We start from the raw sequence: 113,568 nt of genomic DNA, 5'->3' as shown, positions 1-113,568 counted from the left end.
AGGAGTTCAAGCGGCACCTGCGGAGCCTGTTCGGCGAGTGGTACGTCATCCACTCCTACGCCGGCTACGAGAACCGCGTGAAGTCGAACATCGAGACCCGCACGCAGTCCCTCAACATGGAGGACTACATCTTCCAGGTCGAGGTGCCCACCCACCACGTGACCGAGATCAAGAGCGGCAAGCGCCAGCTGGTCAAGGAGCGGGTGCTGCCCGGCTACGTGCTGGTCCGGATGGAGCTCACCGACGAGTCCTGGTCCGCGGTGCGTAACACGCCCGGTGTGACCGGTTTCGTGGGCCTCTCCAACAAGCCGAGCCCGCTGAGCCTCGAAGAGGTCGCCAAGCTGCTCGCGCCGGAGCCCTCGGAAGAGGTCAAGAAGTCCACCGCGAAGGCCTCCGCCGCGACGGTCGACTTCGAGGTCGGCGAGTCCGTCACCGTCATGGACGGCCCGTTCGCCACGCTGCCCGCCACGGTCAGCGAGATCAGCGCCGAGTCGCAGAAGCTCAAGGTGCTCGTGTCGATCTTCGGTCGCGAGACCCCGGTCGAGCTCTCGTTCAACCAGGTCTCGAAAATCTAAACCGGTCGCGTAGACTTCATCAGTCTGCCCCGCGGTCGCGGGGATTGTTCCACGCCCACGGCACCGGCCGACGTGCGCCCGCCGTGGGCCCCGCTGTCGCGGGGATCTGGAACATCGTTCAGAGAAGCAAGGACCCGGAGAGAAGCATGCCTCCTAAGAAGAAGTTCGCCGCGCTGGTCAAGGTCCAGCTCCCCGCCGGCCAGGCCACGCCCGCGCCGCCGGTCGGTACCGCCCTCGGTCCGCACGGCGTCAACATCATGGAATTCGTGAAGCAGTACAACGCTGCCACCGAGGCCCAGCGCGGCAACATCATCCCCGTCGAGATCACCATCTACGAGGACCGCACCTTCACCTTCGTCACGAAGACGCCCCCGGCGCCTGAGCTGATCAAGAAGGCCGCCGGTGTCGCCAAGGGTTCGGCCGTCCCGCAGAAGGACAAGGTGGGCAAGCTCACCAAGGAGCAGCTGCGCCAGATCGCCGAGACCAAGATGCAGGACCTCAACGCCAACGACGTCGCGGCGGCCGAGAAGATCATCGCCGGCACCGCCCGGTCGATGGGCATCACGATCGTCGACTAGCACCGTCGGCCGTACGGCCCGGCGGCGATCTCGTGGCGGCGAAAGCGTCCGCGAGACCGGCGAGGACCGGCGGCGAGCGCGATCTCGATCGCGCGAACATCCAACGTCGAAGTAAGTGGAGGGGCCTGCGCAGGCCCGCACCACGGACACTCGGATCCACAGGAGTGAGCAAGTGAAGCGCAGCAAGGGATTCCGCGCCGCAGCGGCGCAGGTCGACCGCGAGACCCTGTACAGCCCGGCCCAGGCGGCCAAGCTGGCCAAGGACACCAACGTCGCCAAGTTCGACGCCACCGTCGAGGTGGCCCTGCGGCTGGGCGTCGACCCCCGCAAGGCCGACCAGATGGTCCGCGGCACCGTCAACCTCCCGCACGGCACCGGCAAGACCGCCCGGGTCCTGGTCTTCGCGACCGGTGACCGTGCCGAGGAGGCTCGCGCCGCGGGCGCCGACATCGTCGGTGCCGACGAGCTGATCGACGAGGTCGCCAAGGGCCGCCTCGACTTCGACGCCGTCGTCGCCACCCCGGACCTCATGGGCAAGGTCGGCCGCCTGGGCCGCGTGCTCGGCCCCCGTGGCCTGATGCCGAACCCCAAGACCGGCACCGTGACCCCGGCCGTCGGCAAGGCCGTCACCGACATCAAGGGCGGCAAGATCGAGTTCCGTGTCGACCGGCACGCGAACCTGCACTTCATCATCGGCAAGGTGTCCTTCGGCGAGCGCCAGCTCATCGAGAACTACGCCGCCGCCCTCGACGAGGTGCTGCGTCTCAAGCCGTCCGCGGCCAAGGGACGCTACGTCAAGAAGGTCGTCTTCTCCACGTCCATGGGCCCCGGCATCCAGGTCGACCCCAACCAGACGCGGGCGCTGACCGCCGAGCTCGACGCCTGATAGCAGACGTCTTCCGCGGAAGGCCTCAACCGAATGGCCATTCGGTTGAGGCCTTCTTCGTTCTCCCGGACGACGCGCCCGGCTTTGCCGACGCGTAGTGTCGTAAGTCAGGATCCTCGGGGGAACGAAAGGGTGGAAGACGAAATGCGCCGATTGGCTCCCGTAGTTGCACTGGGAGCGGCCGCGCTCGTCGCGGTCGCGGGATGCGGTGCACAGGGCACCGGTTCCCTCGGAAACGTAAAACTCGCCGCGGCGGACGCGGTGCAGCAGAGCGCGCAGAAGGCCGAAGAGGTCACCTCCTACTCCGCGGACGTCGTTCTCGACGCCAGCGGCGGCGAGAAGCAGTCGGGCAAGGTCCAGGGCAGCATGCTCTACCAGAGCAAGCCCCAGCTGGCCACGGACATCAGGCTCGACACGATCACCTTCGGCGGGCAGAACGTGCCCGGCGGGGCACGGGCCATCCTGTCGGGCGACACGGTCTACGTGAAGTCCGAGCTCCTCAACCGGTTCGCGGGCGTCACCAAGCCGTGGACCAAGGTGTCGCTCAGCGAGCTCGACGCCAAGGGGCAGTCCGAGATCAGGAAGTTCATGGACCAGGCCCAGCAGTTCGACCTGGCGGGCACCGTCAAGCTGCTGACCGCGTCGAAGGACGTCAAGGCGGTCGGCACCGAGACGGTCGGCGGGGTCGACACGACCCACTACAGCGGCACCTTCCCGGTCGCCGAGGCCGCCCAGCTGGTCGACCCGGCCAAGCGTGAGAAGCTCCAGGAGCAGCTCTCGCAGGCCAAGAACGTGAAGTTCGACCTCTGGGCCGACGCCCAGAGCCTGCCTCGCAAGGTCACCCTCAGCGGTACCGAGAAAGAGGCGACGTTCAACCTGACGGCGTTCTTCAAGGGCTTCAACGAGCCCGTGGAGATCACCGCCCCGCCCGCCGACCAGGTGGGCGACCTGCCCGAGCACCGCGGCGGAAACTGACGTTTCCCCGAGGATCGCGCCCCCGGCCCACCGGCCGGGGGCGCGATCCTTTTCCGTGGTCCTTTTCCGTGGTCCTCCATTACTTCTCCGCGGTCCTCCGTCGGGCGGGGCTCCGAGTTGGCATTCGGGACGACAGGACGTAAGCTGTCAACGCCGAAGACCGCCGGTCGTCGTCAAGCCGCATGGCCTGACGATTTAAGGATCCACGTCAGTGGACGGCCCGCGTAGGTTGTGATGTGAGTTTTCATTTGGACTGACCTCCTCATGTGAGCCCCGTGCGCCTGCGCCGGGGCTTGTTCGCTTTCCCGGGCCCTTTGCCCCGGCGGCACATCTGGAAGGAGGCCCATGGCGAAGGCAGAAAAGGCAACGGCTGTCGCTGAGCTGAAGAGCAGCTTCGACGGCTCCAATGCTGCCGTTCTGACCGAATACCGCGGTCTCACCGTTGCCCAGCTCAAGCAGCTGCGCATTTCCCTCGGTGAGAATGCGAAGTTCGCCGTGGTGAAGAACACGCTGACCAAGATCGCGGCCAACGAGGCCGGGTTCAACCAGCTCGACGACCTGCTCGCGGGTCCGTCGGCGATCGCGTTCGTCAACGGCGACGTGGTCGAGGCTGCCAAGAGTCTGCGTGACTTCGCCAAGGCCAATCCCCTCCTGATCATCAAGGGCGGTGTCGTCGACGGCAGGTCGATGACGCCGGACGAGATCAGCAAGCTTGCCGACCTCGAGTCGCGTGAGGTTCTCCTCGCGAAGCTGGCCGGCGCACTGAAGGCGAAGCAGGGCCACGCGGCCGCCGTCTTCAACGCGCTGCCCACCAACATGGCTCAGCTGGCCGAGGCCCTGCGCGCCAAGCGCGAAGGCGCCGGCGAGTAGGTCCGCGCAGGCGGTCACAGGGGATTAACGCAAACCGCGGTCCCGACTTTCTTTAGTAGTTCAGATCCGTATGGAGGAACCATCATGGCGAAGCTCAGCACCGACGAGCTGCTCGACGCTTTCAAGGAGATGACTCTCCTCGAGCTGTCCGACTTCGTGAAGCTCTTCGAGGAGACCTTCGACGTCAAGGCCGCTGCCCCCGTCGCCGTCGCCGCCGCCGCCCCCGGTGCGGCCGCTGTCGAAGAGGTCGAGGAGCAGGACGAGTTCGAGGTCATCCTCGAGGGTGCCGGCGAGAAGAAGATCCAGGTCATCAAGGAGATCCGCGCCCTGACGAGCCTGGGCCTCAAGGAGGCCAAGGACCTCGTCGACGGCGCTCCCAAGTCCGTCTTCGACGGCAAGGTCAACAAGGAGCAGGCCGAGAAGGCCAAGGCCGCCCTCGAGGGCGCCGGCGCTTCGGTGACCGTCAAGTAGTTCATCTCATCGGAAAGAGCGGGTCCACCTGGTGCCGGTGGCCCGCTCTTTTCGCGTTTCCAGGTCCGGCCGGTTCGTACGCGCTCGGGCGGGGCGAGGGGAAATGGCCCGGGGCATGTGGGCGAAGGCCGTTATGCGGATCTGCGCGGCGGGTTATGATCCGGCGATCGGGGAGCATGCCGTCCCGGGCGGCGAAGCAGCCGCGCTCGCCGGCCCGCGTTCCGCAGACCGTGCGATGGGAGAGACGCATGGCAGTGCACGCCACCCGCCCCCGTCGCTCGCGCCGCTCCCGCCGCCCGCTCAGGATCGCCGGGCCGGTGCTGGGGGTGCTGATCGTGGGTCTGCTCGTCGCCGCGTTCTGGGTCGGTGCCACCCTGCGCGACGCCCAGACGGCCGCTGACGACCGGCAGGCGGCCCTGCGGGCCGCGGGGGCCCACGCCGTCCATCTGCTCTCCGTCGGCTACAGGAGCGTCGACGACGACATCGGGCGCATCCTCGGCACCTCCACGGGGGCGGCCAGGGCCGAGTACGTCAGGACCGCCGCGGAGCTCAAGAGGAGCACGGTCAAGGACAAGATCCTCCAGACGGGCGCGCTGCGGGCCTCCGGGCTGGTCTCGCTGCGGGGGAGCACGGCCCAGGTGATGGTGGTGGGCGACGCGGTGGTCCGGCGCGACGGGAGCGAGGACGCCCCGCAGGAGCGGTTCTACCGGTGGAACATGGAAGTGACCAAGGTGGGGGGAGCCTGGCTGGTGTCCAGGGCGGAGCTGGTGCTGTGAGACGTGCCTCCCGGCTGGCGATCGGGCTCATGGTCGCCGTCGCCCTCGCGCTCGCGGCGGTCGTGTGGATCATGTTCACCGACCTGAGCCGGTTGCGGGCGGACGAGACGGCGGGGCGGGAGGCGCTCGCCGCCGCCCGCGCGGTCGCCCCCGACATGCTGTCGTACGACTATCGTACGATCGAACAGGATTTCGCAAGAGCGGGTGGATACACCACCGGGGCGCTCAGCCTGCACTACCGGCAGCTGGCCAGGAGCATGGCCCCGCAGGCGAGAAGGCAGAAGACGGTGCAGCAGGCCGCGGTGACCGGCGCCGGGGTGGAGTCGGTGGAGTCCGGCGACTTCGGCAGGGTCGAGGTGCTGCTCTTCATGAGCATGAGCACCGTCAGGACCCCCGAGGGCGAGAAGCAGCCCCGCCGGGTCGTCAGCCAGAACCGGGCCAGATTCATCATGGTCAAGAAGGATTCGCGCTGGCTGGTCTCGGAGCTGTCCACGCTGCTCGGAGACCCTCCACCACCTTGATCGGCGTGTCGCTTTACCCAATTGTTAGTAAAGGCTTGGTTTAGGTTGGGCACGCGGTTGGGTACATCGGCCATGGCAGCGTCGATCGTCAGTCGATCCCTCGGCTAGCGTTCGATCCGCCGGGTGACTCAGCGTCAGCCGCACCAGGTCGGACATCGTCTCCGGTCTTGTGGTGTACGCAGGTCACCCGGTGGGAAAACTCCCAGGGTCTCGGCTATCTCACGGCCGAAATGTCAGCTCCCGGGCTTGACGTTTCGGCTCTGACGGGCGATGCTGCGACCAACGTGGAGCTTGCAGCGAGACTGAAGTGGACAGGTGTATGCCGTTCGGCTACACTGCCCCTTTGCGCTGCCCTTTGACGACCCGCTTCTTTTGGTGCTCTGATGCATGGTCGTCTGGCGTGCGTGTAGTCAGTCCGCCGCGAGCCCTCGGAAGGACATCTGTTGGCAGCCTCGCGCAACGCCTTCGCCGTACCCGCCGGTCCCCGTCGTGTGTCTTTCGCACGAATTCAGGAGCCGCTAGAAGTTCCTGACCTTCTCGCTCTTCAGACCGAGTCCTTCGACTGGTTGCTCGGCAACGAGAAGTGGAAGGGGCGGGTCGAGGCGGCTCGCCAGGCCGGGCGCAAGGACGTTCCGGCCCAGTCGGGCCTCGAAGAGATCTTCGAGGAGATCAGTCCCATCGAGGACTTCTCCGGGACCATGTCCCTGTCGTTCCGCGATCACCGGTTCGAGCCGCCCAAGTACTCAGTCGATGAGTGCAAAGACAAGGACATGACCTACTCCGCCCCGATGTTCGTCACGGCGGAGTTCATCAATAACACCACTGGTGAGATCAAGAGCCAGACCGTGTTCATGGGCGATTTCCCGCTCATGACCGGCAAGGGCACTTTCATCATCAACGGCACCGAGCGTGTCGTCGTCTCCCAGCTGGTCCGGTCCCCGGGCGTCTACTTCGACCGCAGTGTCGACAAGACCTCCGACAAGGACCTCTACGGATGCAAGGTGATCCCCTCCCGGGGCGCCTGGCTCGAGTTCGAGATCGACAAGCGCGACAGCGTCGGTGTCCGCATCGACCGCAAGCGCAAGCAGGCCGTCACTGTCCTGCTCAAGGCGCTCGGCTGGACCAGCGAGCAGATCCTCGAGCGTTTCGGTCAGTACGAGTCCATGCGCGCCACCCTGGAGAAGGACCACACGGCCGGCCAGGACGACGCGCTGCTCGACATCTACCGCAAGCTGCGCCCGGGCGAGCCGCCGACCAAGGAGTCGGCGCAGACGCTGCTGGAGAACCTGTACTTCAACTCCAAGCGCTACGACCTCGCCAAGGTCGGCCGATACAAGATCAACAAGAAGCTCGGGGTCGACAGCGAGATCACCCAGGGCACGCTCACCGAGGACGACATCGTCGCCACCATCGAGTACATCGTCCGGCTGCACGCCGGCGAGGTCGAGATGCCCGGCGCCAACGGTGAGATCGTCGTCGAGACCGACGACATCGACCACTTCGGCAACCGCCGTCTGCGCACGGTGGGCGAGCTCATCCAGAACCAGGTCCGCCTGGGCCTGGCCCGCATGGAGCGCGTCGTCCGCGAGCGGATGACGACCCAGGACGTCGAGGCGATCACGCCGCAGACCCTGATCAACATCCGCCCGGTCGTGGCGTCGATCAAGGAGTTCTTCGGCACCTCCCAGCTGTCGCAGTTCATGGACCAGACCAACCCCCTGGCCGGCCTGACGCACAAGCGTCGTCTGTCCGCGCTGGGCCCCGGTGGTCTGTCCCGTGAGCGGGCCGGCTTCGAGGTCCGTGACGTCCACCCGTCGCACTACGGCCGCATGTGCCCGATCGAGACCCCGGAAGGACCGAACATCGGTCTGATCGGCTCGCTCGCGTCCTTCGGCCGGGTCAACTCCTTCGGGTTCGTCGAGACCCCCTACCGCAAGGTCGTCGAGGGCCGGGTCACCGACCAGGTCGACTACCTGACCGCGGACGAGGAGGACCGGCACGTCATCGCCCAGGCGAACACGCCGATCGGTCCCGACGGAACGTTCCTCGAGCCGCGCGTGCTCGTCCGCAGGAAGGGCGGGGAGTTCGAGTCCCTGCGCGCCAACGAGGTCGACTACATGGACGTCTCGGCACGCCAGATGGTGTCCGTGGCGACCGCGATGATCCCGTTCCTGGAGCACGACGACGCCAACCGCGCGCTCATGGGCTCCAACATGCAGCGCCAGTCGGTGCCGCTGCTCAAGAGCGAGGCGCCGCTGGTCGGCACCGGCATGGAGTACCGTGCCGCGACCGACGCCGGCGACGTCATCACCGCCGACAAGGCGGGCGTGGTCGAGGAGGTCTCCGCCGACTATGTCACGGTGATGAACGACGACGGCACCCGCACGACCTACCGGGTCGCCAAGTTCAAGCGCTCCAACCAGGGCACCTGCTTCAACCAGAAGCCGATCGTCAAGGAAGGCGACCGGATCGAGGTGAACCAGGTCGTCGCCGACGGTCCCTGCACCGACGACGGCGAGATGGCCCTGGGCAAGAACCTCCTCGTGGCGTTCATGCCGTGGGAGGGCCACAACTACGAGGACGCGATCATCCTCTCCCAGCGCCTGGTGCAGGACGACGTCCTCTCCTCGATCCACATCGAGGAGCACGAGGTCGACGCCCGCGACACCAAGCTGGGCCCCGAGGAGATCACCCGGGACATCCCGAACGTCTCCGAGGAGGTCCTGGCCGACCTCGACGAGCGCGGCATCATCCGCATCGGCGCCGAGGTCGTCCCCGGCGACATCCTCGTCGGCAAGGTCACGCCCAAGGGCGAGACCGAGCTCACCCCCGAGGAGCGCCTGCTCCGCGCGATCTTCGGTGAGAAGGCCCGCGAGGTCCGTGACACCTCCCTGAAGGTGCCGCACGGCGAGCAGGGCAAGGTCATCGGCGTCCGCGTGTTCAGCCGCGAGGAGGGCGACGAGCTCCCCCCCGGCGTCAACGAGCTGGTCCGCGTCTACGTGGCCCAGAAGCGTAAGATCACCGACGGCGACAAGCTGGCCGGCCGGCACGGCAACAAGGGCGTCATCTCCAAGATCCTCCCGGTCGAGGACATGCCGTTCCTCGAGGACGGCACCGCCGTCGACATCATCCTCAACCCCCTGGGCGTGCCCGGCCGTATGAACGTCGGCCAGGTCCTGGAGACCCACCTCGGGTGGATCGCCGCCAGAGGGTGGGACATCACCGGCATCCAGGAGGCCTGGGCCGAGCGGCTGCGCGACAAGGGCTTCGCAGAGGTCGACCCGCGCACCAACATGGCCACGCCGGTGTTCGACGGTGCCAACGAGGAAGAGATCATCGGTCTGCTCGACAACACCCTGGTCAACAGGGACGGCGGGCGCATGGTCGGCGCGAACGGAAAGGCCCAGCTGTTCGACGGCCGTTCCGGGGAGCCGTTCCCGCACCCGATCTCCGTCGGCTACATCTACATCCTGAAGCTGCTCCACCTGGTCGACGACAAGATCCACGCTCGTTCGACCGGCCCGTACTCCATGATCACCCAGCAGCCGCTCGGCGGTAAGGCCCAGTTCGGCGGCCAGCGCTTCGGTGAGATGGAGGTCTGGGCCCTGGAGGCGTACGGCGCCGCCTACGCCCTGCAGGAGCTGCTCACCATCAAGTCCGACGACGTCCTGGGCCGCGTGAAGGTCTACGAGGCGATCGTCAAGGGCGAGAACATTCCCGAGCCGGGCATCCCGGAGTCGTTCAAGGTGCTCATCAAGGAAATGCAGTCGCTGTGCTTGAACGTCGAGGTGCTCTCCAGCGACGGCATGTCCATCGAGATGCGCGACACCGACGAGGACGTCTTCCGCGCCGCGGAGGAGCTCGGCATCGACCTGTCCCGGCGTGAGCCGAGCAGTGTCGAAGAGGTCTGATCTAGAAGCTGAGGAGGGGATTACATAGTGCTCGACGTCAACTTCTTCGACGAGCTTCGGATCGGCCTCGCGACCGCCGACGACATCCGCCAGTGGTCGCACGGCGAGGTGAAGAAGCCCGAGACGATCAACTACCGGACGCTCAAGCCCGAGAAGGACGGACTCTTCTGCGAGAAGATCTTCGGTCCGACCCGCGACTGGGAGTGCTACTGCGGCAAGTACAAGCGCGTCCGCTTCAAGGGCATCATCTGTGAGCGCTGTGGCGTCGAGGTGACTCGCGCCAAGGTGCGTCGTGAGCGGATGGGCCACATCGAGCTGGCCGCGCCCGTCACGCACATCTGGTACTTCAAGGGTGTCCCGTCCCGTCTGGGATACCTGCTCGACCTGGCCCCGAAGGACCTCGAGAAGGTCATCTACTTCGCGGCCTACATGATCACGCACGTCGACAAGGAAATGCGCGAGCGTGACCTGCCGTCGCTGGAGGCGAAGATCTCCGTCGAGCGGCAGCACATCGAGCAGCGCCGTGACGCCGACATCGAGGCCCGCCAGCGCAAGCTGGAGACCGACCTGGCCGAGCTCGAGGCCGCGGGCGCCAAGGGCGACCAGCGCCGCAAGGTCCGCGAGGGCGCCGAGCGTGAGATGCGGCAGCTGCGCGACCGGGCCCAGCGCGAGCTGGACCGGCTGGACGAGGTCTGGAGCCGCTTCAAGAACCTCAAGGTCCAGGACCTCGAGGGCGACGAGCTCCTCTACCGCGAGATGCGCGACCGTTTCGGCCGCTACTTCCGCGGTGGCATGGGCGCCCAGGCCATCCAGGAGCGTCTGACCAACTTCGACCTCGCCCTCGAGGCCGAGAACCTGCGCGAGACGATCCGCAGCGGCAAGGGCCAGAAGAAGGCCCGCGCGCTCAAGCGTCTCAAGGTCGTGTCGGCGTTCCTGAACACCCGCAACTCGCCCAACGGGATGGTCCTCGACTGCATCCCGGTCATCCCGCCGGACCTGCGCCCGATGGTGCAGCTCGACGGTGGCCGGTTCGCGACCTCGGACCTGAACGACCTGTACCGCCGGGTGATCAACCGCAACAACCGCCTCAAGCGGCTTCTCGACCTCGGTGCCCCCGAGATCATCGTGAACAACGAGAAGCGGATGCTCCAGGAGGCCGTCGACGCGCTGTTCGACAACGGCCGCCGCGGCCGTCCGGTCACCGGGCCCGGCAACCGTCCCCTGAAGTCCCTCAGCGACATGCTGAAGGGCAAGCAGGGCCGGTTCCGCCAGAACCTGCTGGGCAAGCGAGTCGACTACTCCGGCCGTTCGGTCATCGTCGTCGGCCCGCAGCTGAAGCTGCACCAGTGCGGTCTGCCCAAGCAGATGGCGCTGGAGCTCTTCAAGCCGTTCGTGATGAAGCGCCTGGTCGACCTGAACCACGCGCAGAACATCAAGTCGGCCAAGCGGATGGTCGAGCGTGCCCGGCCGGTCGTGTGGGACGTCCTCGAAGAGGTCATCACCGAGCACCCCGTGCTGCTCAACCGCGCGCCGACCCTGCACCGCCTGGGCATCCAGGCCTTCGAGCCGCAGCTGGTCGAGGGCAAGGCCATCCAGATCCACCCGCTCGTCTGCACCGCGTTCAACGCGGACTTCGACGGTGACCAGATGGCCGTGCACCTGCCGCTGTCGGCCGAGGCGCAGGCCGAGGCCCGCATCCTGATGCTGTCGACGAACAACATCCTCAAGCCGGCCGACGGCAAGCCCGTGACCATGCCCACCCAGGACATGATCATCGGCCTCTACTCGCTGACCACGCTCAAGGACGAGGACGAGAACGGCGTCGGCAGGGGCCGGGTCTTCGGCTCGGTGTCGGAGGCGCTCATGGCCTTCGACCGCCGCGAGCTGGACATCCAGTCGCTGATCCAGATCCGCATGAAGGGCGACGTCCCGCCGCCCCGCGGCTGGGCCGGTCCCGAGGGCTGGGAGGCGGGTGACAGCTACCGCCTGGAGACCACCCTGGGCCGTTGCCTGTTCAACCAGACCCTGCCGGCGAACTACCCGTACGTGAACTCGCAGGTCGGCAAGAAGCAGCTGTCGGTCATCGTCAACGAGCTCGCCGAGAAGTACCCCAAGGTCGAGGTCGCCGCGGCGCTCGACGCCCTCAAGGACGCCGGGTTCTACTGGGCGACCAGGGCCGGTGTGACGATCTCCATCGAGGACGTCATCGCGCCGCCGAACAAGGCCGAGATCATGGAGACGTACGAGCGCAGGGCCGACAAGGTCCAGCGTGAGTACGAGCGCGGTCTGATCACGGACGAGGAGCGCCGTCAGGAGCTCATCGAGATCTGGACGCACGCGACCAGTGACGTGACCGACGACATGCAGAAGGCGTTCCCGAAGACCAACCCGGTCTGGATGATGGTCCAGTCGGGCGCCCGAGGAAACCTGATGCAGGTCCGGCAGATCTCCGGCATCCGCGGCCTGGTGTCCAACACCAAGGGTGAGACGATCCCGCGTCCGATCAAGGCCTCGTTCCGCGAGGGCCTGTCGGTGCTGGAGTACTTCATCTCCACCCACGGCCAGCGGAAGGGTCTGGCGGACACCGCGCTGCGGACCGCCGACTCGGGCTACCTGACCCGTCGTCTGGTGGACGTCGCGCAGGACGTCATCGTCCGCGAGATCGACTGCGGCACCGACCGCGGCGTCCCGCTGCACGTCGGCGAGCGCGACGCCCAGGGCAACCTGGTCAAGGCGGAGAACGCCGAGAGCAACGTGCACGGCCGCATCCTCGCCGAGGACGTGGAGGTGGACGGCAAGATCATCGTGCCGGTGGGCGTCGACATCAACGACATCCACGTCACCGCGCTGGTCGAGGCCGGTGTGGAGACCGTCAGGACCCGCAGCGCGCTCGTCTGCGAGGCCAAGATCGGTGTCTGCGCCACCTGCTACGGCCGCTCGCTCGCGACCGGCAAGCTCGTGGACGTCGGCGAGGCGGTCGGCATCATCGCCGCCCAGTCGATCGGCGAGCCCGGCACCCAGCTGACGATGCGTACCTTCCACACCGGTGGTGTGGCGGGTGCCGACATCACCCACGGTCTGCCCCGTGTGCAGGAGCTCTTCGAGGCGCGCGTCCCCAAGGGCGTCGCCCCGATCAGCGAGGCCGAGGGCCGGGTCCGCATCGACGAGACCGACAAGACGCGGAAGATCGTGATCGTCCCGGACGACGGTTCCGAGGAGGTCGCGTACCCGGTGTCGATGCGGTCGCGGATGCTCGTCTCCGACGGGCAGCGCGTCACGGTCGGCCAGCAGCTGATCGCCGGTGCGGTCAACCCCAACGAGGTGCTGCGCATCCTCGGCCCCCGGGCCGTGCAGCTGCACCTCGTGGCGGAGGTCCAGCAGGTCTACCGCTCGCAGGGTGTGTCGATCCACGACAAGCACATCGAGATCATCGTGCGGCAGATGCTCAAGCGCGTGAACGTGCTGGAGTCCGGCGACGCCGACATGCTGCCCGGTGAGCTCGTCGAGCGGCCGCGCTTCGAGCGCATCAACCGCGAGTGCGTGGCGGAGGGCGGCACGCCGGCCTCCGGGCGCCCGGTGCTGATGGGCATCACCAAGGCCTCGCTCGCCACCGAGTCCTGGCTGTCCGCGGCGTCCTTCCAGGAGACGACCCGAGTGCTCACCGACGCGGCGATCCACGCCAAGTCGGACTCGCTGCTCGGCCTCAAGGAGAACGTCATCATCGGAAAGCTCATCCCGGCCGGTACGGGCATGCCCCAGTACCGCAACATCCGGGTCGAGCCCACCGAGGAGGCGAAGGCCGCCATGTACACCGTCGGCGGTTACGACGGCTCCGCGGCCGACTACACCTTCGGCTCGGGCTCCGGCGAGGCCGTGCCGCTGGAGGAGTACGACTTCGGTCAGTACAACCGCTAGGCGGTACGACACCGCTGAGCGGCGCGAACGCTGAGTGGTCACGGGCGGCGCCCGGTCCCTGCAAGGGGGCCGGGCGCCGTCGCCTTTTCCCCTCCGGCCGCCTTCCCCTCCGGCTGTCTCCCCCCGGGGCCGTCGCGTTTCCTTACCGCGGGCCCGGTAGCTGGGGATGTGGACCTTTCTTGACCGGAATGTTGCGGCGAAAGCCGTACGTTAATGCGGAGAACGGCCGGAGAAGTGCTTCGCGGCGGGTAAACTCGACACGGACCCAGAAGCGGTCGGTCGGAAACCGATCGCGGGAGTCATGACACGAACGCCGACGCCTGGCGGGCGCAACCGTTTTGACGTGTTGCGTTGGGCTGGGTAGTCTTTTCCTTCGTGCCCATGTCTTCATGGGCCTTCATGCGTGCGCGTCGACAGGTTTCCCGTTGGGGAGTCGGCAGAGGCGCCGCGTGGCCTCCTCCACCGGACCGGCCTTAACCGGGATGTGGCGCGGAACCTACGCGACACGCCCGACCGCGTGGGTCGGAGGGGATGAAAGAACCGCAGGTCATGACACCGGCAGTACCTGCAAAATGCACAACATTCGAATTACCGGCTAGCACGAACGGAGACGCGGTGCCCACGATTCAGCAGCTGGTCCGCAAGGGCCGCCAGGACAAGGTCACCAAGACCAAGACCCCGGCGCTCAAGGCCAGCCCTCAGCGACGCGGCACCTGCATGCGCGTTTACACCACGACCCCGAAGAAGCCGAACTCCGCCCTCCGCAAGGTCGCGCGTGTCCGGCTCACCAACGGCATCGAGGTCACGGCCTACATCCCCGGTGTCGGCCACAACCTCCAGGAGCACTCCATCGTGCTCGTCCGTGGTGGTCGTGTGAAGGACCTGCCGGGTGTTCGCTACAAGATCATCCGCGGCTCGCTCGACACCCAGGGTGTCCGTAACCGCAAGCAGGCCCGTAGCCGTTACGGCGCGAAGAAGGAGAAGTAGGAATGCCTCGCAAGGGTTCTCCTGGCCGTCGTCAGCTCATGGCTGACCCGGTTCACAACTCGCCCCTGGTCACCGCCCTCATCAACAAGGTGCTCCTGGACGGCAAGCGATCCATCGCCCAGTCCATCGTGTACGGCGCCCTCGAAGGCGCCAAGGAGAAGACCGGCAACGACCCGGTCGTCACCCTGAAGCGCGCGCTGGACAACGTCAAGCCCACCCTCGAGGTCCGCAGCCGCCGTGTCGGTGGCGCGACCTACCAGGTCCCGGTAGAGGTGCGCGCGGCGCGCAGCACCACCCTGGCCCTGCGCTGGCTGGTGCAGTACTCCCGCGCCCGCCGCGAGAAGACCATGACCGAGCGCCTCATGAACGAACTGCTCGACGCCAGCAACGGCCTCGGCGCAAGCGTCAAGAAGCGCGAGGACACCCACAAGATGGCCGAGTCCAACAAGGCCTTCGCCCACTACCGCTGGTAACAGCGGGTTCGACGAGACGACGAGGACGCGAGAGAAGTGGCCACCACGACCGCTCTTGACCTGGCCAAGGTCCGTAACATCGGGATCATGGCCCACATCGACGCGGGCAAGACCACGACGACCGAGCGCATCCTGTTCTACACCGGTATCAACTACAAGATCGGTGAGGTCCACGAGGGCGCAGCCACGATGGACTGGATGGAGCAGGAGCAGGAGCGTGGTATCACCATCACCTCCGCTGCCACGACCTGCGAATGGCTCGGCCACACGATCAACATCATCGACACGCCGGGCCACGTGGACTTCACGATCGAGGTGGAGCGCTCGCTCCGCGTCCTCGACGGTGCCGTCGCCGTGTTCGACGGCGTCGCCGGTGTCGAGCCGCAGTCCGAGACGGTCTGGCGTCAGGCCGACCGCTACGAAGTGCCCAGGATCTGCTTCGTCAACAAGATGGACCGGGTCGGCGCGGAGTTCCACCGCTGCGTCGACATGATGATCAGCCGCCTGAACGCGACCCCCGCCGTCATCCAGCTTCCCTGGGGCGTCGAGGCCGACTTCAAGGGCGTCATCGACCTGGTCAAGATGAAGGGCCTGCTCTGGAGCGCCGAGGCGGCCAAGGGCGAGATGTACGAGACCGTCGACATCCCGGCCGAGCACGCCGAGATCGCTCGCGAGTGGCGTGACAAGCTCGTCGAGACGGTCTCCGAGAACGACGACGAGCTGATGGAGCTCTTCCTGGAGGGCGTCGAGCCCACCGAGGAGCAGCTGGTCGCGGCCATCCGCCGCGCCACGCTGGCCAGCGCCATCAACCCGGTCCTGACCGGCACCGCGTTCAAGAACAAGGGCGTCCAGCCCCTGCTCGACGCGATCGTCGCCTACCTCCCCGCCCCGATCGACATCCCGGCCTTCAAGGGCCACGCGGTCGGCAAGGAGGAGGAGGTCATCGAGCGTCACGCCGACGTGAACGAGCCCTTCTCCGCGCTCGCCTTCAAGATCATGAGCGACCAGCACCTCGGCCGTCTCACTTACATCCGCATCTACTCGGGCACGCTCGAGACCGGCACCGCCGTGGTCAACTCGGTGAAGGGCCGCAAGGAGCGGATCGGCAAGATCTACCAGATGCACGCCAACAAGCGCGAAGAGCGCCCGTCGGCGGTCGCCGGTCAGATCGTCGCCGTGATGGGTCTGAAGGACACCACCACCGGTGACACCCTGTCGGACCCGGCTCACCCCGTGGTCCTGGAGTCGATGAACTTCCCGGCGCCGGTCATCAGCGTCGCCATCGAGCCCAAGACCAAGGGCGACCAGGAGAAGCTGGGCACCGCGATCCAGCGTCTGGCCGAGGAGGACCCGTCCTTCCAGGTCCGTCGTGACGACGAGACCGGGCAGACGGTCATCTGGGGTATGGGCGAGCTCCACCTGGAGATCCTCGTCGACCGGATGCGCCGCGAGTTCAAGGTCGAGGCCAACATCGGCCGGCCTCAGGTGGCCTACCGGGAGACCATCCGCCGCAAGGTGGAGAAGGTCGACTACGTCCACAAGAAGCAGACCGGTGGTTCCGGCCAGTTCGCCAAGGTCATCATCGACATTGAGCCGCTGGGCGAGGGCAACGACGGTTACGAGTTCTCGAACAAGGTCTCTGGTGGCCGCATCCCGAGGGAGTACATCCCCTCGGTCGACGCGGGCGCCCAGGAGGCGGCCGAGTTCGGTGTTCTCGCCGGATACCCCATGGTCGGGGTCAAGGTCACCCTGCAGGACGGTGCCTACCACGAGGTGGACTCGTCCGAAATGGCCTTCAAGATCGCTGGCTCGATGGCCTTCAAGGAGGCCGCGCGCAAGGCGGACGCCGTAATCCTGGAGCCGATGATGGCCGTCGAGGTCACCACGCCCGAGGACTACATGGGTGACGTCATCGGTGACCTCAACGGTCGCCGCGGGCAGATCCAGGCGATGGACGAGCGCTCCGGCGCCCGGATCATCAAGGCGCTCGTGCCGCTCTCCGAGATGTTCGGCTACGTGGGAGACCTCCGTAGCAAGACGCAGGGACGCGCGAGCTACAGCATGCAGTTCGACTCCTACGCGGAAGTGCCTGCGCACATCGCCAAGGAGATCGTCGCGAAGGTGCGGGGCGAGTAGTCCAGCACCGTTCCGAGTGCGGGGAGGCGAGGAGATCGCCGCCCCGCCACCGGAGGGGTGCGGGGCGAGTAAGTCCGGCACCGTTCCGAGTGCGGGGAGACGATCGTCTTCCCGCCACCGGAGGGGTGCGGGGCGGGATGTCTCTCGCCGGCCGGTTCCGAACAGGAGCCGGCCTCCCCAAGCCCGAATATGAAGACGCAAGTCACGTCAGAATCTCTAAGGAGAGAGCAGTGGCCAAGGCCAAGTTCGAGCGGACCAAGCCGCACGTAAACATCGGCACCATTGGGCACATCGACCACGGCAAGACCACTCTGACCGCGGCGATCACCAAGGTGCTCCACGAGCGTTTCCCGAACCTCAACGAGGCGACCCCGTTCGACAAGATCGACAAGGCGCCCGAGGAGAAGGCTCGTGGTATCACGATCTCCATCGCGCACGTCGAGTACCAGACCGAGAAGCGCCACTACGCCCACGTGGACTGCCCCGGTCACGCCGACTACGTGAAGAACATGATCACCGGCGCGGCTCAGATGGACGGTGCGATCCTCGTGGTCGCCGCCACCGACGGTCCGATGCCGCAGACGAAGGAGCACGTCCTCCTGGCCCGCCAGGTCGGCGTCCCCTACATCGTCGTGGCCCTCAACAAGTCCGACATGGTGGACGACGAGGAGATCCTGGAGCTCGTCGAGCTCGAGGTCCGCGAGCTTCTCTCGGCCCAGGAGTTCCCCGGCGACGACCTGCCGGTCGTCCGCGTCTCGGCGCTGAAGGCGCTCGAGGGCGACGCCAAGTGGGGCGACTCGATCATCGAGCTCATGACCGCCGTGGACGAGAACGTCCCCGAGCCGACCCGTGAGACCGAGAAGCCGTTCCTGATGCCGATCGAGGACGTCTTCTCGATCACCGGTCGCGGCACGGTCGTCACCGGCCGTATCGAGCGCGGTGTCGTCAAGGTCAACGAGACCGTCGACATCATCGGCATCAAGGAGACCAAGACCACCACCACGGTCACCGGTGTCGAGATGTTCCGCAAGCTCCTCGACGAGGGCCAGGCGGGCGACAACGTCGGCCTGCTCCTCCGTGGCATCAAGCGCGAGGACGTCGAGCGCGGCCAGTGCATCATCAAGCCGGGCACGACCACCCCGCACACCGAGTTCGAGGCCCAGGTCTACATCCTGAGCAAGGACGAGGGCGGCCGCCACACCCCGTTCTTCAACAACTACCGCCCGCAGTTCTACTTCCGTACGACCGACGTGACCGGCGTGGTGAACCTCCCCGAGGGCACCGAGATGGTCATGCCCGGCGACAACACGGAGATGAACGTCGCGCTGATCCAGCCCATCGCGATGGAGGACGGTCTCAAGTTCGCCATCCGTGAGGGTGGCCGCACCGTCGGTGCGGGTCGAGTGACCAAGATCATCAAGTAGTACGATCGCGGAGCGGCGGTCGGCCCTCGAAGCAGGGCCGGCCGCCTCCCCACGAGGGGACCGCGCCGCAGGGCGCGGGACCTGGCAGGACCCCACGAACCGTGATCTCGCAGTTGGTTCGGCCGAAGGATGACCGAACTAATTGCCAGATCACGGAAGAAAGCGCGGACTCACAGCGTCTGCTACGTGGGGCATGTGCGGAGAACGCCGCCCCAGGGCGAGACGTGCTCCGGCACGACGTGGCGGGACCGTCCCCGACGGGCCCGGCCATGACACAGCGGCAACAGGCCGCACGTAACTTTTTCAGACGACAGTGAAGGACACCGAGGCCATTATGGCGGGACAGAAGATCCGCATTCGGCTCAAGGCCTATGACCACGAGGTCATCGACGTCTCGGCCAAGAAGATCGTCGAGACGGTGACAAGGACTGGCGCCAAGGTCGCGGGCCCGGTGCCGCTGCCGACCGAGAAGAACGTGTACTGCGTCATCCGCTCGCCGCACAAGTACAAGGACAGCCGCGAGCACTTTGAGATGCGCACGCACAAGCGGCTGATTGACATCATCGACCCGACGCCGAAGACGGTCGACTCGCTCATGCGACTCGACCTTCCCGCCGGCGTTGACATCTCGATCAAGCTCTGAGGGAACGCACTGACATGGCTAACAAGATCAAGGGCGTCCTGGGCAAGAAGCTCGGCATGACCCAGGTCTTCGACGCGGACAACCGGATGGTCCCGGTGACCGTCGTCGAGGCTGGCCCGTGCGTCGTGACCCGCGTCCGCACCGCCGAGAAGGACGGCTACACCGCCGTCCAGCTTGGCTTCGGCCAGGTCGACCCGCGGAAGGTCAACAAGCCGCTCGGCGACTACCTGCGCAAGCACGACATCACCCCGCGCCGTTACTTCGCGGAGATCCGCACCGACGACGCGAGCGACTACACCCTGGGCCAGGAGCTCCTCGCCGACACCTTCGAGGCCGGCCAGTTCGTCGACGTGACGGGCAAGAGCAAGGGCAAGGGTTTCGCGGGTGTCATGAAGCGCCACGGCTTCAAGGGCCTCGGCGCCTCGCACGGTACGCAGCGCAAGCACCGTTCGCCCGGTTCCATCGGTGGCTGCGCCACCCCCGGCCGCGTCTTCAAGGGCGTGCGCATGGCGGGCCGGATGGGCAACGTCCGCACGACCGTCCAGAGCCTCAAGGTTCACGCCGTGGACGCCGAGAAGGGCCTCATCCTGATCAAGGGTGCGATCCCCGGTGCCAACGGCAGCCTGGTCCTGGTCCGCACCGCCGCCAAGAAGGGGGCTGCCAAGTGAGCACCATTGACGTCCTCGACGTGAAGGGCGAGAAGGCCGGGACCGTCGACCTGCCGGAGGACATCTTCGGGACGAAGGTCAACATCCCGCTGATCCACCAGGTCGTCGTGGCCCAGCTCGCCGCTCGCCGGCAGGGCACCCACAAGGCGAAGACCCGCGGTGAGGTCCGAGGCGGCGGCAAGAAGCCGTACCGCCAGAAGGGCACCGGCCGCGCCCGCCAGGGTTCGACCCGCGCCCCGCAGTTCACCGGCGGTGGCACCGTCCACGGCCCGGTCCCGCGCGACTACTCGCAGAAGACTCCCAAGAAGATGAAGGCCGCCGCCCTGCGCGGTGCCCTGTCCGACCGGGCGACCGGCGGCCGCGTTCACGTGGTCAGCGGTCTGGTCGAGGGGGAGACCCCGAAGACCAAGGCGGCTCTCGAGTCGCTTCGCAGGCTCACCAAGGCCCGCAGCGTCCTGGTCGTCGTCGACGAGGGTGACGAGCTCAGCTGGCTGAGCCTGCGCAACGCTCCCGAGGTCCACCTCCTGGACGCCGGGCAGCTCAACACCTACGACGTGCTCTGCTACGACGACGTCGTCTTCACTCAGGACGCTTACGACCAGATCGTGGCGCGTCTGAGCAAGAGCGGGAAGGAAGACGCCTGATGGAGAAGATCGCCGACCCGCGCGACATCATCATCAAGCCGGTTGTCTCCGAGAAGAGCTACGGCCTGATCGACGAGCACAACAAGTACACGTTCCTGGTGCGGAAGACGGCCAACAAGACGCAGGTCAAGATCGCCGTTGAGAAGATCTTCGGTGTCAAGGTCGCCAGCGTCAACACCATCAACCGCCAGGGCAAGCGGAAGCGGACCAGGTTCGGCTACGGCCAGCGCCCGGCCACCAAGCGAGCCATCGTCAGCCTGGTCGAGGGCGACCGGATTGACATCTTCGGCCAGATCGGCTGACGCGCTCGCTCAGTAAGTACAGGGAGAAAGCCCCTCACCGCCTGGTGAGGGGCATTCGACCGGATTAACCGACGAAGGATGAACGAAAAAGATGGGCATCCGTAAACTCAAGCCGACGACCCCGGGTCGCCGCGGCGCCAGCGTCTCGGACTTTGCCGAGATCACGCGCAGCACGCCCGAGAAGTCGCTGCTTGCACCCCTGCACAGCAAGGGTGGCCGTAACGTCCACGGCCGAGTCACCACCCGTCACCAGGGCGGTGGCCACAAGCGCGCCTACCGGATCATCGATTTCCGGCGTCACGACAAGGACGGGATCCCGGCCAAGGTCGCTCACATCGAGTACGACCCGAACCGCACGTCCCGCATCGCGCTGCTGCACTACGCCGACGGGGAGAAGCGCTACATCCTCTGCCCCACCGGCCTCAAGCAGGGCGACAACATCGAGAACGGCCCCACGGCCGACATCAAGCCGGGTAACTGCCTCCCGCTGCGCAACATCCCGACCGGTACCTTCATCCACGCGGTGGAGCTCCGTCCGGGCGGTGGCGCCAAGCTGGGCCGGTCCGCCGGCGCGCAGATCCAGCTCCTCGCCAAGGAGGGCCAGTACGCCACGCTGCGTATGCCCTCCGGTGAGATGCGCCAGGTCGATGTTCGCTGCCGGGCCTCGATCGGCCAGGTCGGCAATGCCGAGCAGGCCAACATCAACTGGGGCAAGGCCGGCCGCATGCGGTGGAAGGGCAAGCGCCCCACCGTCCGCGGTGTCGCGATGAACCCGGTCGACCACCCGCACGGTGGTGGTGAGGGTAAGACCTCCGGCGGTCGTCACCCCGTCAACCCCAAGGGCAAGCCCGAGGGTCGTACTCGTGCGGCGAACAAGGCCAGCGACCGGCTGATCATCCGCCGTCGTACCAAGCGGAAGAAGCGGTAGGAGCAGCCAAAATGCCACGTAGCCTTAAGAAGGGTCCCTTCGTGGACGACCACCTTCAGAAGAAGGTGGATGTCCAGAACGAGAAGGGCACCAAAAACGTCATCAAGACGTGGTCGCGGCGCTCCATGATCGTGCCCGACATGCTCGGTCACACGATCGCCGTTCACGACGGCCGCAAGCACGTCCCGGTGTTCGTCACCGAGTCGATGATCGGCCACAAGCTCGGCGAGTTCGCTCCCACGCGAACCTTCCGCAGCCACGTCAAGGAAGACCGCCGCAGCCGGCGATAAGCGCCTCAGGACGAGGACGTCGAGCCTCACCGGGCGAGACGGACTCGGACAAAACGAAGGGTAAGAGGAGTAAGCGATGGAAGCCAGGGCTCAGGCGCGGTTCGCGCGCCACACGCCCATGAAGGCCCGCCGTGTGGTGGACCTCATTCGCGGGCTGCCCGCTTCGGAGGCGCAGGCCGTGCTGCAGTTCGCTCCCCAGTCGGCGAGCGAGACCGTGTACAAGGTGCTCTCGAGCGCCATTGCCAACGCGGAGCACAACTTCAAGCTCGACCGTGACACGCTCTTCGTGAGCCGTGCCTGGGTCGACGAGGGCCCGACGCTGAAGCGGTTTCGTCCCCGTGCTCAGGGTCGTGCCTATCGGATCAACAAGCGGACCAGCCACATCACCGTGATCGTGGAGTCCCGCGAGCCGAAGGGGAGGACCCGCTAGTGGGTCAGAAGGTTAACCCGCACGGGTTCCGCCTCGGCATCACGACCGACTTCAAGAGCCGGTGGTATGCCGACAAGCTCTACAAGTCGTACGTTGCCGAGGATGTGGCGATCCGCCGCATGCTCAAGAAGGGCATGGAGCGGGCCGGCATCTCCAAGGTGGAGATCGAGCGGACCACCGACCGGGTACAGGTCGACATTCACACCGCCCGTCCGGGCATCGTCATCGGCCGCCGCGGCGCCGAGGCGGACCGGATCCGCGGTGACCTCGAGAAGCTGACCAAGAAGCAGGTCCAGCTGAACATCCTCGAGGTCAAGAACCCTGAGATCGACGCTCAGCTCGTCGCCCAGGGTGTGGCCGAGCAGCTGTCCAGCCGTGTCTCGTTCCGCCGTGCCATGCGCAAGGCGATGCAGTCGGCGATGAAGAGCGGCGCCAAGGGCATCCGGGTGCAGTGCTCCGGTCGTCTCGGCGGCGCCGAGATGTCCCGTTCGGAGTTCTACCGCGAGGGCCGCGTGCCCCTGCACACCCTCCGCGCGGACATCGACTACGGCCTGTACGAGGCCCGCACCACCTTCGGCCGTATCGGCGTGAAGGTGTGGATCTACAAGGGTGAGGCCCCGACCAGCCGCGCCGAGCGCGAGGCGGCCGCCGCCGGTGCTCGCGCCGGCCAGCGCCGTGACCGCGACGACCGTCGCGGCCCCGGTGCCGGTGGCGGCGACCGTCCCCGTCGTGGCGGCGGCGCCGGTGGCGCCCGTCGTGGCGCCGGTGCCGGCCGTGGCGACCGCGCCTCCGCCCCCAGGAACGAGGCGGCCTCGCAGGCCGCCCCCGAGACCGGCCCGGCTGCGCAGCCGGGTGCTGAAGGGAGCTGACCATGCTGATCCCGCGCAGGGTCAAGCACCGCAAGCAGCACCGGCCCGACCGTCACGGCGCCGCCAAGGGCGGCACCAGGGTCGTGTTCGGCGAGTTCGGCATCCAGGCGATTGAGCACTCCTACGTGACCAACCGCCAGATCGAGTCGGCTCGTATCGCGATGACCCGTCACATCAAGCGTGGCGGAAAGGTCTGGATCAACATCTATCCGGACCGCCCCCTCACGAAGAAGCCCGCCGAGACCCGCATGGGTTCCGGTAAGGGTTCGCCGGAGTGGTGGATCGCCAACGTCAAGCCCGGCCGCATCATGTTCGAGCTGTCGGGTGTCGCCGAGCCGGTGGCTCGCGAGGCCCTGCGGCGTGCGATGCACAAGCTGCCGATGAAGTGCCGGTTCGTCAAGCGTGAAGTGGGTGAGGCGTGATGGCTAAGGGCCTGACCGCCGGTGAGCTGCGGGTGGAAGACCAGGACACCCTGGTCACGAAGCTGAAGGAAGCCAAGGAGGAGCTGTTCAACCTCCGCTTCCAGGCAGCGACCGGTCAGTTGGAGAGCCACGGGCGGTTGCGTGCCGTCCGCCGCGAGATCGCCCGTATCTACACCGTGATGCGCGAGCGGGAGCTCGGAATCGTCACGGTAGAGAAGGAGTCGATCGATGGCTGAGGCCACGGAAACCACGACCGAGACGCGGAACTACCGCAAGACCCGTGAGGGTCTGGTCGTCAGCGACAAAATGGACAAGACTGTCGTGGTCGCTGTCGAGGACCGCGTCAAGCACCCCCTGTACGGCAAGGTCATCCGCAGGACGACCAAGTACAAGGCGCACGACGAGGCCAACACCTGCGGTGTCGGCGACCGTGTCCTCCTGATGGAGACCCGGCCGCTGTCCGCCAGCAAGCGCTGGCGGGTCATCGAGATCCTCGAGAAGGCCAAGTAGGCAACGCGCCTCGTGGGGGGTGACACCGTCACCCCCCATGACGGCGTCCAAGGGGGCGAAGCGATCTTCGCCCCGCCTGCGGCGGCGGTCCTGAGAAGGGCTGTCGCCGGGGGAAAAAGACCATCAGGTTCCGCAAGGCTCACCCGGGAGCGATCGGGTGAGAACCGGCGAGACAAACAGGAGTTCAAGTGATCCAGCAGGAGTCGCGGCTCAAGGTCGCCGACAACACCGGTGCGAAGGAAGTCCTTTGCATCCGTGTTCTCGGTGGCTCGGGCCGCCGTTACGCGGGAATCGGCGACATCATCGTCGCCACGGTGAAGGACGCCATCCCCGGCGGCACCGTGAAGAAGGGCGATGTGGTCAAGGCCGTCATCGTCCGCACCGTCAAGGAGCGCCGTCGTCCCGACGGTTCCTACATCCGCTTCGACGAGAACGCCGCCGTCATCATCAAGGACAGCGGCGACCCCCGGGGCACCCGCATCTTCGGTCCCGTCGGTCGTGAGCTGCGTGACAAGAAGTTCATGCGGATCATCTCGCTCGCGCCGGAGGTGTTGTAATGCCGAAGCTTCATGTGAAGAAGGGTGACCTCGTCCTGGTCATCGCCGGCAAGGACAAGGGTGCCAAGGGCCGTGTGATCGCCGCCCACCCGCGCGACGAGCGCGTGGTGGTCGAGGGCGTCAACATGGTCAAGAAGCACACCAAGGAGACCAACCAGGGTCCGCGCGGCGCCAAGACCGGCGGCGTGCAGACCATGGAGGCCCCCATCCACGTGAGCAACGTCAAGAAGCTCAAGGATGAGAAGCCGGTCAAGGACGACAAGCCCGCGAAGAAGGAGTCGGCCAAGGCCGCTTCCGAGGAGCCGGCCAAGGACGACAAGCCCGCCAAGAAGGAGTCGGCCGAGGCCGCCTCCGACGAGACGGGTAAGGACAACTGATGACCGCGAACACCACCGAGACCGGACAGCGGGCCCTCCCGCGCCTCAAGCAGCGCTACCGCGAAGAGATCATCGCGAAGCTGAACGAGCAGTTCGAGTTCGAGAACATCATGCTGGTGCCCACCATCACCAAGATCAAGGTGAACATGGGCGTCGGCGAGGCCGCGCGCGACTCGAAGCTCATCGAAGGCGCCGTCCGCGACCTCACCGTGATCACCGGCCAGAAGCCGGCGGTCGTCCGCGCCCGCAAGTCCATCGCCCAGTTCAAGCTGCGCGAGGGCATGCCGATCGGCGCGCACGTCACGCTTCGCGGTGACCGCATGTGGGAGTTCCTCGACCGGCTGCTCTCGCTGGCGCTGCCCCGCATCCGTGACTTCCGCGGTCTGTCGCCCAAGCAGTTCGACGGCAACGGGAACTACACCTTCGGTCTCACCGAGCAGGTCATGTTCCACGAGATCGACCAGGACAAGGTCGATCGCCAGCGTGGTATGGACATCACGGTCGTGACCACCGCTAAGACCGACGACCAGGGCCGGGCGCTGCTGAAGCAGCTCGGATTCCCGTTCAAGGAGGCCTGATCATGGCGAAGACGTCGCTCAAGGTCAAGGCTGCTCGTAAGGCCAAGTTCGAGGTCCGGGCGTACACTCGGTGCTCGCGCTGTGGTCGTCCCCGCGCCGTCTACAGGAAGTTCGGCCTGTGCCGCATCTGCTTCCGCGAGATGGCGCACCGGGGCGAGCTGCCCGGCATCACCAAGTCGAGCTGGTAGCCCTCCGCGCGGCCCTGTGAGCGATCACGGGCCCGCGCGAGGCGCCGGCCGCACATAGAAGTCGTATTCACCGGGCGCCGACTACAGGCGCCCATGACCGCACCGTAGGTCCCCTGTGGAAACCGCGGTGAGGAAGGCCACCGGCCATGACGATGACGGACCCGATCGCAGACATGCTGACGCGTCTGCGAAACGCGAACTCGGCGTACCACGACAGTGTGGCGATGCCGTACTCGAAGATCAAGGCGCACATCGCCGAGATCCTCCAGCAGGAGGGTTACATCCAGTCCTGGAGCGTCGAAGACGCGAAGGTCGGAAAGAACCTCGTGGTGGAGCTGAAGTTCGGGCCGACCCGTGAGCGGTCCCTCGCGGGCCTGCGCCGGGTTTCCAAGCCCGGCCTGCGGGTTTATGCAAAGAAGGACAACCTGCCCCGAGTCCTGGGCGGACTGGGCGTCGCGATCATCTCGACGTCCGGCGGTCTCATGACGGACAAGCAGGCCGGCAAGCGTGGAGTGGGCGGGGAAGTCCTCGCCTTCGTTTGGTAAGAGGGGAGAACGAACAGCATGTCAAGAATCGGACGGCTGCCCATCCCCGTACCGAACGGAGTGGACGTCGCCATCGACGGCCGGGACGTCACGGTCAAGGGTCCCAAGGGCACGCTTTCACACAAGATCGCGGAACCTATCGAGATCGCCAAGGGTGACGACGGCAAGCTGACCGTCACCCGTCCCAACGACGAGAACAAGGTCCGTGCGCTGCACGGCCTGTCCCGCACCCTGGTCGCCAACATGGTGACCGGTGTGACCCAGGGTTACTCGAAGACCCTGGAGATCGTGGGCGTCGGTTACCGCGTGCAGGCCAAGAGCCCGACTCAGCTCGAGTTCGCTCTCGGCTTCAGCCACCCGGTGATCGTCGACGCCCCCGAGGGTGTCACCTTCCGCGTCGAGAGGCCGACGCTGTTCCACGTGGACGGCATCGACAAGCAGAAGGTCGGCGAGATCGCCGCGAACATCCGCAAGTTGCGCAAGCCCGACCCGTACAAGGGCAAGGGCGTGCGCTACCAGGGTGAAGTTATCCGCCGCAAGGTCGGAAAGGCTGGTAAGTAGGCATGGCTGGCAAGACTGCGTTCGGCAAGCACACGGCCGCCCGCGCCGTCTCGCGGGCCCGCCGCCACGGCCGAGTCCGCAAGAAGGTGGCCGGTACGGCCACGCGTCCGCGCCTGGTCGTCAACCGCTCCACGAAGCACCTCTTCGTGCAGATCGTCGACGACACCCAGGGCCACACGCTGGTGAGCGCGTCCACCATGGACGCCTCCCTGCGCACGGCGGAGGGCGCCAAGACCGACAAGGCCAAGCAGGTCGGCGAGCTTCTCGCTCAGCGGGCCAAGGCAGCCGGGATCACCGCGGTCGTGTTCGACCGGGGTGGCAACCGCTACGCGGGCCGCATCGCGGCGCTGGCAGACAGCGCACGCGAAGGCGGACTGGAGTTCTGATGACTCCGTCCCAGGATCGCAATCCAGGATCGCAACCGATGGCCCGTCTTACGAATGAGAAGAGGAACCACTAATGGCTGGAGCTCCGCGTCGCGGTGGCGCCGCCGGTGGCGAGCGGCGTGACGGTCGTCGTGACGATCGCCGCGGTGGAAACGCTGACAAGGGCGTCTCGTACATCGAGCGCGTTGTGAAGATCAACCGAGTGGCCAAGGTCGTGAAGGGTGGTCGTCGCTTCAGCTTCACCGCCCTCGTCATCGTCGGTGACGGCAACGGCATGGTCGGCGTCGGCTACGGCAAGGCCAAGGAAGTGCCCGCGGCGATCGCCAAGGGTGTCGAAGAGGCCAAGAAGCACTTCTTCAAGGTCCCCCGCATCCAGGGCACCATCCCGCACATCGTGCAGGGCGAAGAGGCCGCGGGCGTCGTCTTCCTGCGTCCGGCCTCGCCCGGTACCGGCGTCATCGCCGGTGGCCCGGTGCGCGCCGTGCTGGAGTGCGCGGGCATCCACGACGTGCTGTCCAAGTCGCTCGGCTCGGACAACCCGATCAACATCGTGCACGCCACGGTGGCGGCCCTGAAGGGCCTCAGCCGCCCCGAGGAGATCGCGGCCCGCCGTGGTCTCCCGATCGAGGACGTCGCCCCCAAGAGGATGCTCAAGGCTCGCGCCGAGGGCCTCGCGGAGGCCGCGGCCGCGAAGGCGGTGAGCTAGTCCATGGCGCGCCTGAAGATTACCCAGGTCCGTTCCAAGATCGGTGGCAAGCAGAACCAGCGTGACTCGCTGCGCTCGCTCGGTCTGAAGCGAATCGGCGACGTCGTTGTCAAGGAGGACCGCCCGGAGATCCGCGGCATGGTCACCGTGGTGACGCACCTCGTCACCGTGGAAGAGGTCGACTAGACATGGCAGAGAACACTCCGCTCCGCATCCACCACCTGCGTCCGGCCCCCGGCGCCAACAAGTCGAAGGTCCGCAAGGGCCGCGGCGAGGCGTCCAAGGGCAAGACCTCGGGTCGTGGCACCAAGGGCACGAGGGCGAGGAACAAGGTTCCGCTCGGGTTCGAGGGTGGCCAGGTTCCGCTGCAGCGGCGCCTGCCCAAGTTCAAGGGCTTCTCCAACGCCCTGTTCAAGACGACCTACCAGGTCGTCAACCTTGACAAGCTCGGCGAGCTGTTCCCCGACGGCGGCGACGTCACCGTCGACACGCTCGTCGCCAAGGGCGCGGTTCGCAAGAACCAGCTCGTCAAGGTTCTGGGAACCGGTGACATCTCCGTGGCGTTGAACGTGGAGGCGCACGCCTTCTCGGCCAGCGCCAAGGACAAGATCGCCGCTGCCGGGGGCTCCGTCTCCGAGCTGTAGGCGTTATCATCACGCGGCGCGGGGGCTCGTAATGGGCTCCCGCGCCCGTAGTGCGTTAGAGTTCGCTGGACAGTGGGCCTCGACTCATTTCCTTGGGCTCATTGACTGGATATGGCAAAGATGGAACACCCCCGCACCATCGCTGACCGACCTCGCCTTTCAGGCGCGCAGGAGGGACCGTGCTGACCGCATTTACCCGAGCGTTCCGTACGCCGGACCTGCGTAAGAAGCTGCTCTTCACTTTGGGCATCATCGCGCTGTTCCGACTTGGGTCGGTCCTGCCGACTCCGGGTGTGCATACCGAGAACATCAGCCGTTGTCTCACCCAGGCGCAGGCGGGGGACGCGGGCAACATCTACGGAATGGTGCAGCTGTTCAGCGGCGGCGCCCTTCTGAAACTCTCCGTTTTCGCCCTCGGCATCATGCCGTACATCACCGCGAGCATCATTCTCCAGCTGCTCGTCGTGGTCATCCCGCGCCTGGAAGCCCTCAAGAAGGAGGGACAGGCCGGACAGACCAAGATCACGCAGTACACCCGTTACCTCACGGTCGGCCTGGCCGTCCTGCAGTCGACCGCCTTCGTGGCCCTGGCCCGCAGCGGGCAGCTGTTCCCGCAGTGCCGCGAGGAGATCCTCCTCGACAAGGACAACGTCTTCGCCATCGTCACGATGGTGCTGACCATGACCGCCGGCACCGCCGTCGTCATGTGGCTGGGCGAGCTGATCACCGACCGCGGCATCGGCAACGGCATGTCCATCCTGATCTTCACGCAGGTCATCGCGGTCTTCCCGTCCGAGCTGCTGAACATCGCCCGCCAGAAGGGCGGCTTCGTCTTCGCCGTGGTCATCGTCGTCGGTATCGCGATGATCGCCCTGGTCGTGATGGTGGAGCAGGCACAGCGCCGGATCCCGGTGCAGTACGCCAAGCGCATGGTCGGCCGCAGAATGTACGGCGGGACGTCGACCTACATCCCGCTGAAGGTCAACCAGGCCGGCATCATCCCGGTCATCTTCGCCTCCTCGCTGCTCTACCTTCCGCAGCTGATCACGACGCTCTTCTCGAACACCCAGGAGGAGCCGCACCCGATCATCCAGTGGATCTCGCAGGAGTTCGGCGGCGGCGGGACCACCCCGACGTACATGATCACCTTCTTCCTGCTCATCGTCTTCTTCACGTACTTCTACGTGTCGATTACCTTCAACCCCGTTGAGGTCGCCGACAACATGAAGAAGTACGGTGGGTTCATCCCGGGCATCCGCCCGGGTCGCCCGACGGCTGAGTACCTGCACTACGTGCTCACGCGACTCACCGCTCCCGGCGCGCTGTATCTGGGCCTGATCTCCATGGTGCCGATCGTCGCGCTGGCGCTCGTCGGCGCGAGTCAGAACTTCCCGTTCGGAGGGACGAGCATTCTGATCATGGTTGGTGTCGGCCTCGACACCGTGAAGCAGATCGAGAGCCAGCTGCAGCAGCGCAACTATGAAGGCTTCCTGAAGTAGTGCGCCTCGTCCTGGTCGGGCCCCCCGGAGCGGGTAAGGGGACACAGGCCCAGTTCGTCGCATCGAACCTGTCGATCCCGAAGATTTCGACAGGTGACATCTTCCGCGCCAATGTCTCGGGCGGCACGGAGCTCGGCAAGCTTGCCAAGGAATACATGGACCGCGGCGACCTCGTGCCCGACGAGGTCACCATCGCGATGGTCCGCGACCGCCTCGCCGAGAACGACGCGCAGGACGGTTTCCTGCTCGACGGCTTCCCCAGGAACGTGCCCCAGGCCGAGATCCTGAAGAAGATCCTCGCCGAGTTCGAGGTCGGCCTGGACGTCGTCCTGGAACTCGTGGTCGACGACGAGGAGGTCGTCCGCAGGCTCGCGGGCCGCCGGACCTGCAGCCAGTGCGGCCGCATCTGGCACGTCGACTTCGACGACAAGAAGGACGACATCTGCGACGCCTGCGACGGCCGGCTCTACCAGCGGGACGACGACAAGGAGATGACCGTCAGGCACCGCCTGGAGGTCTACCAGGAGCAGACCGCCCCCCTGGTCTCCTTCTACGCCGACGAGGGGATCCTGGTCGGCGTGGACGCCACCGGCCCGGTGGAAGAGGTCACCCAGCGCGCGATGGAGGCCCTGAACCCCTTCATCGACTAGCGATCCGATATGCGTCGAGCACGCCACCCATGGGTTTCTCATGGGTGGCGTGCTGTCATTTAGGGCAGAATCGGGGGAATTGGGCTCCCGGACCGCCCGTTGAACCACCCCAGGGGGTGTGCACGTGTTCAAGAAGAACAAGCATGGAATCCAGATGAAGACGCCCGAGCAGCTGGACAAGATGCGGGCGGCGGGTCTCGTGGTCGGCCGTACGCTGCAGCTCCTGCGGGAGAGCGTCCAGCCGGGCATGACGCCCCTGGACCTGGACGCGATCGCGGAGAAGGCGATCAGGGCCGAGGGGGCGATCCCCTCCTTCAAGGGCTACCAGGGCTTCCCCGCGACGATCTGCGCCTCGGTCAACCACGAGGTCGTCCACGGGATCCCGAGCGACCGCCGTCCGCTGGAGGAGGGCGACATCATCTCGATCGACTGCGGCGCCATCCTGGACGGCTGGCACGGCGACTCGGCGATCACGGTCCCGATCGGCGAGGTGGACCCCAAGCTCACCGAGCTGATGCGGGTCACCGAGGAGGCCATGTGGCGGGGCATCGCCGCGCTCACCGTGGGCCGCCACCTGTCCGACATCGGGCACGAGGTGGAGAAGTACATCCGCTCCCAGGGGCGCTACGGCATCCCGCAGGAGTACGGCGGCCACGGCATCGGCACCGAGATGCACATGGACCCGTGGGTGGCCAACCACGGCAAGCCCGGCCGGGGCCCGAAGTTCGAGCCGGGCATGTGCTTCGCCGTCGAGCCGATGGTCAACCTCGGGACGGACCGGACCAAGGTGCTGGCCGACGACTGGACCGTGGTGACGATCGACGGGAAGGTCTCCGCGCACTTCGAACACAGCGTCGCCGTGACACATAATGGACCTTGGGTATTGACCGCCCTTGACGGGGGGAAAGAGCGGCTTGCCGATCTGTTGGGAGACGCGGGCTGATTCGGGCCCACCGGTGAGCGGATGTGGTTGACATGGCGGCTGGTCCGGAGATGCGAGCCTCCGACGGAGATCGTGACAAGATCGCCTCGGTCCTGAGGGAGCACTACGCCCAGGGCCGACTGACCACGGAGGAGTTCGACGAGCGCCTCGAACAGCTCTACACCAGCAAGACGTACGGCGAGCTCGCCGTCCTCACCTCCGACCTTCCCGACGTCGACCTGCGCCGGCTCCCCGAGACCCCCTCACGCGCCCCTGAGCGCGCCAAGGCGAGCGACGGGAAGAGCGCGCAGGAGAAGGGCCTGGCGGCCGCCTGGTCCGTCTGGGCGACGGTCAGCGGCATCAACTGGATGATCTGGCTCATCGTCGGGATAACCGGCGACTTCCCGTACCCGTGGCCCCTGTGGGTCATGGGCCCGTGGGGCGTGGTGTTGCTGGTGGCGACGATCTCCGGGGGGCTGGGGCAGGACCGGAAGCGGTAATAGTGCACTCTGGGCGTTGAGTGTGCATTCCTCCACAGAAGAGACCGTTGAATCTTCCTAACGTGAGCGGTGTCCGGACAGCCGGACCCCGGTTCACAGGAGGAAGATTCAATGAGCAAGATCCGTACAGCCCTGGTCGGAGCGGCGCTGGCAGGTTCGCTGGCCGCGGGTGTGCTCGCCGCCCCGTCGGCGATGGCCTCGGCCTCGCAGGCCCCGGCCGGGTCCGCCGTCGCGGTCCAGGAGACCCAGGCGTCGAGCAAGCACTTCTTCGGTCCGTACTACTCGGGCTTCGGCGGTGGCGAGAGCTTCGGCAAGCGCTCCTACTTCAAGGGTTACTGGACCAGCAGCGGTGGCCGCTACTGGTTCTACGGCAACCTCTTCGACCGCGACCGTGACCGCCAGCGCAGCTACGTGTGGTTCAAGTGGCACGACAGGTTCGGCTCGCACAGCAAGGTGTTCAGCACCTTCGGCAACTCCGGCTTCAACAAGTTCGGCGGGTTCAAGAAGGGCAACGGCTTCGACGACTTCAAGATCCGGGTCTGCGAGGGCGGCGACAAGTTCGACGACTGCGGTCGCTGGGGCGACGCCTTCTGATCTCCTCCCGCGTGCTCCGGGGAGACGGTCCGAGGGGTCAAGATCATCCGGTGGGGGCGGGGGCCCTCGACGGGATGCCGAGGTGTTGATCGAGGAGTGCAGACCGAGAAGCGTCGGCCGAGAAGGATCGGTCATGCGACATTGATCGATAAGGTTGGCCGAACAAGCCCTCCGGCGCCGGGTCGCCGGAGGGCTTTCCCGTGCCGGGAGGCTTTTCTCGGGGGCGCGGACCCGACGTGGGCGTTGAGGGCCGCCCGTCCCGGCCCGTCCCGCAGCCCGGATGCTGGCCTGACCTGGCCGGACGTGCCACAATGGGCGCACGAGTATTCGCGCGTCGAGCCGTGCCGTCCGTCCCGCTCGGGATCTGCGGTATCCTTTGTAGCGGTTGTGTCAAGGTACCGGCCGTGTGTTTCGCATTTCCTCGCCCGGTGCCGTACACTCCTTCTTCGGTTCACTATGACCATTGCGCATCGGCGGTGTCGCAACCGCCGCTCTCATCGAAGCGCTGGGTCGCGGCTGCTTAGTGTTCCGAAGCCTCAGACGACCGATCAGTGAAACGCGAGGGACATGGCCAAGAAAGACGGCGCCATCGAGATCGAGGGCACTGTGGTTGAGTCGCTCCCGAACGCGATGTTCCGGGTGCAACTCGACAACGGCCATAAGGTCCTGGCCCACATCAGCGGGCGGATGCGGATGCACTACATCCGGATCCTTCCTGACGACAGGGTTGTCGTCGAACTGAGCCCCTACGACCTCAGTCGTGGGCGGATCGTCTACCGATACAAGTAAGCGCGTCTGAGGGACGAATAGGACTATGAAGGTCAAGCCGAGCGTCAAGAAGATCTGTGACAAGTGCAAGGTGATTCGCCGGCACGGTCGCGTCATGGTGATCTGCGACAACCTGCGCCACAAGCAGCGCCAGGGTTAGTCGCTTCAAACAAGGCCCCGTAAGAGTCCGCTCGTAAGAGGCGGACTCGATCCATGTGGGGCTTTCACGTAATCGTGTCTCACACCTGCGTCGGCGGCTCACGCCGTACCCCGCAGGAGACCCCCGGTCGGAGGCCGGGGCCCTCACCCCGGGCATGGGGAGGGGAAGTGAGGCGCAGGACCTCCGCCATAACGAAGGAGAATGCCCGACCATGGCTCGCCTGGTTGGTGTAGACCTCCCCCGCGACAAGCGGCTGGAGATCGCTCTCACCTACATTTTCGGGATCGGCCGCACTCGTGCGCTCGAAACCCTCAAGGCCACCGGCGTCAACGGCGACCTGCGGGTTCACCAGCTGACCGACGAAGAGCTGGTGCCGCTGCGCGACTACATCGAGGCGAACTACAAGATCGAGGGTGACCTCCGTCGCGAAGTTCAGGCCGACATCCGTCGCAAGATCGAGATTCAGTGCTACCAGGGCATTCGGCACCGCCGTGGCCTTCCCGTGCACGGTCAGCGCACGCAGACCAACGCACGCACCCGTAAGGGCAAGAAGAAGACCGTGGCCGGCAAGAAGAAGCCCGGTAAGAAGTAGTCCGCGTAGCCGCAGGACCGAAGACCTCAGGAGTGAAGGCAAAGAATGCCTCCTAAGAGCCGCCAGGGTGCACCCAAGAAGGTGCGCCGCAAGGAAAAGAAGAACGTCGCTCACGGGCACGCCCACATCAAGAGCACGTTCAACAACACGATCGTCTCGATCACCGACCCGAGTGGGAACGTGATCTCCTGGGCCAGCGCCGGCCACGTCGGGTTCAAGGGCTCTCGTAAGTCCACCCCGTTCGCGGCGCAGATGGCCGCGGAGAACGCCGCCCGCCGCGCCATGGAGCACGGCATGCGCAAGGTCGACGTCTTCGTCAAGGGCCCCGGCTCCGGCCGTGAGACCGCGATCCGGTCGCTGCAGGCGACCGGCCTCGAGGTCGGGTCCATCCAGGACGTCACCCCCGTGCCGCACAACGGCTGCCGCCCGCCCAAGCGCCGTCGCGTCTGACGCCCAGGAGAAGATAGAAAATGGCTCGTTACACGGGTGCGGACTGCAAGCTCTGCCGCAGGGAGAAGACCAAGCTCTTCCTCAAGGGCAAGAAGTGCGAGTCCGCGAAGTGCCCCATCGAGATCCGTCCTTACCCGCCGGGTGAGCACGGCCGCGGTCGTCCCAAGGAGTCGGAGTACCAGCTCCAGCTTCGTGAGAAGCAGAAGACCCGCCGCATCTACGGCGTCCTCGAGAAGCAGTTCCACAACTACTACGAGGAAGCCAACCGCAAGACCGGCAAGACCGGCGAGAACCTCCTCCAGATCCTGGAGAGCCGTCTCGACAACGTGGTCTACCGCGCCGGTTTCGCGGAGTCGCGCGACGCCGCCCGCCAGCAGGTCCGTCACGGACACATCCTGGTGAACGGCAAGAAGGTCGACATCCCGTCGTACCGCGTTCGCGAGCACGACATCGTCGAGGTCCGCGAGAAGTCGCGCAACCTCCTGCCCTACGAGGTGGCCCGCGCCACCGCCGGTGACAAGACGTACCCGGCGTGGCTCGGCGTCGTCCCGGACGCCCTGCGCGTCCTGGTCCACCAGCTCCCGGTCCGTCAGCAGATCGACACCCAGGTCCAGGAGCAGTTGATCGTCGAGCTCTACTCCAAGTAGCGGCTCCTCGGGTGCCGTACGGCTTTGCCGTACGGCACCTATGCTGTTGTTCGAGCGGCGTCAAATAGCGGGCGCCGCCATGCAAGGGAGATCTCACCATGCTGATCGCTCAGCGTCCCTCCCTCCTTGAGGAGTCCCTCGAGGAGACCCGGTCCAAGTTCATCATCGAGCCGCTGGAGCCGGGTTTCGGCTACACCATCGGCAACTCGCTGCGCCGCACGCTGCTGTCGTCCATCCCGGGCGCGGCCGTGACCAGCATCCGCATCGAGGGTGTGCTGCACGAGTTCACCACCGTGCCGGGCGTGAAGGAGGATGTCACCGACATCATCCTGAACCTCAAGGACCTGGTCGTCTCCTCCGAGCACGACGAGCCCGTGGTGATGTACCTGCGCAAGCAGGGCCCCGGTGACGTCACCGCCGCCGACATCGCGCCCCCGGCCGGTGTCGAGGTGCACAACCCCGAGCTGCGCATCGCCACCCTGAACGGCAAGGCGAAGCTGGAGATGGAGCTGACCGTCGAGCGCGGTCGCGGCTACGTCTCCGCCGCGCAGAACAAGCAGCCGGGCCAGGAGATCGGCCGCATCCCGATCGACTCCATCTACTCCCCGGTGCTCAAGGTCACCTACAAGGTCGAGGCGACCCGAGTCGAGCAGCGCACCGACTTCGACCGTCTGATCCTGGACGTCGAGACCAAGCCGTGCATGAAGCCCCGCGACGCGGTGGCCTCCGCCGGCAAGACCCTCGTCGAGCTGTTCGGTCTCGCCCGCGAGCTGAACGTCGAGGCCGAGGGCATCGACATCGGCCCGTCGCCGACGGACGCGGCGCTCGCCGCCGACCTGGCGCTGCCGATCGAGGAGCTGAACCTCACGGTCCGCTCCTACAACTGCCTCAAGCGCGAGGGCATCCACACCGTGGGTGAGCTCGTGGCCCGCAGCGAGCAGGACCTCCTGGACATAAGGAACTTCGGTGCCAAGTCCATCGAAGAGGTCAAGCAGAAGCTGCACGAGATGACGCTCGCGCTCAAGGACTCCCCGCCCGGGTTCGACCCGAGCGCGGTGGCCGGCGGCGGCTACGACGACGACGACAGCGCGTACGTCGAGACCGAGCAGTACTGAGTCCCGGGACGCCTCGCGGCGTCCCGTGGCACCGGGTGACCTCCCGTCACGTCCGGTGTCACCGAGTTTCACGATGACGGGGGCCCTCCGGCCCCCGGCCCGACCCCGGTACCTCGTACGGCCGGGGCGGGTTTACTCCCAAGGAGAACGTTATGCCTAGGCCCACCAAGGGTGCCCGTCTCGGCGGCAGCCCGGCCCACGAGCGGCTGATCCTGGCGAACCTCGCCACCCAGCTGTTCCAGCACGGCCGGATCAAGACCACCGAGGCCAAGGCGAAGCGTCTGCGTCCGGTGGCGGAGAAGCTGATCACCAAGGCGAAGAAGGGCGACATGCACAACCGTCGCCAGGTGCTGACGATCGTCAAGGACAAGAGCGTCGTCCACCACCTCTTCACCGAGATCGCCCCCACCTTCGCCGAGCGTCCCGGCGGCTACACCCGGATCACCAAGATCGGCCTCCGTAAGGGCGACGCCGCCCCCATGGCCGTGATCGAGCTGGTGTCCGAGCCGCTGAACGCGGTCAAGGTCGGCCAGACCCCGGCCGCCGCCAAGGCCACCGCGCCCAAGGCGGAGGAGGCCAAGGAGGTCAAGGAGGCCGAGGTCGAGGAGACCAAGGCCGACGAGGCCAAGGCCGAGACCACCGAGGAGACGAAGGCCTCCGAGGAGACGACCGAGGCTCCCGTCGAGGAGACTGAGGACAAGAAGGACAAGAAGGACAACGCCTGATCCCAGGCCCTGTGCTGATTCGGGCCCTGTGCTGGTCTCAGGGCTGATCTCAGGCTCCGTGAACGGGCCCGGCACCTCCTCCACGGGGGCGCCGGGCCCTTTCCGTTCTTCCGGGCGGTCTCCGGGCGCCCTCCCGGGAATGCCCGTGAGGCCGTGGGAGCCGGTGGGAGCCCGTGGGGGTCCCAGAAAGGAACCATCGTGGTACGGCTGAGGCTGGATCTCGCCTATGACGGCACCGACTTCTCCGGGTGGGCCAAGCAGCCCGGACGGCGTACGGTCCAGGGAGAGATCGAGGAGGCGCTCGGCAGGATCCTGCGGCTCGCCGAGCCTCCGGCGCTGACCGTGGCCGGGCGGACCGACGCGGGCGTGCACGCCCGCGGCCAGGTGGCCCACGTCGACCTGGACCCCGGCGCGCTCGTCGCGCTGGACGGCCGCGACCGCCGGGGGAGAGCCGGGGGCGAGGCCCCTGAGCCCGGATCAGCGGAGCTCGCGGAGGCCGCGGAGCTCGACGAGAGGCTCTCTGCCATGCGCAGGAGGCTCGCCGGAGTCCTGCCGCCCGATGTGCGCGTGCGTCTCGTCACGGTGGCTCCTGAGGGCTTCGACGCGCGGTTCTCGGCGCTGTCGAGGCGGTACGCCTACCGGATCTCCGACGCCCCGGGCGGGGTCGACCCGCTCCGCCGCCGCGAGGTCGTCTGGTACAACAGGCCGCTCGACGTGGACCGGCTGAACGCGGCCGCCGCCGCCCTCCTCGGCGAGCACGACTTCGCCGCGTTCTGCAAGAAGCGCGAGGGCGCGACCACGATCCGCGAGCTCCAGCGGCTCGACTGGGTCCGCGCGGACGGGCTCGTCGTCGCGACGGTGACGGCCGACGCGTTCTGCCACTCCATGGTCCGGGCGCTCGTCGGATCGCTGCTGCCCGTCGGTGAGGGCCGGCTCCCGGTCGGCTGGCCGGGAGGGGTGCTGGCGAGGGCCGTACGGGACTCGGGGGTGCACGTCGCGCCCGCGCACGGGCTCTGCCTGGAGGAGGTGCGCTATCCCGGCGCCGAGGAACTCGCCCGGCGGGCCTCGGAGACCCGCCGGGTGCGGACGCTCAGCTCGTGATGGCGAACGCCCGGCTCACGGCGCCGGACGCTGGCCCGTGACGCGGGACGCTCGGCCCGTGCTGCCTGATGCCCGGTTCATGGCGCGGGACGCTCGGCCCGTGCTGCCCGATGCCCGGCTCACAGCTTGGGACGCTCGGCCCGTGCCGCCCGATGCCCGGCTCACAGCTTGGGACGCTCAGCTCGTGACGCGGCGCTCCACGACCTTCGCGGTCTGGTCGCGGAAGGCGCCGCTGACCTTGCCCAGGCCCTTCTCCTTCGCGGTCGGCGTGTGCCCGTCGCTGAAGGTGGCGTAGCTGAACACGATGTAGCGGCCCCACACCATCCCGGCCGCGTAGCCGCCCGCGATGTGCACCCGCTCGCCGCCGGTGCCCGCGGCCGAGGGCAGGCCGCGGAACCAGAGGTTGCTGCCGAGGTTCTTGGCCTTGTCGGCCGCGACCGCGGACTCGCGGGTGGGCAGCACGGCGATCCCCGTGGTGACGGCGTATCTCCGCTTGCTGTCCACGTACGTCGCCCGCAGCACCCGGCGGCAGTCCTGGGTGCGCAGGGTGCCGGCGAACTTGCCGGACGCGGCCTTCTGGCACTGCTCGGTGACGTCGGTCTTGACCCTGGTGAACGTCGCCCCGGCTACGGAGACCTTCTTGCCGAAGGCGTCGGCCACGGTCATCGTGCCCGGGTCGGTCTTCTCCGAGTTGAGCATCGTGGTGTTGATGGGCTCGGGCTCGCCGGTGATGTCCAGGTCGTCGGTGGGGTCGAGGGTCCCGGAACTGGGGATCGGGTCCGTCGCGTTCGCCGACTGCTTGGCGCTGAACGACTGGTAGGCGAAGAAGGCGCCGGTGCCGATGCCGACCACGACGACCGCGACCACGGCCGCGATCAGCGTCGTACTCGCCCTGCTGCGGGCCGGTGCGGGGGGAGAGGGCGGGGGCTCGGGGGTGAACGCCGAGAGCGGGGTGAACGCCCCGCGTGTCGTCGCCGGGCCGGTCCCGAGGACGGCCGTCGACTCGCCCGCCGGGGCGGAGGCCGCCGGCGGGGGCGGCAGGACCGGGAACGGCGGGGCGACATCGGTGACGACGGGGATGCCGCCCGGCGGGGTCGCGTCGGAGACGGGGAAGAGCTGCGCGGCCGTCTGGCCGGGATCGCCGGCCGGGGACGGCGTCCGGTCGTGGGCGGCCTGTTCGAGGGGCGGCGTGGGCACCGGGGAGGCCGGCTCCGGGTCCTGGCGGGCGACGGGCTGGGCCAGGGGCGCGGACATGGGCGCTGCCATGGGGGCCGCCGCGGGTCCGGGCACGGGGGGCCGGGCCGCCGGGGCGGAACCGGGCGGGAGGGGCTCGGCCTGCGGGCCGGCCGGTGCGGGCGCGGGGGGCTGCTGAGGAGAGGCCTGCGGTGAGTCCTGCTGGGCGAGCGGGTCCCGCTGGGGCGCGGGGCCGGGTCCGCTGTCCAGGAGGTCCCCGTGCTCGGGGTGCCCCGGCGCGGCGGGCCCGGTGGCGCGGACGTCGACCGTGGTGTCGCCGCTCTCGCCGGGCTCCTGCTGGGGTACGGCGTCCGGTGGCCACACGGCGACGTCGCCGGGCTCTCCCGGGCGGGCGGCGCTCTCCTCGGGGTCGGCCGTCCACACCGGCTCGCCGGTCGCGGCGGGCCAGGGGGCCTCCTGGCCGGACGAGGGCCAGACCTGCATGCCGGCGGCCGCGGCCGTGAAGGCGGGGGGCGGCTGCCAGGGGGGCGCGCCCGGCACGATGGGCGCGGTGGACAGCGGCTGGTCGTTCCGCGGCGCGGGACCGCCTTGCTCGCGGCGCTCGCCCTCGCCGATCCCGCCGGACCCCGAAGGGGCGGCCGGGTCCGTCGGCCACGCGGGGGAGGTGTCGTCCCGGAGCGGGGGTGGCCAGGCGGGGGAGGTCGCGTCGGAGGTGCCGGAGGCGCCGGGCCAGGACGGGGCCGAGGTGTCGGGCGTGCTCGGCGGGGGCGGCCAGGCGGGGGAGGTCGTGTCGGAGGTGGTGGAGGCGCCGGGCCACGCGGGGCCGGGAGGATCGCCAGGTCCCGGAGGGCCGGGCCAGGGCGCGGACGGCTGGTCGCCGGGAGACGGCCAGGCGGGAGAGGTGTCGTCCCGGAGCGGGGGTGGCCAGGCGGGGGAGGTCGCGTCGGAGGTGCCGGAGGCGCCGGGCCAGGACGGGCCCGAGGGGTCGGGCGTGCTCGGCGGGGGTGGCCAGGCGGGGGAGGTGGCGTCCGAGGTGCTGGGAGCGCCGGACCAGGAGGGACCCGAGGGGTCGGGTGCGCTCGGCGGTGCGGGCCAGGCGGGAGGGGAGGGCTCCGGGGGCGTGGGGGAGTTGATCCACGCCGGAGGGGCCGGGGGGGCCGGATCGGGCCGGGAGAACTCGGACCAGGCGGGACCGGAGGGACCGGGCGGGAACCCGGGCCGCGCGCCGGGGAACTCGGGGAACTCGGGCCGGGGGCCCGGGGGATCGGTTCGCGAGCCTGAAAGGTCGGAGGGGAGGTCCGGACGGCCGCTTCCCGAGGGGCCGGGCGGGAACCCGGGCCTGGCGGGATCGGAGCGCGGGGGCTCGGGGGAGAACTCGGGCCGCGGGGGACCTGAGGGCTCCGGGTGCGGGAGCGGTTCGGGCCGGGGCGCGGGGTGCGAGGAGCCGGGCCAGGGGGCGGGCGGGTCGTCCTCCGGCTGGGCGTACCAGTCGTAGGGGGCCCCGTCACCGGGGACCGTCCATGGCTGAGCCGCCCCCGGGGTCACCTCCGGCCACGCGGAGGGACTGTGGGGCTGCTCGTCACCTGTGAGATCGGTCCGCAGCACGTGGGGCGAGGGCTGGCCGAAACTCGGCGGCGGCGTCGCCGGCGCTGCCGAACCCTCGGCTTCACGTTGGTGCTCGGACCCGGATTCCTGGCCACGCATACGAGGCAGCCTAGCGACAGCCGGAGATCGTCATGCGAGTATGGCCGTATCGTCTGCCGGGTTCATGCCTCAAAGGGGGAGTATGACCCCATGGTCAAGGTCGTTTTCCGGTGAGCGATCGTGCTTCGAGGGCGGGGGTGATGGTCGCGTCCGCCGTGCCGAAGGCCGCCTGGTTCAGCTTCTTGACCTCGGTCTTCTTCGGCAGGTGGCCGTCTTTGTACTGGAACCAGACCATCACCGCGTAGTGCCCGTGGCGCCATTCGCCCACGAACGCCTCACCGGTGCCGAGAAGTTTGGTGACCTTATCCTTACCTGGCAGCGGTTTGAGGTATTCCTCCCGCTCCTTGCCGGAGCCGACCGAGACGACCTTGGACGCCCCCGCCGACGTCTTGAGGTTGGCGACGCCCACGGTGCCGATGATCTTCCCTGAGGCGTCGCGGAAGCTCGCGCGCAGGAGCTGGTTGCACTTGGCCGCGACGAGGGCCTTCTGGAGCTTCTCCCCGACCACCGCCTTGTCGCATTTCTTGTCGGTCCTGCGCGTGGTCATCAGGTAGGTCTGCCCGCCGATCTTCACCTTCGCGCGCTTGAAGACCTCGTTCAGGGTGAGAAGGTGCGGGTCGCCGGCCCGGGAGGAGGCGAAGCCGAACTTGCCCTCCGCGGTGCTGGCGGGCGGTATGAGGGGGGCCTGGGCGGTGGGGCCCGTCGCGCCGGGCACCGGGGCGGGGTCGGAGTTGGCGAGCACGGCCAGGCCGACGCCCGCGGCGACCAGCACGGCGAACGCCCCGGCCGCGATGTAGATCGGGCGGCGCGAGCGGGGCCCCTCGTCGTACGGGCTCCACATCTCCTGGCGGGGGCGCTCCTTGGGCGGCTCCGCGGAGCGTCCGCGCGGCCCGGAGGGCTGGGTGGCCTGCGGAGGGGGCTCGGGGGGGCGGTTGTTCGGCGAGGCGTCGAACCAGTGCTGGCCCTGTGCCGGCGGCGACGCGTCAGGCCGGTTGTCAGGCCGGTTGTAAGGCTGGCGACGCGGTGGCTCCACGGGAAAACCCATGGGCCGAGCGTAGCCCGGGATCGGAGCCGGTTGGCTCAGGAGTATCCGAAGTCCTGGGTCCACCAGGGCCCGTCGGGACCCTGGACGGCCCCGACCCCGGTGGCCGTGAGCTCGCAGTTGAGGATGTTGCGCCGGTGGCCGCTGGTCCCCATCCAGCTGCGCACCGCCTCGTCGGGGGAGGTGTAGCCGCGCCCGATGTTCTCCGCGCCGCCGTCGCGGTAGCCGGTGGCCTCCATCCGCTCCCAGGGGGACGTGCCGTCGGCGGAGGTGTGGGAGAGGCTTCCGGCGGCCGCCATCCCGGCCGAGTGCCTCCTGGCCGACGCGGTCAGCCGCCTGTCGGTCCGCAGCGGAGCGCACCCGGCCCGCTTGCGCTCGACGTTGATGAGCCGGACGACCTCGCGCTCCATCGCGCCGAGGGCGGGGGTGGCGCCGTCGCCGTTGAGCAGGTATCGGGAGGGGCCGTCCTCCCCGGAGCCGCCGGTGGACGCGTCGGCGGTCGGGGTGGGGCGGGGGCGCCGGTCCTGGGGGGTGTCGGGGATGGCGGGGGCGTCGGAGGCGCGGGCGACCCGGGCGAGGGGGGCGCGCTCGGCCTGTCCGGCCAGGGCGCCGCTGGGTGTGGGCCTCGCCGGCCCGGTGTCGTTCAGGTAGATCTGGTCCGCCGCGTTCTCGTCGCGGCTGCCCCGGCCGATGACGAAGCCGACCAGCAGAACGGCGAGCAGGCACACGAACACCCCCATGCGACGCAGGCGCGTTCGCTGGGTATGCCCGGGGTGAGGAAGCTGCCACATACCGCTATCAAAGATAGAGATGTTTGCGGTGAGGAAGAAGGGAATGCTGAGAACATGTTGGAACCGTTCCGTGAAGGTTCCGGTACGGCGACCCTGAGATCGTCGTCCGTTCTCCTCCCCGAAAGGGCGTCGAAAGGGCGCGCCGCCGGGTTCCGCCCCTGGTGAGGGCCTTTCACGGTGGCCGTCCGATCCCGTCGCCCCGCGCGTGGCGGTTCCCGGGCATCGCCCGGGGGCGGGTAGACTGCCAGGGATACCGGCGGAGAGTCATGTCGTTTTGCAAGCACTCTCCCGTGCCGGTATCCTGCTAGTTCGTTGTGTGCGAATTGGTCTCCTCTCGCAGACCGATACGCGGCGCGTCCGGCGTCATCTCCTCTTTTCCTGGAGACGGAAGGTCCGGGCTGTCGTGTGCCCGCACCTACCGACCATGTTGCTGTCCTCTCCGACAGCGCCGAAGACGCGACCAAAGAAGGCATACGACCGTGCGCACGTACACACCCAAGCCTGCCGAAGTCGAGCGTCAGTGGCACATCATCGACGCCACCGACATCGTGCTTGGCCGGCTGGCCAGCCACGTCGCGATCCTGCTTCGCGGTAAGCACAAGCCGACCTTCGCCAACCACGTCGACACCGGTGACTTCGTCATCGTCATCAACGCCGACAAGGTCGCGCTGACCGGTAACAAGCTTGAGCAGAAGAAGGCCTACCGCCACTCGGGCTACCCGGGCGGTCTGCGTTCCATGACCTACGGCGAGCTCATGGACAAGCGTCCCGACCGCGCCGTCGAGAAGGCCGTGAAGGGCATGCTGCCCAAGAACGCTCTCGGCCGGAAGATGATCAAGAAGCTCAAGGTCTACGCCGGTTCCGAGCACCCGCACCAGGCGCAGCAGCCGGTGTCTTTCGAGCTCACCCAGATCGCCCAGTAGTCACTAGCTGCTTGTCGCCAGCAGCGTTGGCCGATGGCCGACGCCGAGTAGGAAAGTTAGAGGAGAACCGTGGCTGAGTCCACCGGTGTCGAGACGCCCGTCGAGGGCGAGCAGGAAGCGTACTCCGCGGAGGAGTTCCCCTCCGAGTACACCTCCGAGTCCACCGCCAGCGGCGACGTCGCCGTCCGCAAGCCCATCACCACCGGCAACTCGTACGGCACGGGCCGTCGCAAGGAGTCCGTGGCCCGCGTGCGCATCGTGCCGGGCACCGGCAAGTGGACGATCAACGGTCGTACGCTTGAGAACTACTTCCCGAACAAGGTCCACCAGCAGATCGTCAACGAGCCCTTCGTGGTGCTCGGTGCCGAGGAGCAGTTCGACGTCATCGCCCGCATCAACGGCGGCGGCGTGACCGGCCAGGCCGGTGCCCTGCGCATGGGTCTCTCCCGCGCGCTGACCGCGCTGGACGTCGAGGTCAACCGCCCGCCGCTGAAGAAGGCCGGCTTCCTGACCCGTGACGCCCGCGCCACCGAGCGCAAGAAGTACGGCCTCAAGAAGGCCCGCAAGGCTCCGCAGTACAGCAAGCGTTAAGCGTTGGGGCGCCTTTTCGGCACCGACGGGGTACGTGGGGTCGCTGGACGCGACCTCACGGCCGAGCTCGCCATGGACCTGTCCGTGGCCGCGGCTCATGTCCTCGGCGATGCCGGGGCGTTCAATACCAGCGTCGGGCGGCGGGGCCGTCCCGTCGCCGTCGTGGGCCGGGACCCTCGGGCTTCAGGAGAATTCCTGGAGGCCGCGGTGGTCGCCGGCCTCGCGTCGTCTGGTGTGGACGTTCTCCGGCTCGGCGTGCTGCCCACCCCGGCGGTCGCTTACCTGACGACGGCTCTCAGAGCCGACATGGGCGTGATGATCTCCGCCTCCCACAACCCCGCCCCCGACAACGGGATCAAGTTCCTCACCCGAGGCGGCTACAAGCTGCCCGACACGGTGGAGAACGAGATCGAGCAGCGGCTCGGCGAGAAGTGGGAGCGTCCTGTCGGTGCCTCGGTCGGCCGCGTACGCGAGGCGTACGGTGAGGCCGACCGCTACGTGTCCCACGTGCTGTCCACCGTGAACGGCCGTCTCGACGGCCTGAACGTGGTCCTCGACTGCGCCCACGGCGCCGCCCACATGGTGGCTCCCGAGGCGCTGCTGCGGGCCGGAGCCACCGTGGAGACGATCGGGGCGCGCCCCGACGGTCTCAACATCAACGCGGGGGTCGGCTCCACCCACCTGGACAAGCTCCAGCAGATCGTGGTCTCCCGCGACGCGGACGTGGGCATCGCCTACGACGGCGACGCGGACCGCTGCCTGGCGGTCTCGCACACCGGTGAGATCATCGACGGCGACCAGATCATGGCCGTGCTGGCCATGGCCATGCGCGCCGAGGGGAAGCTGGCCGGTGACACCGTGGTGGCCACGGTCATGTCCAACCTGGGCTTCAAGATCGCGCTCAAGAACGCCGGTGTCGACGTCGTCGAGACCGCCGTGGGCGACCGCTACGTCCTGGAGGCCATGAGGGCCGGCGGTTACAACCTCGGCGGCGAGCAGTCCGGCCACGTCCTGATGCTCGACCACGCCACCACCGGGGACGGCCTGCTGACCTCGCTGCACCTGCTGGCGGTCGTGGCGCGGGAGAAGAAGTCGCTGGCCGAGCTGGCCTCGGTGATGACCCGCCTGCCGCAGGTCCTGGTCAACGTGAAGGACGTCGACCGGTCCAAGGCCTCGGTGCCCGAGCTGACCGCCGCGGTCAGCGCTGCGGAGTCGGAGCTGGGGGAGACCGGGCGCGTGCTGATCCGGCCGAGCGGTACCGAGCCGATGATCCGCGTCATGGTCGAGGCGGCGTCGGCGGAACAGGCCGAGCAGCTGGCCGGCCGGCTGGCCGAGGTCGTCCGCACGGCCTGTGTCTGAACCGGGGAGAGCGAGGTCGTCCGCACGGCCTGCCTCCGAACCGGAAGAACGCCGAAAGAGCGCGGCCCGCACCTCACGAGGTGCGGGCCGCGCTCTTTCGTGTGCCCGGTCTCGGGGGCTGACCCGCGGCTCGGGGTTTTACCGCCGGCGAAAGAAGGTCACGCCGTTTTTCGGGCGAGCCGCCTCGGAGGTGCTCAGGAATGCGATCGGAGCTGCGCGTCCAGGGTCCAGATGCCGACGTCCACGCCACTGACCCTGGCTCGATAGAGCTCGCGTTCGGTCAGGATGCAGAGGTCACCCAGACCCAGCTTGGCCATCACGTGGTCGGAGAACGGCGTTCCCGTTCCCGCTCCCGACAGGAGCGACCGAAGGAAGCCCTCACCCCATTCGACGGTGTGCAGCACCCACGGTGCCTGCCCGGTGATGACGAGTCCGAGCAGATCGGACAGCTTGTCGGCGTGCTGCCTGCGGAGCCGGCCGTCCGAGAGCTGGGCGATGTGGTTGCCGGTCTCGATCACCGTGGTGACGGGCAGGATGAGCTCGCATGATCGTTTCTCGTCCCGCAGCGCCCGCAGCGCCCGCAGCACGCTGTCCCGGTCCTGGTTCTTCCCGGGGACGTCGAGGATGTTGCAGAGCACCGAGGTGTCGACGAACTCGACCCTGCGGGCCATCGTCAGCCGATTCCCATCAGACGGTCGAACTCGCTGAAGTCACGCTCTCGGGGCGGTGCCTGCTCCAGCAGGCCCGACGTGATGATCGTGCCGAGATCCCCCTGCGCCATCAGGCTAGGGTAACCGTCGATTTCGGGAAGCGTACGCAGGTTGGACAGGCCGGTGGCACGATCCCGGGAGCACACCACGACGTTCTTGTGGTCCTCGGAGCTCAGCGCGGAAAGCAGGGCCGGACTGTGCGTGGTGAAGATCACGCGGGCGGAGTCGTCCGCGGTCGCCTGCTTCACGAGTTCGAGCACCTGCGTCGCCTGGGATGGATGGAGGCCGTTCTCCAGTTCCTCGATGACCAGCATGGGCGATTTCCTGTCATCACTCGTGTCGCGCCCGCCCAGGTCGAGATCACGTCCCTGTCGCAGCAGTGTCGTGGCGATGGCCGTGAACCTCAGCAGGCCGTCGCTCATCTCGCGTGCGGGGGTGATCGCGGGTCCTTCCCGCAGGGCGAGCATCACATCGTTCAGGTCCGAACGAATGGCCTCGATCCCCGTCACCTCGTGCTCGACGAGACCCTGCACGCGGTTGAGAAGCTGCCGGAATCGCTCGGCGTCGTGCGTCGCCATGTGCCCGATGACGGCGGAGAGGTTCTCCGCGGTCCTGCGCAGCCTTGTGTCGCGGCCGGGAACGTACTGCCTCATCAGGTGAGGAACGGGATCGAGGTGGAAGACGCCGCGCAGGGTTTCCAGCATGTCCTCGGCCGCCGTGAGGACCGCGCGTTCCTTATCGTTCCTGCCCTCCACCCGGAGGGCGAGCTGGCTGGTCAGGAGCCGGGAGGAACGGAAGGGGGCGCGGGGGCCGCGACCGGGCCGGCCGCCGTACCAGGTGGCGTCGATGCTGCCCGACCCTGGTGAGCCGCTTTCGGTCGCGAGCAGCTTGTGGCGAAATCGCTCCCGGGGGTTTTTCGTATATCGATTTTTACCCGACATGCCCCAAAGTGTTTCGCTGATGATCTCCGGCTCGGGGCGGACCTGGATCGTGACGTCGAGTTCCACGTAGAAGTAGGAGCCCGGCTCGGGGGTTGCGCGGTTCATGGCGACGACTGTGCAGCCCAGGCTGAACCGGTCCGTTCCGTGCGGGGGACATCCTTCGATGCCCCCGCGGAGGGGTCCCTCGTCGCCGCGCCTGCTGTCGAGCGCGTCCACGATGTCCGCACCGGCCGCCAGCCGGGAGAGCACCTCAAGCCCGTCGAGCGCGTTCGACTTTCCGCTGCTGTTGCGGCCGATGAGCGCTGTCATGCCGCCCAGCGGGAGTCTCGCGTCGCGAAACGTCTTGAACTCCGTGAGGCGCAGCTCGCTCAGGTACGGCTTCATATTCGAACGGTACACGCGCGCCCCCCCGGGAGAGGGGACGCACGTGAGTCCCTACTCGTCGCCGGTGAGGGAGAAGCTCCGCAGGCGGATGCCCGCCCAGACGACCGCGCCGACGGTGACGACGGCGAGGGCGGGGACGGCGAAGCCGAGGGCGATCTCGGTGGAGAAGAAGGCGGAGGAGGACAGCTGGTCGGCGATCGTCTGGGCCCACTGCTGGATGGAGAACCTGCGGGCGCCGGGCACGAAGTTGCCGACCACGCCCTCCCAGACGAGCGCGTAGACGATGCCGATCGTGACCGCGTGCCGGGTCAGCACGCCCAGCAGCATGAACACCGCCGCGTAGGCGATCCCGCCGACGAGGGCGCCGAGCGCGAAGCCGTACGCGATGCCGGATTCGAGGTTGACCAGGAGGTAGGCCGCGACGAAGGTCGGCACGGCGGCGAACAGCGCGAGCATCGAGGCGGCGACCACGAACTTGGTCCGCGCGATCACCGGGCGGGAGATCGGCTTGGACAGCAGGTGGATGATCGTGCCGTCGTCGATCTCGGGGGCGATCACCCCGGTCCCCGCGATCAGGCCGAGCAGCGGCAGCATGGTGCCGATGGCGAAGGTCTGCATGAGCGTGACCGCGGTCCGCTCGTCGGCGGCGCCGATGAACTTCAGCAGGGCGGCCATGGCGACCAGCACCAGGGGCAGCATGATCAGCAGCCAGATCCGGCGGCGGCCGAGGAGCGCCCGGTAGGAGATTCCGGCGATGACACCGTTCATGGTCAGCTGCTCCTGTTGATCAGGTAGGAGAAGACGCTCTCCAGGTCTTCGTCGGCGGGGGAGACCTGCAGGATCCGGATGTCGGCGTCCTTGGCGACCCTGGGCAGCAGCCGGGTGAAGCGCCGGAAGTCGACGGCGTGCACCTCCAGGCCCGCCTCGGTCAGCGAGACCGAGCCCGAGGAGGCGTCGGCGATCAGCGCGGACGCCAGGCGGCGGTCGTCGCTGGAGCGGACCCGGAACAGGTGCGGGCGGTCGGTCATCCGGCGGCGGATCTCGCGGAAGTCCCCGGAGGCGGCGTGGCGCCCGGCGACCAGCACCTCGATGTGCTGGGCGACCCGCTCCACCTCCTCCAGGATGTGCGAGCTGAACAGGATGGTCTTGCCCGCGGTGCCCATGGCGCGGACCAGGTCCATCAGGTGCAGGCGCTGGCGCGGGTCCATGCCGTTGAACGGCTCGTCGAGCAGCAGGACCTGCGGGTCGTGGACGAGGGCCGCGGCCACCTTGACGCGCTGGCGCATGCCCTTGGAGTACGTCTCGATCCTGCGGTCCTTGGCGCTCTCCATCTCCACCAGGGCGAGCGCCTTGCGGGCGGCGTCGTCGGGGTTGGGCAGGCGGTGCAGCCTGGCGCTGGACAGCACGAACTGCCAGCCGGTGAGGAAGCCGTAGACGGCCTCGCGCTCGGGGACCAGGCCGATGGAGCGGTAGATGTCGTGGTTGCGCCAGATGCGGTCGCCGTCGAGGGTGACGGTGCCGCCCGAGGGGGCGAGGAACCCGGCCATCATGTGCAGCAGCGTGGACTTGCCCGCGCCGTTCGGGCCGAGCAGGCCGGTGACGCCGGGGCCGACGGTCATGGTGATGTCGTTGACGGCGACCACGTTGCCGTACCAGCGGGAGACCTGGGCCAGTTCGATCTTCATCGGGAGGCCGCCTTACGGTAGCGCGCGATCAGGGCCGTGAGGGACAGGGCGATCAGCGCGATCATGATCACGCCCGCGACCAGGGAGCCGCCGCTCTCGGGATAGACGACGCTCGCGGTGGGCTCCGCCCCGAAGATCCCGACGTGTACGGCGGCGTCCACCAGGAAGAACGGGTTGATCAGCCACGCCCACGCGGCGGTGGCGTCGTCGCCCATCGACTCCAGCGTCGCGAACAGCACGGTCGACACGGCGGAGGCGAGCAGGTAGAAGGCGATGACCGCGGCCACGCCCAGGCCGCGCCTGGGGGTGAACGAGGCGATCGCTATGCCCAGGCAGGCGAGCAGCAGGGCGTAGCCGACCGCTCCGGCCATGCTGGTGAGGTAGTCGGCGGTGTGCGTGTCGCCGGGCAGGTCGATGACCACCTCGCCGATGTAGAGCACGGTGAGCGGCGCCGCCAGCAGCAGGAACATCGCGGTCGTCATCGCCGCGAGCTTCGCCCCGACGTAGTCCCAGATCGTCACCGGGCGCGACAGGTAGAGGGGCAGCACCCGGAAGCGCAGGTCGGGCGCGACGGCGTACGGCGACTGCGAGGCGAGGAAGATCGCGAGCACGGCCTGCATGACGACGGCGTAATCGGTGTAGCGCATCCCCTCCTGCTTGGCCAGCGCCATGATCGCGATGGAGACGACCGCGGGCAGGAGCATCACGCCCACGAGCGCGAACGGGATGATCTTCGAGCGGGCGGTGCGGCCGAGCCCGAAGATCCCGCGCAGGCTGTGCACGGTCAGCGCGGCGGTGGCGTGGCCGCGGCCGAGCCGCGGCCCCTCGTAGTGGCGGTATCCGATGTCGTGGATGACGCCCGTGGGTCCCGGCATCGGCTCGGAGATGGACTCAGACATTGACCGGCTCCCTGAAGACGTCCTCGATGCGCTGGCGGCCCTGCTCCACGCGCACGAGGCAGAGGTCGAGCTCGCAGACCGCGTCGCGGAGCGCGTCGAAGGTCTCCGGCGCGCGGACGTGGACGAGCAGCAGCCTGCCGTGCGGGGTGACGGTCTCACCCAGCTCGGTCAGGCGGGCAGACAGCGCGTCCTGGCCCTCCTCGACCTCGACGGTCACGGTCTGGGTGATCTGGGTGAACTCCCCGATGGCCGAGGAGCGCAGCAGCTTGCCGCCGTCGATCACGATGACGTGGTCGCAGACCCGCTCCAGCTCGCCCAGGAGGTGGGAGGTGACCAGCACGCTGATGCCGAACTCGGAGCCGATCCTGCGGATCAGCGAGAGCATCTCGTCGCGGCCCCGCGGGTCGAGGCCGTTGGTGGGCTCGTCCAGCAGGACGAGGCGCGGGTCGTGCACCAGGGCCTGGGCCAGCTTGACGCGCTGCTTCATGCCGGTGGAGTAGCCGCCCATCGCCCGGTAGCGCTCCTCGTACAGCCCGACGTGGCGCAGGACGTCGGCGGCGCGCTCGCGGGCCGCGGTGCGCGGCAGGCCCGACATCTGGGCCATGTGCACGGTGAACTCGGTGGCGGACAGGTCGGGCGGCAGGCAGTCGTGCTCCGGCATGTAACCCACGACCCGGCGGATCTCCGCCCCCCTGGTCGTCGAGTCCATGCCCAGCACCTGGGCGCTTCCCGCGCTGGGTTCGAGCAGACCGAGCAGGATCTTGATCAGCGTGGATTTGCCCGCGCCGTTCGCGCCGACGAGGCCGGTCACACCGGGGCCGACGGTGACGGTGAGCTGGTCGAGCGCCGTCACCCGGGGGAAACGTCTGGTCAATCCCTCGGTGGCGAGGATAGTCATGCTCGGACACTATCCGTCGCCGCAGGTGCGCACCTCCGTCACACGAAGGAGTCTCGCCTCGTCCGAAAGGGCAATTCTGAGCCGCTAACTCCCCCCAGGACGGGCCGGGAGTCTCATCCCGAACCGGGACCAGTAGGCCCTCTGGACGAGGAGCGTCACCACCCCGGAAATGATCATGCCCGCGACGTTCACCCCGAGCTGGACGGCCGAGGCGGCCATGTCGCCCCAGCGGGCCAGCGCGGCGGCGACCGCGAAGTATCCGGCGGCGGGGACCGTGGTGACCGAGATGAAGACGCCGACCAGGGCAGACGACTTGCCCGCGGTGACCGAGAGCACCCCGGCGGCCCCGGCGAGCAGCGCGACGATGAACGACCACCTGTCGGGCTTGACGATGAACTCGATCTCCTCGTGCCCGGTCCCGAGCGAGCCCACCCCGATCCAGCCGAGCCCCCGCGAGACCAGCGCGCAGACGAAGGTGATCGCGATGGCGGCGGCGAAGCCCAGGACCAGGGTCCTGGCCGCGCGGCCGATGAGGTCCCTGTCGGTACGGAGCAGGCCGAAGCAGACGGCCGCGATCGCGCCGAACTCCGGCCCCATCACCATCCCGCCGATGATGAGGATCGGCGAGTTGACGATCACGCCGATCGCCGCGAGCAGCGTGGCGATCGTGAGGAACGAGAGGAAGGCCCAGGTGAGCCGGGTGTCCTCGTCGACCCGCTGGGCGAACTCCGCCCAGACCACCGCGTCGTCGCTGTCGCCGGGCGCCTCCTCCTGGGCGCGCTCGGCCACCTCCGAGATCGACAGGTCGACCTGCTCGGCCGCGATCGAGCCCTCCGTGTGCAGGCCGAGCTCCTGGAGCCGCTCGATCACCTCATTGGCGGCCTCGCGGGCGATGTCGAACTGGACGAGGTCACCGGCGGGGGAGCGCGCGGCACCGGGGAAAACGACGATGTTGACGACGCCGACGCACCCGTCGAGGATCTCCAGCACCTTGTCCGACAGTTCCGGCGGACAGATCACGCGTAGATGCAGCACGGGCCAACCCTAGGTGTAGTGACCACAGAGGTTGAATACGCGGTGACACGATCTTCGGAGTCGTTGAAACGAGGGAGGGCCTACGGGTTCGGTGTGGATTGCGGCATCTACGCCGAGCTTCCCGGAGCTCCTTGTGTCCCACCGTAACGCCCCGCCGAGTGAGACGGGCCGGCTTCGGCCGGCCCGCTGTGTCCTCGAGGACGGCCGGCCCCCGCGCCGTGCCGCCGAACGCTTCCAGGCCGCGGCGACCGCGTCCGGCCGGGTGCGGGGGCGCCCGGCTGCCGGCACCGCGCCCGTCGGCGACTACCACCCGACCTGGCGTCCACTGCTTCTCGGCGTCCGGCTTGAGCAGATCCGAGGTGACCGCCTCCCCCGGGAAGCACTCGTGGTCGACGCGGACCCGTCGCACCTGGAACCGGTCTTCGATCTCAGTTCGCGGACCGCGGTCGGGTACGCGGACATCGCCTGAAGTCTGCCGGAGCGACCTATCGAGGCCGCACAATTCAGTCTTTTGACGTTTTCGTAAGGGCAGTGCTCTACTCCCCTGCTATGACAACTCTGACGAACCTTCGGCCCGCTCCTGTCGTCGACGAGACAGCCCGATTGCTGACCGAGCACTACGTTTTCCCGGAGATAGCCGAGCAGCTCGCCGACCTGCTACGACGACGCCTCGCCGAGGGCGCTTACGACGTCGGCGGCGCCGAGGAGCTCGCCCGTCTGGTCACCGCGGACCTGCAGTCCGTCAACGACGACAAACACCTGAGGCTGAAGCACCACGCCGACCCGGTGTCCCCCGAGCAGGGCGCGGCGACCCTGGAGTCCATCCGCCGGGACTTCGACACCTCGCTGGGCGGTGCGCCCCGGCTGGAGTTGCTCGACGGGGGGGTCGTCGTGGTGGAGCTGGCGCCGATGCTGTTTCCGCTGGGGTGGGCCGCCGAACCGCTGAGCGCCGCGCTCACCCTGGCTTCCCGCGCTCAGGCGCTGATCGTGGACCTTCGCGGCAACCGGGGCGGCGACCCGGACACCGTCGCCTTCGTCTGCAGCTACCTCCTGGACGAGCGCACCCACCTCAACACCATGTACTGGCGCCGCGGCGAGCGCAGCGAGCAGTCCTGGAGCCTGCCGCACGTCCCCGGCGCGCGTTTCGGCGGCAGCAAACCGTTGTATGTGTTGTCCAGTGACAGCACCTTCTCCGCCGCTGAGGAACTGGCCTACGACCTGCAGCAGCTCGGCCGCGCCGTTGTCGTCGGCGAGGCCACCCGCGGTGGCGCACATCCGTGCAAGGGCTGGACCGTGCATCCACACCTGGAAGCCACCGTCCCCACCGGCCGCGCCATCAACCCCGTCTCCGGCACGAACTGGGAGGGCACCGGTGTCCAGCCCGACGTCCCTTGCGCTGCTGCGGAATCCCTCGACCGGGCACACAAACTGGCCCTCGCCCGACTGGCGGGCTGACGCGGCCCAGCTCGTCGACAGTGTGGTCCCCAAACGTCGTTCGTGATCAAAGCGACCGGAGCTCCGGGCCTGGCACCAGACCCCGCTGAGGCTGGTACCCACACTCGTGCCCCAAACCAGGCCCCCAGGGGTGGGGCCGGTTCTCACCGGACATGAATCCGCTTCACCCCGGTAGGGTCCGCGGACTTCGTCAGGTGGAGCCGGAATTCGTTCCTACCTCAGGCGTCTTGAGCTGAACTCCACCCAATCCTGACTTTGAGCTTCCGAAGTCCGGTGGGTTCCGTCATGAAGACCTTCACTCGCGCTGAACCCACTGGAGTCCGCGGAGCGAGTCAGTGGTTCGGGTTCTCCGAAGCCGGAGCACTGAAGCCCCGAACCGGATGACCGTCCTGCGGCCGTCGTCTCCGCGTTGTCGCGGGAACGGGAGTTCTCAGGGGACCTTGATGGCGGGGTCGGCGCTCAGGCGCCGGAGGAGGTCGGCCGCCCGAGCCGCCCGCTCGGCGTCCGCGCCCGTACGATGGCCCGACTCGATGGCGCCCGCGAGGGCCGCCAGCTCGTGCGGCGGCAGGAAGGCGCGCGCCGCGCGCAGCCGCAACAGGATCTTGCGGCCGCCCGGCTCCTGGGCGTACAGGTACAGGTACGGGAGCCGGTGGCCGGTCAGGTCGCGGGCCCTTGAGCACTCGGGGAAGGAGTCCAGCCAGACGTGGGCCCGCGCGAGGTCCACCCTGCGCGTCGTGAACGCGCCGTGGACCTCCACGACGCCTCCCTCCATCTCAGCCCGGAAGCGGAAGATGCCGAGAAGGACGACGAGGAAGACCACCAGGACCACGACGAAGGGCACCATCAGGATCTGGGAGTCGAGAGAGGATCCCTCGGCGGACAGCTGAACGGCCTGTTCGAGCTTCGAGATCGCGAACAGCGGGACGCCGACGAAGGGAATGGCCAGGAGTGTGGCGCCGATCTTCATGCCGGTGCTCGCGCCAACGCTCAGCTTCAGCGGACCATGGGATGAGATGCTCACATATCTGACACTAATCCACTCCTCTGGGTGAGACTTGGTGCCGTTACGGCATGTATAACCCCAGGCGGGGGAATTTTTTACCTCCGAGGGGTGATCGGCCGGATCCGGGGCCGGAAAGGTAACGGGGTGTCACGCGGAAAGTCCGCTGCGTCGCGATCGTCGTCCCGGCGGGCCGGTCGGTGGCCGGCACGTCTGTGAGCGGGAAAGACATGCGCTCCCACCTCACCGGACGGGAATGGGCGACCTTTTTCCGGAATACTTTCACGGCGGTTATTCGGCCAATTCTGTCAATAAGACACTGATATTTCCCATCGTTCACTCAATGACCAGGGGAATGGCTCGCCGGTATAAGCTTCCGCTGTTCCTGGTTCGGCGTCGTCCTTTTCACCGCCGCCGCGTACCGGCGGGCCCGGAAGCCCGCCCGCCCGGCCGGTGAGAGGTGGCGGGCGGCGCCGCTCTCCCGGCGGGGCGCGCGGACGGCACCACCCGCGCGTACACCCGAGGTCACGGACGGCGTGGGGGTGGGATGGCGACGGTCGGCGAGTCGGATCGGGCCGCCGCCGGCGGGGGGCGGCCGTGGGAGGGCCTGGCCGCGAGCCTGCCCGGCGGGGCGGCGCGGCGGTACCGCCGGGACCCGCTGGGATTCGTCGAGCGGGCGGCCCGCGAGCACGGCCCGGTGTTCCGGCTGCCCGACGACGGGTCGCTGTGCGTGGCCGACCCGGCGGAGGCCCTGCGGGTGCTGCACGACGAGGAGGGCCACTACGACGAGGTGTCCGACTTCTTCCACGTGCGCGGCGGCAGGCTGGAGCCCCGGGAGACGCAGGTCGCCGTCGGGCGGGCGGCGCGGGCGACGGTGCGCGCCCACCTGGCCGCCCACCGCGAGCGGCTGCCCGCCGTCGTGGCGGAGCTGGGGGAGGTCAGCGAGTGGCCGTCGGCCGGACGCGCCGCCGCGCACCGCTTCCTGGCCGGGGCGTTGCTGCGCCCGGACAGCCCGCCGGAGCTGCGGGAGCTGATGGCGCGGGTGGTGGAGCGCGATGTCCTGATCCGTCCGGCCGGTCCGCTGGCCCGCGCGGCGCGGGCGGCGCTGTGGGCGCGTGTGGTGCGGGCGGTCGCCGGTGAGGTGCGCGCCCGCCGGGCCCGCGCGAGACCTGACGGACCCGGCGACCTGCTGGACGCCGTCCTCGGGGCCACCCCGCCGGGCACGCCCGCCGCGCGGGTCGCCCAGGTGTACCTCCTGCTGTTCCGGACCTCGGTCGCGCCGGTGGGCCACGTGGTCGCCTGGGCGCTGCTCGCGGCCGCGACCCACGGTGTCGACCTGGCGACGGTGTCCGCGGAGTCGGCCGTACGGGAGTCGCTGCGGCTGTGGCCGGTGGCGTGGCTGCTGGGCCGCCCGGCGCTCCGCGCCCACCGGGTCGGCGGCGTGCGGCTGGAGCCGGGGGAGAGCGTGTCGGTCTGCGTCTACCTGCTGCACCGCGACGACCGGCACTGGCCGCGGGCCGCCGAATTTCGCCCCGGCCGGTGGGACGGCCCCGGCCCTCGCGGGGCCTACCTGCCCTTCGGCGGCGGCCCGTTCACCTGCGCCGGGGCCGCCGTCGCCCAGACCCTGGCCACCGGCCTGCTCGCCGCCGTGACCGACGGCGCCCGCCTGGAGGTGCGCGGCGGCCACGGGCGCCCCCACGTCGCGGGCATCATCACCCCGCCCCCGTTCCAGCTGCGCAGGATCCCCGCCAGACCCTGACCGCCGACGGCCACCAGGAAGGAGGTGAACTTCGTGAGGAAGTTGCTGCGCCGGGTTACCGGCCGCCGGGTCAACCGGCAGGCGTGGTTCATCTGGTAGGCCTCTCCCGCAGGCCGCGCCGGGCCCGACGGCCCGGCGCGGCCCTTGGCGGGACGTCCGCGCGCGGGAGGCGCTCATGACGGATGTGGACGAGACATTGGCGGCGTACGAGAGCGTCGCGGCCCGGTACGACGAGCTGAACGCGCGGATGGACACCGCCGCCCTGGTGGACCGCTACGTGGAGATGGCGGATCGGTACGGCACGGGCGGGCGGCGGCTGCTGGACGCGGGGTGCGGGACCGGCCGCAGCAGCGTCGCCTTCCGCGAGCGGGGGTTCGAGGTGACCGGCTACGACCTGTCCCCGGCGATGGTGGCGATGGCCCGGAGCAGGCCCGGCGCGGAGGGCGTGCGGTTCCTGGTGGGACGGCTGCAGGAGCCCCCGCCGGGGCTGACCGGCTTCGACGTGGTCGCCTGCGTGGATCTGCCGATGGCGTACCTGACCACCACGGACGAGCTGCGGCGGGCGCTGTCGGCCGCGCGCGGCCAGCTCGCCGTGGACGGGGTGCTGGTCTTCGACCTGAGCACCATCGGCTACTACCGGCGCGCGTTCGGCGCCCCCACGGTAGCCGACCGCGGGGACCGGTACGTGGCGTGGTTCGCGGTGTCCCCGCGGATCGAGGCCGACGAGGTCGTGGTCACCCAGTTCGACCTGTTCGAGCGGGCCGGCGCGGGCTGGGAGCGGGTGTCGATGCGGCACGCGCAGCGGCACCACTCCGACCGGACGGTGCGCCGGGTGGCCGAGCGGGCCGGGCTGCGCGTCGTGGCCACCCGAGGGCTGGAGGGGACGTCGGCGCGGGAGCCGGCCGACGAGGACGCCCACGACCGGATCCTGTACGTCGCCCGCCGGGCCGGCTGAGCGGGGGTTCCTCCGGGGGTGTCCCCGGTCGCCGGCCGGTGCCGGGTCGCAGACGCCCGGTGGCGGCCCTCAGGCGAGTGAGTCGATCCAGCGCTCCAGGCGGCGGCCCTCCACGGCCATGAGCTCGGGGTCCCTGAAGGTGTTGGTGAGGAGCGAGACGCCCTGGTAGGCGGCGACCAGGGCGATCGCGAGCTCGTGGGAGTCGGCTCGGCCCATGGCCCTGAACTGCTGTTCGGCGTAGTCGATCAGCAATCGCATGACCTCGGCCGCGGCGCGGTCCAGGCCGTCGGTGCGCTTGTCGAGCTCCGAGCAGAGGGTCCCGGTGGGGCAGCCGTACCGCGCGGTGAGCTCGCGCTGCTCGATCCAGCCGCGCAGGAGGGCCTTCAGGCGGTCCCGGGGGCCGGTGTGCATGTCGAGCGAGGCGGTCATCGCCCGGAAGCCGAGCGCGTGCGCGTCGATGGCCGCCTCGACGAGCTGGTCCTTGGTCTTGAAGTAGTAGTAGACGTTGCCCAGGGGGACCTCGGCCACGCGGGCGATGTCGGCGAGTGTCGTCTTCTCGACACCCTGCTCGTGCAGGACCCGGGACGCGGCGGCCACGAGCCTTTCCCGCTTCCCCCGCCTCTCCGGCTTCCCCGGCTTCCCCGGCTTCCCCGGCTTCCCCGGCTTCTCGGGCTTCGTCTCGGTTGAGTCAGTCATCTCACTGAGAAGTGTAGACAGCCGGTGCGGCGGGTGGCTATGGTCCACTGAGTTAGTCAACTAACTCACAAAAGGCGGGGTTTTTCATGATCGTGGTTACCGGAGCAACCGGGAACGTCGGACGGGTGCTCGTACGAGTGCTGGCCCAGGCAGGGGAGCGGGTGGTGGCGGTCTCCCGGAAACCTGCGGAGATGCCGGAGGGCGTGACGCACCACCGGGCCGACCTGGCCGACCCGGAAAGCCTCCGGCCCGCCCTCGGCGGAGCCGACGCGCTGTTCCTCCTCGTCGCCGGTGCCGGCGCGCACCTGGACCCGCGAGGCATCCTCGACGTCGCGAAGGCGGCCGGGGTCCGGCGGGTCGTCCTGCAGTCCTCCCAGGCCGCCCGGACGCGACCCGAGTCCGGTTCCCACGCCCCTCTCCGGGTCCTGGAGGACGCCGTACGGCGGTCGGGCCTGGAGTGGACCGTCCTGCGGCCGGGAGGCTTCGACTCCAACGCCTTCGCGTGGGCGGAGACGATCCGCTCGCGGCGGACGGCCGCCGCGCCGTTCGGCGACGTGGGGCTGCCGGTCGTCGATCCGGCCGACATCGCCGAGGTCGCGGCCGTGGTCCTGCGCGGGGAGGAGCACGCCGGTCAGACGTACGAGCTCACCGGCCCCGCGCCGATCACTCCGCGTCAGCGGGCGCGGGCGATCGGGGACGCGCTGGGCGCGCCGGTGCGGTTCGTGGAGCAGAGCCGCGAGGAGGCCCGGGAGCAGATGCTGCGGTTCATGCCCGAGCCGGTGGTGGACGGCACCCTCGCCATCCTGGGCGAGCCGTCGGCCGCCGAGCTGCGGGTGAGCCCCGACGTGGAACGGGTCCTCGGCCGTGCCCCCCGTACCTTCGCCGAATGGGCGCGGCGCAACATCGGCGCCTTCGAGTGACCCCCGGGCCGTGACGTCGCCCATAAGAGCCGTGGGCCTCCTCGGCTGAGCGCGGACCGGTACGCGGCGATCACCGGTGGTCTGGCCGCCGGTTTCCACATGGGTCGTCACTTGGCGTAATCGATGCCGTAGCGTTTGGACGACAACACACCGCCTCGGGGGAGTGACGCCCGGGAGGGGCAGCGATGCCATCCAGACCCCGCAGCCTCAAGCAGCAGATGGACGCCCTCACGGCCCAGATGCGCGAGCGCGGGGCGACGTGGAGTCAGATCGCCGCGGATTATCAACTCCGATTCACGTTCAATCCGCTGCGTGGCTACCGCGAGGCACACCGATACACGCAGTCCAAGGTGGTCCAACTATGGAATCTGCGCTGGCCCGACGACGCGCTCAGCGAACGCCGGCTCGGGGCGTGGGAGGCCTGGCCCTCGGTGACCGGAAACGAGCCGCCCCTCTCCGGCCTGGAGCGCCTGGCCCGCATCTACCAGTGCCGGGCCGGGGATCTGGTCCACGGGGAGGACCACGGCCGTGACGACGACCACACCGGCAGGCACCCGGCGGCCAAGGACGGTCCCGATCCCCGGTCCGCACTCACAGTCACCGACATCTCCTCGTTCCTGGGTGGGTTGCCGACACGGTCGCCCGGCCACGGGGGCGATCGGGTCCTCGCGGTCGCGGATCTGCGGGAGCAGGAGTTCGGCTATCTGGTCGCCGCCCTCACCCAGTGGGCGGACGGGATGAAACGCCGCGACCTGCTGGCCGTGATCGCCTCGGCGGCCGCGGCGGCGCACGCCTCCCCCCTCCTCGCCCACCTGGACGGCGACTCCCTCGAACGCCTGGCGCTGGTCTCCCGGACGCCCTCGCGGGTCGACGCCGAGGCGGTCGGGCACGTGGAGACGATCCTTCGTCACGCCATCAGGCAGGAGGACATCCTGGGACCCCAGGCCGTGCTGGAGACCGCTCTGGCGCAGTACGGGCTGGTCCGCAGGCTCCTGACCGGTGTCGCGAACGAGGATCTGCGCCGCCGGTTGATGTCGCTGCTGGCGGACACCTCCCGCTTCATCGGGTGGCTGCTGTTCAACTCCGGTGACTTCGCCGGGGCCGAGCACTACTACGGCCAGGCCAGGCGCGCCGCCCACGAGGCCGACGACGACCTCATGTCCAGCTACGTGCTCGCCCAGTGGAGTCACCTGGCCACCTGGTCCGGTGATCCCCGCCTCGGGGTCGAGCACGCCCTCGGCGCGCTCGCCTGGGCGCAGCGAGGCGGCAGTCCCATACTGATCGCCTACGCCAACGACGTCGGCGCCCGCGCCTACGCGGGGGTCATGCGCCGCGAGAACGCGGGGAACCGGGCCAAGGACCACGCGCGGTGCCGTACCGCGTTGTCGGCGGCCCGCTCGGGGCTGGACGACTCCGCGGAGGACGACCCCGGCCGGAGCCTGACGTACTTCTTCGGCCCGGCCATGCTCACGCTGACCCGCGCCCTGTGCCACCTCGACATGCGCGAGCCCGACAGCGCCATCTCCTGCGCGCGGGAGGCGATGACCTCGATCGGGACGGCCTTCTCCCGCAACCTGGCGTTCGGTCACCTGTACCTCGGCCGCGCCTTCGCCCAGAAACGTGAGATCGGCCAGGCCTGCACGGAACTGGCCAGGGCCGCCGAGCTCACCGGCCGCAACCGGTCCCCGCGGCTGGTCGCGGCCACCGCCGAGGCCCGCCAGGCCCTGTCGCCCTGGAACCGCACCGACCCCCTGGTACGCCTGGACGAGCGGCTGCGCTCCTACGGCCTGCCCGCGGGCAGGTCCTCCAGTACGTAGATGTCGTAGACGTCGTTGACGGACGACGCCGGGGCGTCCACGCTCCCGACCTGCCGCCAGCCCCACGATCGGTAGAGCCGCTGGTTGCGCTTCAACCGCGGCTCCACGGCCAGCACCGCCCGCCGCGCCCCGCATCCGGCCAGCGCCGCCTCGGTGAGCCGCCTGGCGACGCCGCGCCCGCGATGGCCCGGCAGCACGCCCAGATCCACCAGGTGCCAGGTGCGGGAACCGGACTCGTGGGTGAACCCGGGCGGGAGCGGATCGCGCATGCCGTTCCACCAGCGGCCGCCCTCCCGCAGGAACGCCCCGTAGGCGAAGCCGACCAGCAGCCCGTCCTGCCGGGCGACCGCGAGCCGGAACCCCCGCCGCCCGAGGAGGTCGGCGTAGGAGGCGCGCTGGTGCTCGAACTCGGCGGCCCCCTCGCTGTTGGGCGGGGCACCGAACGACTCCCGGTACGCCGCCCCGACCTCCTCGGTGACCGCCTTGGCCTCCTCCGGGCCCAGGACCTCCACGACCACCCGACCGCTCGCCGTCTCGCCCACGGCACCCGCCTTCCTCACCCGGTTCCCGTTCCGAAACTATCCACGCGGCTCCGACCGAAACGGCAGGGAAGCCCGAAGCCGTCGGCCGCCGCCGTGATCGGATCGTCGTGGTCTACCGGAACGGGTGGGAAGCCCGAAGCCGTCGGCCGCCGCCGCGACGGCCGCGGCCGGGGCGCCGTGGTCATCCGGGCCGCGGTGAGCGCTCCGGGTCGTGGTCATCCGGCCCGGAGCGCTCCAGGTCGTGCTCATCCGGTCTGCCGTGAGCGCTCCAGGTAGAGGACCAGGTCGCGCATGCGGTCCGCTGGCCAGGGGAGGGTCCGGCCGATCTCCTCGCCGTTCTCCCGCCACATCCGCCTCGCCGCGGCCTTGGTCCGCTCGCCGTCGTCGCCGTCGTCGTGGAACCGGTTCGCCAGCGCGTCCCAGCGGTGGACCAGGACCCGCACCCGCGGGTCGTCGGCAGGAGTGCCGTCCCGCATGTGCCGCAGGAGCTCCTCGACGAGCCCCGCCCATTCGGTCCTGGCCGTCTCGACGGCCTCCGGGCCGAGGTCGGCCCTGCGCCGGGCCAGTCGCTCCTGCTGTTCCGTCGTGAACGAGCTCTCGAACATAGAGATCATCTCCAGGGTCGTCATGAACCGGTCCGGATCGGGCATCGACGCGTTGTCGATCTGTCCCAGCAGGCCGTGCAGCCGGTGGGTGAGCCGCTGGATCCGTACGCCGTGCGCCTCCAGCTCGCGGAGCTGGGCCGTCAGCAGGCCGCGCATCGCCGCCAGGTCGTCCGTGGAGTTCGCGAGGACGTCCGCGATCTCCTCCAGGGACAGCCCGAGCGTTCGCAGGGCCCGCACCCGGTACAGCCGCCGCACGTCGTCCCCGGTGTAGCGGCGGTGTCCCGACGCGGTGCGTTCGCTCGCGCTCAGCAGGCCGATCGCGTCGTAGTGGCGCAGCGCGCGCACGGTCGTCCCGCTCGCCCGCGCCACCTCGCCGATGCTCCACCGGCGCCCGGCGCCGTCCTTCTCGCTCACGCCCGTTTCCCGATCACGCCCGCAACGTTAGGACCTGCCGTCGCGGCGGGTTCAAGCCCCCGGAGGCGATACGAGCGCCGAAGAGGGTCAGATCCGGCGGAGGCGGACGCGTTGGATGGAGTGGTTGGCGTCCTTGTGGAGGACCAGGTCGGCTCGGCCTCTGGTGGGGGCGATGTTCTCGACGAGGTTGCGCTCGTTGATGTCGCGCCAGACGTTCCTGGCGAAGTCGGTCGCCTCCTCCTCCGACAGGTCGGCGAGGTATTTGAAGTAGGACTTCGGGTCCTCGAAGGCCGTGCGGCGGAGCTTGTGGAAGCGGTCCACGTACCAGTCGCGGATGTGCTCGACCTTGGCGTCCACGTAGATGGAGAAGTCGAAGTAGTCGTTGATCGCGAGGGCGGTGGGCGGGGCGGGCTGGAGGACGTTGAGGCCCTCGACGATGAGGATGTCGGGGCGGCGCACGGTCTGGGTCGCGCCGGGCACGATGTCGTACTCCAGGTGGCTGTAGACCGGGGCCGTCACCTCCGGCAGGCCCGCCTTGACGTCGGCGACGAACCTGACCAGGGCCCGCCGGTCGTAGCTCTCGGGGAAGCCCTTCCTGTGCATGATGTCCCTGGCGGTGAGGGTCTCGTTCGGGAACAGGAAGCTGTCGGTGGTGATCAGGTCCACCCGGGGGTGCTCGGGCCAGCGGGCCAGCAGGGTGTGCAGCAGCCTGGCCGTGGTCGACTTGCCGACCGCGACGCTCCCGGCGATGCCCAGGACGTACGGGGCCTCGCGCCGGCCGCCGCCGAGGAAGGTGTTGAGCGCCGCGCTGCGCTGCCTGGCCCCGGTGAAGTGGAGGTTGAGCAGCCGGGTGAGCGGCAGGTAGATGTCGGTGACCTCGGCCAGGTCGATCGGGTCGTCGACGCCGCGCAGCTCCTCCAGCTCGTCCTCGGTGAGCGTGAGAGGCGTGTTCTTGCGGAGTTCGCTCCACTGAGCCCGGCTGAGCTGCACGTACGGTGTCGCGGTGTCCAAACCGTTGGCCATGCTCAGAGAGCCTACTGATCGGCCGGAAGCGGGCTCCTGGCGGGAGCGGGTTCTTGCCGGGTGCCGGTCCGCCGAGGGGGTTCCCGCGGGGTGTCGATCCGCCGGGAACGGGGTCCCGCAGGGAACGGGGTTCCGTCGGGAACGGGCTCCCGGTGGGTACCGGGCGGGATTCTTGGTCTGTCCAGGGGGTTCTCCATAGACGCTGTGGACGATCTCTCAGGGAGGGGGTATGACAATGTGCGGAATAGTGGGATATACGGGACAGCGCCCGGCGGTCGAGGTCGCGGTCGAGGGGCTGGGCCGGCTGGAGTACCGGGGGTACGACTCGGCGGGGATCGCCCTGGTCGGGGCGGACGGCCTCGCCGTGGAGAAGCGGGCGGGAAAGCTGGCCAACCTCCGCTCGGCACTGGTCTCGCGGCCCGTGCCGCCGGCCGGCGCGACGACGGGGATCGGGCACACCCGCTGGGCCACCCACGGAGCCCCGACCGACCGCAACGCCCACCCGCACACCGACTGCGACGGGCGGATCGCGGTCATCCACAACGGGATCATCGAGAACTTCGCCGCGCTCAGGGCCGAGCTGGAGGGCGCGGGGCACCGGATCGTCTCCGAGACCGACACGGAGGTGGTGGCGCACCTGCTGGAGGAGTTCGCCGCCGGGGGGCTGATGGAGGCGATGCGCCGGGTCTGCCTGCGGCTGGAGGGGGCGTTCACCCTGCTCGCGGTCTCGGCCGACGAGCCGGACGTGGTGGTGGGGGCGCGGCGCAACTCGCCGCTGGTGGTCGGCAGGGGGGAGGGGGAGAACTTCCTCGGCTCGGACGTGGCGGCGTTCATCGCGTACACGCGCGAGGCGGTGGAGCTGGGCCAGGACCAGGTGGTCGAGCTGCGTCCCTCGAAGATCACGGTCGTCGACTTCCAGGGCCTCCCGGCCGTGACGCGCGACTACCACGTCGGCTGGGACGCCTCCGCCGCCGAGAAGGACGGCTACGACCACTTCATGCTCAAGGAGATCGCCGAGCAGCCCCGGGCCGTCGCCGAGACGCTGCTCGGCAGGATCGGCCAGGACGGGCGGCTGGCGCTGGACGAGATGCGGCTGTCGGACCAGGAGCTGCGCGACATCAACAAGATCATCCTGGTCGCCTGCGGGACCTCGTACCACGCCGGGCTCATCGCGAAGTACGCCATCGAGCACTGGGCGCAGCTGCCCTGCGAGGTCGAGGTGGCGAGCGAGTTCCGCTACCGCGACCCGATCCTCACCCGCGACACGCTGGTGATCGTGATCAGCCAGTCGGGCGAGACCATGGACACCCTCATGGCGGTACGGCACGCGCGCGGGCAGCGGTCCCGGGTGCTGGCGGTCTGCAACGTGAACGGCTCGACGATCTCCCGCGAGTCCGACGCCGTCCTCTACACGCACGCGGGCCCCGAGGTCGCGGTGGCCTCCACCAAGGCGTTCCTCACCCAGCTGGTGGCGTGCTATCTGGTGGCGCTCTATCTCGCCCAGGTCAGGGGGGTGAAGTTCGGCGACGAGGTCACCCAGATCGTCGAGCGGCTGGCGCAGATGCCGTCCAAGGTGAGCGAGGTCCTCTCGACCGTCGAGCCGGTCCGCGCGCTGGCCAGGTCGCTGGCGGGCGAGCGGTGCGTGCTCTTCCTGGGGCGGCACGTGGGCTTTCCCGTCGCGCTGGAGGGGGCGCTGAAGCTCAAGGAGCTGGCGTACATGCACGCCGAGGGCTTCGCGGCGGGGGAGCTGAAGCACGGCCCGATCGCGCTGATCGACAGGGGGCTCCCGGTGGTGGTCGTCGTCCCCTCGCCGTCCGGCCAGCGGGTGATCCACGACAAGATCGTGTCCAACATCCAGGAGATCCGGGCCAGGGGCGCGAGGACCCTCGTCATCGCCGAGGAGGGGGACGTCGCGGTCGCGCGGTACGCCGACACGCTGATCCACATCCCGGCCGTGCCGACCCTGCTCCAGCCGCTGGTCGCCACGGTGCCGCTCCAGGTCTTCGCCTGCGAGCTGGCCACGGCCAAGGGCCACGACGTCGACCAGCCCCGCAACCTCGCCAAGTCGGTCACGGTGGAGTGAGCCACCCCCGGAACGTTGTCCACACCCTGTGGACGAATCCTATGGATTACCCCTAGTCAAAAATGGATATAGGGGATAACCCCTAATCTTTACAGATTAATTGTCGATGCACACCATATGGCAGTTTACTGAAGTCCGGATTAACGTAGCGTGAACCCGCCCGGACCCAAGGGAGCCGCAAGATGGATCGTCGACGTTTCCTAGCCCGGAGTGGTGCGCTGGCCGCGCTGGGAGTGGCCGGGCCGTTCGCCGGTGTCGCGCGGGCGGGACTGAACGGGAAGATCCTCCCGAGCGCCGGGTACGGGCCGCTGAGGGCGGTCAAGGACGAGCGGGACGGCGTGGTACGCCTCCACGTGCCCGACGGCTTCAACTACAGGTCGTTCAGCGTGGCCGGCGACAAGTACAGCGACGGCTCCGTCGTTCCCTCCAGGCACGACGGGATGGGAGCGTTCCGCGGGCCCTCCGACAACGCGATCCTCGTCCGGAACCACGAGGTCAACGGCCCGGTCGGCGCGTTCGGCGACCCGGCCAAGGCCTACGACCCGATGGCGGGCGGCGGCACCTCGACCCTCCAGGTCACCCGCTACGGCAAGGTGGTCAAGTCGGCCCCCAGCCTGACCGGCACCCAGATGAACTGCTCCGGCGGTCCCATGCCCTGGGGCGCCTGGGTGACCTGCGAGGAGACCGTCAACGGGCCGGACGTGGGCAACGACCAGACCGGCCAGGACAACAGCAGGCTCACCCAGAAGCACGGCTACATCTTCGAGGTCCCGCTCGAAGGCAGGCCCGGGGGGCCGATCAGGAAGGCCGGGCGCTTCGCCCACGAGTCGGCCGCGTTCGACGGGGCCACCGGCGCGATCTACCTCACCGAGGACAACTTCCTCTACCCCTCCGGCTTCTACCGCTACCTGCCCCCGAAGAACCCGCTGACGGCCGGGCGCATCCTCGACGGCGGCAAACTCCAGATGCTGGCCGTGCGGGACGCGCCGGGCAAGGACCTCTCGCTCGGCCAGCCCGCGGGAGCCTCGTACGCGACCACCTGGGTGGACATCGACGACCCCGATCCCACCTACACCGGCGTCGTCAGCTACGAGATCGCCATGACGGCCGTGAGCAACCAGGGCAGGGCCAAGGGAGCGGCGCTCTTCTCCCGGCTGGAGGGGGCGATCAACCACCACGGCACGATCTACTTCGTCTCCACCCAGGGCGGCGCGACCGCGCCCGGCGACACCCCGCCCAGCGGCTTCGGCAAGGGCCGCGGCCAGGTGTGGGCGTACGAGACGTGGAGCGGGCGGCTCAAGCTCGTCTACGAGTCGCCGGGCGCGGTCACCCTCGACCTGCCCGACAACGTCACCACCAGCCCCCGGGGCACCCTGGTCCTCTGCGAGGACGGCTCGGGCGACAACTACATGCGCGGCCTCACCCGCCAGGGCACGATCTTCGACTTCGCCCGCGTGGTCCCCGTCGACGGCGACTCCGGCGCGGAGTTCGCCGGATCGACCTTCGGCCCCGGCGGCCACACCCTCTACGTCAACATCCAGGCGGCCAAGGGGATGAGCTTCGCCATCTGGGGCCCCTGGCAGCGCGGCGACTTCTGACCTCCGGCTCTCGGCCCGGTGGCCGACACAGGCCGGGACCCGGCAGCGCGGGCGACTTCCGGCTCCGGGGCACGCGGGCCGGTGGCGTGACGCCACTAGCCTGGGAGGGTGATCGTTGGTATCGGTGTCGACGTCGTGGACACGGCCAGGTTCGAGGCGACGCTGGCGCGCACCCCCGCCCTGCGGGGGCGCCTGTTCACCGAGGGGGAGAGCGCGCTGGGCCCGGCCTCCCTGGCCGCCAGGTTCGCGGCCAAGGAGGCCGTCGCCAAGGCCCTGGGAGCGCCTCCCGGCCTGCGGCACCTGGACGCCGAGGTGGTCGGCGGGGAGCACGGGCGGCCCGAGCTGCGGGTGACCGGGCGGGCGGCGGAGGTCGCCAGGGCGCTGGGCGTGGCCCGGTGGCACGTCTCCCTCACCCATGACGGGGGCGTCGCCATCGCCTATGTGATCGCCGAGGGATAGATTCGGTGGAATGCGGACCGCGTACACCTCCGACCAGATCAGGGCGGCCGAGGCGGCGCTGATGGCGACGCTGCCCGAGGGCGCCCTGATGGAACGGGCGGCCACCGGCCTCGCGGTGGTCTGCGCCAGGATGCTCGGCGGGGTCTACGGCTCCCGCGTCGTGCTGCTCGTCGGCGGCGGCGACAACGGCGGCGACGCCCTGTACGCCGGGGCCCGCCTGGCGGCCAGGGGGGCGAGGGTCGAGGCGCTCCTCGCCGGGACGCGCGTCCACGCGGCGGGCCTGGCGGCCCTGCGCCGCGCGGGCGGCCGGGTGACGGACCTGCGCGGCGACTCCGATCACGGCCCCGCGGCGGACCCGGCCGGAGCGGGCACCCGCACCCCTGGGAAGCCCGTGGAGGACCCGGCGGGAGCGCGCGTCCGCGCCCTGCTCGACGCGGCCGACCTGATCGTGGACGGGATGCTCGGGATCGGCGGGGCCGGGGCGCTCAGGGAGCCGTACGCGACCCTCGCCGGGCTCGCGAACGACGCGCCGGGCGAGGTCCTCGCGGTGGACGTGCCGAGCGGGGTGGACGCGAGCAGCGGCCGGGTGGAGGGCCCGGCGGTCCGCGCGGACGCCACCGTCACGTTCGGGGCGTGGAAGGCCGGGCTGCTCGTCGATCCCGGCTCCGGGCACGCGGGCCGGAAGGAGCTCGTCGACATCGGCCTCGGCCCCCACCTGCCCGACCCCGACGTGGCCGCGCTCACCGGTCCCGACGTGGCCGCGCTGCTGCCGACGCCCGGCGCGTCGTCCGACAAGTACCGCAGGGGCGTCGTCGGGATCGCGGCCGGGAGCGAGCGCTACACCGGCGCCGCGGTGCTCGCCGTGGGCGGGGCGCTGCGGGCCGGGGTGGGCATGGTCCGCTACGCGGGGGTCGCGGAGCCGGTGGCCCAGGTACGGGCCCGCTGGCCCGAGGCCGTGATCACCACGCTCGCGCCGGGAGAGGGGGTCGAGGAGGTGGGCCGCGTACAGGCGTGGGTGCTCGGCCCCGGCCTCGGCACCGGCGACGAGGCGCGGGCCGTCGCCCGGTCGGTGCTGTCGAGCGAGGTCCCGGTGCTCGTCGACGCCGACGCGCTGACCCTGGTGGCCCAGGACAGGTCCCTGCTCCGCCGGGGCGCGCCGGTGCTGGTCACCCCGCACGCGGGCGAGCTCTCCCGCCTGATCGGCGTCCCGAGGGAGCGGATCGAGGCGCGGCGCCTGGAGAACGCGCGGCGGGCGGCGGACGAGCTGGGCGTGACGGTGCTGCTCAAGGGCTCGACCACGCTGGTCGCCGAGGAGGGGCGGCCGGTCAGGATCAACCCCACCGGCAGCCCCTGGCTCGCGACCGGCGGCACCGGCGACGTGCTGGCCGGCCTGGCGGGCGCGCTGCTGGCCGCCGGGCTGAGCGGGTACGACGCGGCCTCCTGCGCCGCCTACCTGCACGGGATCGCCGGGAGGGAGGGCCCTCTCACCGCCTGGGACGTCGCCGAGGCCCTGCCGGAGGCGGTGCGCTCCCTGATCGACGGACCGGCCGGCGGACCAGACGGCGGACCGGCCGGCGGACCAGACGGCGGACCGGCCGGCAGAGTCGCCGGCGGAGTGGCCGACGGCACCCGGCACCACCGCTCACCTGCCAAACTGGGGTCATGAGTTTCCCGACGACTCCCGCCGAGGCACGGGTGGACCTCTCGGCGATCCGCGAGAACCTGGCGCTGCTCGCGAGCCACGCCCCGGGCGCCGAGGTGATGGTCGCGGTCAAGGCCGACGCCTACGGGCACGGGCTGGTCCCCGTCGCGCGCGCCTGCCTGGAGGCCGGGGCGGGACGGCTGGGCACCGCCTACGTCCGCGAGGCCCTGGAGCTGCGGGCCGCCGGGGTCACCGCGCCGATCCTGGCGTGGATCCTCCCGCCCGGCGAGCCGCTGGAGCGGGCCGTCGAGCAGGACGTCGAGCTGTCCGCGGGCTCCGTCGCGACGGCCGACGCGATCGCCGGAGCCGCCGCCGGAGCCGGCCGGACGGCCAGGGTGCACCTCAAGGCCGACACCGGCATGTCGCGCGGCGGCGCGTCGGCGGCCGACTGGGCCGCCCTGGTCGACCGGGCGCTGCGGCACCGGGCCGAGGGCACGATCGAGATCGTCGGGCTCTGGTCCCACTTCGCCTGCGCCGACATCCCGGGAGACCCGTCCGTCGCGGCCCAGCTGGCCGCGTTCGAGGAGGCGCTGCTCGTCGCGGAGAAGGCGGGCGCGGGGGGCTCCCACGTCGTCAGGCACATCGCCAACTCGGCGGCCCTCCTGACGCTGCCGCAGGCGCGCTACGACCTGGTCCGGCCGGGCCTCGCGGCCTACGGGCTGAGCCCGGTGCCCCAGCTCGGGGACTTCGGGCTGCGCCCGGCGATGACGCTCACCGCGCGGATCGCGCTGGTCAAGCGGGTGCCCGCCGGATCCGGCGTGTCCTACGGGCATCTGTACATCACGGATCGGGAAACGACGCTTGGCCTCGTCCCGCTCGGGTATGCGGACGGGGTCCTACGGCACGCCACCAACCTGGCGGAGGTGCTGGCCGGTGGCCGCAGGAGGCGGGTCGCGGGCAGGGTCTGCATGGACCAGTTCATGATCGACGTGGGGGACGACCCGCTGGCGGAGGGTGACGAGGTGATCCTGTTCGGCGACGGCTCGCGAGGTGAGCCCACCGCTCAGGAGTGGGCCGATTCCCTCGGCACGATCACGCATGAGATCGTGACCAGGATCGGTTCGCGGGTCCCGCGCGTTTACCGGTGAAAGGCAGCTCAGGGGGTCGCATGAGTAGTACCAGACGGCGCAGGGCCGGTATCGCGGGCGCGATCGTCGGTGTCGCGTCGGCGGGGGTGGCCGCCGGGGCCCTCGCCAAGCGGTACGCCGTCGGGCGCATCAGGCTCCGCCCCGACCTGGAGGCGAGCGAGCCGCTCGGCGAGCTGCGCGGCCGTCCCACCACGGTCACCACCTCCGACGGCGTTCCCCTGTACGCCGAGGTCGACGGCCAGGAGGAGGCCCCGCTGACCGTGGTGTTCTGCCACGGCTACACCCTCAACCTCGACTCCTGGCACTACCAGCGGCGCGACCTGGGCGGCACGCACCGCCTGGTCCTGTGGGACCAGCGCTCCCACGGCCGCTCGCCGCGCATCCCGATGAAGGACTGCTCGATCGACCGGCTCGGCGACGACCTCGCCGAGGTCATCGAGGCGCTGGTGCCCGGCCCGTGCGTGCTCGTCGGCCACTCCATGGGCGGTATGACGATCATGGCGCTGGCCGACCGGCATCCCGGGCTGTTCGGCGACAGGATCAAGGGCGTCGCGCTGATCTCCACCTCCACCGGCAAGCTCGGCGAGATCTCCCTGGGCCTGCCCGCCCTGCTGTCGAAGGCGGTGCACAGGGTCACTCCGGGCACGGTCTCGCTCCTGAGGCGCGGTGGCTCGCTGGTCGACAAGAGCCGCCAGGTCGGCAACGACGTGGCCTTCCTCGCCCTGCGGTACCTGGGTTTCGGCGACTCCAAGAACGTGAGCCCCACGGTCGTCGACTTCGCCGAGTCGATGATCCGCTCCACCCCCTTCGAGGTGATCGCCGAGTTCTACCCGGCGCTGATGTCGCACGACAAGCTGAGCGCGCTGCGCGTGCTGGACGGGGTCCCGACCTCCATCATGGTCGGCGACAAGGACTGGCTCACCCCCGTCGAGCACAGCAGGGCGATGGCCGCGGCGCTGCCGAGCGCCCGGTTCACCGAGGTTCCGGAAAGTTCGCACCTGGTCCAGCTGGAGCGGCCTACGGTGGTCAACGACGCCCTGCACGACCTGCTCAAGCGGGTGGACGCGGGCGAGATCGACGCCGCCGACGCCGGTGACACGGACCGGTGAGCCGGAGGCGCGCGCACGGCGTACGGTGATCCCGGGCTCCGGCGGGACCGGGTCCGGGAGGCGCCGGTCGGCGTCACGGGCGCGCTCACGGCGTACGGTGATCCCGAGGCGTGACCGGACGGTCCAGGAGGGCGTCGCACGGCGTACGGTGAGCCCCGAGGTCCCGCGGGACCTCGACCGGGGTTCGAGAGGGCGCCGGGCGGCGTACGGTGAGCCCTGAGGTCCGGCAGGACCCGGGCCGGGGTTCGAGAAGGGTGCCGGGCGGCGCCACGGGGTGGTCAGCGGACCCCGGGAGGCGCCGTGGGGCACCCAGAGGTATCGATGGGCATCGACGGGCATCGACAGGAGTGACGAAGCGGTGAGAATCGTGGCGACCGCCGAGGAGATGCGGGAGCTGGGCGAGGAGCTGGCGGCGCTGTTGCGCCCGGGAGACCTGGCGGTGCTCTCGGGCCCGCTCGGCGCGGGCAAGACGACCCTGGTGCAGGGGATCGCCGAGGGGCTCAAGGTACGCGGCCCGATCACCTCGCCGACCTTCGTCATCGCCCGGGTGCACCCCTCGCTCTCGGGAGGCCCGCCGCTGGTCCACGTCGACGCCTACCGGCTCGGCGGCGACCTGGAGGTCGACGACCTGGACCTGGACGCCTCGCTGGAGGAGTCGGTGACGGTCGTGGAGTGGGGCGAGGGCCTGGTGGAGGGGCTCGCCGACGACCGGCTGGAGATCCTCATCGGCAGGGGCGCGTCCGGCGAGCCCGGCGAGGAGCGGACCGTGACCCTCCGGGGAGTCGGGCCGCGCTGGCACGGCGTCGTCTAGGTCAGGTCGTCCAGGTCGTCAAGTCATCTCCACGGTGTCGTCTGATGTGCCTACGAAGCCGGAGAAATCCTGGCACGCTGGCACTACGCACCATTGGTCTAGATCGTCTGACGTGATGATCGACTCTGGCGGGTTTGCCCATGTTTAATGGGGAACAGGTGGGAAATCGTGCCGGGCGAGGGTCGTCGGCCTGAGGGCGAAGTGGAGTTCGACGGTGCCAAGCGTCAAGCGTGTCGCGGTTCTGGGAGCCATCGTCCTTTTCGGACTGGTCGGGTGCTCGGCGGGTGCCGAGTCGGCCACCCCGACGGGCACTCCCACTCCGACTTTGCCCGATTCCGGCATCAGCCGGCAGGACATCGAGGTCCAGCTCCAGCCGGCCCGTGCCAGGGCCGGGCAGAAGGTGTGGATCCTGGCCAACTGCCCGATCCCGCAGGGCGGCCCCGAGCATCGCGGTACCGCGTCCTCCCGGATCTTCCGCACCCCGGTGACCCTCGACCCGATCCTCGCGACGCCCACGCCCGACCCCGCCTCGACCGCGACCCCGACGCCGCGCCCGTGGGTCCGCGGCCAGGCCACGATCGCCGAGGGCACCGCCCCCGGGGTCCACGAGGTCAACGCCAGGTGTGAGGGGACCAACGACACCGGCAGCGCCAACCTCAGGATCGTGGCCGACACCGAGCCGAGTTCCACCCCCTCCTCCGAGCCCACCTCCAGGCCGACCAGGACGATCATCAGCACCGAGGCGCCGGGTACGGGCGGCGGCGGCACCGCGGCCGGGGGCCCCAACGAGTCCGGCGGCCCGATCGGCACCACCGGTGTCCTGCTCGCCCTCGCCCTGGCGGGCGGTATCGGCATCGCGGTCGTGCGTCGCCGCCGCTCGTAGTCCCCGATGGCCGATTCCACCCGCTGGTCCAGGATCGTCCTGGCCGGAGTGATCACCGGTGCCGTCATGGTCGCGTTCGGCAACCGGGGCGGCGACGTCGAGGAGGAGAAGGCTCCCGCCCGCACCTCGATCGTGCCCAGCCGCATCGACATCCCGTCCCTGGGGATCAAGGCGCCCCTGATGAAGCTCGGCGTGACGGACGGCCGGGTCGACCTGCCGCCGTACGAGAAGCCGAACGTCGCGGGGTGGGTCAAGGACAGCGCGGTCCCCGGCGACGAGGGGTCCGCGGTGATCCTCGGGCACGTGGACACCAAGACCGCGCCCGCCGTCTTCTACAAGCTCAAGGACATGCGGGAGGGACAGGTCATCAAGGTCGTGCGCAGCGACGGCAAGGTGGCCCAGTACCGGGTGGACACGATCGAGCAGATCAGCAAGCACCGCTTCCCCGCCGACAAGGTCTATCTTGAGGACGGCCTGCGGCTGATCACCTGCGGCGGGGACTTCGACTGGGACAGCAACGAGTACCGCGACAACCTCATCGTCTACGCCACCCTGGTCAAGACCTGAGTCCCCGTCCGGGGGGCTCGGTCCGGGGGGAGTGCCCCTGAGCCCTCGCGGGACGGGATAGGCTAACTGTTCGTGCTGGTCCTGGCCTTTGACACCGCCACCCCCGCCGTCACCGCAGCTCTGCACGACGGTGAGAGGGTCCTCGCCGAGTCGACGACGATCGACGCGCGCCGTCACGGCGAGCTGCTCGTGCCCACGATCGAGACGGTCCTGCGGGAGGCCGGAGCCTCGCTCGCCGACGTCACCGCCGTCGTCGCGGGCTCGGGCCCCGGCCCCTACACCGGGCTCCGGGTCGGCCTGGTGACCGCCCAGGCCCTTGCGACGTCGCTGGGCGTCCCCGCGTACGGGGTGTGCACCCTCGACGCGCTCGCATACGGCAGCGGGCTGGCCGAGCCGTTCCTGGTGGCCACCGACGCCCGGCGCAAGGAGGTGTTCTGGGGGCACTACCGGGACGCGCGCACCCGGCTGTCGGGCCCCGCGGTGGACCGGCCCCAGGACCTGCCCGGGGAGCTCCCCCTGGCCGGCGCGGGCGCGCGGATGTACGCCGAGATCGTCGGCGCCTCCCGGATCCTGGACGTCCCCGAGTATCCCCACGCGGGCGCCCTCGCGGCGCTCGCCGCCGGGCGGCTCGGCGAGCCGGGCGCCGCGGAGGCCGTGGAGAGCGGCACCGACCCCGTGCTCGGCCCGCCCCGCCCGATCTACCTGCGCCGCCCCGACGCCAAGGTGCCCTCGGCGCCCAAGAGGGTCTCCGCATGACGGCGGTGCTGCGCCCGATGACCGCCGGCGACCTGCCCGCGGTCATGGAGGTCGAGCGGAAGACCTTCCCGGCCGACGCCTGGAGCGAGGGCATGCTCCGCGGCGAGCTCGACGACCAGCCGAGGACGAGACACTACGTGGTGGCCCTGGTCGACGACGTGATCGTCGGCTACGCGGGCCTCGCGGCGGCGGGTGACCAGGCCGACGTGCAGACCATCGCCGTCCTGGCCGAGTGGCGGCGGGCCGGTGTCGGCGGCGCCATGCTGACCGAGCTGCTGGCCGAGGCCGCCCGCCGGGGCGCCGTCTCGGTCTTCCTCGAGGTGCGCGCCGACAACCCGGGCGCGCAGGCCGTCTACGACAGGTTCGGGTTCGAGCGGATCGGCCTGCGCCGCCGCTACTACGAGGACGGCACTGACGCGATCATGATGAGGAAGGATCTCCATGCGTGACGAACCGGTGGTCCTGGGCATCGAGACCTCCTGCGACGAGACGGGCATCGGCATCGTCAGGGGGCACACCATGCTGGCCAACGCCATCGCCTCCAGCGTCGAGCAGCACGCCCGCTTCGGCGGGGTGGTGCCCGAGGTCGCCTCCAGGGCGCACCTGGAGGCGATGACCCCGACCATGGAGCTGGCACTGGGCCGGGCGGGGCTGCGCCTCGCCGACATCGACGCGATCGCGGTCACCGCCGGGCCGGGCCTGTCCGGCGCGCTGCTGGTCGGCGTCGCCGCCGCCAAGGCCTACTCGCTGGGCCTGGGCGTGCCGCTGTACGGCGTCAACCACCTGGCCGCGCACGTCGCGGTGGACCAGCTGGAGCACGGCGCCCTGCCCAAGCCCTGCATCGCGATGCTGGTCTCCGGCGGGCACTCGTCCCTGCTGCTGGTGCCCGACGTCGCCAGGGACGTCATCTCGCTGGGGTCCACGGTGGACGACGCCGCGGGCGAGGCGTTCGACAAGGTGGCCAGGGTGCTCGGCCTGCCGTTCCCCGGCGGCCCGCACATCGACAGGGTGGCCCGTGACGGCTCCGGCGCGGCCATCGCGTTCCCGCGCGGCAAGTACGACGACGGGACGCTCGACTTCTCCTTCTCCGGCCTGAAGACGGCCGTGGCCCGGTGGGTGGAGGCGAGGGAGAAGACGGGCGAGCCGGTCCACGTGCCCGACGTGGCGGCGTCGTTCCAGGAGGCCGTCGTCGACGTGCTGACCCGCAAGGCGCTGCGCGCGTGCGCCAAGTACGACGTCCAGGACCTGCTGATCGGCGGTGGCGTGGCGGCCAACTCCCGGCTGCGGGCGATGGCCCAGGAGCGCTGCGACGCGGCCGGGGTCCGGCTGCGGGTCCCCAGCCCCGGGCTGTGCACGGACAACGGCGCGATGGTGGCGGCCCTGGGCTCCGACCTGGTGACGGCCGGCATCACCCCGTCGGGGCTGGACATCCCCGCCGACTCCTCGATGCCCATCACCACCGTCCACGTCTGACGGGCCCTGCCTACGGTCGGGTCCGGGTACGGCCCGGCCCTCGTCGGCGGGTGTCGCCCGGCGGGGGTGCCCCGTTCACGCGTGCCCGGTGCCCGCCGGCCGTCGCGCCCCCGTCGGGCGGCGGCTGTGCGGGCTCCTCCCGGCTCGGGTGTCCTGGGCGGGGTGCGGGTCGTGAGGGTCCCCGGATGAGGTGCCCTAGGCGGAGTGCAGGGCCAGCACCGGGTAGTCGGTGTAGCCGCGGTGGTCGCCGCCGAAGGCCGAGCCGAAGTCGGCCTGGTTGAGCTCGGCGCCGAGGCGCAGCCGGAGCGGCAGGTCGGGGTTGGCCAGGAACGACTGGCCCAGCGAGACCAGGTGGGCGCCGCGCTCCAGCCAGTGGGCGGTCCGGGCCGAGGGGTCGACGATCGAGGGGTCGTTCACGATCAGGGCGTTCGGCCAGGACTTGACGATCTCCTGGTTGAGGTCGTCGGAGGGACCGGCCACCAGGTGCAGGTAGGCGAGGTCGAGCCCGGCGAGCTCGGAGACCAGCGCCGGGTAGACCTCGTGCCTGTCGTCCTCGACCAGGTCGCCCGCGCCGTTGCCGGGCGAGAGCCGGATGCCGACCTTGGAGGCGCCGATCCGGTCCGCGACCGCCCGCGCGGTCTCCGCGGCGAAGCGGATCCTGTTCTCCACCGAGCCGCCGAAGTAGTCCTCGCGCAGGTTCGCGTTCTGCGACAGGAACTGGTGGATGAGATAGCCGTTGGCGCCGTGCAGCTCGATCCCGTCGAAGCCCGCGTCCACGGCGCGCGCGGCGGCGTCGGCGAAGTCCTGGACGGTCGACTCCACCTGGGCGGTCGTCAGCTCGCGCGGGGTCTGGTAGTCCTGCAGGCCGGAGGGCGTGAAGATCTGGCCCGCCGGTCGCACGGCGGAGGGCCCGATGGGCAGCGCGCCGGTGTTGTCGGGGTGGCCGATCCGGCCGGAGTGCATGATCTGGGCGAAGATCCTGCCGCCCGCCGCGTGGACGGAGTCGGTGACCTCACGCCACCCGGCCACCTGCTCGTCGGTGTGTAGCCCGGGGGTGTTCATGTAGCCCTTGCCGTCCTGGCTGGGTTGCACGCCCTCGGTGATGATCAACCCCGCGGAGGCCCGCTGCGCGTAGTAGAGGGCGGTCAGCGACGAGGGGATCCCGTCGACGTAGGACCGCGACCGGGTCATGGGCGCCATCACCAGGCGGTTGGGCAGCTGGAGACCGGCGAGCGAGAACGGTGTGAAAGGCATGACGACTCCTCTTATTGGCTGGCCAACTTGGCTAGCCAATAAGTAGTTGTACAACTTGGTCGGCCAACATGCAAGCGGTAGTCTCGGGGGCAACGGAAGGACCTGAACATGGCGGAGCCGCTGATCGACGACGAGCGCGACGCGACCGACGAGCGCGACGCGGCTCGCGAGGGCGCCGCGGAGGGGGCCGTGGCCGCGGCGTGCGCCGTGGCCGGGGACTCCGGAGACTGCGGTGAGTACGACAGCGACCTCAACTGCCTGATGGCGAACGCGACCCGCGGCCACCGCGTGCTGCTCGCCAGCCTCCTCGGGGAGATCGACCTCTATCCGGGCCAGGAGCGCGTGATGGGCGCCCTGTGGGACAACGGGCCGCAGTCGCAGAACTGCCTGGCGAGAATCGTGGGCATCGACGTGTCCACCATGACCAAAACCCTGCAGCGCCTGGAGCGCAGCGGGTTCGTCAGCCGCAGGCCCGATCCCGCCAACCGGCGGATCAGCATCGTCGACATCACCCCCAGGGGCCACGCCCTCCGCCCCGAGGTGGACCGGGTCCTCGCCGAGATGCACCGCCGGATGACCGAGGGGCTCACGGCCGAGCAGACCGAGGAGCTGGCGACCCTGCTCTCCGTGGTCAGGGGCAACCTGTGCCGCGCGGAGCGGGGCGTCGAGGGCCCGGGGAGCCCTCCGTTCGGCGTCGCGCGCACCGGCTGACGCGCCCGTACGGGAACCCGGGCGGGGCTCAGGCGGGCCGGTGGGGGCCGCGCGTGTCGGCTGACGGCGCCTGTACGCGGTCCAGGTGGGGTCTCGCGTCGCCCGTCGGTGCCAGGCCCCGGGTCCGTGGTGGCCACGCGTCCCGGCGGCGCCCGTACAGGCTCGGGCGGACCGGCGGGGGCCGTGCTCGGCCGGGTGGCACCCGTACGGAACCCGGGCGGGGCGGACGAGGGGCCGGGATCAGTCCTTGTCGCCTCTGGTGGGGCGGAGCAGGGCCTCGGCCAGGGCGAGCATGGTCTCCTCCAGGGCGCCCAGGCGGCGGGTGAGGTCGGTGTGCGCGGGCTCCACGGTCTCGCTCAGCGCCTCGGAGAGCTGGTCGCGGTCGGGCAGGGCGCGGAGCGTCTCGGCCAGCGGGGCGAGCGCGGCCTCGGCCCGGATGACGCGCTCGTCCAGGGAGTCGAAGCGCTCGCGCTGCTCGTCGGTCTGGTCGCCGATGAGCGCGCCGACGCCGAGGACGGCGGGCAGGACCTCCAGGCGCTCGTCCAGGCTCTCCAGGCGCTCGGCGGACTTCTCCGCGTGCCCGTCCAGCGTGGACAGCCGGGAGTCGATGACGTCCATCCGGCCGGTGAGGCGGCCCTCGATGTCGTCGAGGCGCTCGTCGAGGGTGTCGAAGCGGCCGCCGGCCGCCATGCGCTGGCCGTCCAGCCGGTCGATGCGGGTGTCGATGCGGTTCTCGACGGCGGCGGCGCGCTCGTCGATCCTGGGCACGACCAGGTCGACCCTGGCGCCCACCTGCTCGACCCTGCCGCTCACCAGGTCCACCTTGCCGTTGACCTGCTCGACGGCGGCGAGCATCCGGTCGGCGGCGGTGCCGACGGCCTGCTGGACGCTCGCCGACAGGTCGAGCATCCCCGCCTCGACGCGCCCGGTGCGCTGGGAGAGGTCGGCCAGCGCCCTGTCCAGGCGGCTGAACCGGTGCGCCGCGATGCCCATGTCGGCCTGGAGCCTGGCGAGGTGCTCGGCCAGCTGCCGCACCTGCTCGTCGAGGCCCAGGGTGCCGTCCGAGATCGCCCGCAGGCGGGTGAGCGCCTCGTCGACGCTCTCGCCCACGCTGCCGAGGTCGGTCCACAGGCTCGGCAGCTCGCCGAGGGGGGTGACCCGGTCGCGGACGGTCTCGACCCGGCGGCCCAGGGAGTCGACCCGCTCGCCGACGGCGTCGACGTGGTCGCGCACCGCCTCGACGTGCTGGGCCAGGCCCTCGGCCCAGGAGGGCGGTTTGGCGGCGATGTCGTCGAGGCGGCCGTGGACGGACTCCAGCGTGCCGTTCAGCCCGCCGATCTCGCGCTCCCTGACCTCGCGCAGCAGCCACTCCATGCCCTCCAGGCGCTGCCGGATCTCGTCGAGCACCGCGCCCTGGGTCCGCTGCTCGTAGACGTGGTCCTGCGCCGCGCGGGCGAGGAGCTCGCGCATCCGGTCGGAGATCGCGGTCTGGCTGCCCGCCTGGAGCAGGGTGTGGTCGGAGTGATCCACCGAGAGCTCCTTCACTCGCCGACGCTCAGCCGCGCGGTTGGATTTGATGGGATTTGCTGATGAACGACATGAAACCGCAGGCGAGAGAGAACTCCCGCCCGGCAACCTTAGCCTCTGGATCAAGGTTTCCCGACAGCGAGAATAAAAGACAGGAATTGCCGGTTCGCTGGAAGAATTGACTATTTTGGCTGGTCAACCAGGGCCGATACAGCCGGTTAGGCGAAGTCGATCCGGCCGGTCAGCCGAAACCGCGCACCAAGGCGAACGACGGTCAGCCGAAACCGCGCGGGAAGGTGAACGACCCGTCAACCGGGACCGCACACGAAGGCGAACGGCCGGTCGCCGATTCGGGTGAGAATGACCACCGCGGATTCGTCACCGGAAAGCCGGAGGTCTTTCCTGAGGCGGTCGACGTCCACCGCGGAGCCGCGCTTCTTGATCGTCACATTGCCCGCGCCGCGCTCGCGGAGCGCCGCGCGCAGCCGCTTGAGCGAGAAGGGCATCGTCTCGTGGACCTCGTACCGCGACGCCCACGGTGTCGACGTCGCGGTGTCGCCGGTGATGTAGGCGATCTGCGGGTCGAGCAGGCGCCCGCCGACCGACGCGGCGATCTCCGCGACCAGGTGGGCGCGGATCGCCGCGCCGTCCGGCTCGTAGATGTAGCGGCCCGCGGGGCCGGTGGCGGGGTCGCCGAGGGCGGGGTCGGGCGTCATCGTGGCGCCCGACGGCAGGATCGTGGCCCTGCGCGCCGTCCCGCCCGCCAGCGCGCCGCACCAGATCACGGCCTCCTTGACGTCGCCCTTGTAGGAGACCCACTCGGCCTCCGCGCCCTCGGGGACGAACTCGTACGGGATCCCGGGGGCGACCTTCAGGCAGGCGGCCCCGGCCCCGGCCACCATCTCCAGCACCGCGGGCCAGGGCGGCGAGTAGCCCATCGGGTCGAAGGTCCTGCCCCGCGCCGTACGGCGCGCGGGGTCGGCGAACAGGACGTCGAAGGCGGCCGGGTCCAGGGTGGAGGCGTCGGCGGCGCGGACCGAGACGCGGTCGCCGAACCCCAGGGCGTCCGCGTTGGCCCGGGCGATCGCGGCGGTGAGCGGGTCGGTGTCGACGGCCTCGACCGAGCACCCGGCCCTGGCCAGGGCGAGGAGGTCGCCGCCGATGCCGCAGCAGACGTCGGCGACCCGCGAGCCCGCGGGGACGCGCCGCGCCCGGTGGTCGGCGACCTCGCGGCGGGTGGCCTGCTCCAGGCCGGTCCGGGTGAAGTACATGAGATCGGCGTCGGCCCCGAACTTCTCCCGCGCGCGCAGCCGGAGCGTGGCCTGCGTGAGCGCCGCGGAGGTCAGGTCCGCGTCGTAGGTCTTCCGCAGCCTGGTCACGGCCGCCACCGGGTCGTCGCCGGCGGTCCCGGCCGCCGCGTCCAGGGCCTCCTGGCCGCGCGGGGTCAGGAGTTCCAGGAATGCGTCGAGATTCACACCGGCCGACGCTACCGCCTCGCCCGCCGGGGTTCGCGAGGGGCTTCCACCTGGTTTGACGTTCGCGTGAAGCGCAGAAGGGGTGCTTCGTGTTGACTGTCAAGGCCACCTTGCATACTGTTCCGTATTGGCACTCTCCTGGTGAGAGTGCCAAATACATGCGACGAGGCAGGTCTGACACCCGCGACGGCAGACCGCTGGTCGCCTCTTCTAGATCGTTCACATCTGAAGGGGAGGTCCGACGTGACGACCGCCACCAAGGTTCCCGTTAAGCCGCTCGGCGACCGCATTGTGGTCCAGCCGCTTGAGGCCGAGCAGACCACCGCTTCCGGTCTGGTCATCCCGGACACCGCCAAGGAGAAGCCGCAAGAGGGCAAGGTCCTCGCGGTTGGTCCCGGCAACTGGGATGAGGAAGGCGAGAAGCGCATTCCGCTCGACGTCAGCGAGGGCGACGTGGTCCTCTACAGCAAGTACGGCGGCACCGAGGTGAAGTACAACGGCGAGGAGTACCTCGTGCTCTCCGCCCGTGACGTGCTCGCCATCATCGAGAAGTAATTCTCAACTTCACAAAGATGACGTATCGAGCCCCGGGTCGCGACAGCGCCCGGGGCTTTGATGCGCCGACGTACTTATAGAGAGGATTGTCATGCCGAAGACCCTGTCGTTCGAGGAGGACGCGCGCCGAGCTCTCGAGCGCGGCGTGAACGCTCTCGCGGACGCGGTCAAGGTGACGCTGGGCCCGCGTGGTCGCAACGTCGTCATCGACAAGAAGTTCGGTGCGCCCACCATCACCAACGACGGTGTCACCATCGCCCGCGAGGTCGAGCTGGAGGCGCCGTACGAGAACCTGGGCGCCCAGCTCGCCAAGGAAGTGGCGACCAAGACCAACGACGTCGCCGGTGACGGCACCACCACCGCGACCGTCCTGGCCCAGGCCATGGTCCGCGAGGGTCTGCGCAACGTGGCCGCCGGAGCGCAGCCGCTCTCCCTCAAGCGCGGCATCGACCTCGCCGCCAAGGCCGTCAGCGACCGGCTCATCGAGTCGGCCCGCCCGGTCGAGGACAAGAAGGAGATCGCGAATGTCGCGACGATCTCCGCGCAGGACGCCAAGATCGGCGAGCTGATCGCCGAGGCGTTCGACAAGGTGGGCAAGGACGGTGTCATCACCGTCGAAGAGTCCAACAGCATGGGCCTGGAGCTCGAGTTCACCGAGGGCCTCCAGTTCGACAAGGGTTACCTGTCGCCCTACATGGTGACCGACCAGGAGCGCATGGAAGCGATCCTGGAGGACCCCTACATCCTGATCACCCAGGGCAAGATCGCCTCGGTCTCGGACTTCCTGCCGCTGCTCGAGAAGATCGCGCAGACGAAGAAGGCCCTGCTCGTCATCGCCGAGGACGTCGAGGGTGAGGCCCTCGCGGTCCTCGTCACGAACAAGATCCGTGGCACCTTCACCTCCGTCGCCGTCAAGGCGCCGGGCTTCGGCGACCGCCGCAAGGCCATGCTGCAGGACATCGCCATCCTCACCGGTGGCCAGGTCGTCAGCGAGGAGATCGGCCTCAAGCTGGAGCACGTCGGCCTTGAGGTGCTGGGCACCGCCCGGCGCGTCGTCATCACCAAGGACTCCACCACCGTCGTCGACGGTGCCGGCGAGGCCTCGGCGATCGCCGACCGCGTCAAGGAGATCAAGCTCGCCATCGAGCAGTCCGACTCCGACTGGGACCGCGAGAAGCTCCAGGAGCGCCTCGCCAAGCTCTCCGGCGGCGTCTGCGTGCTCAAGGTCGGCGCGGCCACCGAGGTGGAGCTGAAGGAGAAGAAGCACCGCCTGGAGGACGCCATCTCGGCGACGCGCGCGGCGATCGAGGAGGGCATCGTCTCCGGCGGTGGCTCCGCGCTCATCCACGTCGCCAAGGTCCTCGACGACCTGGGCCTCACCGGCGACGAGGCGACCGGCGTCTCCATCGTCCGCAAGGCGCTCGTCGAGCCGGCCCGCTGGATCGCGGAGAACGCCGGTCTTGAGGGCTACGTCGTGACGGCGAAGGTCACCGAGCTGCCCGTCGGCCAGGGCTTCAACGCCGCCACCGGCGAGTACGGCGACCTGATCGGCCAGGGCGTCATCGACCCGGTCAAGGTCACCCGCTCGGCCGTCCAGAACGCCGCCTCCATCGCCGGCATGCTGCTGACGACCGAGGCCCTCGTGGTGGACAAGCCCGAGGAGGAGGCCCCGGCCGCCGCCGGCGGTCACGGCCACGGTCACGGCCACTGATCGGCACCTGATCGGCACCTGATCGGCACCTGACCGGCATCCGGTCGGCCGCCGGTCGATCTCGTCGGTTCCGAACGGCTCGCGTCTCCGAGGAGGCGCGAGCCGTTCGCGTTTCGCGGTAAACCGAAAACGATCTCAAGCGTCACGGTGGACAGAAGACCAAACGCGGTTCTCCCGAATAGCCGACGTATTTGGCAATCGAATGAAATATTTGCACATTCTGTAGTCATTGCGGTCGCCGTTTGATTACGCGCCGTTACTCCGCCTCAATGTGACCAATCCGTAGCCGTTTGCGATGACGACAGTCACTATCAGGGCGGGCATCATGCCTAACGTGACCGAGGGATGCGTCGCCGACGCCAAAAATGGGGTGAGGCTTGCGACGAGGTCTGATGGGGTCGCCCACAGGGATGATCTCAAGGATCTGACGAGCCTCGCCGTTCAGGGGGATCGCACCGCGATCGAATCTCTGATCGCGCAACTGCGGCCGATGGTCGTCCGATATTGCCGTGGTCGTCTGGGCCGGGTTTCCGGTCAGTATCACATCGCGGACGACGTGGCCCAGGAAGTATGCATAGCGGTGCTGTCCGCACTGCCCCGCTACCGTGACATGGGACGCCCGTTCGCGTCCTTCGTCTTCGGCATCGCGTCTCACAAGGTGGCCGACGCGCTGCGCAGCTCCGTACGATCCGCCGTGCCCACCCAGGACCTTCCTGACGGGCCCGACGAGGGTCCGGGGCCGGAGGAGACCGTGGTGCGTTACATCGAGGCCGAACACGCCCGCCGGCTGCTGTCGAGGCTGCCGGACAACCAGCGCGAGCTACTCATGCTTCGAGTGGTGTCGGGCCTTTCCGCCGAGGAGACCGGTAATGTACTTGGCATGTCACCAGGGGCGGTCCGTGTGGCCCAGCACAGGGCGCTGGCCCGGCTACGAGCGATGGCGGAGCTGGAGTCGATAGCTTGACCGCGGAGCAGTCGAGCAGGGGGCGCGAGCGGAAGCCCGAACCGCGGGACGGGGCTCGCGACGACCCGGAGCGAGAACGATCATGACAACGGTTCACCCGCGACGTCCGGCTCGGAGATACGGGCCGGACGAGGACCCGGCGGTCGCCGAGACCGACGAGATCGTGGAGGCGCTCTCCGCCAGGAGGCCCCTTCCGGCCTCGGACGTCGCGACCTCAGACGTCGCGGTCGCCCTGCTGGCGGCCCTGGCCGACGACGTGGATCAGCGGTGTTCCTCGGTGTCGATCACGCCGTCCACGTAACCACGGGCGTATTCCCAGCTCACGTAGTCGGTGGGGTTGGGCTGGTAGGCGGGCTCGTGCACCTGGGGCTGGCCGTTCTCGATCATCTGGCGCAGGTTGCCGCGCAGCAGCTCCCAGTCGAAGTAGTGCTGTTCGCCGCATTCGGGGCAGTCGAGCACCAGGCCGAGCACACCCTGGGGCTCCAGCAGTGAGCGGAAGACCTCCACGTCGGCGAGGTCGGTCATCGCCTCGTCGCGCTCGTCCGTCGTCAGCGGCTCGGGATCGTCGGGATCGCCCAGCGCCGCCGCCGGGTCGTCGGGGTCATCCGCGAACGGGTCGCGAGGGACATCGTCGAGCACGATCCCACCTTATGGCCTGGATGTGACAGACAGGTTCCGAACTGCACGAGTAGGACACTCCACGACGGTACGGGCAGGTCAGGGACCGGGGCGTGGCCCGAGGTCCTGGGCGAGCCAGCCACGCCGGGAGGCCTCCGCCCCCGCCTGGAACCGGGACTGCGCCCCCAGCTCGGCCATGGCGTCGGCGAACCTGGCGCGGACCGTGCGGACCGAGACGCCCAGCTGCCGGGCGATCATCTCGTCGGAGACGCCCTGACCGGCCAGCCGCAGCACCCTGACCACCCCGTCGTCGCGGTGGGTCCCGGGCAGGCGGGCCCCGCGGGCCCACAGCTCCTCGAAGAGCGAGCGCAGCGCGGCCACCACGACCGGAGCCCTGACCAGGTGGAAGTTGTAGGCGTTCTCGGCGAGCGTGCCGCCCCACTGGGCGGGCATGCCCGCGGCGTCGTCCCCCGCGACGAGGAACCAGCTGGGCACCGTGTCGAGGGTGCGCACCTCGGCCCCCGCCCGCTCGAACTGGTCCAGCTTGTCGCGCAGGCCGGGGATCTCCAGGGTGTGGACCGGGATGGTGACCCGGCAGGAGAGCAGGCCGGTGCGCTGGCCGCCGATCCACTGGTCGGCGTAGCGGTGCGCGAAGTCGCTCATCGTCCGCCGGTCGGGGATGCTCGACAGCAGTCTCAGCGGCGGGGCCTGGACCGCCATGCCGATCACGCTCTCGTAGAGCTCGTCGGCGCCCCCGACCAGGTCCACGGAGAACTGGCCGGTCTGGTAGTCGCGGCCGGCGTCGTACTGGTGGATGAGGCCGCGGATCGAGCCGAGCACGGTGTCGATTCTGCGGCTCTCGGCGGCGAGCCGGTCCAGCCTCTCCGCGATCAGGTGGCCGAGGGCCGCGGCCGGGTGACGGGCCAGGTACTCGCCCCCCTGCTCGTCGACCACGCCCAGCCGTACCAGGGTGGCCAGCTCGCGGGCGAGCGGCTCGGGCGAGCGGTTGGTGGCCTGGGCGAGTTCGGCGCAGGTGGCGCGGTGCAGGCGCAGGACCGCGTTGTAAAGGGCCGTCTGTGCCGGGGTGAGCCCCAGGCTCTCCAGCGGGTCGGGCAGTGTGGGTGTGTCGGTACTCATCAGCGAGGGACTCCTGCAAGTGACACGAGGGTCTGGCGAGAATAACTCGGCGAATCGTCCCTGTCCGGGCGTTGCTCCTACTCGCAGGCCGTCGTGTGCAGCTTCGTGCAATTGCACGTTTCGACATTGCGAGACGAACGCATCGTGACGCACTCTTGACGCAGCGTCGGCAAAGGCGCGGATCACGTCACCGGCCGGATGCGGAGGGGGGTTCGGCCGGCGTCAAGGCATCTCCGCGCCGATGCCGGTGATCCGGGGAGCCGAGCGGGTCACCGACCGCTCGGCTCCCCGCTTTTCCCCCGGGTCCTCGGGGGCCCGTCCTTCCTCCGGGCCCCCCGGGGCCCCCGGCTCCTCCGCGCTTCCCGGACCTTTTCGGCTCCTCCGGACCCCCTCGGCCCCCTGGAGCCTGCGGCTCGTCCGCGACCCGCCTTTTCCCCCGGGTCCACCGGGTTTGGCGCCAGACTCTAAACTGAGACCCGGGGGTCGGCGCCTTTCCCCGTCATGAGAGCGCCGCGGCAGGAGGGTTGCAGATGGCCAAGTTCACCGAGCCGGGGCTCACGTTCGACGACGTGCTCCTCGTTCCCGCGTATTCGGACCTGCAGCCGGGGCAGGCCGACACCACCACACGGCTGTCGCGGGGCATCACCCTGCGGATCCCGCTGGTCTCCGCGGCGATGGACACGGTGACCGAGGCCCGCATGGCGGTGGCGATGGCGCGCCAGGGCGGCATCGGCGTCCTGCACCGCAACCTGTCGATCGAGGACCAGGCCCAGCAGGCCGACCTCGTCAAGCGCTCCGAGGCCGGGATGGTCACCAACCCGGTCACCTGCTCCCCGGACGAGACGCTGGCCGACGTCGAGCGCCTCTGCGCCACGTACCGGATCTCCGGCGTCCCGGTGACCGACGAGACCGGCGTGCTCGTCGGCATCGTCACCAACCGCGACATGCGCTTCGAGACCGACGAGAACCGTCCGGTGCGCGAGGTCATGACCCCGATGCCGCTGGTCACCGCGCCGGTCGGGGTCTCCACCGACGACGCGTTCGCCCTGCTCAAGCAGAACAAGATCGAGAAGCTCCCGCTGGTCGACGCCGGGGGGCGGCTGCGCGGGCTCATCACCGTCAAGGACTTCACCAAGAGCGAGCAGTACCCCCTCGCCACCAAGGACGCCGACGGGCGGCTCGTCGTGGGGGCGGCCGTCGGCGTGGGCGGCGACGCGGAGAAGCGGGCGATCGCGCTGATCGAGGCCGGGGTCGACGTGATCGTGGTGGACGTCGCGCACGGCCACTCCAAGGGCCTCGCCGACATGATCGCCAAGATCAAGTCCAACAGCCGGGTCGACGTGATCGGCGGCAACATCGCCACCCGCGCGGGCGCCCAGATGCTGGTCGACGCCGGGGTCGACGCGGTCAAGGTCGGGGTCGGGCCCGGCTCCATCTGCACCACCCGCGTGGTCGCCGGGGTCGGCGCCCCGCAGGTGACGGCGATCCACGAGGCCTCGCTCGCCGCCGGTCCGGCCGGGGTCCCGGTGATCGGCGACGGCGGTCTGCAGTACTCGGGCGACATCGTCAAGGCCATCGCGGCCGGGGCCGACACGGTCATGCTCGGCTCCCTGCTGGCGGGCTGCGAGGAGTCCCCGGGTGAGCTGATCTTCATCAACGGCAAGCAGTTCAAGTCGTACCGGGGCATGGGCTCGCTCGGCGCGGTCCGCAACCGCGAGCGCGGCGGCGCCTCCTTCAGCAAGGACCGCTACGCCCAGGGCGACGTCGGCACCGAGGACAAGTTCATCCCCGAGGGCATCGAGGGACAGGTCCCCTACCGCGGCCCGGTCGCCGCGGTGGCCCACCAGCTCATCGGCGGCCTGCGCCAGGGCATGTGGTACGCCGGTTGCCGTACGGTCACCGACATGCACGTGAAGTGCGAGCTGATGCCGATCACGGCGGCGGGTCTCAAGGAGAGCCACCCGCACGACATCCAGATGACGGTCGAGGCCCCCAACTACCACGGTCGCTAGGGCGGCCCGCGCCGGGCGCGCGGGCGGACGTGGCGTGCGCCGTGCACGCCCGAGACGCCGCGCGCACGGCCGTACCGCATGGAACGCGGCGTGCATCGCGCACGTGCAGACGGAACGCGGCGTGCACGGCGCACGCGTGGATGGAACGTGGCGTGCGCTGGGCACGCACGGGACGGGAAAGACAGACATATGACTCAGGTGGAGATCGGCCGCGGCAAGAACGGCCGTCGTGCCTACGCGCTCGACGAGATCGGCATCGTTCCTTCCCGGCGCACCCGCGACCCGGAGGAGGTCTCGATCGCCTGGCAGATCGACGCCTACCGCTTCGAGCTGCCCGTCGTGGTGAGCCCGATGGACAGCGTGGTCTCGCCGAAGACCGCCATCGAGGTCGGCAGGCTCGGCGGTCTCGCCGTGCTCGACCTCGAAGGGCTGTGGACCCGGTACGACGACCCGATGCCGCTGCTGGAGGAGGTCGCCGAGCTCAAGGGCGCGCCCGCCACGAAGCGGCTGCAGGAGATCTACGACGCGCCGATCAAGGAGGAGCTGATCGGCCGCCGCATCGAGGAGATCCGCGCCGCCGGGGTGGCGACGGCCGTCCGGCTGTCCCCGCAGCGCACGGTCCAGTACCACAAGGCCGTCATCGACGCGGGCGTGGACATCTTCGTGATCCGCGGCACCACGGTCTCCGCCGAGCACGTCTCCGGCAGGGCCGAGCCGCTCAACCTCAAGCAGTTCATCTACGAGCTCGACGTCCCGGTGGTCGTCGGCGGGTGCGCCACCTACACCGCGGCGCTGCACCTGATGCGGACCGGCGCGGCCGGGGTGCTCGTCGGCTTCGGCGGCGGCGCCTCGCACACCACCCGCACGGTGCTGGGCGTGGTGGTGCCGATGGCCACCGCGATCTCCGACGTGGCCGCCGCCCGCCGCGACTACATGGACGAGTCCGGCGGCCGTTACGTCCACGTCATCGCCGACGGAGGCATGGGCACCTCCGGCGACATCGCGAAGGCGATCGCGGTGGGCGCGGACGCGGTCATGGTCGGCTCGCCGCTGGCGAGGGCCGTCGAGGCCCCCGGCAAGGGCTTCCACTGGGGCTCCGAGGCGCAGCACCCCGAGCTGCCCAGGGGCAAGCGGGTCGAGTTCGGCACGGTCGGCACGCTGGAGCAGATCCTGCACGGCCCCTCCTCGGTGGCCGACGGCTCGATGAACCTGATGGGCGCGCTCAGGCGCACGATGGCCACCGCCGGATACTCCGACCTCAAGGAGTTCCAGCGGGTCGAGGTCGTCGTCGCCCCCCAGGTCAGCTGACATCCCGCGAGGCGGGGCCGGACCTCATCCGGTCCGCCCCGCCCTCGCGCGTGGGTGTCCGGCCCGGTGGGCCGGGGGGTTCGTCGCCCCTCGTACCACCGTTAACCGAAATGACGTGCTCGAAGAAATCTGTGAGCATGCATACGTGCCGAATGACCGGGAGCTCCGGGGTGCCCTCAAGGAGGGGCCCTTCCACGTCGCGCTACGCGCCGCGGTGGAGACCCGTGGGCTGACCCTGAGCGGGATCCGCCAGCAGCTCGGGGAGCGCGGTCTGCGCGTCGGGATGACGAGCCTGAGCTACTGGCAGCAGGGGCTGCGCCGTCCCGAGCGCCCCGAGTCGCTGCGCGCGGTGCGCGCCCTGGAGGAGATCCTCGTCCTGCCGCCGCGCTCCCTCATGGCCCTTCTCGGCCCGCCCCGGCCGCGCGGCCGGGACACGGGGAAGCTGCCGGTGGGCGCCCTGCCCTACTCCGCGATCATGGACTCCTCCCGGACGCTGTCGGCGATGATCCACGACCTGAACGGGGTGGCCGACGACCGGCGCCTGCACATCGCCGGGATGTACGAGACGCTGCAGATCGGTCCCGACCGCAGCACCGTGCGGCGCGAGACGCTCCAGGTGGTGCAGGCGCACGAGGAGGCCACCGACCGCTACATCATGGTCTACCGGGGCGACCTGGGGTGCGACGTGGCACGCGTGCGCGTCCGGGCCCTGGAGGACTGCCGGGTCGGCCGGGTCCGCCGCGACGGGCCGACCGCCCTGGTCGTGGCGGAGCTGCTGTTCGACCAGATGCTGCGGCCCGGCGAGACGCAGATCATCCGCTACGAGCTGGCCGACCCGAGCGGCGTGGAGACCGTCGAGTACGAACGGGGCTTCCGGCACCCGGCCGGGCAGTACGTGCTCCGGGTGAACTTCGCGCCGGAGGCCGTTCCGGTGCGCGTGCGGCGGTTCGCCCGCCAGGGCTCCGGCGTCGGCGAACAGGACCTCGGCGCGCTCTCCCTCAACGCCCACCACGCCGTGCACCTGGTGGCCGGGTCACTCGAACCCGGCCTGGTCGGCATCCGCTGGGACTGGTCCTGAGCCGTCCGCGTGCGGCTCACGCGACAGGCCTTGGGACGGTGATCCGGGGGTTCAGCGGGGTTCGGTGATCCAGGTGCCGCCGCGCATGACGCCGGAGACCTCCAGGTCGCCGGTGAGCACCACCAGGTCGGCCCGCTTGCCGACCGAGACGGATCCCAGGCGGTCGGCGAGACCGAGGACCCGCGCGGGGGTGAGGGAGGCGATCTCGGACGCCTCGGACAGCGACAGGCCCACCTCGCGCACGGCCCGCCGGAACGCGACGTCCATGGTGAGGGTGCTGCCCGCGATGGTGCCGCTCTCGGCCAGCCGGGCCACCCCGTCCGCGACGTTCACCGTCATCGGGCCGAGCCCGTAGACGCCGTCGCCCATGCCCGCCGCCGCCATGGCGTCGGTGATCAGCGCGGTCCTGGCGGGACCCGCGACCTCGAAGGCGAGGCGCGTCATCGCCGGGTGCAGGTGCACGCCGTCGTTGATCAGCTCGACCGTGACGCGCTCGTCCTGGAGCAGCGCGGCGATCGGCCCGGGGTCGCGGTGGTGCAGCGGCGGCATCGCGTTGTAGAGGTGGGTGGCGACGCTGCCGCCCGCCTCGATGCCGGAGATCGTCTGCTCGTAGGTGGCGTCGCTGTGGCCGAGGGCGGCGATCACGCCGTGGGCCACCGCCTCCCGTACGGTGTCCAGCGCGCCGGGCAGCTCGGCGGCGACGGTGACCATCCGCACGTGGCCGCGTCCGGCCTTGATCAGCCCGGCGAGCTCCACCGGCGAGGGCTCGCGCAGCAGCGCCGGGTTGTGCGCGCCGCAGCGGGCGGTGGAGATGTAGGGGCCCTCGAAGTGGATCCCGGCCAGCAGGCCGTCCTCGCACAGGTCGGCGAGGGAGGCGGCGGCCCTGGCCAGGTCGTCGGGGGACGCGGTGACCAGGCTGGCCATGAGCGTGGTGGTGCCGTGGCGGGCGTGCAGGTCGACGGCCCGGCTCGCCTGGTCCGGGTCGCCGGTGGGGAAGGAACCGCCCGCCCCGCCGTGGTTGTGGATGTCGACGAAGCCCGGCACGACGTACCTGCCGCCGAGGCCGAGCCCGGCGCCGGGGGCCGAGCCCTGGCCCACGTGGGTGATGCGGCCGTCTTCGATGGTGAGCCAGCCTTCGTGGACACCTTCGGGGGTCACGACGCGGGCGTCGGCGAGTGTGATGCTCATGCTCCCCATCCTCGCGGGTCCCCGCCGGAACCGGCTCCCGGCACTCCCTGAGCCGGGATCTTGTGGCGGACGGGACGATCTCGGCTCCCCGCCGGAGGTTTGTCCTCAGACCGGGTTTCGCGTCTGGTCGTTCGGGTGTTCGATCGTGACGACGGCCCGGACGAGGGCGGCGGTATCGGAGAGATCGGAAAGCACGTGTCGTGCGCCCGCCTCGGCGAGTTCTCCCGGCGAGCTCTTCCCGGTCGCGACTCCGATCACGAGGGCTCCGCCGTCGAGGGCCGCCTGAATGTCGCTCGGAGTGTCGCCGATCAGAATGGTCGTCTCGACGCCGAAGTCGAGGTGATGCCGTTCCTTCGCGCGGGCGCGGGCGATGGGCACCAGTTTCGCGCGTACCTCCTCGTCGCCGCCGTAGGCACCGCTGTCGAAGTCGATGTGCCGATGAAGGTCGAAGATCTGGAGTTTCGCGACCGCCGACGGCCGGGGGTTGCCGGTGAGAACGGACTGGACGATGTCACCGCGTCCGGCCAGTGCCGTGAGGGCCTGTGGGGCGCCGGGCAACGCGCGGCCCCTGCGTCGCATGTCCTCGGCGCGTTCCAGGTACCCCCGCGCCTGGGCTTCGGCGAACCTGTCGAAGTGGTCGCCGGGATCCTCCAGGCCGTGAAGCTCAAGGGTCTCCCGGAAGATCACGCGCTCCGTCCTGCCCGTGACCTCGGCCATCCGGGTCATCGGGCCGCCGGTCACCTCTTCGAAGGCGGCGCGGAAGACCTCGCCTCCCACCCCGCCGGTGGCGATCAACGTGTGGTCGATGTCCCACAACACCAATCGGACAGTGGACATGGTCGCCTCTTCCGCTGCTTCTTCGACCTGCACGTTTCATACTGCTTCAGAGAGCCGTCCCAGCGTGAGGGGGAACACGCGTGTCCGAGATCCCCGTAGGCGAGCGGGTGCAGTTCTACCGCAAGGCACAGAAGAAGAAACAGGCCGTCGTCGCGGGTCTCGCCGGGATCACCGAGGACTATCTGTCGCAGATCGAGCGGGGTTTGAAGACGCCGGCGATGCCGCTCCTGCATCGGCTGGCCCGCGTGCTCAACGTACCCGTCTCCGCGCTGCTCGGTGAGCCCGCGTTCGAGGAGGAGAGCGTGGTTCACCCTGTTGGAAGGATCTTGCAGCGGGCTCTGACCTCGACCGCTCCCACCCTGTCCGATCGGCCCCTGCCCGATCTGGTCGAGCTTCGCGAACGGGTGAATGCTCTTTGGACGCTGTGGCAGACATCTCCCACACGGTTCACGGACGCGGCTCCCCTGGTACCCCCTCTTGTACGTGACGTGCAGTGCGTAGCGCGTGCACTCCGGTCCGCGAGTGACGCGGCCGCAATGCGCCGAGACGCTCACCGGGTGTCGGCGGACCTGTACTTCTTCCTGCGGACATTCACCAAGCGGATCGGACGCCCTGATCTGTCGCTGTTGGTCGCGGATCGAGGGATGGTCGCGGCAGAGGAAGCGGACGACCCGCTGCGGGTCGCGGTGGCCAAATGGAATCTCGGGCAGATCCTGCTGTCACAGAGTGAGGCGGAAGGCGCGGAAGAAGTCACCCTCTACGCGATCGAATCACTTCGTCATGACCTGCCTTCGGATTCACATGCCCGCGCCGCCATGGAAGGCGCGCTGTGGTTGGTGGCGACGGTCGCGGCAGCCAGGAGGGGCGATTTCTGGACGGCTCGTGATCGGCTGCGGGAGCACGCCCTGCCCGCCGCACGGCGGTCAGGTGACGGCAACGTGTTGTGGACCGTGTTCGGCGTCCCGAACGTCGGCCTCCATGCGGTGAGTGTCGAGGTGGAGGCGGGCGAGACAACCGAAGCGCTGCGCCTGGCAGACGATGTCGCCGTCTCTCGGCTCGCGTCGCTGGAACGACGTACGACTTTCGCCCTGGAAGTGGCACGTTGTTACGAACAGCGCCGAGACGACGCGGCCGTCTTTCTCCACCTCCTCACGGCAGAGGTCAGCGGTCCGGAGGATCTGAAGTACAACGTCCTGGCCCGCGACCTGATCCGTGGGCTGCTCAAACGAGCTCGCCCCACCTACGCGCCGCAGGTACAGGACCTGGCGCGACGGGTTGGCCTGTTGGCCGGGTAACCCGGACCGATGGCTCACCCGAGCTGAGAGTTCGGGTCGTTCGCCTCGCTCGCGCCTAGCGTCGATACCCCGACGTGAGGCGATGAGGAGGACTCCCCGTGGCGAAGACGCCGAACGGCCAAGGCGCGTCCCGTCCACATGGAGCGGGCACGGGTGCCGATCTGCGGCAGTCTGGGCCGCAAGCCATGATCGCGCCGACTCCCGTCGAGGTGGCCGAGGAGCTTCGGGCTCAGCTGGAGCGGCTGGGCATCAAGGCCGACGTCCACGACGGGTACGGGCTCGCGCTGGTGTCGGTTTGGGTGGGGCTGGTCGTCTGGTGCAAGGACGATCGCTACTGGTGGCGTACCGGCTGGGACGCCCGGCGTCACCGGCCCGTCTACGCCTGGCATCCGGCTGCGGAACCCGTCCAGGCCGCTCGCCGGGTCGCGTTTCGCTATGTGGAGCTGCGCGAGGTCCATCCCCGGCCTGAGCCGACGGCGGGGATGTGCTGTGATCCTGCTTGACGGGTGCGTGAGTCCGCACGTGGCCATGGTTCAGCGGGATCACGTGCGGCTGGAGTGGCGGCAGTCATACGCGGATTCGGTGCTTGGACGGGCGCGCCCAGTGTTGTGGACCTGCCTGTGCCGCGCCACGGTCTACGAGCTGTACGAGGGTGGCGGGCGGGCCTTCGTCCGGCGAACCGTCCAGCTCGACCGCAGACCCGAGGTCCACGACACCTTCATGTATTCGATCGGTGAGGCTCGGGCCGTCTGGGCGGCACTCCTGTCCGGAAGCGCCCGTTAGACGGCGTGGCGGCGTGGGATCTGGAGGGACCCATGCCGCCACGCCTGATCAAGATCATGCCGGGAGGCGGGGTCCCGTCGCCTCCGGCCGATGCTGAGACCGGTTTTCCGTTTCCGTGGGCCGGCCGGCAGGTTCCCGATCTCGGGGAGGCGGGCCCGTGGCGTTGCCCTCTCTTGGGCCTCTCATGGTGTTCCCGCTGTTCGCGGGGGTATGGCGTGAATCACCGCTGCCGTTTCCTACTGGTCGGTAATGGTGCCTAGGGTAGATGGGTAGATACCTCACGTAAGGCGACAAGCCGCACCCCAGGGGGTTGCACAATGACGGCGCGAATGGGCACCGGACGGCTCGGTCCTGCCGAGCGGTCCGCCGCACTGGCGCAGATGAGCGCCGAGGAACTCGACGTGGTGGTGATCGGAGGCGGGGTCGTCGGAGCGGGAGTCGCGCTGGACGCGGCGACCCGCGGCCTGTCGGTCGGACTGCTGGAGGCGCGCGACTTCGCCTCGGGCACCTCGTCCAGGTCGTCCAAGCTGATCCACGGCGGCCTGCGCTATCTGGAACAGCTCAACTTCGAGCTGGTCAGGGAGGCGCTCCAGGAGCGGGCCCTGCTGCTGCAGCGGATCGCCCCGCACCTGGTGCGGCCGGTGCCGTTCCTGTTCCCGCTGACGCACTTCGGCTGGGAGCGGCCCTACGTCGGCGCGGGCCTGGTGATGTACGACACGATGGGCTTCTCCACCGGGCTCACCCGGGGGGTGCCCGGCCACCGGCACCTGTCGCGCAAGAGGGCGCTGCGGCTCGCGCCCGCGCTGCGCAGGGCGGCGTTCTCCGGCGCGGTGCAGTACTGGGACGCCCAGGTCGACGACGCCCGCTACGTCATGACCATGCTGCGGACGGCGGCCACCTACGGGGCCAACGTCGCCTCGCGGGCGCAGGTGGTGGGCTTCCTCCGCGAGGGGGAGCGGGTCACCGGGGTCCGGGTGTGCGACCTGGAGACCGGCAGGGAGGTGGACGTACGGGCTCGCCAGGTGGTCAACGCCACCGGCGTGTGGACCGACGACATCCAGGAGCTGGTCGGCGGGCGCGGGCAGATCCACGTACGGGCGTCCAAGGGCATCCACCTGGTGGTGCCGCGCGACCGGATCCACTCCCTCACCGGGATCATCCTGCGCACCGAGAAGTCGGTGCTGTTCGTCATCCCCTGGGGCCGTCACTGGATCATCGGCACCACCGACACCCGGTGGGAGCTGGACCGGGCCCATCCTGCGGCGTCGCGGTCGGACATCGACTACGTCCTCGACCACGTGAACGAGGTGCTCTCGGTCCCGCTCACCCGCGAGGACGTCGAGGGCGTCTACGCCGGGCTGCGCCCGCTGCTGTCGGGGGAGTCGGAGGAGACGTCCAAGCTCTCCCGCGAGCACGTGGTGGCCCACCCCGTGCCGGGGCTGGTCATGGTGGCCGGTGGAAAATACACGACATATCGTGTTATGGCGAAGGACGCGGTCGACGCCGTGGCGCACGGCCTGGACCAGCGGGTCCCGGCCTCCTGCACCGACCGCATCCCGCTGGCCGGGGCCGAGGGCTACCAGGCGCTGTGGAACTCCCGTCAGCGGCTCGCCCAGTCCTCCGGGCTGCACGTGGCCAGGATCGAACACCTGCTCCAGCGGTACGGGTCGATGATCGACGAGGTCCTGGCGCTGATCGAGCGGGACCCGTCGCTGGCCAAGCCGCTGACGGGGGCCGACGACTACCTCCGGGCGGAGGTGGTCTACGCGGCGACCCACGAGGGCGCCCGGCACGTGAACGACGTGCTCACCCGGCGTACGCACATCTCGATCGAGACGTTCCACCGGGGGCTGGCCGTGGTCGAGGAGGCGGCCCAGCTGCTCGCCGATCCGCTGGGCTGGGACGCCGAGCAGGTCAAGCGCGAGGTGGAGTACTACACCAAGCGGGTCGAGTCCGAGCGCCTCTCCCAGGAGCAGGACACCGACCAGGAGGCCGACGCCATCCGCCTCGGTGCCCCGGAGATCGTGCCGGTGGCCAGCCCTGAGACGAACCCGGTCTGATCCTTCCGGGGCCAGGAGCCCTCTGAGGACCGTTCCGGGGCCAGGAGCCCTCTGAGCCGGATCCCTCCAGGGACCCGGAGCTCCCGGAGCCGGACCTCTCCCGGGACCGAGAGCCTTCGCAGCCGGACCTCTCCCGGAGGAATCAGAACCCCCGGAAACGGAAGGTCCCCGGGTCCCGGGAAGCTCGGGACCCGGGGACTCCTCCGGAGGGACTGACGGTACCCCGGAGGGGTCGGCGGGTGTTCGGAGGACCCTGGCCCGGCCCCTCGGGAGGGACCGGTCGGAGGACCTGGCCCGGCCCCTCGGGAGGGACCGGTCGGAAGGCCTGCCGGCCCCTTGGGAGGGACCGGCAGGAGGACTCCGGAGGGACCTAGCGGGTGAAGGCCTGGAACTCGGCCGCGCGCAGGTGGTCCCTGGCGGGGCTGGCCGTGCCGCAGTCGGTGGCGGAGTTGGGGTCGGCGTCCTGCTCACCGGCGTAGACCGGGTTGCCGGTGCACTGGGTGGAGACGGCCCGCAGGGTCAGGTGGGTCGCGGTGGTCGTGGGGATCTTGAAGGACTCGATGACCAGGTCGGCGCCGCGAGGACGCGGCCTGCGCGTCTCGAAGGCGTTGGACGGGCTGGTGTAGACGACCGAGAAGGACGCCGGTGAGGAACAGTCCTTCTTGGTGGCGTCACAGGCCAGGACCTCGAAGGCGCGCAGGGCGCTGAAGCGGTTCTGGCTGCCCGGGTCGGCCGGGTCGGTGGCGGCGGGGGGCCTGAGCATCGCGCTGACCTGCACGCGGCGGATCTTCTCCGGCTTGGTCCCGGCCAGGTCCACGGTGACGGACTTGCCGGAGACCGGGCCGGTGAGCGAGGCCCAGTTCGTGGCCTCCGTCTCGTCGATCAGCTTGGCGTGGTTGACGCCGTCACCGGCCGCGGTGGCGCCCAGCGCCGCCGAGGCGAGGTTCTTCGGGATCGCGAGCGGGAGCGGCAGCTTCAGGCCGGGCAGCACCGCGAACTTCACCCGGGTGTGCCCGAACCCGTTGCCCGCGACCACGAAGTCGTAGAGCCCCGGGGTCATCTCGACGGTGTCGCCGAGCGGTGTCGCCGGGTCGGTGTCGGCCACCGGCACGACGCGGCCCTCGTAGTCGCCGACGTAGAGCCGCAGCGCGGCGTCCTTGGCGTCGAGCAGCGGCTTGAGCTGGATCTTCCCGTTCTTTCCTGCCGGGTCGACGAAGCTCGGCGTCGGGTCGGGGTCGCCCGCCCCGACGCTCGCCGCGCCCTGGCCGAGGCCGTGCTCGGCGAACGCGCGCCACATGATGGCCTGGTTCGCGCCGCCGAAGCGGATGGTGTCGGCCGCGAGCAGCGCGTCGCGGTGGTCGACGTAGCTGACCGCACCGGAGGCCATCAGCAGCAGCGCGTCGAAGGAGACCTGCGCCCAGCGGCGGTTGCCGGGGCACTGCGCGAGCGGGGTCGTGCCGTCGGCGCACGCCTTCTGCCTGGCCGGGGTGCCCTGGCCGTACTTCTGCACGAAGGCCTTGCGCACGTCGTACTGGGTCGCCGACCAGATCTCACCGTCGGCGTGCACCTGCTGGCCGACGATGTCGTACGCGATGTCGCTGTAGTTCAGCGGGGAGTCGGACATGTCGTAGTTGCGGATGCCCGCCTTCTTGTCGCCGGTGACGTAGCCGCCGGTGACGTAGGGGGTGTCGCCCGCGGGGCGGAAGCCGTACTCGGAGAGGTACTCCATCGCGAACAGGTCGGAGGTGCTCTCGTTCATCGCCCCGGCCTGGGCGCCGCTCCACCCGGCGTTCGGGCCGCCGATCATGCGGCCGGAGATCGCGTGGGTGTACTCGTGCCCGATCACCGACATGTCGTAGTCGCCGTCCACGCAGGGCGAGTAGAACGAGCCCGCGATCGGCTGCCACATGTACATGTTGGTGATGGGCGCGACCCCGTCGGGGCCGGTGATCTGGTTGGCGTTGTCGCGCACGCTGAGCACCCGGGCGCCCGCCTGGGCGTTGCCCTGCTCGGGGTCGCCGCCGAGGCCGCCGCGCTCGCCGTTGTCGTTCTGCATGTTCCAGGCGGTCTCGGTGAAGCCGAGACGGTAGGACCAGTCGTGCATGCGGTTGTGCATGACGTGCAGGTTGGAGATGGCGGCTTCGAGGTCGGCCTCGCCCGGCTGGTCGAGGGAGGCCGGGTCGCACTTGGCCGTGTACCACTTGTTGGTCCACGGGTAGACGTACTCGCGGTTCGGCGTGGCCACGTTGGTGCGGGTGCCGACGGAGAACGAGTCACCGCTGGCACGGTTCTCCACGGTCTTGGCGGCGTTGCCGACGCTCGTGTTCGTCGGGGTGTCCGTGGCGTGGTCGACGTCCCACGCCTTGCCGGTGGCCGGGTCGGCCCCGACCACGGCGCAGCCGGGACCGGCCGTGGCGCACCACGTCGCGCGGGTGTCGGTGGAGGAGTAGTCGGCCGGGGGGTTGGCGGTGAACGCCTTCCAGCGCGGGTCGTCCGGCGCGCTGTGGTGGTCGACCAGGTTCTCGCGGGTCAGGATCTCGCCGCTGACCGCGTCCACGTGCGTCGTGTACGCGGCGGGCTCGCCCTCGCCGCCGCCGATCAGGGTGATCTGGAACGCGTTGTGCGTCCCGTCGGGCGCGGGCACCGCGGTGGCCGTGGCCTTCTTGACGGAGGCCGTCGCCAGGTCGATCCCGCCGTCCCTGGCCGCGATCTCCAGCGCCTGCTGCTCGGTGAGCCTGGCGGCGGGAGGCGCCTCGGAGGAGCGCGAGAGGGTCGAGGTGACGTGGAGGACCTTGCCGCCCTTCACGCCGACCACGACCTGGCCGTCCACGCCCGCGGGCAGGCCGCCGAACTTCTGCCGCAGGAGTACGGCGTACCCGTCCCCGATGGGGTTGGCGGCGATCTTCTCCAGCGCGTCCACGGCCTCGCCGGAGAGGCCGAAGAGGTTCTCGTTCGCCTTGAGGTAGGCCCGCGCGGCCCGCTCGGGGTCGGCGTCCAGTCCCTCCGCGAGGGGGGCGGTGCCGGTGACGACCGCCGGGGTGCCAAGAGCGTTCCACCGGATCGTCGCGGTGCTCGCCGCGGCCGACCTGGAGAGTGACGTCGGGGGTGCGACGCTGCCGCGCCGGTTGTCCAGGTCGGGCTTGGCGCCGTGTTCGGCCTGGAAGTCGTGGACCTTGGGGGGCTGCCCGCCGGGTTCGCCCTGGGCGACCCCCGGCAGGGGAATGACGAGCGCCGCGGTGGCGGCGGCGATGACGGTAACGCGTGACCAGGATTTGGTCGACACCGATCCTCCTGCGAAAGATGGCCGTCGCCGGCCATGCCACACGCAGATCACGTGTGTTGCGCAAGAGGTAACACCGATTCAAGTGTCATGACAAGATCTTGTAAAGGTGTATATGTCGGTGTTATGGGGGCGTTCTGGGACGCGTGAACGAGTGCGCCCCCGGCGGCCGGGCCGGGGGCGCGGGGCGGAGAGTCCGGGAAGGTCAGGACGGGTCGGAGAGTCCGGGAGGGCCCGGCCCGGGGGTCCGGGAAGGCCGGTCGGGAGCCCCGGAAGTCCTGAAACTCCTGGAAGTCCTGGAAGGGCGGGACAGGACGGGCCGGGAGGGTCAGGAGAAGGGGATCCAGGCCTGGTCGGCCAGGTCCTTCATGTCGCTGACCTTCAGGCCGAGGTCGGAGACCGTCCACAGGCTGTCGCCGACGACGACCGAGCGGCGGATGCCCGGGTCGTAGGCCATGCGGCCGTTCTCCGGCGACGTGGGCCTGGGGTGGCTGACCGCGCCGGTCCTGGTGATCGCGGAGTCGTCGATTTTGAGGACCAGGGCGGTCCCGTTGGTCTGCTCGGTCCCGGTCCACGAGTTCACCGGCAGGACCGCCATCCCCGTCTTCGCCCAGTACAGGAAGGCGTGCGGATCCCACTCGGCCTCGGAGCCCGAGTCCTTCTGGAACATCTGCGACAGGCGGCGCGGGCTGGCCGGGTCGCTCACGTCGAACAGGGAGACCTGGGTGCCGAGCGTGCGGCCCTCCTCGCTCGCCTCCTGGCCCACGCCGATCAGCCGCCCGTCGCCCGCCGGGTGCAGGTACGCCGAGTAGCCGGTGATCTTCAGCTCGCCCGTCTTCCTCGGTGCCGCCGGGTCGCGCAGGTCGAGCGTGTAGAGCGGGTCCACCTGCCTGAACGTCACCACGTAGCCGACGGGACCGATGAAGCGGACCGAGTAGATCCGCTCACCCTGCCCGAGCCCGCCGACCTCGCCGGTTCTGGCCAGGGTTCCGGCGTCGAGCACGTAGACGGCGCTGGAGGTGTCCGGCGGGGCGGTCGGGGGAGCGGTCGAGGTGTCCTGCGCGGCGGTCGAGGTGGTGGCGACCCGCAGGTGCCCCTCGTGCTCCGACAGGGAGTACTGGTTGAGCAGCCTGCCGGAGACCTTGCCCGAGGCGACGTAGCGGGGTGCCCCGGCCGCGGTGATGTCGAACCGGTGGATCTCGGTCTCCTCCGGCGGCGGCGCGGGGGCCGCCGTCGGCGGGACGGTCTCACCGGACGGGGGAGCCGGGGAGGGCGAGATCGTGACGGTCGAGGACGGCGTACCGGAGAGGGTCACCGAGGGGGCCGGGATCGGCGAGTCGGCCGGGGGCCCCGAGGGCTCGAAAAGCAGGCTCGGAGCGGGGTCGCCCGACGCGGCGGCGGGGGTGGCGGGGGGCGTGGCGGTCACCGTCGGCGGCGTCGCGGGAGTGGCGAACAGAGTCGTGGACCCGGACGGCATCGGGGTGGCGAACGGGCTCACGGACCCGGACGGCATCGGGGTGGCGAACGGGCTCACGGAACCGGACGGCGCGAGTGTCGCAGGAGCGGGAGTGGCCGTGGGAACCGGTGTCGCGGGGGTGTCCTCGACGATCGGCGGGTCGATCGGCCGGGGCCACCACCAGCGCGGGTTGCTGGCCACGTACAGGCTGGTGCCCGTCCCGTAGACGGTGTCGCCGTCGGCCGCGACGCTGATCGGGGCCGTCTCGGTGAGCGCCTCCGACAGGTCGAGGCTGTGCATGGTGAGCATCGACGTCCCGGTGTACTCCGCGGGGTGGCTGACCCGCTCGCAGTCGACCGTGCGGTCCGAGGTCTTCCCGTCCGCGGTCGTCAGCTCGTACGTCGGCAGCCACGCCTTGACCGGCGCCTTGGCGACGACCTCCGCGTTGCGTCGGGTGCGCTCGTTGTCCGACATGCCGGGCCCGGGGTCGGGGAACTCGATCCTCGGCTGGCTGCGGACCACGATCCGCACGGTCGAGCCGACCATCCTCGCGTCCACGTGGGAGCCGTCGGGGGTGAGCGAGCCGATCACCTCCGGCTTCCCCGACAGGTCGACGAGGACGTAGCGCGGCCCCGGGCTCGCGGCGCGCTTGGACGTCGCGCCGTAGGGGATGATCCCGCCGCCGGAGAACAGCACCAGCGCCCGGTCGCCGCTGACCAGCAGGTCGGCCGGGGCCCACACCTGCTCGGCGTCCACGAGCTTCAGCGTGCCGGTGACCTTCCTCGTCGCGGTGTCCACCACCCGCAGCACGCCGCGGTTCACGGTGATCACCCGGTCGCCGTCGGTCTTCACCAGGTCGGGCTCGTCGACCCCGGCCTCGTGCGTGTTCGTGGTGGAGTGCTCGGGCGCGCCGGACGCGCTCTTGGCGGAGGCGTCGCGCGCCGCCGTCTCCGCGTACATGACCACGGGGCCGCCGAGGCCCCAGGGGCCGACGTTCTTCGCCGTCGCCTCGCGCAGGCCGGTCAGCATGTCGTCGCAGCCGCTGTAGGAGACGAGCTTGACGTTCCCCAGGTCGACCGGTGCCGTCGTACGGCCCGCGACGGGCTTCGTGTCCGTCGAGGTCCCCGTCGACGTGCACGCCGTGGCGAGCAGCGCGGCGGCGAGGGTGACCGCGCCGGCCGTACGAATCGATGTCCTCATGCCCCTACGACGAATCGGGAGGGCATGTGGTTCAACAGCTTGCTACCCGCCGGTAGTCAGGGCACGCCTCGCGCGATTACGCTGCGAACATGGCCGTTCCCCCTGAAATGACACGGGCCGAGATGGCACGGGTCCTCGCTCCCCGCATGATCGAACGCGTCGTGCGGCACGTGACCTCCGACGGGAAGACGCGGGAGATCACGGCGCCGTTCACCGGCGAGGTCCTCGCCGAGATGCCCGTCTCCACCGCCGACGACGTCCGCTCCGCCCACGCCATGGCGCGGGAGGCCCAGCGGGAGTGGGCGGCCCGGCCCGCGCGGGAGCGCGCCGAGCCCTTCCTGCGCCTGCACGACGCCATCCTCGACCGCCGCGAGGAGATCCTCGACGTGGTCCAGTGGGAGACCGGCAAGGCCCGCAGGCACGCCTTCGAGGAGGTCCTCGACGTCGCGGGCTGCACCCTGTACCACGCGCGGCGGGCCCCGGGCCTGCTGGAGCCGAGGAGGCGGGCCGGGATCATGCCCGTCGCCACCAGGACGGTCGAGACGCGCCAGCCCCGGGGGACGGTCGCGCTGATCTCGCCGTGGAACTACCCGCTCTCGCTCGGCGTCACCGACGCCGTCCCCGCGCTGCTCGCCGGGAACGCCGTGGTGCACAAGCCCGACACCCAGACCGCGCTGTCCACGCTGTGGACGATCGACCTGCTCGTCTCCCTCGGCATGCCCAGGGAGATCTGGCAGGTCGTCCTCGGCGACCCCGAGGAGGTCGGCGGGCCGCTGCTCGACGAGGCCGACTACGTGGCGTTCACCGGCTCCACCCGGGCCGGCCGGAGGATCGCCGAGGAGGCGGCGAAGCGGCTGATCGGCTGCTCGCTGGAGCTCGGCGGCAAGAACCCGATGCTCGTGCTCGACGACGCCGACCTGGACGCGGCGACCCAGGGCGCGCTGCGCGCCTGCTTCACCAACGCCGGGCAGCTGTGCCTGTCCGTCGAGCGGCTCTACGTCCACGACTCCGTGCACGACGCGTTCGTGTCGCGGTTCGTGCGGCAGGTCGGGAACATGAGGCTCGGCGCCGGGCTCGACTGGAACGTGCAGATGGGCTCGCTCTCCTCCCGGCGGCAGCTGGAGGCGGTCGGCGCCCACGTGGACGACGCCGTCGCGAAGGGCGCCCGGGTCCTCGCCGGGGGAAGGGCCCGCCCCGACCTCGGACCGCTGTTCTACGAGCCGACCGTCCTGGCCGACGTCGACGAGAGCATGGACCTGTGCCGGGCCGAGACCTTCGGCCCCGTCGTCGCGATCTACCGCTTCGGCGACGACGACGAGGCGGTCGAGAGGGCCAACGACACCGCGTACGGCCTCAACGCCTCCGTCTGGACCCGTGACGTGCCGCGCGGGCGGGCGCTGGCCTCCCGGATCAGGGCGGGCTCGGTCAACGTCAACGAGGGGTACGGCTCCGCCTACGCCTCCTACGACGCGCCCATGGGCGGCATGAAGTCCTCGGGCCTCGGCCGCCGCCACGGGTCCGAGGGGCTGCTGAAGTACACCGAGGGGCAGACCATCTCCAGCCAGGCGTCCTGGCTGGGCTTCGAGCCGGTCCTCGGCATGGCGTACGAGAAGTACGCCGACACCCTCGCGACCGCCTTCAAGGTGATGAAGACGCTCCGCCTGAAGTGAGGGGGTCGAAAGGTAACTTGAAGGGAGCCACCGTGTTCGACCACGACGTGCTGGTGATCGGATCGGGGTTCGGCGGGAGCGTCTCGGCGTTGCGGCTGACGGAGAAGGGCTACCGGGTCACCGTGCTGGAGGCCGGGCGCCGCTTCGACGACACCACGCTCCCCAGGACCTCCTGGCGGGTCCGCGACTTCCTGTGGGCCCCGGCGCTGGGCCTGAGGGGCATCCAGCGCATCCACGTGCTCCGGGGCGAGAAGGGCACCGGCGTGATGGTCCTGGCGGGCGCCGGGGTCGGCGGGGGCTCCCTGGTCTACGCCAACACCCTCTACGAGCCGCCGGACGCGTTCTTCCAGGACGCCCAGTGGTCGTCCATCACCGACTGGAAGGCCGAGCTGGCCCCGTACTACGACCAGGCCTCGCGCATGCTGGGGGTGACGCCCAACCCGACGGTCACCCCGGCCGACGAGGTGGTGCGCGCGGTCGCCGAGCGGATGGGCGTGGGCGACACCTTCCACCTGGCGCCGGTCGGCGTCTTCTTCGGCGCGCCGGGCGTGGAGGTGGACGACCCCTACTTCGGCGGCGCGGGGCCGCGCCGCAGCGGCTGCACCGAGTGCGGCGAGTGCATGACGGGCTGCCGCCACGGGGCCAAGAACACGCTGGTCAAGAACTACCTCCACCTGGCGGAGCGGGCCGGGGCCACGGTCCTCCCCGAGACCACGGTCACCTCGGTCGTCCCGGTGGACGGCGGCTACCGGGTCGAGACGCGCGGGACGGGCGCGCCCTGGCGGCGCCGCGCCCTCACCGCCGAGCACGTGGTCTTCGCGGCGGGGACGTACGGCACCCAGCGCCTGCTGCACCGGCTCAAGGCTTCGGGGGCGCTGCCCCTGCTCTCCCACCGCCTGGGCGCCCTCACCAGGACCAACTCCGAGGCGCTGCTCGGATTCGAGCGGCTCTCGGTCGAGGGGGAGAAGCTCAACCGGGGGGTGGCGATCACCTCCTCGATCCATCCCGACGCCCACACGCACATCGAGCCGGTCCGCTACGGGGACGGTTCCAACGCGATGGGCATGCTCCGCACCCTGCTCATCGACGGCAGCGGCGACGGCGGTGGTGGCAGCGGTGGTGGCGGCGGTGGCGGTGCCCCGCGCTGGCTGAGGTTCCTCGGCGAGGCCCTGCGCGCGCCGCACCGGGCGGCGAGGCTGTTCAACCACCGCCGGTGGTCCGAACGCGGCATCATCGCGCTGGTCATGCAGGCGAAGGACAACTCGATCACCCTGTCCGCGCGCAGGGGGCTGTTCGGCCGGAGGCTGCGCTCGGAACGGGGTCACGGCGAGCCCAACCCCACCTGGCTGCCCGCCGGCCACGAGTTCGTCCGGCACGCGGCCGAGGAGGTCGGCGGCGTCCCGGCCGGATCCTGGCTCGACCTGTTCGACATCCCGGCCACCGCCCACTTCCTGGGCGGCTGCGCCATCGGTGCCGGGCGCGACACCGGGGTGATCGACCCCTACCACCGCGTCCACGGCTACGAGGGCCTGCACGTCGTCGACGGCTCGGCCGTCTCCGCGAACCCGGGCGTCAACCCCTCCCTCACCATCACCGCCCAGGCCGAGCGCGCCATGGCGCTGTGGCCCAACCGGGGTGAGCCTGACCCACGCCCGGCCCCGGGCTCCCCGTACGTCCGCCTGTCACCCGTCGCCCCCAAGAACCCCGCCGTCCCGGCCGCCGCCCCGGGGGCCCTGCGCCTGCCCATCGTGGGAATCACCTGACCTCTCCGTCCGCGCTGGACGGCGCGGCTGGCAGGATCCCGGTGTGATGTGGAATGTCGAGGAGTTCGTACGCGCGGCGGGTGTGACCGTCGACGAGCTGGCCGCCTACGTCGACGAGAGCCAGCGGGGCGTGCCGCCCGTGGTCGGACGCAGACCTCCCGGCGAGCTGGCCGAGCGGCTCGGGCTCGTCCGGTGGATCCGCGAGGGCGGGATGACGCCCGAGGGGTACCGGGAATTCCTGCGCGACTACCTCGCCGAGGGCACCCGGCTGCACCACCCCGCCTACCTCGGGCACCAGGTCGCCGCCCCCGACTTCCCCGCGGCGCTCGCCGACTTCGTGCACGGCGCGCACAACAACCCGATGGCGATCTACGAGATGGGCGCCTCGGCGGCGACGGTCGAGTTCGAGGTCCTGCGCTGGATGCTCGGCACGGTCGGGTTCGGCGAGACGGGGGGCGGGGTCCTCACCCACGGCGGCTCGCTGGCCAACCTCACCGCGCTGCTCGCCGCGCGGGCGTCGGCGGCCCCCGACGCGTGGACCGAGGGCGTCCCCGGCGACCTCGCGCTGCTCGCTCCGGCGTCGTCGCACTACTCGCTCACCCGTGCCGCCGCGATCCTGGGCCTGGGGGAACGGGCCGTGGTGCCGCTGGAGGCGGACGGGCTCGGCAGGATCGACGTCGCCCGCCTGCCCGAGGCCCTGGAACGGGTGCGCCGGGCGGGACGGCGGCCGATGGCCCTGGTGGCGAACGCCTGCGCCACCGGGACCGGCCTCTACGACGACCTGCGCGGCACCGGGGAGTTCTGCGCCGCCAACGGCGTCTGGTTCCACGTGGACGGCGCCCACGGCGCCTCAGCGCTGCTGTCCGAGGAGCACCGCCACCTGCTCGACGGGATCGACCTCGCCGACTCGCTGATCTGGGACGCGCACAAGATGCTGCGTACCTCCAGCCTGGCCGCGGCGGTGCTGACCCGGCGCGAGGGCGACCTGGACGCGGCCTTCCGGCAGCGGGCCAGCTACCTGTTCTACGGGGAGCAGGGCTTCGACCTCATCGGCAGGACCGTGGAGTGCAGCAAGGCCGAACTGGGCCTGAAGGTCTTCCTCAACCTGGCCTGGCGGGGCGAGCGGGGCCTGGGCGAGTACGTCGCGGGCCGGTACGCCACCGCGCACCGCTTCTGGGAACTGGCCCGCGAGCGGCCGGGCTTCGAGTGCCCGTACGAGCCGGAGAGCAACATCGTCTGTTTCCGGTACGGCACCGGCGACCAGACGGCCATCCGCGAGCGCCTGATGGAGGACGGCGCCTTCCAGCTGACCTCGGCCGAGATCGGCGGGGTCCGCCACCTGCGGATCACCGTGATGGCCCCCGCCACGGACGACAAGACACTGGAGGCACTGCTCGACCGGATCGCCGGACCGGAGGCCGGTCCGCGGTGAGCTTCCGCTCGGAAGTCGTCGCCGAACCCCGGTGAGCTTTCGCTCGCAGGTCACGGCCGGTCCCTCGCCGGGCCCGGTGCGGCCGGTTTCCCGCTGGACCCGCCGGGCCATGCGGAGGGCCGGTCCCCGGCGAGCCCCGGCGGGGCTTAGTGGATTCCGGAGTCGGGGTGGGCGGCGTCCCAGCGGCGGCGTGACTCGGCGATGCCGTCGCGGTGCTCGGCCGACCAGTCGACGAGGATCCGCAACAGGTGGGTGAGGCTGTGCCCGGCCGGGGTCAGCTCGTAGTCGACCTGCGGAGGGACGACGGCGTGGACCGTCCTGGAGATCAGGCCGTCGCGCTCCAGACGGCGCACGGTCAGGGTGAGCATCCGCTGCGAGATGCCGGGCACGGCCCGCTGGAGCTCGCGGAACCGGCGCACCCCCTGGGCCAGCTCCACGACCACCAGCACCGACCACTTGTCGCCGATCCGGTCGAGGACCTCACGGATGCCGCAGTCCTCGCCCCCGCAGGAGACGACCGGCTCCGTGGTTACCGCGGTGTGCCCCACTGACATCGAAGTGCCTCCTTATGCCACGTGCCCTGACTGTCGATGATGGACCCGGTTACCGAAGAGAACCAACTACGCGGGGAGATCCCATGATTCTCATGACGGGGGCGACGGGCGCACTGGGGCGGCTCGTCGCCGCGCGGCTGGCCGGGCGGGACGACGTGGTGATCGGCAGCCGTGCCCCGGAGGCGGTCGCCACGGGGCGCCCGACCCGGCTGATCGACTTCGAGTACCCCGCCTCGCTGGCGGAGGGCTTCGCCGGGGTGGACACGCTGCTGCTGATCTCCGCGGGCTACGGCGAGGACGACGTGGTGATCGCCAGGCACGGCGCGGCGATCGAGGCGGCGGAGAAGGCCGGGGTCGCGCACATCGTCTACACCAGCCTCGGCGCCGCCGGGGACCACCTGGCCTACGCGCTCGCCCACCGCTGGACCGAGCGCAGGCTCCGCGAGGGGACCGCGAGCTGGACGATCCTGCGCAACGGCCTCTACGCCGAGCTGCTCGCGACGCTCGCGCCCGTCGTGGACGGCGGGATCACCGCGCCGCTGGGCTCCGGACGGCTGGCCGCGGTGGCCCGCGAGGACCTGGCCGACGTGGCCGCCCTGGTCGTGACCGGCGCCTCCGCGCACGCGGGCCGGACCTACGAGCTGGTCGGTGAGGAGGCGGTCGGCGGAGCGGAGCTGGCCGCGGCACTCACCGAGGCCACGGGGGAGGCCGTCTCGTACGAGCCGGGCACCCTCGCCGCCGCCCGCGAGGCGTTCACCGCCCTCGGCCTGGCCCCCTTCCAGGTCCCGATGCTGGTGAGCACCTACTCCGCGATCGCGAACGGGTTCATGGACGCGACGGGCGGCGACCTGCGGAGCCTGCTCGGCAGGGCTCCCCGGTCCGCCCTGGAGGTCATCGTCGCGGGACGTCGCGAACAGGGCTGAGACGGGCCAGGGCGGGGCTGGCCAGGACTGGGCAGGGGAGGGCAGGGCAGGGCTGGCCAGGGCAGGGGTGGGGAGGGCTAGGAAGGACTGGGGCAGGGCAGGGCTGGCCAGGGCCGGGAAGGGCTGGGCCGGGAAGGGCCTGGGGGTAGGGCGTGGGACGCGCACCGGCCGAGGGCCCCCTGCCCGGCCGCGGAGAGGGCAGGGGGCCCAGGTGATCAGTTGTCGGTGCAGAACATGTGGATCCGGCAGTTCGTGAGGCGGCCCGCCTCGCTGGAGGCCGGCTCGCGCTCATCCAGACCCTGAAGGTCCTGAACGTCGAACGACATCGATTTCACCTCCTCGCCGATCTCGTGGCCGCGCCGGGCGCGGGCCGCTTCTCCCTCCGCCGCCCCGGAGCGGGCAGCGAGCCTTGGACGGGGGGACGCCAGGAATCCCCCACGACGTCGTCGAGCATCCACGGCCGCGCGTGCCGGTGACGCAGCCGGAGCAGGAAGGCGACGATCCCGGCCGTACCGCCGAGGAACGTCGGGACGACCCGCGAGAACGAGTCCGGCACGAGCAGCCTGCCGGAGCGGGTCACGGCCCTGGCCTCCAGGCATCCGGCCAGGTCCCCGGCCCAGCGCAGATACCGGTCGTCGGCCGTGAACCCGGCCATGTCGAGGAGGAACTCGCCGTCGCCGGGCAGGCCGTGACACGGCACCGCCCCCGACTGCCAGCGGGTCCTGTGCACCGCGGCCGCCGCCTGACCGGCGAGCCGCAGGGCGTCCGGGTCACCGGTGGCGCGCCAGTACCGGACGAGGAAGGAGCCGATCCCCGACGAGCCGCCGCACCAGTGCGGCCTGCGCGGCCGGACCGTCCGCGGGTCCCGCGCGAGGGTCGGCCACCAGGCGGTGTCGCCGTCGACGTCGGCCCGCTCGTACAGGGCGCGGGCGACCTCGCGCACGGTCGCCATCCACTCCGGGCGGCCGAGGGTGACGGCGGCGTAGAGCAGCGCCGTGCCGACCCCGGCGATCCCGTGCGCGAAGCCGAGGTGGTCGGCGCCCGCGAGCCCGGAGTCGAACGACTCCGGCGTCGGCCATCGCGGGTGCCCCGTCCGGTAGGACCGCGCGGCGTGCAGGTTCTCGAACGTCTCCACGGCCCGTTTCCGGAGTACGGGGTCGCCCGAGCGCAGGGCGAGGCGCAACACCGTCATGCCGGTCCCGGCCAGCCCGTGCGTCACGTCGGAACTCGGGTGGTCCACCGGAAGCCGGGCCGCCGCCCGCAGCGCGAACTCCCTCGCCTCGTCGTCGCCCGAGCTCTCCGCCGCGTCGTAGAGGGCCCAGACGGCTCCCGAGCGCCCGAAGTACAGGCCGGGGGTCCAGACGTCCTCGTCGGAGAGACGGCGCCGGAGCCACCCGGCCGCGGCGTCCGCCACCCCTTTCACACCCGCCGCGTCGTCCGTGATGGCGTTGCCCGTGATGGCGTTGCCCATGACGGTGTCGTCCGTGACGGTGCTGCCTGTGATGGCGCTTTTCCTGACGGCGTTGCCCGTGACGGCGTTGTCTATAGCGGCGGTGTCGTCTGTGACGGCGCTTCTCGTGACGGCGCTCCCCGTGATGGCGTTGCCCGTGACGGTGGCGCGGGAGGCGAGGGTCAGGACGGCCAGGATGCCCGGCACGCCTCCGTTCACCGAACACGGATCCGCCTCGGCCCCGCCGGTCCCGCCAGCCGCGCCGGCCCCGCCGACCGCGTTGGGCCACGGCGACGGGCTGTCCTCCCGGGGATCCATGGTCTCCACCAGCCGTGTCAGCCCGTCCGCGACCAGGAGGTCCGCCCGTCGTACCCCGTCCGTCCTCACCTGCGCGAGGGCGGGGACGGCGAGGACGCGGGCCCCGCCCGTCTCCCGTGTCGCCGCGAGGCCGGTGGCGGGGGCCGCTGGGGGGAGCGTGTCCAGGAACTCCGCGCAGCGGTTCAGGGACCAGCGCTCCTCCGGTTCGATGACAAGTCCCTCCACCAGCGGGCGGAGGAGGGCGAGGGTGGGGTTGGACGCGGACACCGCGGCGACGTGGCCGAGGAGGCGCCGCCCGCGGGCCGGGCCCGTCGTACCGTCCTCGGGGAGTTCCAGCCCGGCGCCGGTCGCGAGGAAGTACGCCAGCCCGCCGAGACCGAACAGGTCGGCGGTCTCTCCCGGCGCGGGCCGGAGTTCGCCGGTGTGCGGCACCAGCTCGGGGGCGAGGTAGCCGGGAGTCCCGCCGATCATGACGATGTCGCCCGGCACCGTCGCGTGCTCCAGGTCGACGAGCCGGAGGTCGCCGCCGGGCAGGAGCATCACGTTGTCAGGTGAGAGGTCGCGGAAGACGTGGCCGAGGTCGTGGACGGCCCGCAGCGCGTCGACGAGGCGCCGCAGGATCGGCAGGACCTCGGCGGCCCCGTTCCCGAAGCCGTCGTGCCCGAGAGGCCCGGCGTTCCCCTCGGACCAGCGCCGAAGCGTCGTCCCGGGCACGAGCTCCTCGACGAGGAACGCGTGCCCGCCCTGCTCGAAGAAGTCGACCACGGCCGGGACGACCCCGCTGGACGCCAGGGCCTCCAGCCGGGACCTCTCCGCCGCCAGCCGGTCCCGCGCGTCCCGGCCCCCGAGGTCGGACGAGGCGTGCGGCCGCCCCTCCTTGATCACGACTTCGGCGCCGCTCTCGGTGTCCTCCGCGATGTACACGCCGCCCCTGTTGGCGTGTCGCACCGCCTCGCGGACCACGAAACGGCCGTTCAGCATCACGGCGCGCCGCTCGGGCGTCCCGGGGGTGCCGGGCGTCGTGAAGGGGGAGGTGGCGAAGGAGGGTGGGGAGAACCGCGGCAGCCGCTCGTCGTGGATCGTCGTTCCCTCCGGCGTGCGGAGCCGTACCTCGTAGAAACCGTCGTTGCCGAGCACCCGGTGCCCGCCGAAGGCCCCGTAGCGGTAGTGGACGATCCCGCCGGGCCGGTAGGAGTGGTCCGACAGGATCGCCGGGCCGGGAAGCCCCCAGGTGGCCTCGTCGAGCAGCGGCGCCAGCCGGGCGGCCTCGGCGCTGCCCGCCGGGTAGGCGGTGACGAACTTCCCCGCCTGGCCGCGGGGGCAGTGGGGGGCGAGAAGCTCCCAGTAGTCACCCAGCCGCGCGGGGAACTTGAAGGCGCATCCCTCGGCGGCCAGCACTCGTACGACCCGGGAGAGCACGATCGGGGCGGAGAGCATCGTCGCGGAGACATGGAGTTTCCAGCCCTGCGCGGGCATCGCGTATCCGCCGGGAACGACCAGGCACCAGAATTCCCCGTCGGAGACCGACCAGTCGCGGGCCGGGACCCGTCCGATCTCGGCGATCGCGATGTCACGCAGGAGGGCGCTGTCGCCCGGGGGACTTTTCACGGGAGGTCATCCTTCGGCTGTCACGGTTCGGCCTTACACGGCAAGTCCGCGTCGTACGAGAAATCCGCGTCGTACGAGAAATCCGCGTCGTATGGAGAAGTCCGCGTCACACGGGAAGTCCGTGTCACATGGGAAGAGGGGCGCGAGAAGCGGCCCAGGGACGCGTGAGGTGCTCGCGTCGGGGAGCCGCGCCGATGGCGTGGATCCCGCCCAGGGGTCCGACGTCGCCGTTCCCGTCGCCGGGACCGCGTCGTGGTGATCGCGCATATGTGAGATCGGCGAAGCCGCCGCGTTCTTTTCCGCCTTCCGGCGCTGGGCAATACACAAACACGACGGATATGGGATGCGCCATGTAAAAGTACGCACTTCTCGCTCGGCGGGAGTGATCCGCCGAGAATTCAATGCGCTTATTTCATATTCCCATATGTTAATTCCGGTCCGCCGTGACGTGGCTTCGCCCGCATATTCACAAGGAATCGAACAGCGGGTTTCCCCGGCCCGCCCCCGGATGCGCGGGTGTCGTTCCCGGGCTCGGGCGACCGCTCCTGATATAGCGTCGCGTCCATGACCGAACTCGACGGCCGCCTCCGCGCGGTGTGCGACCTCGCCGTCTCCGGCGTCCGGGAAATGGCCGGGCGGCACGAGTACGACGGCCTGGTCCAGGATCTGTCGCCGCAGGGGGTGCGCGCCGGGCTGGCCGCGCTGGGCCGGGGACCGCTGCCCGCCGATCCGTACGACGCGAAGCACCTGCAGATATTCGAGGAGGCCGCGCGGGTGCAGTTCGGCGAGCTGGAGCTGCACCGTCGCAACCCCCTGGAGCACCTGGGCAACCTCGACCTGGCCACCTACGACCGCGAGTACGCCCCCGAGGCCGAGCGGAACGCCGCCAAGCTCGCCCACCTGGCCCGCTGGCCCGAGGCGGTGGACAGCGCGGTCGCCGCGCTCGACCTGCTCAGCGCCCCCGTCGCGACCGCCCTGCTCGGGCCGGTGCGCGGCCTGGCCGCCGGGGTGCCCCGGGACGCCGACGAACGCGTGCGCGAGGCGGCGTTCAGGGCCCACGC

At 70.0% G+C, this 113,568-nt stretch carries 111 protein-coding genes and 1 pseudogene (2 of these 112 running past the window's edge); 86 read left to right on the top strand and 26 right to left on the bottom strand.

The window, feature by feature from the left end:
- The 48 genes from nusG to truA all read left to right on the top strand — a co-directional run.
- A protein-coding gene (nusG, locus tag ABT053_RS22125) for a transcription termination/antitermination protein NusG (protein ID WP_329089908.1) crosses the window boundary here: on the top strand, positions 1–575 show its 3' portion. The gene continues 214 nt to the left of window position 1, outside the view; 575 of the gene's 789 nt are visible here — the last part of the coding sequence; its start codon lies beyond the left edge, outside the window; it ends in the stop codon at positions 573–575.
- Between the two features lie 146 nt (positions 576–721).
- Entirely contained in the window at positions 722–1,153 is a 432-nt protein-coding gene (gene rplK / locus ABT053_RS22120) for a 50S ribosomal protein L11 (protein ID WP_329089910.1), read from the top strand.
- 172 nt (positions 1,154–1,325) lie between these two features.
- Complete coding sequence (rplA, locus tag ABT053_RS22115; protein ID WP_344746619.1) at positions 1,326–2,039, top strand: 50S ribosomal protein L1; 714 nt, start codon at positions 1,326–1,328, stop codon at positions 2,037–2,039.
- A 144-nt stretch (positions 2,040–2,183) separates the two neighbouring features.
- Positions 2,184–3,014 (top strand): SCO4651 family lipoprotein, encoded by an 831-nt coding sequence (locus tag ABT053_RS22110; protein WP_350970965.1) that lies wholly within the window; start codon positions 2,184–2,186, stop codon positions 3,012–3,014.
- 345 nt (positions 3,015–3,359) lie between these two features.
- Complete coding sequence (rplJ, locus tag ABT053_RS22105) at positions 3,360–3,884, top strand: 50S ribosomal protein L10 (protein ID WP_350970964.1); 525 nt, start codon at positions 3,360–3,362, stop codon at positions 3,882–3,884.
- 84 nt (positions 3,885–3,968) lie between these two features.
- The gene (gene rplL / locus ABT053_RS22100) at positions 3,969–4,355 is read left to right on the top strand and encodes a 50S ribosomal protein L7/L12 (protein ID WP_350970963.1); all 387 of its coding nucleotides are present in this window, start codon (positions 3,969–3,971) and stop codon (positions 4,353–4,355) included.
- Positions 4,356–4,603: 248 nt separating this feature from the next.
- The gene (locus ABT053_RS22095; RefSeq protein ID WP_350970962.1) at positions 4,604–5,131 is read left to right on the top strand and encodes an Rv1363c family protein; all 528 of its coding nucleotides are present in this window, start codon (positions 4,604–4,606) and stop codon (positions 5,129–5,131) included.
- Complete coding sequence (locus ABT053_RS22090) at positions 5,128–5,652, top strand: hypothetical protein (RefSeq protein WP_350970961.1); 525 nt, start codon at positions 5,128–5,130, stop codon at positions 5,650–5,652. The genes ABT053_RS22095 and ABT053_RS22090 overlap by 4 nt, the downstream gene beginning before the upstream one ends.
- A 443-nt stretch (positions 5,653–6,095) precedes the next feature.
- A complete protein-coding gene (gene rpoB / locus ABT053_RS22085; RefSeq protein WP_350970960.1) occupies positions 6,096–9,563 on the top strand; it encodes a DNA-directed RNA polymerase subunit beta in 3,468 nt (1,155 codons plus the stop codon).
- Between the two features lie 27 nt (positions 9,564–9,590).
- Complete coding sequence (locus ABT053_RS22080) at positions 9,591–13,478, top strand: DNA-directed RNA polymerase subunit beta' (RefSeq protein ID WP_350970959.1); 3,888 nt, start codon at positions 9,591–9,593, stop codon at positions 13,476–13,478.
- Between the two features lie 615 nt (positions 13,479–14,093).
- The gene (rpsL, locus tag ABT053_RS22075) at positions 14,094–14,465 is read left to right on the top strand and encodes a 30S ribosomal protein S12 (RefSeq protein ID WP_012887826.1); all 372 of its coding nucleotides are present in this window, start codon (positions 14,094–14,096) and stop codon (positions 14,463–14,465) included.
- 2 nt (positions 14,466–14,467) lie between these two features.
- On the top strand, positions 14,468–14,938 hold the full coding sequence (gene rpsG, locus ABT053_RS22070; protein WP_012887827.1) for a 30S ribosomal protein S7: 471 nt from the start codon (positions 14,468–14,470) through the stop codon (positions 14,936–14,938).
- An 87-nt stretch (positions 14,939–15,025) separates the two neighbouring features.
- Positions 15,026–17,074, top strand: coding sequence for an elongation factor G (fusA, locus tag ABT053_RS22065; protein WP_440071015.1), 2,049 nt, complete (start codon positions 15,026–15,028; stop codon positions 17,072–17,074).
- 230 nt (positions 17,075–17,304) lie between these two features.
- Positions 17,305–18,498: an elongation factor Tu gene (tuf, locus tag ABT053_RS22060; RefSeq protein WP_350970957.1), complete on the top strand. Its 1,194-nt coding sequence runs from the start codon at positions 17,305–17,307 to the stop codon at positions 18,496–18,498.
- Between the two features lie 334 nt (positions 18,499–18,832).
- A complete protein-coding gene (gene rpsJ / locus ABT053_RS22055; RefSeq protein ID WP_030912931.1) occupies positions 18,833–19,141 on the top strand; it encodes a 30S ribosomal protein S10 in 309 nt (102 codons plus the stop codon).
- A 14-nt stretch (positions 19,142–19,155) separates the two neighbouring features.
- Positions 19,156–19,809: a 50S ribosomal protein L3 gene (gene rplC, locus ABT053_RS22050; protein ID WP_329089937.1), complete on the top strand. Its 654-nt coding sequence runs from the start codon at positions 19,156–19,158 to the stop codon at positions 19,807–19,809.
- The gene (rplD, locus tag ABT053_RS22045; RefSeq protein ID WP_350970956.1) at positions 19,806–20,453 is read left to right on the top strand and encodes a 50S ribosomal protein L4; all 648 of its coding nucleotides are present in this window, start codon (positions 19,806–19,808) and stop codon (positions 20,451–20,453) included. The genes rplC and rplD overlap by 4 nt, the downstream gene beginning before the upstream one ends.
- The gene (gene rplW, locus ABT053_RS22040; protein ID WP_030912923.1) at positions 20,453–20,755 is read left to right on the top strand and encodes a 50S ribosomal protein L23; all 303 of its coding nucleotides are present in this window, start codon (positions 20,453–20,455) and stop codon (positions 20,753–20,755) included. Before rplD ends, rplW begins: the two co-directional genes overlap by 1 nt.
- Positions 20,756–20,846: 91 nt before the next feature.
- Positions 20,847–21,683 carry a 50S ribosomal protein L2 gene (rplB, locus tag ABT053_RS22035; RefSeq protein ID WP_329089941.1) on the top strand — a complete coding sequence of 279 codons (837 nt, stop codon included), beginning with the start codon at positions 20,847–20,849 and terminating at the stop codon, positions 21,681–21,683.
- Between the two features lie 11 nt (positions 21,684–21,694).
- Complete coding sequence (gene rpsS, locus ABT053_RS22030; protein ID WP_012887835.1) at positions 21,695–21,973, top strand: 30S ribosomal protein S19; 279 nt, start codon at positions 21,695–21,697, stop codon at positions 21,971–21,973.
- 76 nt (positions 21,974–22,049) lie between these two features.
- The gene (gene rplV, locus ABT053_RS22025) at positions 22,050–22,403 is read left to right on the top strand and encodes a 50S ribosomal protein L22 (RefSeq protein WP_030912916.1); all 354 of its coding nucleotides are present in this window, start codon (positions 22,050–22,052) and stop codon (positions 22,401–22,403) included.
- The gene (gene rpsC, locus ABT053_RS22020) at positions 22,403–23,272 is read left to right on the top strand and encodes a 30S ribosomal protein S3 (RefSeq protein ID WP_344746699.1); all 870 of its coding nucleotides are present in this window, start codon (positions 22,403–22,405) and stop codon (positions 23,270–23,272) included. The genes rplV and rpsC overlap by 1 nt, the downstream gene beginning before the upstream one ends.
- A gap of 2 nt (positions 23,273–23,274) precedes the next feature.
- Complete coding sequence (gene rplP, locus ABT053_RS22015) at positions 23,275–23,694, top strand: 50S ribosomal protein L16 (protein WP_030912912.1); 420 nt, start codon at positions 23,275–23,277, stop codon at positions 23,692–23,694.
- Complete coding sequence (gene rpmC / locus ABT053_RS22010) at positions 23,694–23,930, top strand: 50S ribosomal protein L29 (RefSeq protein WP_030912909.1); 237 nt, start codon at positions 23,694–23,696, stop codon at positions 23,928–23,930. The genes rplP and rpmC overlap by 1 nt, the downstream gene beginning before the upstream one ends.
- Complete coding sequence (rpsQ, locus tag ABT053_RS22005; RefSeq protein WP_326635528.1) at positions 23,923–24,204, top strand: 30S ribosomal protein S17; 282 nt, start codon at positions 23,923–23,925, stop codon at positions 24,202–24,204. The genes rpmC and rpsQ overlap by 8 nt, the downstream gene beginning before the upstream one ends.
- Positions 24,205–24,392: 188 nt before the next feature.
- Positions 24,393–24,761, top strand: a complete 369-nt coding sequence (gene rplN, locus ABT053_RS22000) for a 50S ribosomal protein L14 (protein WP_012887841.1) — start codon at positions 24,393–24,395, stop codon at positions 24,759–24,761.
- Positions 24,761–25,138: a 50S ribosomal protein L24 gene (gene rplX, locus ABT053_RS21995; protein ID WP_350970955.1), complete on the top strand. Its 378-nt coding sequence runs from the start codon at positions 24,761–24,763 to the stop codon at positions 25,136–25,138. Before rplN ends, rplX begins: the two co-directional genes overlap by 1 nt.
- Positions 25,138–25,716, top strand: coding sequence for a 50S ribosomal protein L5 (gene rplE, locus ABT053_RS21990; protein WP_329089947.1), 579 nt, complete (start codon positions 25,138–25,140; stop codon positions 25,714–25,716). Before rplX ends, rplE begins: the two co-directional genes overlap by 1 nt.
- 2 nt (positions 25,717–25,718) lie before the next feature.
- Positions 25,719–25,904: a type Z 30S ribosomal protein S14 gene (locus ABT053_RS21985; RefSeq protein WP_012887844.1), complete on the top strand. Its 186-nt coding sequence runs from the start codon at positions 25,719–25,721 to the stop codon at positions 25,902–25,904.
- A 146-nt stretch (positions 25,905–26,050) separates the two neighbouring features.
- Positions 26,051–26,449 (top strand): 30S ribosomal protein S8, encoded by a 399-nt coding sequence (gene rpsH, locus ABT053_RS21980; RefSeq protein ID WP_329089949.1) that lies wholly within the window; start codon positions 26,051–26,053, stop codon positions 26,447–26,449.
- A gap of 18 nt (positions 26,450–26,467) precedes the next feature.
- A complete protein-coding gene (gene rplF, locus ABT053_RS21975; protein ID WP_350970954.1) occupies positions 26,468–27,010 on the top strand; it encodes a 50S ribosomal protein L6 in 543 nt (180 codons plus the stop codon).
- Positions 27,011–27,012: 2 nt separating this feature from the next.
- Positions 27,013–27,396, top strand: coding sequence for a 50S ribosomal protein L18 (gene rplR, locus ABT053_RS21970; protein WP_344746702.1), 384 nt, complete (start codon positions 27,013–27,015; stop codon positions 27,394–27,396).
- A 73-nt stretch (positions 27,397–27,469) separates the two neighbouring features.
- Positions 27,470–28,102: a 30S ribosomal protein S5 gene (rpsE, locus tag ABT053_RS21965; RefSeq protein WP_329089955.1), complete on the top strand. Its 633-nt coding sequence runs from the start codon at positions 27,470–27,472 to the stop codon at positions 28,100–28,102.
- Positions 28,103–28,105: 3 nt separating this feature from the next.
- Positions 28,106–28,288: a 50S ribosomal protein L30 gene (gene rpmD / locus ABT053_RS21960; protein ID WP_012887849.1), complete on the top strand. Its 183-nt coding sequence runs from the start codon at positions 28,106–28,108 to the stop codon at positions 28,286–28,288.
- 2 nt (positions 28,289–28,290) lie between these two features.
- Positions 28,291–28,746: a 50S ribosomal protein L15 gene (rplO, locus tag ABT053_RS21955; RefSeq protein ID WP_350970953.1), complete on the top strand. Its 456-nt coding sequence runs from the start codon at positions 28,291–28,293 to the stop codon at positions 28,744–28,746.
- A gap of 179 nt (positions 28,747–28,925) precedes the next feature.
- The gene (gene secY / locus ABT053_RS21950; RefSeq protein ID WP_350970952.1) at positions 28,926–30,245 is read left to right on the top strand and encodes a preprotein translocase subunit SecY; all 1,320 of its coding nucleotides are present in this window, start codon (positions 28,926–28,928) and stop codon (positions 30,243–30,245) included.
- Positions 30,245–30,895, top strand: coding sequence for an adenylate kinase (locus tag ABT053_RS21945; RefSeq protein WP_350970951.1), 651 nt, complete (start codon positions 30,245–30,247; stop codon positions 30,893–30,895). Before secY ends, ABT053_RS21945 begins: the two co-directional genes overlap by 1 nt.
- A gap of 124 nt (positions 30,896–31,019) precedes the next feature.
- Positions 31,020–31,838 (top strand): type I methionyl aminopeptidase, encoded by an 819-nt coding sequence (map, locus tag ABT053_RS21940; protein WP_350970950.1) that lies wholly within the window; start codon positions 31,020–31,022, stop codon positions 31,836–31,838.
- 32 nt (positions 31,839–31,870) lie between these two features.
- A complete protein-coding gene (locus tag ABT053_RS21935) occupies positions 31,871–32,317 on the top strand; it encodes a DUF1707 SHOCT-like domain-containing protein (protein WP_350970949.1) in 447 nt (148 codons plus the stop codon).
- A gap of 111 nt (positions 32,318–32,428) precedes the next feature.
- Entirely contained in the window at positions 32,429–32,911 is a 483-nt protein-coding gene (locus tag ABT053_RS21930; protein WP_350970948.1) for a hypothetical protein, read from the top strand.
- A gap of 567 nt (positions 32,912–33,478) precedes the next feature.
- Complete coding sequence (gene infA / locus ABT053_RS21925; protein WP_012887858.1) at positions 33,479–33,700, top strand: translation initiation factor IF-1; 222 nt, start codon at positions 33,479–33,481, stop codon at positions 33,698–33,700.
- 25 nt (positions 33,701–33,725) lie between these two features.
- Positions 33,726–33,839 carry a 50S ribosomal protein L36 gene (gene rpmJ, locus ABT053_RS21920; protein WP_003956441.1) on the top strand — a complete coding sequence of 38 codons (114 nt, stop codon included), beginning with the start codon at positions 33,726–33,728 and terminating at the stop codon, positions 33,837–33,839.
- Positions 33,840–34,050: 211 nt separating this feature from the next.
- The gene (rpsM, locus tag ABT053_RS21915) at positions 34,051–34,431 is read left to right on the top strand and encodes a 30S ribosomal protein S13 (protein ID WP_012887859.1); all 381 of its coding nucleotides are present in this window, start codon (positions 34,051–34,053) and stop codon (positions 34,429–34,431) included.
- A 45-nt stretch (positions 34,432–34,476) separates the two neighbouring features.
- A complete protein-coding gene (gene rpsK, locus ABT053_RS21910; RefSeq protein WP_012887860.1) occupies positions 34,477–34,881 on the top strand; it encodes a 30S ribosomal protein S11 in 405 nt (134 codons plus the stop codon).
- A gap of 20 nt (positions 34,882–34,901) precedes the next feature.
- Positions 34,902–35,528: a 30S ribosomal protein S4 gene (rpsD, locus tag ABT053_RS21905; protein WP_030912875.1), complete on the top strand. Its 627-nt coding sequence runs from the start codon at positions 34,902–34,904 to the stop codon at positions 35,526–35,528.
- A 98-nt stretch (positions 35,529–35,626) separates the two neighbouring features.
- A complete protein-coding gene (locus ABT053_RS21900) occupies positions 35,627–36,643 on the top strand; it encodes a DNA-directed RNA polymerase subunit alpha (RefSeq protein WP_089210160.1) in 1,017 nt (338 codons plus the stop codon).
- 152 nt (positions 36,644–36,795) lie between these two features.
- Entirely contained in the window at positions 36,796–37,368 is a 573-nt protein-coding gene (gene rplQ, locus ABT053_RS21895) for a 50S ribosomal protein L17 (RefSeq protein ID WP_350970947.1), read from the top strand.
- A 198-nt stretch (positions 37,369–37,566) separates the two neighbouring features.
- Positions 37,567–38,469 (top strand): tRNA pseudouridine(38-40) synthase TruA, encoded by a 903-nt coding sequence (truA, locus tag ABT053_RS21890; RefSeq protein WP_350970946.1) that lies wholly within the window; start codon positions 37,567–37,569, stop codon positions 38,467–38,469.
- 177 nt (positions 38,470–38,646) lie between these two features.
- Here the strand turns inward: truA and ABT053_RS21885 are convergent, their stop codons facing one another.
- The 3 genes from ABT053_RS21885 to ABT053_RS21875 all read right to left on the bottom strand — a co-directional run bounded on the left by ABT053_RS21885 (position 38,647) and on the right by ABT053_RS21875 (position 43,149).
- The gene (locus ABT053_RS21885) at positions 38,647–41,367 is read right to left on the bottom strand and encodes a hypothetical protein (RefSeq protein WP_350970945.1); all 2,721 of its coding nucleotides are present in this window, start codon (positions 41,365–41,367) and stop codon (positions 38,647–38,649) included.
- Between the two features lie 94 nt (positions 41,368–41,461).
- Positions 41,462–42,412: a hypothetical protein gene (locus ABT053_RS21880; RefSeq protein ID WP_350970944.1), complete on the bottom strand. Its 951-nt coding sequence runs from the start codon at positions 42,410–42,412 to the stop codon at positions 41,462–41,464.
- A 35-nt stretch (positions 42,413–42,447) separates the two neighbouring features.
- Positions 42,448–43,149 carry a CAP domain-containing protein gene (locus ABT053_RS21875; RefSeq protein ID WP_350970943.1) on the bottom strand — a complete coding sequence of 234 codons (702 nt, stop codon included), beginning with the start codon at positions 43,147–43,149 and terminating at the stop codon, positions 42,448–42,450.
- Positions 43,150–43,679: 530 nt separating this feature from the next.
- On the opposite strand from ABT053_RS21875, the gene rplM reads away from it, so the two are divergent.
- The 3 genes from rplM (at position 43,680) to glmM (ending at position 46,073) form a co-directional block, all read left to right on the top strand.
- Positions 43,680–44,123, top strand: coding sequence for a 50S ribosomal protein L13 (gene rplM, locus ABT053_RS21870; RefSeq protein ID WP_344746717.1), 444 nt, complete (start codon positions 43,680–43,682; stop codon positions 44,121–44,123).
- Positions 44,124–44,192: 69 nt separating this feature from the next.
- Positions 44,193–44,714 (top strand): 30S ribosomal protein S9, encoded by a 522-nt coding sequence (rpsI, locus tag ABT053_RS21865; RefSeq protein WP_344746718.1) that lies wholly within the window; start codon positions 44,193–44,195, stop codon positions 44,712–44,714.
- 3 nt (positions 44,715–44,717) lie between these two features.
- On the top strand, positions 44,718–46,073 hold the full coding sequence (gene glmM, locus ABT053_RS21860) for a phosphoglucosamine mutase (RefSeq protein WP_350970942.1): 1,356 nt from the start codon (positions 44,718–44,720) through the stop codon (positions 46,071–46,073).
- A gap of 194 nt (positions 46,074–46,267) precedes the next feature.
- Here the strand turns inward: glmM and ABT053_RS21855 are convergent, their stop codons facing one another.
- The 7 genes from ABT053_RS21855 to ABT053_RS21825 all read right to left on the bottom strand — a co-directional run bounded on the left by ABT053_RS21855 (position 46,268) and on the right by ABT053_RS21825 (position 52,625).
- On the bottom strand, positions 46,268–46,744 hold the full coding sequence (locus tag ABT053_RS21855; protein ID WP_350970941.1) for a hypothetical protein: 477 nt from the start codon (positions 46,742–46,744) through the stop codon (positions 46,268–46,270).
- 2 nt (positions 46,745–46,746) lie between these two features.
- Positions 46,747–48,108: an AAA family ATPase gene (locus ABT053_RS21850; protein WP_350970940.1), complete on the bottom strand. Its 1,362-nt coding sequence runs from the start codon at positions 48,106–48,108 to the stop codon at positions 46,747–46,749.
- Between the two features lie 51 nt (positions 48,109–48,159).
- Positions 48,160–48,876: an ABC transporter permease gene (locus ABT053_RS21845; RefSeq protein ID WP_350970939.1), complete on the bottom strand. Its 717-nt coding sequence runs from the start codon at positions 48,874–48,876 to the stop codon at positions 48,160–48,162.
- A gap of 2 nt (positions 48,877–48,878) precedes the next feature.
- Entirely contained in the window at positions 48,879–49,793 is a 915-nt protein-coding gene (locus ABT053_RS21840; RefSeq protein ID WP_350970938.1) for an ABC transporter ATP-binding protein, read from the bottom strand.
- Positions 49,790–50,692, bottom strand: a complete 903-nt coding sequence (locus tag ABT053_RS21835) for an ABC transporter permease (protein ID WP_350970937.1) — start codon at positions 50,690–50,692, stop codon at positions 49,790–49,792. The genes ABT053_RS21840 and ABT053_RS21835 overlap by 4 nt, the downstream gene beginning before the upstream one ends.
- Positions 50,685–51,590, bottom strand: coding sequence for an ABC transporter ATP-binding protein (locus tag ABT053_RS21830; RefSeq protein ID WP_350970936.1), 906 nt, complete (start codon positions 51,588–51,590; stop codon positions 50,685–50,687). Before ABT053_RS21830 ends, ABT053_RS21835 begins: the two co-directional genes overlap by 8 nt.
- Positions 51,591–51,674: 84 nt before the next feature.
- Complete coding sequence (locus tag ABT053_RS21825; protein WP_350970935.1) at positions 51,675–52,625, bottom strand: DUF389 domain-containing protein; 951 nt, start codon at positions 52,623–52,625, stop codon at positions 51,675–51,677.
- 133 nt (positions 52,626–52,758) lie between these two features.
- Between ABT053_RS21825 and ABT053_RS21820 the strand changes: the two are divergent.
- A pseudogene (locus ABT053_RS21820) lies at positions 52,759–52,887 on the top strand (IS481 family transposase); the annotation flags it as partial.
- Between the two features lie 287 nt (positions 52,888–53,174).
- Positions 53,175–54,080, top strand: a complete 906-nt coding sequence (locus ABT053_RS21815) for a S41 family peptidase (protein ID WP_350970934.1) — start codon at positions 53,175–53,177, stop codon at positions 54,078–54,080.
- Positions 54,081–54,510: 430 nt separating this feature from the next.
- Here the strand turns inward: ABT053_RS21815 and ABT053_RS21810 are convergent, their stop codons facing one another.
- Entirely contained in the window at positions 54,511–55,101 is a 591-nt protein-coding gene (locus ABT053_RS21810; protein WP_350970933.1) for a hypothetical protein, read from the bottom strand.
- 526 nt (positions 55,102–55,627) lie between these two features.
- Between ABT053_RS21810 and ABT053_RS21805 the strand changes: the two genes are divergently transcribed.
- Positions 55,628–56,839 carry a cytochrome P450 gene (locus ABT053_RS21805; protein WP_350970932.1) on the top strand — a complete coding sequence of 404 codons (1,212 nt, stop codon included), beginning with the start codon at positions 55,628–55,630 and terminating at the stop codon, positions 56,837–56,839.
- Between the two features lie 175 nt (positions 56,840–57,014).
- A complete protein-coding gene (locus ABT053_RS21800; RefSeq protein WP_350970931.1) occupies positions 57,015–57,794 on the top strand; it encodes a class I SAM-dependent DNA methyltransferase in 780 nt (259 codons plus the stop codon).
- A gap of 69 nt (positions 57,795–57,863) precedes the next feature.
- Here the strand turns inward: ABT053_RS21800 and ABT053_RS21795 are convergent, their stop codons facing one another.
- Complete coding sequence (locus ABT053_RS21795; protein ID WP_350970930.1) at positions 57,864–58,490, bottom strand: TetR/AcrR family transcriptional regulator; 627 nt, start codon at positions 58,488–58,490, stop codon at positions 57,864–57,866.
- Positions 58,491–58,576: 86 nt separating this feature from the next.
- On the opposite strand from ABT053_RS21795, the gene ABT053_RS21790 reads away from it, so the two are divergent.
- Both ABT053_RS21790 and ABT053_RS21785 read left to right on the top strand, forming a co-directional pair.
- On the top strand, positions 58,577–59,410 hold the full coding sequence (locus ABT053_RS21790) for an NAD(P)H-binding protein (protein WP_350970929.1): 834 nt from the start codon (positions 58,577–58,579) through the stop codon (positions 59,408–59,410).
- A 185-nt stretch (positions 59,411–59,595) separates the two neighbouring features.
- Positions 59,596–61,227, top strand: a complete 1,632-nt coding sequence (locus tag ABT053_RS21785) for an NsdA family TPR-like regulatory protein (protein ID WP_350970928.1) — start codon at positions 59,596–59,598, stop codon at positions 61,225–61,227.
- Here ABT053_RS21785 and ABT053_RS21780 read toward each other — a convergent pair.
- The 3 genes from ABT053_RS21780 to coaA form a co-directional block, all read right to left on the bottom strand.
- Positions 61,191–61,769 (bottom strand): GNAT family N-acetyltransferase, encoded by a 579-nt coding sequence (locus ABT053_RS21780; RefSeq protein ID WP_350970927.1) that lies wholly within the window; start codon positions 61,767–61,769, stop codon positions 61,191–61,193. The two genes, ABT053_RS21785 and ABT053_RS21780, sit on opposite strands and share 37 nt — an antisense overlap.
- A gap of 245 nt (positions 61,770–62,014) precedes the next feature.
- Positions 62,015–62,788, bottom strand: a complete 774-nt coding sequence (locus tag ABT053_RS21775; protein ID WP_350970926.1) for a MerR family transcriptional regulator — start codon at positions 62,786–62,788, stop codon at positions 62,015–62,017.
- A gap of 87 nt (positions 62,789–62,875) precedes the next feature.
- The gene (gene coaA, locus ABT053_RS21770) at positions 62,876–63,811 is read right to left on the bottom strand and encodes a type I pantothenate kinase (RefSeq protein WP_350970925.1); all 936 of its coding nucleotides are present in this window, start codon (positions 63,809–63,811) and stop codon (positions 62,876–62,878) included.
- 235 nt (positions 63,812–64,046) lie between these two features.
- On the opposite strand from coaA, the gene glmS reads away from it, so the two are divergent.
- From glmS to tsaD, 12 genes are all read left to right on the top strand, one after another.
- Positions 64,047–65,894 carry a glutamine--fructose-6-phosphate transaminase (isomerizing) gene (gene glmS / locus ABT053_RS21765; RefSeq protein ID WP_350970924.1) on the top strand — a complete coding sequence of 616 codons (1,848 nt, stop codon included), beginning with the start codon at positions 64,047–64,049 and terminating at the stop codon, positions 65,892–65,894.
- Between the two features lie 182 nt (positions 65,895–66,076).
- Positions 66,077–67,492: a PhoX family protein gene (locus ABT053_RS21760; RefSeq protein WP_350970923.1), complete on the top strand. Its 1,416-nt coding sequence runs from the start codon at positions 66,077–66,079 to the stop codon at positions 67,490–67,492.
- 108 nt (positions 67,493–67,600) lie between these two features.
- Positions 67,601–67,951 (top strand): holo-ACP synthase, encoded by a 351-nt coding sequence (locus tag ABT053_RS21755; protein ID WP_350970922.1) that lies wholly within the window; start codon positions 67,601–67,603, stop codon positions 67,949–67,951.
- Positions 67,952–67,961: 10 nt separating this feature from the next.
- Positions 67,962–69,617, top strand: a complete 1,656-nt coding sequence (locus tag ABT053_RS21750) for an NAD(P)H-hydrate dehydratase (protein WP_350970921.1) — start codon at positions 67,962–67,964, stop codon at positions 69,615–69,617.
- Entirely contained in the window at positions 69,614–70,741 is a 1,128-nt protein-coding gene (gene alr, locus ABT053_RS21745) for an alanine racemase (RefSeq protein WP_350970920.1), read from the top strand. The genes ABT053_RS21750 and alr overlap by 4 nt, the downstream gene beginning before the upstream one ends.
- A gap of 20 nt (positions 70,742–70,761) precedes the next feature.
- Positions 70,762–71,850, top strand: a complete 1,089-nt coding sequence (locus ABT053_RS21740) for an alpha/beta fold hydrolase (protein ID WP_350970919.1) — start codon at positions 70,762–70,764, stop codon at positions 71,848–71,850.
- 358 nt (positions 71,851–72,208) lie between these two features.
- Complete coding sequence (tsaE, locus tag ABT053_RS21735; protein WP_344742967.1) at positions 72,209–72,661, top strand: tRNA (adenosine(37)-N6)-threonylcarbamoyltransferase complex ATPase subunit type 1 TsaE; 453 nt, start codon at positions 72,209–72,211, stop codon at positions 72,659–72,661.
- Positions 72,662–72,986: 325 nt separating this feature from the next.
- Positions 72,987–73,544: a hypothetical protein gene (locus tag ABT053_RS21730; protein ID WP_350970918.1), complete on the top strand. Its 558-nt coding sequence runs from the start codon at positions 72,987–72,989 to the stop codon at positions 73,542–73,544.
- 6 nt (positions 73,545–73,550) lie between these two features.
- On the top strand, positions 73,551–74,111 hold the full coding sequence (locus ABT053_RS21725) for a class F sortase (RefSeq protein WP_350970917.1): 561 nt from the start codon (positions 73,551–73,553) through the stop codon (positions 74,109–74,111).
- Between the two features lie 72 nt (positions 74,112–74,183).
- Positions 74,184–74,867 carry a tRNA (adenosine(37)-N6)-threonylcarbamoyltransferase complex dimerization subunit type 1 TsaB gene (gene tsaB, locus ABT053_RS21720; RefSeq protein WP_350970916.1) on the top strand — a complete coding sequence of 228 codons (684 nt, stop codon included), beginning with the start codon at positions 74,184–74,186 and terminating at the stop codon, positions 74,865–74,867.
- Complete coding sequence (gene rimI, locus ABT053_RS21715; RefSeq protein ID WP_350970915.1) at positions 74,864–75,316, top strand: ribosomal protein S18-alanine N-acetyltransferase; 453 nt, start codon at positions 74,864–74,866, stop codon at positions 75,314–75,316. Before tsaB ends, rimI begins: the two co-directional genes overlap by 4 nt.
- Positions 75,309–76,340: a tRNA (adenosine(37)-N6)-threonylcarbamoyltransferase complex transferase subunit TsaD gene (gene tsaD, locus ABT053_RS21710; RefSeq protein WP_350970914.1), complete on the top strand. Its 1,032-nt coding sequence runs from the start codon at positions 75,309–75,311 to the stop codon at positions 76,338–76,340. Before rimI ends, tsaD begins: the two co-directional genes overlap by 8 nt.
- A 195-nt stretch (positions 76,341–76,535) precedes the next feature.
- Here tsaD and ABT053_RS21705 read toward each other — a convergent pair whose 3' ends face one another.
- Complete coding sequence (locus ABT053_RS21705; protein ID WP_350970913.1) at positions 76,536–77,594, bottom strand: alkene reductase; 1,059 nt, start codon at positions 77,592–77,594, stop codon at positions 76,536–76,538.
- A 108-nt stretch (positions 77,595–77,702) separates the two neighbouring features.
- Between ABT053_RS21705 and ABT053_RS21700 the strand changes: the two genes are divergently transcribed.
- A complete protein-coding gene (locus tag ABT053_RS21700) occupies positions 77,703–78,305 on the top strand; it encodes a MarR family winged helix-turn-helix transcriptional regulator (RefSeq protein WP_350970912.1) in 603 nt (200 codons plus the stop codon).
- Between the two features lie 240 nt (positions 78,306–78,545).
- Here ABT053_RS21700 and ABT053_RS21695 read toward each other — a convergent pair whose 3' ends face one another.
- Together ABT053_RS21695 and ABT053_RS21690 are read right to left on the bottom strand one after the other, a co-directional pair.
- Positions 78,546–79,835, bottom strand: a complete 1,290-nt coding sequence (locus ABT053_RS21695) for a hypothetical protein (protein ID WP_350970911.1) — start codon at positions 79,833–79,835, stop codon at positions 78,546–78,548.
- Positions 79,836–80,140: 305 nt separating this feature from the next.
- Positions 80,141–81,307, bottom strand: a complete 1,167-nt coding sequence (locus ABT053_RS21690; RefSeq protein WP_350970910.1) for a class I SAM-dependent methyltransferase — start codon at positions 81,305–81,307, stop codon at positions 80,141–80,143.
- 243 nt (positions 81,308–81,550) lie between these two features.
- Between ABT053_RS21690 and groES the strand changes: the two genes are divergently transcribed.
- The 4 genes from groES (at position 81,551) to ABT053_RS21670 (ending at position 84,838) form a co-directional block, all read left to right on the top strand.
- Entirely contained in the window at positions 81,551–81,862 is a 312-nt protein-coding gene (groES, locus tag ABT053_RS21685; protein ID WP_329090052.1) for a co-chaperone GroES, read from the top strand.
- A gap of 91 nt (positions 81,863–81,953) precedes the next feature.
- Positions 81,954–83,573 carry a chaperonin GroEL gene (gene groL / locus ABT053_RS21680; RefSeq protein ID WP_350970909.1) on the top strand — a complete coding sequence of 540 codons (1,620 nt, stop codon included), beginning with the start codon at positions 81,954–81,956 and terminating at the stop codon, positions 83,571–83,573.
- Between the two features lie 325 nt (positions 83,574–83,898).
- Positions 83,899–84,537, top strand: a complete 639-nt coding sequence (locus tag ABT053_RS21675; RefSeq protein WP_329090055.1) for a sigma-70 family RNA polymerase sigma factor — start codon at positions 83,899–83,901, stop codon at positions 84,535–84,537.
- Between the two features lie 82 nt (positions 84,538–84,619).
- Positions 84,620–84,838 carry a hypothetical protein gene (locus ABT053_RS21670; RefSeq protein ID WP_350970908.1) on the top strand — a complete coding sequence of 73 codons (219 nt, stop codon included), beginning with the start codon at positions 84,620–84,622 and terminating at the stop codon, positions 84,836–84,838.
- Here the strand turns inward: ABT053_RS21670 and ABT053_RS21665 are convergent.
- Positions 84,799–85,176, bottom strand: coding sequence for a DUF5319 family protein (locus ABT053_RS21665; RefSeq protein ID WP_326635634.1), 378 nt, complete (start codon positions 85,174–85,176; stop codon positions 84,799–84,801). The two genes, ABT053_RS21670 and ABT053_RS21665, sit on opposite strands and share 40 nt — an antisense overlap.
- Positions 85,177–85,254: 78 nt before the next feature.
- Positions 85,255–86,292: a helix-turn-helix transcriptional regulator gene (locus ABT053_RS21660; protein WP_350970907.1), complete on the bottom strand. Its 1,038-nt coding sequence runs from the start codon at positions 86,290–86,292 to the stop codon at positions 85,255–85,257.
- A gap of 530 nt (positions 86,293–86,822) precedes the next feature.
- Here ABT053_RS21660 and guaB point away from each other — a divergent pair.
- The 3 genes from guaB (at position 86,823) to ABT053_RS21645 (ending at position 90,690) form a co-directional block, all read left to right on the top strand.
- On the top strand, positions 86,823–88,304 hold the full coding sequence (gene guaB, locus ABT053_RS21655; protein ID WP_350970906.1) for an IMP dehydrogenase: 1,482 nt from the start codon (positions 86,823–86,825) through the stop codon (positions 88,302–88,304).
- A 189-nt stretch (positions 88,305–88,493) separates the two neighbouring features.
- The gene (locus ABT053_RS21650; protein ID WP_350970905.1) at positions 88,494–89,612 is read left to right on the top strand and encodes a GuaB3 family IMP dehydrogenase-related protein; all 1,119 of its coding nucleotides are present in this window, start codon (positions 88,494–88,496) and stop codon (positions 89,610–89,612) included.
- Between the two features lie 145 nt (positions 89,613–89,757).
- Positions 89,758–90,690 (top strand): hypothetical protein, encoded by a 933-nt coding sequence (locus ABT053_RS21645; RefSeq protein ID WP_350970904.1) that lies wholly within the window; start codon positions 89,758–89,760, stop codon positions 90,688–90,690.
- Between the two features lie 51 nt (positions 90,691–90,741).
- Here ABT053_RS21645 and nagA read toward each other — a convergent pair whose 3' ends face one another.
- Entirely contained in the window at positions 90,742–91,878 is a 1,137-nt protein-coding gene (nagA, locus tag ABT053_RS21640; protein ID WP_350970903.1) for an N-acetylglucosamine-6-phosphate deacetylase, read from the bottom strand.
- Positions 91,879–91,983: 105 nt separating this feature from the next.
- Positions 91,984–92,715 (bottom strand): HAD family hydrolase, encoded by a 732-nt coding sequence (locus ABT053_RS21635; protein WP_350970902.1) that lies wholly within the window; start codon positions 92,713–92,715, stop codon positions 91,984–91,986.
- 80 nt (positions 92,716–92,795) lie between these two features.
- Here ABT053_RS21635 and ABT053_RS21630 point away from each other — a divergent pair, with 80 nt between their 5' ends.
- From ABT053_RS21630 to ABT053_RS21615, 4 genes are all read left to right on the top strand, one after another.
- Positions 92,796–94,010, top strand: a complete 1,215-nt coding sequence (locus tag ABT053_RS21630; RefSeq protein ID WP_350970901.1) for a helix-turn-helix domain-containing protein — start codon at positions 92,796–92,798, stop codon at positions 94,008–94,010.
- Between the two features lie 185 nt (positions 94,011–94,195).
- Positions 94,196–94,513 (top strand): hypothetical protein, encoded by a 318-nt coding sequence (locus ABT053_RS21625; protein ID WP_350970900.1) that lies wholly within the window; start codon positions 94,196–94,198, stop codon positions 94,511–94,513.
- Between the two features lie 100 nt (positions 94,514–94,613).
- On the top strand, positions 94,614–94,793 hold the full coding sequence (locus tag ABT053_RS21620; protein WP_350970899.1) for a hypothetical protein: 180 nt from the start codon (positions 94,614–94,616) through the stop codon (positions 94,791–94,793).
- 317 nt (positions 94,794–95,110) lie between these two features.
- Complete coding sequence (locus tag ABT053_RS21615; protein WP_350970898.1) at positions 95,111–96,853, top strand: glycerol-3-phosphate dehydrogenase/oxidase; 1,743 nt, start codon at positions 95,111–95,113, stop codon at positions 96,851–96,853.
- 370 nt (positions 96,854–97,223) lie between these two features.
- Here ABT053_RS21615 and ABT053_RS21610 read toward each other — a convergent pair whose 3' ends face one another.
- Together ABT053_RS21610 and ABT053_RS21605 are read right to left on the bottom strand one after the other, a co-directional pair.
- Positions 97,224–100,136: a M36 family metallopeptidase gene (locus ABT053_RS21610; RefSeq protein ID WP_350970897.1), complete on the bottom strand. Its 2,913-nt coding sequence runs from the start codon at positions 100,134–100,136 to the stop codon at positions 97,224–97,226.
- A gap of 325 nt (positions 100,137–100,461) precedes the next feature.
- Positions 100,462–102,789: a beta-propeller domain-containing protein gene (locus ABT053_RS21605; RefSeq protein ID WP_350970896.1), complete on the bottom strand. Its 2,328-nt coding sequence runs from the start codon at positions 102,787–102,789 to the stop codon at positions 100,462–100,464.
- An 89-nt stretch (positions 102,790–102,878) separates the two neighbouring features.
- On the opposite strand from ABT053_RS21605, the gene ABT053_RS21600 reads away from it, so the two are divergent.
- Genes ABT053_RS21600 through ABT053_RS21590 form a run of 3 tightly spaced genes read left to right on the top strand, consistent with a single transcriptional unit; the run spans position 102,879 to position 107,654 of the window.
- Positions 102,879–104,459 (top strand): succinic semialdehyde dehydrogenase, encoded by a 1,581-nt coding sequence (locus ABT053_RS21600; protein WP_350970895.1) that lies wholly within the window; start codon positions 102,879–102,881, stop codon positions 104,457–104,459.
- 32 nt (positions 104,460–104,491) lie between these two features.
- Positions 104,492–106,222: a GMC family oxidoreductase N-terminal domain-containing protein gene (locus ABT053_RS21595; RefSeq protein WP_350970894.1), complete on the top strand. Its 1,731-nt coding sequence runs from the start codon at positions 104,492–104,494 to the stop codon at positions 106,220–106,222.
- 46 nt (positions 106,223–106,268) lie between these two features.
- Positions 106,269–107,654: a pyridoxal phosphate-dependent decarboxylase family protein gene (locus ABT053_RS21590; protein WP_350971083.1), complete on the top strand. Its 1,386-nt coding sequence runs from the start codon at positions 106,269–106,271 to the stop codon at positions 107,652–107,654.
- A 146-nt stretch (positions 107,655–107,800) separates the two neighbouring features.
- Here ABT053_RS21590 and ABT053_RS21585 read toward each other — a convergent pair whose 3' ends face one another.
- Positions 107,801–108,208 (bottom strand): winged helix-turn-helix transcriptional regulator, encoded by a 408-nt coding sequence (locus ABT053_RS21585; RefSeq protein WP_350970893.1) that lies wholly within the window; start codon positions 108,206–108,208, stop codon positions 107,801–107,803.
- Between the two features lie 83 nt (positions 108,209–108,291).
- Between ABT053_RS21585 and ABT053_RS21580 the strand changes: the two genes are divergently transcribed.
- Positions 108,292–109,131, top strand: coding sequence for an NAD(P)H-binding protein (locus ABT053_RS21580; RefSeq protein WP_350970892.1), 840 nt, complete (start codon positions 108,292–108,294; stop codon positions 109,129–109,131).
- Between the two features lie 331 nt (positions 109,132–109,462).
- On the opposite strand, the gene ABT053_RS21575 is transcribed toward ABT053_RS21580, so the two are convergent.
- The gene (locus ABT053_RS21575) at positions 109,463–112,507 is read right to left on the bottom strand and encodes a class III lanthionine synthetase LanKC N-terminal domain-containing protein (protein WP_350970891.1); all 3,045 of its coding nucleotides are present in this window, start codon (positions 112,505–112,507) and stop codon (positions 109,463–109,465) included.
- Between the two features lie 564 nt (positions 112,508–113,071).
- Here ABT053_RS21575 and ABT053_RS21570 point away from each other — a divergent pair.
- Positions 113,072–113,568, top strand: partial view of a DUF885 family protein gene (locus ABT053_RS21570; RefSeq protein ID WP_350970890.1) — the beginning only. 1,027 nt of this gene lie beyond the right edge of the window; only the first 497 of its 1,524 coding nucleotides appear in the window; its start codon is at positions 113,072–113,074; its stop codon lies off the right edge, out of view.

The organism is Streptosporangium sp. NPDC002524 (genome assembly GCF_040295985.1).
Classification (GTDB): domain Bacteria; phylum Actinomycetota; class Actinomycetes; order Streptosporangiales; family Streptosporangiaceae; genus Streptosporangium.
This window is presented reverse-complemented; position numbering and strand designations above follow the sequence as displayed.

Coding starts and splice junctions, on each gene's coding strand:
- ABT053_RS21785 (WP_350970928.1), top strand. CDS start 59,596: ATGCCATCCAGACCCCGCAGCCTCAAGCAGCAGATGGACGCCCTCACG.
- ABT053_RS22110 (WP_350970965.1), top strand. CDS start 2,184: ATGCGCCGATTGGCTCCCGTAGTTGCACTGGGAGCGGCCGCGCTCGTC.
- rplJ (WP_350970964.1), top strand. CDS start 3,360: ATGGCGAAGGCAGAAAAGGCAACGGCTGTCGCTGAGCTGAAGAGCAGC.
- coaA (WP_350970925.1), bottom strand. CDS start 63,811: ATGGCCAACGGTTTGGACACCGCGACACCGTACGTGCAGCTCAGCCGG.
- ABT053_RS21605 (WP_350970896.1), bottom strand. CDS start 102,789: ATGAGGACATCGATTCGTACGGCCGGCGCGGTCACCCTCGCCGCCGCG.
- rpsQ (WP_326635528.1), top strand. CDS start 23,923: ATGGCTGAGGCCACGGAAACCACGACCGAGACGCGGAACTACCGCAAG.
- ABT053_RS21900 (WP_089210160.1), top strand. CDS start 35,627: ATGCTGATCGCTCAGCGTCCCTCCCTCCTTGAGGAGTCCCTCGAGGAG.
- rpmD (WP_012887849.1), top strand. CDS start 28,106: ATGGCGCGCCTGAAGATTACCCAGGTCCGTTCCAAGATCGGTGGCAAG.
- rplO (WP_350970953.1), top strand. CDS start 28,291: ATGGCAGAGAACACTCCGCTCCGCATCCACCACCTGCGTCCGGCCCCC.
- rplF (WP_350970954.1), top strand. CDS start 26,468: ATGTCAAGAATCGGACGGCTGCCCATCCCCGTACCGAACGGAGTGGAC.
- alr (WP_350970920.1), top strand. CDS start 69,614: ATGAGTTTCCCGACGACTCCCGCCGAGGCACGGGTGGACCTCTCGGCG.
- ABT053_RS21705 (WP_350970913.1), bottom strand. CDS start 77,594: ATGCCTTTCACACCGTTCTCGCTCGCCGGTCTCCAGCTGCCCAACCGC.
- guaB (WP_350970906.1), top strand. CDS start 86,823: ATGGCCAAGTTCACCGAGCCGGGGCTCACGTTCGACGACGTGCTCCTC.
- ABT053_RS21725 (WP_350970917.1), top strand. CDS start 73,551: ATGGCCGATTCCACCCGCTGGTCCAGGATCGTCCTGGCCGGAGTGATC.
- rplV (WP_030912916.1), top strand. CDS start 22,050: ATGGAAGCCAGGGCTCAGGCGCGGTTCGCGCGCCACACGCCCATGAAG.
- rimI (WP_350970915.1), top strand. CDS start 74,864: ATGACGGCGGTGCTGCGCCCGATGACCGCCGGCGACCTGCCCGCGGTC.
- rpmC (WP_030912909.1), top strand. CDS start 23,694: ATGGCTAAGGGCCTGACCGCCGGTGAGCTGCGGGTGGAAGACCAGGAC.
- ABT053_RS21845 (WP_350970939.1), bottom strand. CDS start 48,876: ATGAACGGTGTCATCGCCGGAATCTCCTACCGGGCGCTCCTCGGCCGC.
- rpmJ (WP_003956441.1), top strand. CDS start 33,726: ATGAAGGTCAAGCCGAGCGTCAAGAAGATCTGTGACAAGTGCAAGGTG.
- rpsK (WP_012887860.1), top strand. CDS start 34,477: ATGCCTCCTAAGAGCCGCCAGGGTGCACCCAAGAAGGTGCGCCGCAAG.
- ABT053_RS21585 (WP_350970893.1), bottom strand. CDS start 108,208: ATGTCAGTGGGGCACACCGCGGTAACCACGGAGCCGGTCGTCTCCTGC.
- ABT053_RS21885 (WP_350970945.1), bottom strand. CDS start 41,367: ATGCGTGGCCAGGAATCCGGGTCCGAGCACCAACGTGAAGCCGAGGGT.
- ABT053_RS21880 (WP_350970944.1), bottom strand. CDS start 42,412: ATGGGTTTTCCCGTGGAGCCACCGCGTCGCCAGCCTTACAACCGGCCT.
- ABT053_RS22095 (WP_350970962.1), top strand. CDS start 4,604: ATGGCAGTGCACGCCACCCGCCCCCGTCGCTCGCGCCGCTCCCGCCGC.
- ABT053_RS21675 (WP_329090055.1), top strand. CDS start 83,899: ATGCCTAACGTGACCGAGGGATGCGTCGCCGACGCCAAAAATGGGGTG.
- ABT053_RS21815 (WP_350970934.1), top strand. CDS start 53,175: ATGACAACTCTGACGAACCTTCGGCCCGCTCCTGTCGTCGACGAGACA.
- ABT053_RS21600 (WP_350970895.1), top strand. CDS start 102,879: ATGGCCGTTCCCCCTGAAATGACACGGGCCGAGATGGCACGGGTCCTC.
- ABT053_RS21795 (WP_350970930.1), bottom strand. CDS start 58,490: ATGACTGACTCAACCGAGACGAAGCCCGAGAAGCCGGGGAAGCCGGGG.
- nagA (WP_350970903.1), bottom strand. CDS start 91,878: ATGAGCATCACACTCGCCGACGCCCGCGTCGTGACCCCCGAAGGTGTC.
- ABT053_RS21625 (WP_350970900.1), top strand. CDS start 94,196: ATGATCGCGCCGACTCCCGTCGAGGTGGCCGAGGAGCTTCGGGCTCAG.
- rplC (WP_329089937.1), top strand. CDS start 19,156: ATGGCTAACAAGATCAAGGGCGTCCTGGGCAAGAAGCTCGGCATGACC.
- rplR (WP_344746702.1), top strand. CDS start 27,013: ATGGCTGGCAAGACTGCGTTCGGCAAGCACACGGCCGCCCGCGCCGTC.
- tsaD (WP_350970914.1), top strand. CDS start 75,309: ATGCGTGACGAACCGGTGGTCCTGGGCATCGAGACCTCCTGCGACGAG.
- ABT053_RS21615 (WP_350970898.1), top strand. CDS start 95,111: ATGACGGCGCGAATGGGCACCGGACGGCTCGGTCCTGCCGAGCGGTCC.
- rpsS (WP_012887835.1), top strand. CDS start 21,695: ATGCCACGTAGCCTTAAGAAGGGTCCCTTCGTGGACGACCACCTTCAG.
- rplK (WP_329089910.1), top strand. CDS start 722: ATGCCTCCTAAGAAGAAGTTCGCCGCGCTGGTCAAGGTCCAGCTCCCC.
- ABT053_RS21650 (WP_350970905.1), top strand. CDS start 88,494: ATGACTCAGGTGGAGATCGGCCGCGGCAAGAACGGCCGTCGTGCCTAC.
- ABT053_RS21660 (WP_350970907.1), bottom strand. CDS start 86,292: ATGAGTACCGACACACCCACACTGCCCGACCCGCTGGAGAGCCTGGGG.
- ABT053_RS21805 (WP_350970932.1), top strand. CDS start 55,628: ATGGCGACGGTCGGCGAGTCGGATCGGGCCGCCGCCGGCGGGGGGCGG.
- rplL (WP_350970963.1), top strand. CDS start 3,969: ATGGCGAAGCTCAGCACCGACGAGCTGCTCGACGCTTTCAAGGAGATG.
- ABT053_RS21935 (WP_350970949.1), top strand. CDS start 31,871: ATGGCGGCTGGTCCGGAGATGCGAGCCTCCGACGGAGATCGTGACAAG.
- ABT053_RS21850 (WP_350970940.1), bottom strand. CDS start 48,108: ATGAAGCCGTACCTGAGCGAGCTGCGCCTCACGGAGTTCAAGACGTTT.
- rpsD (WP_030912875.1), top strand. CDS start 34,902: ATGGCTCGTTACACGGGTGCGGACTGCAAGCTCTGCCGCAGGGAGAAG.
- rpsE (WP_329089955.1), top strand. CDS start 27,470: ATGGCTGGAGCTCCGCGTCGCGGTGGCGCCGCCGGTGGCGAGCGGCGT.
- rpsM (WP_012887859.1), top strand. CDS start 34,051: ATGGCTCGCCTGGTTGGTGTAGACCTCCCCCGCGACAAGCGGCTGGAG.
- ABT053_RS21760 (WP_350970923.1), top strand. CDS start 66,077: ATGGATCGTCGACGTTTCCTAGCCCGGAGTGGTGCGCTGGCCGCGCTG.
- ABT053_RS21835 (WP_350970937.1), bottom strand. CDS start 50,692: ATGTCTGAGTCCATCTCCGAGCCGATGCCGGGACCCACGGGCGTCATC.
- infA (WP_012887858.1), top strand. CDS start 33,479: ATGGCCAAGAAAGACGGCGCCATCGAGATCGAGGGCACTGTGGTTGAG.
- glmS (WP_350970924.1), top strand. CDS start 64,047: ATGTGCGGAATAGTGGGATATACGGGACAGCGCCCGGCGGTCGAGGTC.
- ABT053_RS21750 (WP_350970921.1), top strand. CDS start 67,962: ATGCGGACCGCGTACACCTCCGACCAGATCAGGGCGGCCGAGGCGGCG.
- ABT053_RS21930 (WP_350970948.1), top strand. CDS start 32,429: ATGAGCAAGATCCGTACAGCCCTGGTCGGAGCGGCGCTGGCAGGTTCG.
- rpsG (WP_012887827.1), top strand. CDS start 14,468: ATGCCTCGCAAGGGTTCTCCTGGCCGTCGTCAGCTCATGGCTGACCCG.
- rpsH (WP_329089949.1), top strand. CDS start 26,051: ATGACGATGACGGACCCGATCGCAGACATGCTGACGCGTCTGCGAAAC.
- rplW (WP_030912923.1), top strand. CDS start 20,453: ATGGAGAAGATCGCCGACCCGCGCGACATCATCATCAAGCCGGTTGTC.
- rpsJ (WP_030912931.1), top strand. CDS start 18,833: ATGGCGGGACAGAAGATCCGCATTCGGCTCAAGGCCTATGACCACGAG.
- ABT053_RS21840 (WP_350970938.1), bottom strand. CDS start 49,793: ATGAAGATCGAACTGGCCCAGGTCTCCCGCTGGTACGGCAACGTGGTC.
- ABT053_RS21580 (WP_350970892.1), top strand. CDS start 108,292: ATGATTCTCATGACGGGGGCGACGGGCGCACTGGGGCGGCTCGTCGCC.
- ABT053_RS21635 (WP_350970902.1), bottom strand. CDS start 92,715: ATGTCCACTGTCCGATTGGTGTTGTGGGACATCGACCACACGTTGATC.
- rplE (WP_329089947.1), top strand. CDS start 25,138: ATGACCGCGAACACCACCGAGACCGGACAGCGGGCCCTCCCGCGCCTC.
- ABT053_RS21830 (WP_350970936.1), bottom strand. CDS start 51,590: ATGACTATCCTCGCCACCGAGGGATTGACCAGACGTTTCCCCCGGGTG.
- rplP (WP_030912912.1), top strand. CDS start 23,275: ATGCTGATCCCGCGCAGGGTCAAGCACCGCAAGCAGCACCGGCCCGAC.
- rplQ (WP_350970947.1), top strand. CDS start 36,796: ATGCCTAGGCCCACCAAGGGTGCCCGTCTCGGCGGCAGCCCGGCCCAC.
- ABT053_RS21740 (WP_350970919.1), top strand. CDS start 70,762: ATGAGTAGTACCAGACGGCGCAGGGCCGGTATCGCGGGCGCGATCGTC.
- ABT053_RS21590 (WP_350971083.1), top strand. CDS start 106,269: ATGTGGAATGTCGAGGAGTTCGTACGCGCGGCGGGTGTGACCGTCGAC.
- ABT053_RS21790 (WP_350970929.1), top strand. CDS start 58,577: ATGATCGTGGTTACCGGAGCAACCGGGAACGTCGGACGGGTGCTCGTA.
- rplB (WP_329089941.1), top strand. CDS start 20,847: ATGGGCATCCGTAAACTCAAGCCGACGACCCCGGGTCGCCGCGGCGCC.
- ABT053_RS21670 (WP_350970908.1), top strand. CDS start 84,620: ATGACAACGGTTCACCCGCGACGTCCGGCTCGGAGATACGGGCCGGAC.
- groL (WP_350970909.1), top strand. CDS start 81,954: ATGCCGAAGACCCTGTCGTTCGAGGAGGACGCGCGCCGAGCTCTCGAG.
- ABT053_RS21985 (WP_012887844.1), top strand. CDS start 25,719: ATGGCGAAGACGTCGCTCAAGGTCAAGGCTGCTCGTAAGGCCAAGTTC.
- ABT053_RS21875 (WP_350970943.1), bottom strand. CDS start 43,149: ATGGGGGTGTTCGTGTGCCTGCTCGCCGTTCTGCTGGTCGGCTTCGTC.
- ABT053_RS21800 (WP_350970931.1), top strand. CDS start 57,015: ATGACGGATGTGGACGAGACATTGGCGGCGTACGAGAGCGTCGCGGCC.
- ABT053_RS21700 (WP_350970912.1), top strand. CDS start 77,703: ATGGCGGAGCCGCTGATCGACGACGAGCGCGACGCGACCGACGAGCGC.
- rplX (WP_350970955.1), top strand. CDS start 24,761: ATGCCGAAGCTTCATGTGAAGAAGGGTGACCTCGTCCTGGTCATCGCC.
- fusA (WP_440071015.1), top strand. CDS start 15,026: ATGGCCCACATCGACGCGGGCAAGACCACGACGACCGAGCGCATCCTG.
- ABT053_RS21855 (WP_350970941.1), bottom strand. CDS start 46,744: ATGGCCCGCAGGGTCGAGTTCGTCGACACCTCGGTGCTCTGCAACATC.